This window comes from Micromonospora sp. NPDC005413 (assembly GCF_040606435.1).
Classification (GTDB): Bacteria; Actinomycetota; Actinomycetes; order Mycobacteriales; family Micromonosporaceae; genus Micromonospora.
The window spans coordinates 219,043-328,295 of record NZ_JBEXEV010000004.1 but is presented as its reverse complement, the minus strand read 5'-3'; the positions used below and the strand labels follow the sequence as shown (position 1 = coordinate 328,295).

Genomic DNA, 109,253 nt, shown 5'->3' with positions numbered 1-109,253 from the left:
CCGCCCAGTCCTCCACGTTCAGCACCTCCCGATGCTTCAGGAGGTGGTCCCGATTCAGCCGGAACCACGTGGTCAGTTTTCAGGCGGAGCCGACAGGGAGATCCGCTTCAGCGCTTGGCCTCGGTCTGTTACGCGTCAGCCCACCGTGCCTATGCGTGAGCACTTGCTCAGAGCATCGCGCTCCCAGTCGCTTCCTACGAGAGCGACGGGGTAGCTGACCCCTCTGCCTTGCTTGTCATCGGTCTCGACTGACAACCCTAGCGGGAGCGGCTCTCGCTGGAGGCGTGCGACCGAGCACTCGAACCACAGCTCGACCGCGAGCTGACCGGTGATGCCAGGGGGTAACAGCCGGGGCGATCCGATGCTGTGTATAACGACGCCCGGCCTCTCTGCATGAACCCCACGAACGGTGATCGGCCCGGGGCCGGCGTTGGCCAACGCCAAATACCCGGACAGTCGGACGGATCCCTCGGAGGCCGCGCTTCCAGAGTCGGCCGATGGAGGGAAGGCCACGAATGCGACCACGGCGTTCCGCTCCCGCTGATCACGCGAGTCTCGCAGTTGGCTGACACCGAAGCCGCCAAGCACAACGCCGACCACGAAGGCGGCGACGAGCCGCAGGGTCATCTTCCGTCTGACCACGAGGCGGTCATGGGCGGTGGTACCCGACTCCACCGACTGGTGATTGTGCTCATTCAGGTCGATCACTGCATGCTCCGCAACATGGACGTCAGCCTAGGGTCTCTTCACAGCAGGTCGCCCGGCCATCAACCTCGCCAGCAACGGGCCAAGCATGCTCGACCGGATGTGGCAGTTGCGGGGCAATGTCACGGCGTACGACGCGGCTTACGTCGCGGCGGCGGAGTTGATGGCCTGCCCACTCGTGACCGGTGATGGTCGGCTCGCCAAGGCCAGCGGCGTCCGCTGCGAAATCCGACTGCTCGCGCCGGCCTGACGGCGGCCGTCCATAGATCGTCGGCCTCGTGCGTTTGAGCCGGCCATGGTGAGTGGAGGCTCCCTACGTGGTTAGCCGGCGGATGGCCAACAAAGCGATGTCGTCGTCCGGATGCTCGGTGTCGAGGGTCGCCATGATGGTCTGACACACGGCATCGACGGGCGCCAGCGGAATGGACGCCATCAGACGGGCGATGCCGGCATCGAGCAGTTCGTTGCGGCGTTCGACGAGCCCGTCGGTGTAGGAGACGAGGATCGCGTCGGGCGGAAAGTCGACGGTGGTCGTGTGCCGCTGCCGGTGGCCGGTGCCGAGCGGGGGATCGATGTACGCCGGAACCATGGTGGTCGGGCCGCCGGGAACGGCCAGGACCGGCTGAGGGTGTCCGGCCAGGGAGATGTGCATGGTGGAGGCATCCGGAGAGATCATCATGTACAACGCGGTGGTCAGGCTGCCGGCCTCGAAGTGAACCACCTTCCGGTCGAGGAGGGTCAGTGTCTCCGCCGGGTCGTCGCAGACCAGGGCGTACGCGCGAAGCGCACTGCGGACCCGTCCCATCACCACCGCGGACTGCAGCCCATGACCCGACACATCACCCATGACCACGCCCAACCAACCGGAGGGAAGGGTGAACACGTCGTACCAGTCGCCGCCGACGCCGGAGGCATGACCCGGCACGTACCGGCCGGCCATCTCAAGGCCGGGCACCTCGGGCAGTTGGGTGGGGATCAGGCTACGTTGCAGAGCCAGTGCGGTGGCCTGGTCCAGTGTGTTCGCGCGGGCCCGGCTGGCCAGGCTGACCCGGTCAGCGGCCAGTTCCAGCAGGCGGACATCGTCGGGGGTGAACCGGCGCGGCGTGAGGGTGCCGACGTGCAGAACGCCGACAAGTTTCCCGTGCGCGATAACCGGCACGCCCAGCAGGGACTGGACACCGGTTTGCAGCAGGACCGGGTTGACCACCGTGTCCGAGGTGACCTGCTCGATGACCACCGGCTGCTGGGTCAGGGCGATTCGGCCGGCGAACCCCCGACCGATCGAGACGCGGAAGCCCTGGCGAACCTCCTCCTCCAGCCCCTTGGCCGCGGTAGCCACCAACTGCCGGGCGCTCACATCGAGCAGGAGGATGGCGACCGTGTCGACCTGCATCAGGTCACGGACCCGGTCGAGTAGTTCGTCGAAGAGGTCAGCGGCATCGAGTCGAGACAGGGCGGAATCGGTCAGCGCCTCAATGCGGCGTAACCGCTGCTCGTCTCCCAGGCTTTCCGCGCGGACCACCCCCGGATCTTAGTTGCCCCTCCGCCACTTCTGCCCTCGCGGCCTGTGAGATGAACCAGGCCACGAGGCCCGGGAAGACGTCAGCAAGACGCACCACCACAGCCGGCAACAGCAGGTGTCGGAAGCATCTACTCAAGGTCGCGAGCGAAAACCGGGCCGGGACCTTCCGGGCGCGATACGGAGTTGTCATGATCCATGGATGGATGAGCAGTCAGGGCCCGTCACCATGCACATCTACTGCAGGGTCGAGGTGATCGTCACGGATCCCGCAGCGGTCATCGATCACGCGGTGGCCGACCTTCGGGCGGCCGAGATCGACTGGTCCACGGAGGAGGACGATCTCGATGCAGCGGTCGAGGAGCTACGGTCGGACCTCGCCAACTCGTTGGCGGGTGTGGCGGCCATCGGCCTGCTCGGCAACGGCATCCCGGGGGTGGAGTTTCGCGGTGGCCTCTGTTGGGCCGAGCAGGGACCGGCCCGGGACCCTTTCCGTGGGGAAGGGCGGTGACGGCAAGGCAAGCGGCACGGCCACCGTTAGGCCCGGCGGTCAGGAGGGTGATGTGAGGGAGGCGGTCTCACCGCGGGCGATGGTGCGTACCTGCTTCACCCAGCCGCGGCGGCGGGCCTCCTCCACGAAGTGCGCCAGCGGGGAGCGGAACACCGGGTAGTCGTCGTAGTGGATCGGCACGGTCAGCTTCGGTCGGATCAGTTCCACCAGGTCGGCGCCCTGCCGGGCATCCATGGTGAGCAGGATCCCGGCGACCTTCGTGCCGCCGAGGTGGATCAGCATCGCGTCGATGTCCGGGTACCGCTCGGGGATGGCGGTGAGTAGCGGCCGATTGAGCGTGTCTCCGGTGACGTAGAGCCGGAACTCGCGCCTCCCGGCGCGCTCCACGTCGATCATCGTGCCCATCACGTCGGGCATCAGCAGGTCCAGGGCACCAGGGCCGTGCTTGCCGGGCATCGAGGTCAGGCGCAGCGTCGTACCGTCGCGGTGCAGCTCCCGGGACGACCAGGTCGGTAGGCCCTGGGCGGCCTGGAAGCCCCAGCGGTGCAGCTTTCGCTCCGCCGCCAGCGTGGTGACGATGGGCAGGCTGCGGTCCAGTTCCCGGCGGGCCACCCGGTCGAAGTGGTCGCCGTGCAGATGGGAGAGGACCACCGCGTCCAGCTCTGGAAGCTGGGCGATCCGCAGCGCGGGGTCCGTGCGTCGGCGCGACCACAAACCCTTGCCCAGGTACGCCCGCTGGCCCCGGTGCAAGAAGTTCGGGTCGGTCAGCAGCGTGAACCCGCCGATTCGCAGCACCGTCGTCGCGGTACCGACGAACGTCACCTGCGGTTGCTCCGCCATTTAGCCCACCTCCTACGGCTGCCGTACCCCAGCGAGCCGTCGGCATGCGCCGGGCGCGGTCCTCAGCCCTTGGAGTCGCTCGCGCCGTCGTCGTCCGCCGCCTTGGTGTCGGGTCGGGCTTGCGGCACGTGTTCCATCAGCTTGGTGAGTGCGCCGTTGGCGAAGGTGGCGCCGAGCGCTGACCCTGCCCCGATGGTCCAGCCGACGGGCCCGAGCGGTGTGCAGCCGAAGAACTGGCTCACTCCTGGCGTCTGCACCACCACCACGAGCACCCCCAGCGATGCTGCCGCGGACGCCAGCACCGCCGGGCTGGTGCCGCCGGCCAGGATGGTCTGCCCGAGTTGGGTGCCGACCAGGGCGACCAGGGCGACCGTTCCGGCCCGCTGACGACGTCCGGTGTATCGGGCCAACGTCCAGCCCGCGGTCGCGCCCAGCGTGGTGGCTGCCGCCCGCAGCCCGATCTCCCTGGTGAGGGATTCTCCGAGCGCCGCGTCCGGGCCCTCCCGGAGCAGCCCGTCGGTGCGGTCCGACGCGGGTGGCCGGACCGCGATGGCCAGTGCTGGCGCCAGGTCGGTGAGCAGATTGACGAGCAGCAGTTGTCGCCCGGTGAGGGCGGAACGGCCGGTCGCCGCGGCGGTGAGCACACTGAACGCGATCTCACCGAGGTTGCCGCCGACCAGGATGCTGAGAGCGTGTCGCACCGACGACCACATCGCCCGCCCCTCGACCAGGGTGGCGATGATGGTCTCCAACCGGTCGTCGGTGACCACCAGGTCAGCGGCTGCCCGCGCCGCCGGGGTGCCCCGTTGGCCGAGGGCGATGCCGACATCGGCCAGCCGGATCGCCGGAGCGTCGTTGGCGCCGTCACCGGTCATCGCCACGGTCCGGCCGCACTTCTGCAACGCCTGGATGATCCGTACCTTGTGCGTCGGGGTGCAGCGGGCCACCACGTCGGTGTTGGCCAACCGCTCGGCGAGCGCCTCGTCGTCCAGTTGGTCGAGCTCGCCTGCGGTGACCACCCGCTGTTCGTCGTGGTCGCTGATGGTGGCGGCGATCGCCTCGGCGGTGGCCGGATGATCACCGGTGATCATGATGGTGTGCACGCCGGCCTGCCGGATCCGGCGTACCGCCGGGGCGGCGCTCTCCCGGACTCCGTCCGCGAGGGCCAGGAAACCCACGAAGGTCAGCCCTCGGACGTCCCCGTCCGTCACCTTCGGGTCGTCCACCTGGCACTCGGCGACGGCCAGGATCCGGTTTCCCGCCCCGGCCCGGTCGGCGAGCATCCGCTCCAACTCCGCGCGTCCGGCGTCGTCCAGCGGCTGGTGACTGCCGTCGGTGCGCCGGGACGAACAGCGCGGCAGCACCGTCTCCGGGGCACCCTTGACGCTCAACAACAGGCGACCGTCGGTTTCCCCGATGCTCGCGTGGTAGCCGCGGGACGGCTCGAACGGCAGCCCGCCGGCAGCCCGCCAGCCGGCGGCGCCGGTCTGCTCCACCACCCCGGCTACTCCGGCACCCCGCCGGACCGCCCGGTCGGTCTGCAACGCCAACTCCTCCGGATCGGCAGCGGCGGGGGTGGCTCGCAGCGCAGCGGCCAGCGTCAACTGGAGTCGGTCGTCCAGCCGGTCCGTCGGGGCGTACCGGTCGCCGGCGCTGTCACCGACCCCGGCGAGCAGCAACTTGCCCTCGGTGAGAGTGCCGGTCTTGTCGAAGCAGAGCACGTCCACCCGGCCCAGCGCCTCGATGGTGCGCGGGTTGCGAACCAACGCGCCGTGCTCGGCCAGCCGCCGGGCGGCGGCCAACTGCGCCGCGCTGACCAGAAACGGCAGCCCCTCCGGCACCGACGCCACGGCGAGGTTCGCGGCGGTCGCCGCCGTCTCGGCCAGCGGTACGCCCCGAAGCAGGCCCGCGCCGGCCACCGCCACCGCTGAGCCGGCGGCCAGCGGGATGGCGGCACTGGTCAACGAGCCGAGCCGAGCTTCCACCCCGCTGGCCGGTGGCGCCTGCCGGACCAGCGCCAGGCTGCGCCCGGCCTCGGTGTCGTTGCCCGTCGCCACCACCACGGCAGTGCCGTACCCGGCGGCGACGGTGGTGCCCTCGTACAGCATGGAGTGTCGGTCGGCGATGGCGGCGGCCACCACCGGTCGGTTGGACTTGGCAACCGGCAGTGACTCGCCGGTCAGCGACGACTCGTCCGCCTCCAGGCTGACCGATTCGAGTACGCGACAGTCGGCGGGCACCGAGTCACCCGGTTCGAGGGCGATGAGGTCCCCGAGGACCAGGTCCTCGGCGGCGACCACCTGCTCGGTGCCGTCCCGACGGACCCGTGCGGTCACCGCCGATCGGGACAGCAGCTCCGCCAGGGACCGTTCCGTGTTGCGTTCGTGCACCGCTCCGATCAGGGCGGACCCACCGACCACGCTGCCCACCAGGGCGGCGTCGACCAGCGAGCCGAACGACGCGGAGAGCACCGCACCGGCGGCCAGCACCGGAGTGAGCGGGTTGGACAACTCGTCCACGAAGGCGCGCAGCAGACCACCACTACCGGGTGCGCCACCGCCGTTGGTTGGGTGGCCGTCGTGTCGGCGCTGCGCCTCCGCGGCGGTCAGACCGTCTGGCGTGGTGCCGAGGTGGTCGAGCACGGTGTTGACGGGCATCAGGTGCCAGGCGGTCGTCACGGGTGCCGGGGTGTCCGACTGGTCGCGCAGCCGGTGGGCCCGCCAGACCCCGTTCGCGAAGGCCAACCCGGCCGCGCCGTTGACCGCGACGAGCGCCCGGAAGGGTAGGTCGGTCGGTGGGGCGGTGAACGCGCCCAGCGCCCCGAGTCCCGTGCCAGCCATGCCCAGCCGGATGTTCTGCTGGGCCGTTCGCCGGGCCACCCCGGTCGCCTCGATCACCAGGGCCACCACCCGTAGGTCGGCACCGACCAGTAGGTGCGCACCCCACGGCGGCGGCTCCTCCGGCGCGGCGAACCCGAGACCACAGTCGGACCCACCGAGCGCCTTGCGGTCCGCGGAAACCAGCATCACCACCGCGCCGTCGCGCTGCAACGCGCGTACCGACTCGTTCAGCCGGTCCCCGCCGGGCAATATCGCGTCGGCGAAGTCGTACCGCTGCTCGTCGCCGCCGGCCACGACCAGCCGCAGCCCGGCCTGTCGGGCGGCGGCCGGCAGGCCGTCGACGCCGGGCGCGGGTTCCGGCTCGACCCGCAACAGTGCGGCGAGACGGTCGCCGTGGGCGAGGCCGAGCAGTTGGCCGCCGGCGGACCGCAGCCGGTCGCCGTCGGGAATGTTCCCCAGGTCGCTCGCGGGCATCTGGTCCAGTGGCCCGAGTCGCCAGCCGTCCGCCGTCCGGGAGGCGGCCGGAGAGTCCGGGTCGAACAGCGCGAAGGCCCGCTCCGCCACCTCGTCGACGTCCGCCCCGGGCACCGGTGCAAGATCGGCCAGTACGCCCCGGTCCGAGCCGAGTACGGCGGCGTCCAACACGAGCGTGTCGATCCGGTCCAGCTCCCGCAGCACGCTGCGATCCATCGCGATCACTCCGCGTCGGGCCAGCATCCGGCCGAGCTGGGCGGCGTACCCCTCGCGCCCGCTGCCGGGTGCCTTTGGCAGCGCGGACAGGCTCAGCGCCGCGGCTCGCTTGCGCCCGGCGAACGGTAACGCCGCCGCGCCGGCCGCTGCGCCGGCGGCCAGGCTCCGGTCGATGTACCGCTCGACCGGACCGTGTGGCTTCGGTCGAGGACGGTCGGCTACCGGCCACCGGGCGACGGCGCGCTCGGGGTCGCCGGTCAACCGCGGCTCGGCTTTCTCCCAGGCGGAGAGTTGGGCCCGGTCCTCGCCCCACTGCACGAGCCGTTGGGCACCGTCGAGGACGATGCCTGTCCAGCGGCCGGTCAGGCCCTGCACCACCGCCTCGGCCAGCGGAAAAAGGACATCCGCCCGCGGGTCGGAGCGCAACCGTTTGCCGAGGAACGCGTGCAGCTTCGGTTGCAGGTCCACCGCCGACAGCAGGCCGGCCACCTCACCGGGCAAAGGTGCGAACGGCAGGATCCGGGTGGCCCCCCAGAGGGTCAGGCCCAGCGCGTCCGAAGCGAGCGCGCCAAGGGTGCGCGGGGTGTGCGGCCCCTCCTCCGGCGGGTGCGGTGGCGGGATCTCCGGGTCAGGCTCGTGGTCGCAGGTTCGCTCGACGCGGTCGATCGTGGCGATGAGGTCACGCACACTCGGCTCGGGAGCCTGCACGGCCACCACCACCCGGCCGGATGGGGCGTTCACCCTGGCCCAGGCGACCCCGGGCATCCGCTCCAGCGCGCCCTCCACCTGCCGGGCGAGCTGATCGCCGCCCTCCTGGCACACGCCGTGCACCTCGATGTGGTGCCGACCGGGCCGGGACCAGACGCGACGCCGGCTGAGCCCGACTGAACGGGCCAGCCGGGTCGCGGCCGACCCGACGGTCCGGGACGCCTCGCCGACCAGCGGTGGCACGCCGAAGGACGGCAGGAGGCGGCCGACAGCGCGACCCGCCGCCGTCATCGAGGCGTACGGCTGGACGGACGTCGGCCCGGCTCCCTGTTGCCGCTGGTCCTGACCTCGCCCATGTCGTCCTCCCACCGCCTGACGTCCGGCGGCCTGGCTTCCCGACCTGCCGTCCGTTATGCCCTTCAAGTGGGGGAACTTTCCGCCGACGCCAGCGCATGGACGGGGTGGGCGGTGGAACCCGACGACCATCACCGGACATGGGGAGGCCGGAATGAGCACGCTGACTCGACATCTCAACGGTGCGCGCGAGAACGTCCAGATGTACAGCCGGAGGATGGAGCTACCGATGCTGGGCGAGGTGGCGGTGCCGCCACCGGACAAGGTCGCCTATTACGCCGGGCTCGGGGTGCTCGCCGCACTCCAGGTCATCGAGTGGCCGATCGCCCTGGTGATCACCGCCGGTCACCTGCTGGCAGACCAGCATTTTTCGGGACTGGCGAGCGGTGTCGGGAAGGCGCTGCAGGACACCTGACGAGAGCCGGGTCACCGGCGGTTGACATGCATCAGGGTTGAGGTCGCATGCTCGGTCCATGCCGAGCACAACCGTCACCGCCGTACCAGTCGTACCGGGGTTGTTCGCTCCCCGGTTGCGAGCGATGACCGTGGGCAGCGTTGCGTTGATCTCGTTGCTCGCGTTCGAGGCGTTGGCGGTCGGCACGGCCATGCCGACCGTCGCCCGCAGCCTGGACGGGCTGGCGCTGTACGGGATCGCGTTCGGTGGCCCGTTCGCCACGGGCGTGCTGGCCATGGTGGTCTCCGGGATCTGGTGCGACGCCCGAGGTCCCCGCGGGCCGATGTGGCACGGCGTCGCCTGGTTCGTGGTCGGGTTGATCATCGCCGGGACCGCCCCTGTGATGAGCGCGCTGGTTGTCGGGCGGGTGGTGCAGGGGTTCGGCTCGGGGCTGCTCTCGGTGGCGCTCTACGTGATCGTCGGGCACGCGTACCCGCAGGAGTTGCACCGGCGGATCTTCGCCGCGTTCGCGGCGGCGTGGGTCGTGCCGTCGCTGGTCGGGCCGGCGGTGGCCGGCCTGATCGTGGAGTACCTGGGCTGGCGGTGGGTCTTCCTGGCGGTGCCGGCGGTGGCCGTGCCGGCGGTGCTGCTGATCCATCCCGGCCTGCGGTCGCTGGGCCGGAGTGTGGCGACCAGTCCGCCGGCCGGCGCGGCGGCGCGGATCGGTTGGGCGTGCGGGGCCGCGGTGAGTGCCGCACTGTTGCACATCGGGGGGCAGCAGCGCGGTGCCATCGCCCTGGTGCTGATCGGGCTCGCCGTGGTCGGCCTACTGGTCTGCGCTCCACGCGTGCTACCGGCCGGGTTCCTCCGGGCGGCTCGGGGGTTGCCCACCGTCGTCGGGCTGCGCGGCCTGGCGTCGGCGGCGTTCGTCGGCGCCGAGGTGGTCATCCCGTTGATGCTCTCCCGGGAGCGGGGCCTCTCACCGACCGCAGCCGGGCTGGTCCTCACGGTTGGCGCGCTGGCCTGGTCGGTGGGCTCCTGGTTGCAGGGCCGGATTCCGCTGCCGGCCTCCCGGGCGAGCCTGCCCCGCGCCGGGCTGAGCTGCATCACGCTCGGCATCGCCACGGTGGCGTTGGCCGTCCGGCCCGAGCTGCCGGTGACCGTCGCCGTGGTCGGCTGGGCGATCGCGGGCCTCGGCATGGGGCTGCTCTATCCGTCGTTGTCGGTGCTCACCCTGGAGCTGTCCGCCCCCGGTGAGCAGGGTCGCAACAGCTCGTCGTTGCAACTGGGCGACTCGCTCTTCGCGGCGACCGTGCTCGCGCTGACCGGGGCGGTGCTGGCTGCGGGAAGCGCGCCTGGCCCGGGCAGTTACGCGGCGACTCTGGTGGTGGCCGCGGGCCTGGCGCTGCTCGGTGCGCTGCTCGCCGGCCGCGTGGTGGTGGGTGGGAGCACGCGCGCGGTCGGGTGATGCGGGGATTCGGCCGCGCCTACCGGGGTGGGCCGGGAGGATGGCGGCGATGGTCAACGAGGTGTTGATCGCGTTCTTCGCGCTGCTGACCGTACTGGACCTGATCCGATCGAGGTAAGCCGCCGCACATCCGGTCACGGGACAGCTCGTCGTGCCGTCAAGGCCCGGTGAGCCGACGACGCGACGTCGGACGGGTCGGTGCGCCGCGGCTCGCGGCGGGATGGGAGGACAGGATGAGGGTTCTGGTTACCGGGGCGGGCGGCCACCTGGGTAGCGCGATGCTGGCCCGGCTGCGTGACGACGGGGTCAGCGTCCGGGCCACCAGCCGCCGGCCGCGTAGCGGCTCGGACGCGGAGTGGGTGGTGACCGACCTGGCTACCGGGGAGGGGTTGGCCGAGGCGGTGACCGGTGTGGACGCCGTGCTGCACCTGGCGTCCTCGCCTCGGGGTCGGCAGACCCACCAGGTGGATGTGCTGGGCACGCGCCGATTGGTAGTGGCTGCCGGCAGGGCCGGTGTGCGGCACATCGTCTACATCTCGATCGTCGGGGTGGATCGGGTGCCGATTCCGTACTACCGGCACAAGCTCGCCGCCGAGCAGGTGATCGCGGCCGGCCCGGTGCCGTGGTCGGTGCTGCGAGCCACCCAGTTCCCACAGTTCCTGGACGACATGCTGACGGCGAGCGCGCGGTTGGGCCCGGTGATCGGGGACCGTTCGGTGCTCGCCCAACCGGTCGACCCGGGCGAGGTGGCAGCACGGCTGGCAGCGCGGGTGAGCGCCGGCCCGCTGGGCGGCATCGAGGAGTACGGCGGGCCGCAGGTGCTCCGCTTCGACGAGGCGGTCCGCGCCTGGCGGGAGGCTCGGGGTTCGCGCCGACCGTTGCTGCCGGTGCGAACCCCCGGCCGGCTCGGTCGCGAGTTGCGCGCCGGTGGCCTGGTCACCGAAGCGCTGCCCCGAGGCGTCCGCACCTGGGCCGACCATCTCGCGGACACGTACGGGGGAACCGAGCGGAAATGAGAGAGATCCTGGTTCACGTTCGCCTTACGGTGACGCCATGTTCGCTGTCGTCACCACCGTGATTCTCTACGTCTTCGGCTTCGTCTTCCTCTACGGCGTGATCCGGCTGGGTGTCCGGCACGCTATGGAGGACCTGGAGCTGCAACGGGCCAAGGCTCAGCGCGAAGAGGAGCTGGCGGCCTCCCGTGACCGCTCCTTCATGCGCGACAACGCTTTCCTCGCCGGCAGTTGAGCACCGATTCGGTTCGACCCGGACCGGTGACGTCGCGGGACGGCCCGGGAGCCGCCGGGCGGTTCAGCGTGGCGGATGCGAGGATCGCACCCGTGATGGGAACGCTGAAGACCGAACCGGCCCGCGCCCGCCTGGACCTGCTCGCCCCGCCGGTCGCGGAGGCTGTCGCCCAGTGGCCCGCCAATGCGCCGGTGGACGTCAACGACGTGCTGGTCGCACCGATCGACGCCGACCTCGCCGACACCGCGGCGTTCTGCGCGGCGTACGAGGTGGGGTTGGACGTGTCGGCCAACTGTGTCGTGGTGGCTGGCAAGCGTGAGGGTGTGGTCCGCTACGCGGCCTGCATCGTCCTGGCCACCACCAGGGTCGACGTGAACGGGGTGGCCCGGAGGGCGCTGGACGTCCGTAAGGCGAGCTTCGCCGCGATGACCGACGCGGTTGAGCTGACCGGCATGGAGTATGGCGGCATCACCCCGATCGGGCTGCCGGCGCAGTGGCCGATCCTGGTGGACGCCCGCGTGATCGCCACACCGCACGTGATCATCGGGTCCGGTGTGCGGCACAGCAAGATCGCGCTGCCGGGGCCGGCGTTGGGCGCGCTGCCCGGTGCGCAGGTGGTGGAAGGGCTGGCCAGGCCGGCATGACCGGGCATCACCATCGATACCGTTGCACGTGAAACATCACGATCATCGATGCCTGGCGTCGTTGGGTCGGTGACTCAGTGTGAGTGAGCTGCGGACTCGCGCTGCTCGACCTCGGTCAACGCGGCGACCAGCGTCTGCGCCTCCTGGGCGCCGGACACCGCGTACTTTCCGGCCAGCACGAAGGTCGGCACGCTGGTGATGCCCAGATCTCGGGCGGCGGCCAGGTCGGCGGTGATGTCGGCAACGCGCTCGTCGGAATCGAGGAACCGGCGTGCGTCGGCGGCGTCCAGGCCGATCCCGCCGGCCAGGGTGGCCAGCGCCTCCCGGGAGCCGATGTCGACGCCCTGGGTGAAGTGCGCCTGGTAGAGCGCCTCCACCATCTCGGCCGCCAGACCGTGGTCGGTCGCGTAGGAGACCAGTCGGTGCGCGTCGAAGGTGTTGGCGATCAGCGCGCGGTCGAAGTCCAGTCGCAGCCCGTCGCCCGCCGCGACCTGGGTCACGTGGGCGAACATCTGCCGCGCCCGCTCCGGACCGCCGAACTTGGCGGCCATCGCCTCCACCAACGGGCGAGCCTCGGGCACCGGCGACGGGTCCAGCTGGAACGGCCGGTAGCGGACCGTCACCTCGCCCTCGTAACTGGCGAGGGCCTCATCCAGGCGGCGCTTGCCGATGTAGCACCACGGGCACACGACGTCCGCGTAGATCTCGATCTCCATGATCGGTGGCAACCACTCGGTCAGGCGAGTTGTTCCCGGATCTGACGCTTGAGTCGGCCCAGGATCGCCGTGCCCCCGCGTACCCGCAGCGGGCTGATCGCCTGCGCCAACCCCATCCGCTGGTAGAGGTCGTCCGGAACGGCCAGCACCTGATCGGCGCTCGCGCCCGCCAGCCCCTCGGCGAGGATGCCCGCGAACGCCCGGGTGGTGGGCGCTTCCGGCGGGCAGTCGAAGAGCGTCTCCACGGTGCCCTCCGGGGTCACCCGAGCACGCAGGAAGAACGCCGTCTGACATTCCGGCACCTGCTCCATGCCCTCGCGCTCGGCGGCGTCCGGCAGTGCCGGGATGACGTCCGCGTACTCCAGGAGCAGCTCCAGCACCAGGTCGCGCGGCGCGGCGGCGAACTCGTCGACGATCTCGGCCAGTCGGGCCGGCATGTCAGCCATGTGTCGAGGCTACCGCCGTTGTAAGGGGCTCCTGCGAACAGGCCGCCGACGCATGCTGCGCCCGGGCGCCCCGGCCCATTCGTCCTCAGACGGTGGGCGACTGCTCGCTGATCTCGCTGAGGGCGCTGGTGGGGTCGAGCTGCATGGCCAGGTCGCCGAGCGAGACGATCCCCACCAACTTGCGGTCGCTGTCACAGACCAACACCCTCCGGATGCCCCGGTCCCGCATGAGCGTCGCCGCCTCCCCCGCCGTGCAGTGCTGCTCGATCATGACCACCTCACGGGTGACGATCGAGCCGATGGTGGTGGCCGCCGGTGAGCTGTTCTCCGCCACGGCCCGGACCACGATGTCCCGGTCGGTGAGCATGCCGGCGAGGCTGGCGCCGTCGGTGACCACCACGTCACCGATGTCCGCCTCCTTCATCACCCTGGCCGCTTCGTCCAGGGTGGTCTCCGTCGGCAGGTACACGACCTGCTTGGTCATCACGTCACTGACCCGGTAACCGGTCATGAGAGCCTCCGAAGACGTTTCCAGCCGATCAGACTGCACTACCCCGTGGTGGGGTGGCTACACCAGGTTTCCACGTTCCCGGCGTACCTCGTGGACAAGCCGGTCGACCAGACCGTCCAGGGGCAGCTCGGTCCGACCGTCGCCGGCCCGGTCGCGTAGCTCGACGTACCCGTCGGCGAGTCGGCGGCCGACCACGACGGCCCGGGGGATGCCGATCAGCTCGGCGTCGGTGAACTTGACCCCGGCCGAGACGTGCGTCCGGTCGTCGACCAGCACCCGCAGGCCGGCGGCGGCGAGGCGCCCGCCGAGCTCCAGCGCCGCGTCGAGCTGTGGCCCCTTGCCCGCAACCACCAGGTGTACGTCGCACGGCGCGATTGCCGCCGGCCAGACCAGCCCCCGGTCGTCGTGGTGCTGCTCGGCGATCGCCGCCACCGCCCGGGACACCCCGATGCCGTAGGAGCCCATGGTCGGCCGGACCGGCTTGCCGGCCGGGCCGAGCACGTCGACCGCGAACGCGTCGGTGAACCGGCGGCCGAGCTGGAAGATGTGCCCGATCTCGATACCCCGCCGGATGGTCAGCTCGCCGGCGTCGCAGTCGGGGCAGGGGTCGCCAGGGCGCACCTCGGCCGCCTCGATCGTGCCGTCGGGCGTGAAGTCCCGACCGCAGACCACGTCCGTCGCGTGCCGGCCCGGCTCGTTCGCCCCGGTCAACCAGGCCGAACCGGGCACCACTCGCGGATCGACCAGGTAACGGATGCCCAGCTTGTCGAGCAGTTGCGGCCCGAGGTAGCCGCGGACCAGCTCCGGATGCTCTGCCCACTCCTCGAAGACGGCCACCTGGGCCGGGTGCAGGGCGGCACCGACCCGCTTCAGGTCGACCTCCCGGTCACCCGGCAGCCCGATCACCAGAGGCTCGGCGCGCTCCAAGCCCGGCTGGCGGACGGACAGCACGACGTTCTTCAGGGTGTCGGCGGCGGTCCAGCCGTCCCGGCCGCCCAGCCGGCGTGCGTTGGCCAGCTCGACCAGGCTGGCGATCGTCGGAGTCTCCGGAGTGTCGTGCACCTCGACGGGCGGCTGCGCGGTCGGATCGCCACCGGCCGGCGCCCGGGTGATGACCGCCTCGGTGTTGGCCGCATAGTCGCAGGCGGTGCAGCCGACGAAGGTGTCCTCGCCGACCGGTGTCGCCGCCAGGAACTCCTCCGACGCGGAGCCACCCATCGCCCCGGACATCGCGTGCACCACGGTGTAGTCCAGACCCAGCCGGTCGAAGATCCGCTGGTACGCCGCTCGATGCCGTGCGTACGCGTCCCGCAGCCCCGCCTCGTCCAGGTCGAAGGAGTACGCGTCCTTCATCAGGAACTCCCGGCCGCGCAGCAACCCGGCCCGGGGCCGTGCCTCGTCGCGGAACTTCGTCTGCACCTGGAACAGCGTCACGGGGAAGTCCCGGTAGGAGGTGACCAGGTCCTTGACCAGCAGTGCCGCCAGCTCCTCGTGGGTGGGCCCCAACAGGTGCTCGGCACCGCGCCGGTCCGCGAGGGTGAAGATGTCGTCGCCGTACTCCGACCACCGGCCGCTCGTCCGGTACGGCTCAGCCGGCAGCAACGCGGGGAAGTGCACCTCCTGGTCGCCGATCGCGATCAGCTCGCTCCGCACCACCTCGGTGATCCGGTCCAGCACCAGCTTGCCCAGCGGCAGCCAGGTGTAGCCGCCCGGCGCGGCGCGACGGATGTAACCGGCGCGCAGCAGCAGCCGGTGGCTCGGCACCTCCGCGTCGGCCGGGTCCTCGCGCAGGGTCCGCAGCAACAGGGTCGACATCCGCAGCAGCATGGGCGCAGCCTAGGACCGTCGTGACGGTCGCGGCCAACCAATTCGTCCGGCGGGTCCCTTGAGGTCGGTCGTTGAAGCCTGCCGAGAATCGCCGGTCCGGGCGGCAACCATCGTTGCCCGAGGCGACGTCTGGGAAGGCAGCACGCCCTCACGCACCACTACCTGAAGGATCGGCTCGTGTGGACCCATCGCTGAGTGAGTTCGACTCGTTCGTCCGTACCCGCACCCCGGCGTTGCTGCGCTCGGCGTACCTGCTGACCGGGGATCAGCATCTGGCCGAGGACCTCGTCCAGTCGGCCCTTGCCCGTACCCATCGGTCCTGGAACAGGCTGCACCACAGCGGCAACGCCGAGGCGTACACCCGTAAGACGATGTACCACCTGCAGGTGTCCTGGTGGCGGCGGCGCCGGGTGCCCGAGTCGATGCCGGGCGACCTGCCCGAGCCACGCGGAGGCGACTCGGCCCCTGACCACGCGCACCAGACCAGCCTGCGGCTCACCCTCCGGGCGGCGCTGGCGAAGCTCTCCTCGAAGCAGAGGGCCGTGCTGGTGCTGCGGTTCTTCGAGGACCGCACCGAGGTCGAGACCGCCGATCTGCTCGGCGTCACCGTCGGCACCGTGAAGAGCCAGACGGCCAAGTCGCTGGCCAGGTTGCGCGCCGTCGCGCCCGAGCTCGCCGAGCTGTACGTCCTGGAAGGGATCACCCGATGAACGACCAGCGTCTCCGGCTCGATCTGACCGCGCTGGCCGAGGAGGTCGCCGTGGTCGACCTGCGGGACCGGACCCTGCGTACGTCCCGTCGGCTCGGCATCCAGCGGGCGGTGGCCACCTCGGCGGCCGCGTTGGTGCTGATCGCAGCGGCGACCGGCACCGCCTTCGCCATGCGTTCGAACCGGTCCCCGTCCCCACTGCCCGCCGACACCCCGTCGGTCACGGCGACGCCGACGCCGTCGGCCAGCCCGACGCCGTCCACCAGCACCAGCGACGCACCAGGCTCACCGCCCAGTAGCGGGTCCGGCACGAACACGCCGACGGTGAAGATCGGCAAGCTCTTCTACGGGCCTGCCAAGGTGACCGGCGCGGAGAACGCGAACCTGCGATCCTGGCGCCCCGGCGACAACCCGGTGCGCCTGCTGGCACTGCCGGAACTCGCGTTGAAGGGCAACGTGAGCGTCTCGCCGGACGGTCGCCGGGTGGCCTGGGTGGACAGCGACGACAGCAGCAGGCACACCCTCTTCGTCGCCAACGCCGACGGCTCCGACAAGCAGCAGATGCGTCCGTACGTGGATGATCAGTGCCTCACCCCGGTCTGGTCGCCGGACGGACGACACCTGCTGATCCGTGCGGTCGAGGCGATGGGTGGGGGCGGCCGGTCCGGCGTGCTGGACACCCGCAGCGACAAGAAGACGGTCACGTGGTGGACCGAGCAGCCGGGCGGCTGCCACGGCCTCTGGTCCGCGGACGGCCAGACCATCGCCATGACCAGCGACGGCGGGGTCACGCTCTATGGCACGGACGGCGCGAAGAAGCGAGCCGTTCCCGGCTTCTCCGTGGACGGCTGGCGCAGCAACGACGTCGCCAGTCTCTCCCCGGACGGCTCCCGGGTGGCGCTGGACCGGAGGAAGGCAGGTGAGGACGCTGGTGACGTCGCTCGCGACCTATGGGTCAACGTTGTGTTGGACACCCGCAGCGGCAAGCCTGTCGAACTGCCGTTGGGTGGGCGGACGCTGCGGCAGGTCTACTTCCAGGCCGACGGCTCGATGGTCGTGCGGGTCCAGGCCGGCAGCGGGTACGCCGTGCTGCTGGTGGACGAGAACGGACGGAAGATCTCCGAAACCGCCGAGCCGGCGGCCCTGAAGGACATGCAGATCCTGGCCGTCGTGGCCTGACGACCAGCAAGGCGAAGGGCGGGTCACCCTCGGGGTGCCCCGCCCTTCTGCGGTCTCGCGCACCGACCGTCGCGACGACGGTGATCACCGTCGGTGATCTGCGGAAATGGTTGCCGGTGCGGGCGGATCCGATTGTCGGATAGCGGCGCGTGGCGGCGGCAACTCACCACGACCAGGGGCTCGTCTTGGGTGGTGTCCCGCTCGGTCACGAACTCCACTCAGGAGCGCCACCATGAACCTCGGCCCGTTCACCCACCCCACCCGCATCGCCGCACCGGCCCGCCGCTCGCGCACGCTCGTCGGTACCGCCGCTCTGCTGTTCGTGGCCCTCGGCGCCGCGGCCTGCGGTGCCGACAGCCCGAAAGCGGCAACCACCCCCGCCGCCGACGCCGCGACCGCCCCCGGCACCGAGGCCGGCAACGGCGACACCTCGGCCTCCGGTACGGGCGGCTTCGTGCCGGAGGCGAGCCCCGCCGCACTGCCCGCCCGCCCGGCCGCCGCATCGACGCAGTGGCCGCAGCTGACCTGGTACACCCCCCAGGAGTACGGCAAGAAGCAGAACGACCCCGCGCGGGTCTGGCGGCGTACCCCGGCTGGGAGCTGGCAGGTGGTGCGAACGGGTCGTCCCGGTAACGGCACGGCCGCCGGCCAGATCGCCGTCTCGCCGGACGGCCGGCGGGCTGCCTGGATCGAGGTGTCCGCCCGCCGGTTGGTGATCAGCGACTTCGACGGCACCGGACAGCACGCCGTCCCGACAGAGGGCCAGCAGACCTGCGCGCCGAGCTGGCTCGACTCCGAGCGCGTGCTGTACGGCACGGGCCGGGAGAAGGACTGGACGCTGATCGCGATCGACGCCGACGGAACCGGCCGGAAGGTGCTCGCCACCCACCAGGCGAAGTGCCCGACGGTGTCCGGCGGATGGATCGCCCAGTTCGCCGACCGGACGGTGAACATCCGCACCGAGCGCGGTACCGGACGCGCGATCAAGCCGCGCATTCCCAGCGGTCTCGTCATCGACGGAGTGGCCGGGATCTCCGCCAACGGCGGGACGCTGGTGCTCAGCACCCACGTCCCCAACGCCGGCGGCTGCGGCTGTGGATGGCAGTTCCGCAGCTACCGCGTCGACACCGCCAGCGGGATGGCCACCGAGCTGGCGCCGCTTGAGAGCGCCTGGACCAAGCCGACCGGCCACGGCCAGGCCATCGAAGCGGTCATCCTCGCCGATGGCGGTCTGGTGGCGCAGGTCAACAGCGGGACTCCGGGCGACGACCCGGCGGAGTACCGGCTGGTTCGCTACGCCGTCGACGGCCGGGTGCTGGCCAGCGCGGCGGTGCCCGCCGGTCGGGGTTGGGGCGGCCTGCTGGGCTGAGCCAGCCGGTGGTCCGCCACCGGCTACGACGAGGGACCGGCCGCTCACGGGGGTGGCCGGTCCCTCCTGTCGACCCGGCCGCCACCCCGCTTCCGGTCCGGGTCACGCGCGCCACGCCGGGAAGTAGGCGACCCGAGCCGCTCGGGTCGCTGGCCAATGACCTCCACCACGTCGTCCGATCGGGGCACCGCCCGCCGTGCCTCCGGTGACAGACTGGTCGCCGCAGGCAACGAATGGCGTAAGGGGGGCGCGGGTGCGCTGGCGCAGTTATGTCGCGGTCGGGGACAGCTTCACCGAGGGTATGGACGACGCGTACCCGGACGGCACCTACCGGGGTTGGGCGGACCTGGTGGCGACCCGGCTCGCCGCCGACGCGGGCCCCGACTTCCGGTACGCGAACCTGGCCATCCGGGGCCGCCTCTTCCCTGGCGTCGTCGCCGAACAGGTGCCTGCCGCGGTGGCGATGAAACCGGACCTGATCAGCTTCGCGGCCGGCGGCAACGACGTGCTGCGCCGCACCTTCGACCCGGAGACGCTGGTCGCCCGCTTCGACGAGGTGGTCCGGCAACTGCGTTCGGGCGGCGCGGACGTGCTGCTCTTCCGGTTCGCCGACGTGATGGCCCGGCTGCCCGGCCAGCGCCTTGTCGCTCCCCGGGTGCAGTTGCTCAACCAGGCGGTCGGCGAGACCGCGGAGCGGCACGGCGCCATCATGGTCGACCTCTACGCCGACGACACCTTCCTCAACCCGATGCTCTGGAGCACCGACCGGCTGCACCTCTCCGCGGCCGGCCACCGACGGGTCGCCGGGCAGGTGTTGAACGCCCTCGGGGTTGGTTGCGACGAGGAGTGGCTGATGGTTCCGCCGCACCCGGCGCCATCGCCGTGGCTGGCCGCCCGTGCCGCGGACCTGCGCTGGGCCGGGCTGCACCTTGCCCCCTGGGTGAAGCGGCGGCTGACCGGCCGGTCGTCCGGTGACACGGTGACGGCGAAGCGCCCGCTGCTCGGGCCGATCGTCGACTGAACGTGCTCACCCTGCACACCGCGCCGCTGCTGCGGCGAACCCCCGACGGCGAGCTGACGCCGGATCACGCCGTCCTGGTCAGCGGCGACCGCATCGAGGCCGTCGGCCCGCTCTCCGAGTTGAGTGAGGCGTACGCGGGTGTGCGGGTCCGCCGCTGGCCCGGCACGCTGGGGCCGGGTCTGCTGCACGACGGCCCGCTGCCGGCGGCGCCCACCCCGCGTGAGCGGGTGCACGCGTTGCTGCGGATCGGAGTGACGGCGGTGCTGGCTCGGCACCTGACCGACCCGGCGCTGCGGGCCGCCGTCGACAGGAGTGACCTGCTGGTGCTGCCCGCCGCGGTGCCGCCGACGCTGTTTGCCGGTGCGCGGGCCGACCTTGCGGTCCACGGTGAAGACGATGCCTGCCTGGTGACGGTGGTCGCCGGTCGGATCGCCCACCGCCGCGCCTGATCAGGTGCCGGATGCGACGGCCGCCGGTCCTTCATGTCCACTGTGGAGTCAAGCGCCGGATAGGGATCGCCCGATGTCCGCCGCGCCAGTTAGCATTCGCTGCCCCGTCGATCGAAAGGCGGGGACATCGGGGAAAGGTGGATGAGGGATGGCCCTCATAGCTGGCACGACGACATCCGCAAGACCGGTCCGAGCCCTGCTGGCCACAGCGCTGTCCATGACGCTCGCCGCCGGGATGCTCACGCTTACGGCCACGCCAGCTGCGGCGAACGACGTGCGCTACGAGAAGAACAACTCGTGGGCCTACACGGACTCGCACCGACCCACGAAGATCGACATCGACCAGACCGGCGACGTGCCGGTCGGGTCCTGGAAGGACGACCGGGGACGTAAGCACACGGCCCGGGCCTACTTCACCTTCGACATCTCCCGCTATCGGGGCGCCGAGATCGAGTCGGCGGTCTTCTCCGCCAAGGAGACCTCCGTCGTCGACTGCACCAAGCGTCCCGGCGTGGAGCTGTGGCGCACAACGCCGTACACCGCCAAGTCGAGCTGGGCGAAGCCACCAGCCGAACGGGCGAAGCTGCACACGGCCACCCTGCCGGACATCGCCGGCTGCCCCGCCCCCTACGTGGAGTGGAACGCGGCCGAAGGGCTGCGGCAGGCGTTGGCCGAGGGCGCGTCGACGCTCACCCTCGCGCTCCGACTGCCGGCCGCGGTGGAGGCGGACCCCACGCTCGGCCGCCGCTACGCCAGCACGGTCGGCATCTCCATCGACTACAACTACCCGCCCGGCGTGTCGACCGAGCTGCAGACCTCCGGCAAGCCGTGCACGGCGGCCGAGCCGTACCAGTTCCAGCAGAGCGACGACCTGGCAGTTTCTGCCATCTTGCACGACCAGAACGGCAACGAGACCGGTGGCAGCGACATGCTGACCGCCACCTTTGCCCTCTGGCCGGTCGACGAGCCGACGGCCCGGATCGAGCGGCTCGGGAACGGTCGGGACGGCGAGCGGGCGAGTGGCCTCTTCTACCGCGACACCCTCACCCACGACCGGGTGTACGCCTGGCAGGTGCGGGCGGCGGACAGCCGGGCCACCGGCGAGTGGAGCAGCCTCTGCTACTTCCGGACCGACTTCCAGGGTCCGGCCGTCGCGCCGGCCGTCTCCTCCACCGACTTCCCCGTCGATGGGTGGCACCCGGCACTGCCCGGCCAGTTCACCCTCGACGCCGGGGCGACGCCGGATGCTGTCGGCTTCCGATACCAGCTCAACGGTGGCGTCACCCAGACGGTGTCGGCGGACCAGCCCGGCGGCAGGGCCACGGTCACCCTCACCCCGGGGACCGGGCCCAACAGCCTCACCGTGGTGAGCGTGGACGCGGCCGGGAACCGTTCGCCCGAGGTGAGGTACGAATTCCGGGCCAGCGACGTCGCGCCGGTCATCACCGGCAACCTGACCGACATCGGGGTGCTGGCCACGTTCTCCGTCGAGCCGCGGATGGCTGGGGTGGTCCGTTACCGATTCCACCTGGACGGCGACCAGGAGCAGACGGTGGAGGCCAGTGCCGATGGCACCGCCTCGCTGACCGTCACCGCGACCCGGGGCGGCAACCGGACACTCTCCGTCACCAGCGTGACCGCCGACGGCGTGACCGCCACGGCGGTGCGCACGTTCCGACTGACCACCGCGCCCAAGATCGCCGCGACGGTCTACGAGCAGGGCGGCACCAGCGGAGGCCAGGGTGTGCCCGGGGTCTTCACCTTCACCCCGCGCCAGCCCGACGTGGTCAGCTACCGCTACCGCTTCGGCACGGTGACCAGCACCGTGGCCGCGGCGGCCGACGGCACCGCGTCGGTGACCTGGGCGCCGACGAAGGCGGGCTTCACCCCGCTCACGGTCTGGAGCGTCAACCGGGACGGCGTCCAGTCGGACTCGGCGAGCTTCGTCTTCTCCGTACGTGACCTGTTGCCGGTGATCCAGGGGTTCCTCTACGACCCCAGCTACCCCGCCGGTGGCCCGGGCCAGCCCGGTGATTTCTGGATCAGCTCCGAGGTGCCCGACACGACGGAGTTCCGGTACCGCTTCGACGACGGCCCCGAGCAGGGGATCGCCGCCGACATCAACGGCAGTGCCATCGTCACCTGGACCCCGGAGCAGGCCGGTACGCACACCCTGACGGTCCGCAGCCTCTTCGCGGACGGGACGGCGTCTCCGGAGGGGACGTTCACGTTCCTGGTCGCCGAAGCCCCGGAGGCCGAGTCGGGGCGGTAACCGAAGCGCCGCACGAGACGTACGTCTCGTCAGCCCGGCCCACCATCCCGTGCGGGTGGTGGGCCGGGTCTCGTTACAGCAGTCGAGGGCGGCGATCCGGCGTACCTTGGGGATCATGTCTGTGCCGAGCGATCCTGATCCCCGCCTCCAGTCGTACGCGGACCCGCAGCGGCTGGTCACCACCGAGTGGCTGGCCGAGCACCTGGGCGACGAGGGCCTCGTGGTGGTCGAGTCCGACGAGGACGTCCTGCTCTACGAATCGGGCCACATTCCCGGTGCCGTCAAGGTCGACTGGCACCTGGACCTGAACGACCAGGTGACCCGGGACTACCTGGACGCGACGAGCTTCGCCGAGATGTGCGCCGCCAAGGGCATCGGCCGGGGCGACACGGTGGTCTTCTACGGCGACAACTTCAACTGGTGGGCCGCGTACGCCCTCTGGGTGTTCTCGCTCTTCGGCCACGCCGACGTGCGACTGCTCGACGGCGGCCGGCAGAAGTGGATCGCCGAGGGGCGCGAGGTGACCCGCGACAAGTCGGCTCGCCCCCGCGCCGACTACCCGGTGCCGAGACGTGACGACACGCCGCTCCGGGCGTTCCGCGAGCAGGTGATGGCGCACATCGCCGTGGGTCGGCCGCTGGTCGACGTCCGGTCGCCGGGTGAGTACACCGGCGAGATGCTGCACATGCCGGACTACCCGCAGGAGGGCGCGCTGCGGGGCGGGCACATCCCCGGTGCGGTCAGCAAGCCGTGGAAGTCCGCCGCCAACGAGGACGGCACGTTCAAGTCCGCAGACGAGCTGAGCGCGATCTACGCCGACCAGCTCGGGCTGAGCCCGGACGACGACGTGATCGCGTACTGCCGGATCGGTGAGCGGTCCAGCCACACCTGGTTCGTGCTGCGGCACCTGCTGGGCTACCCGCAGGTGCGCAACTACGACGGCTCGTGGACCGAGTGGGGCAACCTGGTCCGGGCACCCGTCGTCAAGGGCGACCAGCCCGGCGGCCTCGCCGCCTGAGCAGCGCAACCGTCCCCGCGCGACCTGCACTGCCGCGCGGGGACGGTGCTCAGCCAGCCAGTGCCAGCACGCCGCGCAGGTCGCGGACGATACCGGTGACCTCGCCGGTCTCCGGGTGCCAGCGCGCAAGGGCGGCCGGCTCCAGACGGAGTAGCACGGCACCCTTGTTGTCCCAGCCCAGCACCTCGCAGCAGCCCTTGGCGCGGTCGCGGCCCAGGTCGAGCAGGTGGGCCACGGCACCCGTCCGCGCGTCCAGCACGGCCACCCCCTCGGCGCCGTCGATCTCGCTGTTGGTGATCCACGCCGCGCGGGCGAGCCGTTCGCCGTGCAGCCAGCCCCGGCCATAGAACTCGTTGACCTGATACGGCGAGGGCAGCGCCGAGCCGGTGACCGGCTGTTCGGAGCGAACCGTGCCCTCGCGGGCGGTCCTGCTGCGCAGCTTCAGGCCGCCCCGCTCGCCGACGATCTCGATCAGCGCCGCTTCGCGACCGGCCGCCGGATCGGGTGCGACCAGGCCCCAGGCCGACACGTCGATCGTGCTCGCCGCCCCGGTCACCCGGTCCACCGCGTACGTCCGGTTGTCGCCGCCGACCAGCACCCGGTCGTTTCCCCAGACCACCAGCTCCAGGTAGCCGTCGAGGGGGATCCGGCGCACGGTCGCAGTGGTGAGGTCGACCATGATCAGCTCCCCGGTCTGGGCGAACGCGGCCGACCGGCCGTCCGGCGACAGCACGCCCGGCTTCACGGCGGACGCCTCATTGCCGCCCGCGTCCCGGGTGGGCGCCAGCGTCACCACGTCGAGGCTGCGCACCACGCCGTCATTGCCGAGCACGCGGACCGGGCCGTCCGCGTGGAACTCCTCGTCCATCGGCTGGAACAGCGCCAACGCCCGCTGGACCGGTCGCTCGGAGAGCGGCACGGTCGCCGGGTCGGCGAGCCGAGCCAGCGGATCCGGCGGGAAGGTCAGTTCGGCCGGGGGCCGCTGCACCGGACCGGCGTGGGTGGGCTCGACGGTCGGTTCCACTGAATGGACCGGCGGCGAATCGGCGGGCGGTCGCAGGGCGACCACCGTGCCGCCGCCGACCAGGGTCACGGCCAGGGCGACCGCGCCGACGGCCCGTCGGGTACGCCGGGTACGCCGGGCCCGCTCCCATCCGGCCGTGGCCGGCTGGCTGGGCAGAACGTCCTCGACGCTGACGGTCAGCAGTTGGCGCAGGTCCTGCTCGTTCACGGGTTCACCTCCAGGCCGGTGGCCAGGTCGGCTGAGCCCTGGCCAGGACGGGCGTCCCGGGCGAGGTCCGGTGCGACCTCACGGAGTCGACGCAGCGCCGCATGACACTGGCTCTTCACGGTGCCGACGGTCACCCCGAGCGCCTCGGCGGTGGCGACCTCGGTCAGGTCCTCGTAGTAGCGCAGCACCAGCACGGCCCGCTGCCGAGGCGGCAGCAGGCCCAGCGCGTCGTGCATCGTCAGCCGCAACGCACCGTCACGGTCATGGGCCACCTGCTCCGGCGGCGCGGCGCTGAGCCATTCCCGCCGCCGACGACGCCACCACGACACCGCGTCCCGGTAGAGGATGGCCCGCACGTACGCGGAGGGGTCACCGTCACGGACCGAGGCCCAGCGCAGCGCCAGCTTCAGCAGGGCGTCCTGGAGGAGGTCTTCGGCCTGGTGCCGGTTGCCACAGATCAGGTACGCCGCACGGAGCAGCCGGTGTTGGTGGCTCTCCACGAAGGCGAGGTAGCCGTCGCGTCCGTCGTTCGCCGTCGGTGCCATCCGCCCCCTCCCGGCCGTCGCGTTGCGCGTCACCTGGCAGACGCACGGGGAGGGGGAAAAGGTTGGGTCAGCTCTCCGGCATTCCGGTCAGATAGCGCTGGAGGTCGAACTCGGCCGCCGGGCTGCTGTCCCGCCGCTGGTGGGCGCGGCCGGCGGCACCGGCGCGGCCGGCCGCAGTGCCCACCACGCCGCCAGCGTGACCAGTGCGAACGTGCCAGCCGCAGCACCCGCCACCGGCACCGTTCCGTACGCGGCGGCGACCAGCCCGGCGAGCACGGCCCCGACCGGTGCGGTGAACAGACCGATCATCCGCTGGGCCGCACCCACCCGGCCGAGCAGCCGGGCCGGCACGTGCCGCTGCCCGTACGACGCGCACAGGCTGTTCCAGATTACGGTTCCGGCGGCGAAGACGGCCAGCGCCAGCCCGCCCGGCAGCGGATGCCGGGCCAGCGCGAACCCGGTCAGCGCCACGGTCTGCGCGGCGAGCACCGCGCGCAGCGCGGGCACCGTGCCGAGCCGGGCGGCGAGCCGACCCGCCCCGAGCGCCCCCGCCACACCGCCGACGATGGCAGCGGCGGCGAACAGCCCGTACCCGGTTGGCGGCACCCGCAGCACGTCCAGCGCGTAGAGCACCTGCACCGCCAGGATCCCACTGATCGCCAGGTTGCACGCGGCGGCGAGCAGCGTGACCCGCCACAGTGTCCGGTGCCCGCGCAGCCACCGCACCCCCTCGATGATCTCGCTCCACACCGACCCGCGGCGCGTCACGGTCCGCCCGCTGGGGGGCAGCCCCGCGCTCGGGCTGAGGGCCAGCACGAGCAGGGCCGCCGCGGCGAAGGTGACGGCGTCGAAAGCGAACGGGATGGCGGGGGCGATGGCGAAGAGGACACCGGCGGCGGGCGCGCCGAGGAAACCGCCGGCCACCGCAGACCCCGCCTGAAGTCGACCGTTCGCCCGAGACAGCGCGTCCGGCGGCACCAGCGCGGGAAGCAGCGCGAAGGAGGCGGAGTCGAAGAGGGTGCCCAGTGCGGCGAGCAGAAACGCCGCCACCAGCAGCACCGGGACGCTGACCTGGCCGAGAGCGACCGCCACGGCCAGGGCCGCCACCACGGCGGCGCGTACCCCGTCGACCAGGGCCATTGTCCGACGACGGTCCCAGCGGTCCGCGTACACGCCGCCGAGCAGGCCGAAGAGCAACGGCGGCAACTGACCGGCCACGGTGACCGCCGCGATGATCCGCGGGTCGCGGGTCACGGTCGCGGCCAGCAGGGCCAATGCCGGCGTACGCAGCGCGTCCCCGAACCGCGACGAGACGGCGGCGGACCAGAGCAGCCGGAAGTCCCGGCCGAGAGCGGAGGAGGTCATGCCGGTGACCGTGCGGGTTCAACCGGGTCGAGGGTCAAGCCGCAGGGTGAAAGGAGGACGCTCGCCACCGACCGCACCCGGTGCCACCACTGCGCGACTGGCTCTGACCGCCCGGTGTGCGCAACCGAGCGGTAACCACCGCAGGCAGCTCGCGGTCTACGCTTGCCCGGTGACGGTGGAGCAGCAGACACGGGGTGCGGCGGGTGCGGGCCGGCGCAGGTCCCGCAAGGACGAGATCCTGGAGATCGCGGTCGGCCTGTTCGCCGCCCGTGGCTACCACGGTGTGTCGATGGACGACATCGGGGCGGCGGCCGGGGTCACCGGTCCGGCGCTCTACCACCACTTCGCCGGCAAGGAGGCCATGCTGGCCGCCGCGCTGATCCCGGTCAGCGAGGGGTTGCTGGCCGGAGGGCGTGAGCGTGCCGTCGGGCACCCGGACGACCCACGCGGTGTACTGGAGTCGCTGATCGACTTCCATGTCGAGTTCGCCCTGGCCAACCCGGCGGTGATCGCGTTGCACCTGCACGAGTTGGACCGCCTGCCGGAGGAGCCGCGTCGGCGGATCCGCCGCCTGCAGAGGCTCTACGTCGAGGAGTGGGTGACCGTGCTCACCGCGCTGCACCCGGGCATGCCCGACGGCGAGGCTCGGGTGCTCGCGCACTCCGCGTTCGGCCTGATGAACTCGACCCCGTTCCTGGGCGGTGAGGTGGACCGGCGACGCCGCGCCGAGCTGCTGCGCGACGCCACCCTGGCCGCGCTGCTCGCCTGAACCCGACTCGTCAGAAGTGTGCCGGTCATGATTCCCTGACAACCGTCCCAACATCCGGACGCCGGGAGGAAACATGATCGAGTCACTGCTGGTCGCCAATCGGGGCGAGATCGCCCGCCGGATCATCCGGACCGCCAAGCGGCTCGGCATTCGCGCGATCGCGGTGTACTCCGAGGCCGACGCCGACCTGCCGTTCGTCGTTGAGGCGGACGAGGCGGTCCTCATCGGCCCGCCGAACCCGGCGCAGAGCTATCGCAACACCGAGGCGATCCTCGCCGCCGCGAAGGCAACCGGCGCCCAGGCCATCCACCCCGGGTACGGCTTCCTGTCGGAGAACGCCGAGTTCGCCCGTACCGTCGAGTCGAGCGGCCTGATCTGGGTCGGGCCCGGCGCGGACGCGATCACCGCGATGGGCGACAAGATCAATGCTCGGAACCTGATGGCGGCGGCCGGCGTTCCGGTCGCGCCCGGCACCACCGACCCGGCCGCCGACCTGGGCGCGGCGGTGACGGCCGCCGCCGAGATCGGCTATCCGGTGATGGTCAAGGCCGCCGCCGGTGGCGGCGGCATGGGCATGGGCGTGGCCGTCGACGAGGCCGCGCTGCGCACCGAGTACGACAAGGTGCGCGCGTTCGCCGAGCGGATGTTCGGCGACGGCTCGGTGTTGATTGAGCGGTATTTCCCCCGGGTGCGGCACGTCGAGGTGCAGATCCTCGGCCTGGCCGATGGCCGGGTGGTGGCGCTCGGCGAGCGGGAGTGCTCGGTGCAGCGCCGCAACCAGAAGTTGGTCGAGGAGTCTCCGTCGCCAGCGGTCTCGCCGGAGCTGCGGTCTCGCCTCCTGGCGGCGGCGGTGCGCGCCGGTGAGGCGGTCGGCTACCGCAACGCGGGCACGGTGGAGTGCCTGTTGGTCCCGCGTGAGCGGGACGCTGCTGGCGCTGTTCCCGGGTCCGACGAGTTCTTCTTCCTGGAGATGAACACGCGGCTGCAGGTGGAGCACCCGGTGACCGAGTACGTCTACGGTGTCGACCTGGTCGAGGAGCAGCTGCGGGTGGCGTCGGGGCTGGCGCCGACGTTCGACCCGGACGCGCTGACCCCGCGTGGCCACGCCATCGAGATGCGGATCAACGCTGAGGACCCGAAGCGCTTCCTGCCCGGCCCCGGCGTGGTCAGGACCTGGGTGGAGCCGACGGGTGAGGGTGTCCGGGTGGACTCCGGCTACACCGAGGGCAACACGGTCACCCCGTTCTACGACAGCCTGATGGCCAAGCTGATCATCAGCGGCGACACCCGCGACGAGGTGCTCGCCCGCGCAAAGGCCGCGGTCAGCGCCTTCCAGATCGAAGGCCCAAAGAACAACGTCCCCTTCTTCGCCGAGCTCCTGCAAAACGAGGAGTTCCTCTCCGGCGCCTACGACACCGGCATCGTGTCCCGCATGCGCTGACCGCACCCCCACCCTTGTTGATCAAGAGGTTTGCGTCAGGATTCCTGCCACGGATGACGCAAACCTCTTGATCGACGTCAGTCCTGGCCGGAGTGGCATGCTGGGGGAACTCCAGCACAGCTTGACGTCACAGTGAGGTGACCCCTTATGGCGGACCTGCCGGATTCCGTTCTGATTCGCGAGGTTGGGCCTCGGGACGGGTTGCAGAACGAGGACCCGATCCCGACCGAGGCCAAGGTGCGCCTGCTCGACGCGCTCTCCGGCACCGGCGTACGCCGGATCGAGGCGGTGTCGTTCGTGCACCCGAAGGCGATCCCGCAGATGGCCGACGCCGACGAGGTGTGGCAGCGGGCGGCGAAGGCCGACGGGGTGCGCTACTCGGCGCTGGTGCCGAACACCCGCGGTGCCCAGCGGGCCCTCGCCGCCGGGTTCACCGAGATCGAGGTGGTGGTCTCGGCCAGCGACACGCACAACCGGCGCAACGTCAACCGATCCACCGATGAGTCGCTGGACGACATCGCCGAGCTGATCGACCTGCTGCACGGCGCCTCCGCGCGGGTCGAGGTCATCGTGGCGACCAGCTTCGGCTGCCCGTACGAGGGGGACATCGACCCGGCGCGGGTGGCTGGCATCGTCGATCGGGTGGTTCGCGACGGCGCGGACCGGGTCGCGTTCGGCGACACCACCGGCATGGGCACTCCGCGTCGGGTCCGCGAGTTGCTGACCGCGGTACGCGACCGCAACGCGCACGTGCCGGTGCTGCTGCACTTCCACAACACCCGGGGTACGGCGCTGGCCAACCTGTTGACCGCGCTGGAGCTGGGGGTGACCGAGTTCGACGCCAGCGTCGGTGGTCTGGGCGGCTGCCCGTACGCGCCGGGGGCGAGCGGCAACCTGGCCACCGAGGAGGCGGTGCACATGCTGCACGACATGGGCATCGACACCGGCATCGACCTGGCGGCCCTCATCGAGGCGGCCGAGTTGGCCGAGCACCTGCTCGGCAAGAAGTTGCCGTCCGGCGTGCTGCGGGCCGGCCCCCGGACCCGACTGACGCCGATGCCGAGCTGATCGCTCGGGAACGCGGGGAGGGGCCGGCACGATGCCGGCCCCTCCCGTCGTACCGGTCGATCAGCTCACGGAGGTGAGCATGCTCGGCCAGCTGTCGCGGAAGATGTCCGCCCCGGCGCGGTCCGTGCTGCGCTCGGTGGCGGCGAAGGTGCCGGCGAAGAGGTTGCTCACCCGGTTCGCCTCGGCGGTGCTCGGGTACGGGTTGGTGCAGCTGGTGCCGGCGCTGCCGCCGGACATCAGCAGCGAGCAGTTCCCGTTGTAGTTGTCCGGCAGGCCGAGGATGTGCCCGATCTCGTGGGTCATGATCCGCAGCGGGCTGTACTGCGCGGCCTGCTGCGTGTCGATGTAGACCCGGCCGTTGCCGAGACTGGTCCGCACGGCGTACGAGCCACCGCCGGTGATCTGGTAGATCCGCAGGTTGGAGCCGCAGTTCGCCGTGAGCGTCAGGTTGACGGTGGCGTTGTTCCAGATCGAGGCGGCCTGGCTGGCGGTGCCGGCGTAGTTGCCTGCCTGGCTGGTGTTGTAGCAGATGGTCATGGCGGCGGACGCGGGCGAGGGGTTGGCGACCGTTACGCCGAGGGTGGCAAGGGCGGTCGCGAGCAACGCGACCGCGAGCCGATTGAGTCGTGAGGTCATCGCTGACTCCAATCCAGAGGAGGGGGTGTCAGGAGCCTAGCGACACAGATTCATGTTTTTCAATGTTTATCTCTGAGCTTCACCCTCCGGATTCGCCCATGGGTCGCCGCCGGCGGCACGAGTGCGCTAGCCTAACGATCGTTTAGGTCAGTATGGCGAGGGAGTCGGCGTGACGCTCGACGGTGAGGCACTGGAGCAGCTGCGCAAGCGGGCCCGGTCCGGCGGCGCGGACAAATACCACGCGGCCAACGCGGCCAAGGGCAAGCTCTTCGCTCGTGAGCGGGTCGCGCTCCTGGTCGACGAGGGCTCGTTCGTCGAGGACGGCCTCTACGCCAACACGCTGGCCGAGGGCCTGCCCGCCGACGGGGTGGTCACCGGCACCGCCACGATCGACGGCCGGCAGGTCTGCCTGATGGCCAACGACTCCACCGTCAAGGCCGGCAGTTGGGGCGCCCGCACCGTCGAGAAGATCATCCGGATCATCGAGCGGGCGTACGGCACCAGCGTGCCGATGGTCTACCTGGTCGACTCGGCCGGCGCCCGGATCACCGACCAGGTCGACCTCTTCCCCGGCCGGCGTGGCGCCGGCAAGATCTTCTGGAACCAGGTGCGCGCCTCGGGCGCGATCCCGCAGGTGTGCGCGTTGTTCGGCCCGAGCGCCGCCGGTGGGGCGTACATTCCGGCGTTCTGCGACGTGGTGGCCCTGGTCGACGGCAACGCCAGCATGTATCTCGGCTCCGACCGGATGGTCGAGATGGTCACCGGCGAGAAGACCACGCTGGAGGCGATGGGCGGGGCCAAGGTGCACACCGCCGAATCCGGCGTCGGGCACTTCCTCTGCCAGACCGAGGCCGACGCGCTCGACGTGGTGCGCCGTTACCTGTCGTACCTGCCGGCCAACTGGACCCAGGCGCCGCCAGCCGCCGAGGCGGTCGCCGCGCCCGCGAAGGCCGACCTGGCCGCGCTGGTGCCGGCCAGCGAGCGGCAGGCGTTCGACATGCGGCGGTACGTCAAGGGCCTGCTCGACGAGGGTTCCTTCTTCGAGATCCAGGCGCTCTGGGCCAAGGAGCTGACCATCGGCTTCGGCCGGCTGAACGGCGAGGTCGTCGGCGTCATCGGCAACAACTCGATGTTCAAGGGCGGCGTGCTCTTCGTCGACTCGGCCGACAAGGCGACCCGGTTCGTGCAGCTCTGCGACGCGTTCAACGTGCCGCTGCTCTTCCTCAGCGACGTGCCCGGCTTCATGGTCGGCAGCGTCGTGGAGAAGCAGGGCATCATCCGGCACGGCGCCAAGATGATCACCGCGATCTCCGAGGCGACCGTGCCGAAGATCTGTGTTGTCGTCCGTAAGGCGTACGGCGCCGGCCTCTACGCGATGGCCGGCCCCGGGTTCGAGCCGGACGCCACCATCGCGCTGCCCAGCGCGAAGATCGCGGTGATGGGGGCCGAGGCCGCCGTTAACGCGGTCTACGCCAACAAGATCGCCGCCATCCCGGACGCCGACGAGCGGGCCGCCTTCGTCGCCGCGAAGCGCGCCGAGTACGAGCAGGACATCGACGTCGTCCGGCTCGCCAGCGAACTGGTGGTGGACGCCATCGTCGAGCCGCACGACCTGCGCACCGAGCTGGTCCGTCGGTTCGCTGCCGCGCGTACGAAGGATCGGCACTTCTCCCGCCGTCGGCACGGCGTCACCCCGGTCTGATCTTCGACTGAGGCCCCACAGCGACCCGTCCGGCGTCACGAGCGCCTGGCGGACCGTCCCCACAGGAGGATGAGATGGACTTCCGGCTCACCGATGAACAAGCGGCGCTGCGGGAAAGCGTGCGGGAATTCGCGCGCGAGGTGGTCGCCCCGGTCATTGCCGAGCACTACGAGCAGCACACCTTTCCGTACGAGGTGATCCGGCAGATGGGCAAGATGGGCCTGTTCGGCCTGCCCTTCGGCGAGGAGCACGGCGGCATGGGCGGCGACTACTTCGCGCTCTGCCTGGCCCTGGAGGAGTTGGCCCGGGTCGACTCCAGCGTGGCTATCACGCTGGAGGCGGCGGTCTCACTGGGCGCGATGCCGATCTACCGCTTCGGCACCGAGGAGCAGAAGGCGACCTGGCTGCCCAAGCTGCTCAGCGGCGAGGCGCTGGCCGGTTTCGGTCTCACCGAGCCGGGCACCGGTTCGGACGCCGCCGGCACCCAGACGCGGGCGGTGCTGGACGGTGACGAGTGGGTGATCAACGGGTCGAAGGCGTTCATCACCAACTCGGGGACCGACATCACGGCCATGGTCACCGTCACCGCGGTGACCGGCACGAACCCGGACGGCTCGAAGGAGTTGTCGACCATCATCGTGCCGACCGGCACGCCCGGGTTCACCGTGGCGCCGGGCTACTCCAAGGTGGGGTGGAACGCCTCGGACACCCACGAGTTGACCTTCGACGACTGCCGGGTGCCGGCGGCCAACCTGCTCGGCGAGCGGGGCCGGGGCTTCGCCCAGTTCCTGCGGATCCTCGACGAGGGCCGGATCGCCATCGCCGCGCTGGCCGTCGGCCTCGCCCAGGGCTGCGTCGACGAGTCGATCAGGTACGCCAAGGAGCGGCACGCCTTCGGCCGGCCGATCGGCGCCAACCAGGCCATCCAGTTCAAGATCGCCGACATGGAGCTCAAGGCGCACACCGCCCGGCTGGCCTACTACGACGCCGCGGCTCGGATGCTGGCCGGTGAGCCGTTCAAGCGACAGGCCGCCATCGCCAAACTGCACGCCAGCACGATCGCGGTGGACAACGCCCGGGAGGCCACCCAGATCCACGGCGGGTACGGCTTCATGAACGAGTACCCGGTGGCGCGGTTCTGGCGGGACTCCAAGATCCTGGAGATCGGTGAGGGCACCAGCGAGGTGCAGCGCATGATCATCGCGCGCGATCTGGGGCTCTGAAAGGTCCGGCCGAGCTGGCCGACCATCCGTTCCGGGTGGGCTGTCGGATATCGGCGAGCGGGCGTCGGTAGCCCGACGTTCGACTGCCAACGGCCCGAGTGGATCCGTACTCTTCGTGCCCATGACTCCGGATCATGATCGGTCGCGGAGCTCGACTGGCCGTGCCGTCCTGTCGGAGCTGCTCTGCGGGCATCGACGCGCCGCCGGCCTGACCCAGGCCGAGCTGGCGTCCCGGGCCGGGGTGGGTGTGCGGACGGTACGTGACCTGGAGCGGGGCCGGTCGCTCCGGCCACAGCGCACCACAGTCGAGCTGCTCGCTGCGGCGATGGCGCTGACCGGCACCAGCCGGGCGGCGTTCCTGGCCGCGGCCCGCAGCACCGGTGGCGGTGAGCCACCCCAGCCGGATGGCACCCCGGCGGCGCTCGCGGTCACCGGCAGCACCGCCTCGACGGCCGAGCCAGCCGGACCCGACCCGCAGGTCGCTCTTCCACCGCCGGTCGCGCTGATCGGCCGCGACAGCGATGTCACGGAGCTGGCCGGGATGCTGACCGCGGAGCGTGGCCCCCGACTGGTGAGCCTGGTCGGGCTGGCCGGGGTTGGCAAGACCGCGCTCGCGCTCTCCGTCGCGCACGCGGCAGCCGGTGCCCACCCGGGCGGCGTGGCGGGGGTGCTGGTCGGCGAGGGTTCGGACGGACCGGACGTGCTCGCCGCCTCGCTGGCGGTGCTCGGTGCGGCCCGGCTGCCGGAACTCGTCGCCCGGCTCGCCGGCCGGCCCGCGCTGCTGGTCATGGACGCGATAGAGCACTCGCCCGGCCCGGTGGCCGCGACGCTGCACCGGTTGATCGGTGCCCTCCCCTCGTTGCGGGTGCTGGTGACCGGCCGGCATCCGGTCGGGCTGCCCGGGGAGCGGGTCTGGCCGGTCGCGCCACTCGACGTACCCCCGCCGGGTGCCGAGCGGCGCGGGCCGGCCACGCTCGGGTCCTGGCCGGCGGTCGCGCTGTTCACCACCCGTCTGGCCCAGGTCCGTCGGGAGCCTCCTGCCGCGGACGAGCTGCCTGCTCTGGCCGCGCTGGTCCGCCGGCTGGGCGGGCTGCCGCTGGCCATCGAGCTGATGGCCGCCCGCGGCCGGATCCTCGACCTCACCGAGCTGCTCGACAGGTACGGCGACCGCGTGCTCGACCTGGCCACCCCCGCCGATCCGGCGGTCCACCCCGGCTGGGACAGGCCGGATGGGCCCCGCCGCTCGGTCGGCGCGGACGACACCGGGGCGGTGGTGGTGGTGACCCTGCGGGACGCGGTGGAGACCAGCTACCGGCTGCTCGCGTCGAACGAGCGGGCGGCGCTGCGCAGGCTCGCCGTGTTCGGTAACCGGTGGTCGGTGGAACTGGCCGAGGAAATGCTCGTCGACAAGGTCGATCGGGACGACGCGGTGGCGATCGATCCCGTTCTCCTGCTGGACCGGCTCGTCGAACTCGGCCTGCTGAGCGTGCGCGGAACCGGGCCGTCCCGGTTCCGGCTACTCGACGCGGTACGCGACTTCGCCACCGAGCAGGCGGCCGGCGGTGGCGAGCTGACCTGTATCCGGCGTCGGCATGCGGTGGTGATCGCCCGACTGGTCGCGCGGATCGCCGCCGATCTGGTCGGTCCCCTGCTGCCCGAGGCGTTGCATCGGCTGGACGAGGTGAGCAGCGACATCAGTTCGGCGCTGGCCCACGCCGCGACCGACGATCCGGTGACCGCTCTCCGTCTGGCGGCGTCCCTGACCCGCTGGTGGCGGTTCCGTGGCCGCGACGTCGCCGGCCGGCAGTGGCTGCGCCGGTTGTTGGCCGATCCGCGGACCGTCGACGCCGACCCCGTGCTGCGGGGCTGGGGCGAACTCGGGGTGGCCCGGCTCGCCGCCGAGCACGGCGCGGGCGCCGACGAGTTGCCGACGGCACGGGCCGCGTTGGACGCGTTTCGGCAGGCCGGCGACATCAGCGGGGAGTTGGAGGCGCGGATCGTGCTGGGCGCCCTGCTGATCGGTGTCGGCCGGCGCGACGAGGCCCGCGAGCAGGCCGAGACGGTGCTTCAGCTGGCCTCCCGCAACAACCGGGTCCGGGACATGGCGGTGGCCCAGAACAGTCTCGCCTGGCACGAGATCCGGGTCGCCGATCTGGCCGCGGCGCACCGCCGGCTGGCTGCGGTGGACCGGCTCACCGCCGAGTGTGGTGAGCAGCGGCTGCGGGCGCTCTCCTGGGCCAACCGGGCCGAGGTCGTCCGCCTGGAGGGCCGGTACGCGGACGCGGTGGACCAGGGCCGACGGGCGGTGGCGGCGTTGTCCGAGCTGGGTGATCCGCGGCATCGCCGACGGGTGCTCGGCACGATCGGGTTGGCGCTCGCCCAGGACGGTCGCGGTGACGAGGCGTCCGAGGTGCTCACCGAGTTGCGCGCCGACACCGCCGAACTGGCGGTCGCCGCACGGTCGCGGCCGCCAGCGGAGCGAGCCGGGCCGCCGCAGCCGCGTCTGGACGGTGTGGTGCCGGCCGGGGGCGGCCCGAAGGCGGCGATCTGCGCGTTGATCGAGGGGAACGTGGCGCTGCACCGGGGTGACCGGGAGTTGGCGGCCGAGTGGTTCGCCGCCGCTGCCGAGGCCGGTCAGGACCGGCGGGACGCGGTGGAGGCGCTGGTCGGGCTGGCTGCGAGCACTGCTGACCCGGCGATCCTCGACCAGCTCGACCGGGTCTGCCAGGAGCGGGGCGTCCGCCTGCTGCCGCAGGAGTCGGAACTGCTCTACGCGCTGACCGCCGGCCGGGGCGGGCCGCCCGCGCGATAGTCGTGAGCGGGTTGCCGGGTGGGGAGTGGCGCGGGCGAAAAGCCCCCTTGGTGCTGCCCCTCGCTGTTCGCCCGCGCCGTCACCCCCCGGTGATCCCCGGTTGACGAAAGCCTGCCACCGCGATCGAGGTGGAAAGCCTGTTTCGGGCGGCATGTCCGGCTGGTTGGGTCAGTTCTGCCGGTCTTTCTGCCGGTGCTGCCACCGCGTCAGAGCACGGGTGCTCAGGGTCGGGTGGCGCCATCGCTGGCGATGATCTGCTGATCAGGGCTGACATCGTCGCTGCCGGCGGTGGCACAGGGATGCGCGGCGTCGCGGACCCGGCGTAGCCCGTCGAGCAGAGCCGCCAGGGCATCGGGGTCGAGTTGCCCGGTGAACCACTGCTCGATCATCTGCAGGTGCCCGGGTAGCGTCTCGTTCAGTCGCTGCATCCCGGCGGCAGTGACCACCGCGTACGAGCTGCGCCGGTCGCTCGGGCAGGCCTGCCGGACGAGCAGCCCGTCACGTTCCATCCGGTCCACCACGCGGGTCACCCCGCTGGTCGACAGGGAGGTCTGCGCGGCAAGGTCGGTCATGCGCAGCTGATTGCCCGGCGAGCGGGCCAGTCGGGTGATGACCTCGAACTCGACCGCGGAGAGGCCGTGCTCCTCGAGTTGGGCGGTGAACCGGGTTGACAGCCCGGCGTGTGCCTCGAAAAGCAGGCCGACGGCGGTGATCCGGGGATCGTCGAAGACGTTGGTCACTCGTTCACTCTACCAGTACTTGACACGGGGAATGTTGTTGCGGTTATAGTTGCTGAAGCAGTCGTTGGGCTACTAAACAATTCTCCTGGAGGACAGCAGCATGACCAGCAGCACCGATGCGGTTACCCGCGACTGGGACGGCCTCACCATCCCGGCGGCCGGCACCTACGCGCTCGACGTGGCGCACAAGCGGGTGGGCTTCGTTGCCCGGCACATGATGGTGAGCAAGGTCCGCGGTGAGTTCAACGAGGCGACCGCCACCATCACCGTCGCCGAGGACCCGCTGCAGTCGTCGGTCGTCGCGACCATCCAGGCCGCCAGCATCGACACCACCCAGGCCGACCGGGACGCGCACCTGCGCAGCCCCGAGTTCCTGGACTCGGACAAGTTCCCGACGCTCGAGTTCCGCAGCACCGGGGTCAAGTCCCGTCGTGGCAACGAGTTCGTGCTCACCGGTGAGCTGAGCATCAAGGACGTCACCCGGCCGGTCGAGCTGGAGGTGGAGTTCGAGGGTGTCGGTCGTAGCCCGTTCGGCCAGGACATCTTCGGCTTCTCCGCGAGCACCGAGATCGACCGCGAGGAGTTCGGCCTGACCTGGAACGTCGCCCTGGAGACCGGGGGCGTGCTGGTCAGCCGCAAGATCAAGATCGAGATCGAGGGCGAGGCCGTCCGCCAGGCCTGATCCCCCGGATCATCGGTACGCAGGGCCCGCGCCGCACGTCGGCGCGGGCCCTGCGTCGTCTCCCCGCCGGACGTCGGCGTCGTGGTAATTGTCACGAGATGTTCGCACCGACATGTGATCCGGTCGAACACCGGCGGGGTACAGATGCCGCCACGAGCGTGCCCGCTCGGGTCGACGTCGGATCACTGCCTCTGACCTCTGGCCCCGGTCAGGTGGGCGCTCCTAACGTGGATGGTTCACAATGCGCTTCCGGGACGGCAGGATCCCGATCGCGTCGGCGTCGGGAGGACACATGGGCAGGGACGTCTCGCAGGGCGCCTTCACCCGGGAGGATCGCGTCCGCTATCGGCAGAAGGTGCGACGGTGCCTCGACGTCTTCGCCCTGATGCTGGACGACTTCGGGTTCGACGCCGACCGGCCGATGACCGGCCTGGAGATCGAGCTCAACCTGGTCGACTCGGCGGCCGAGCCGGCGATGCGCAACGAGGAGATCCTCGCCGACATCGCCGACCCGCTCTTCCAGACCGAGCTGGGGCAGTTCAACCTGGAACTCAACGCCGAGCCCCGACTGATCGAGGGCACCGGCTTCGCCGACTACGAACACGACCTGCGCGGCAGCCTCTCCCGGGCCGACGAGCGCGCGGCCAAGTCCGACGCGAAGATCGTCCTGGTCGGCATCCTGCCCACCCTCACCGAGGGCCACCTGGTCGAGGACAATCTCTCCACCAACGAGCGCTACCGGGTGCTCAACGACCAGATCGTCGGCGCCCGGGGCGAGGACATCGAGCTCGACATCCGTGGTGTCGAGCAGTTGCGGACGCACACCGACTCGATCGCCCCCGAGGCCGCCTGCACCAGCCTCCAGTTCCACCTCCAGGTGGCACCGGACAGCTTCGCCGACTACTGGAACGCGTCTCAGGCCATCGCCGGTGTGCAGGTCGCGATCGGGGCGAACAGCCCCTTCCTGTACGGCCGCCAACTGTGGGCCGAGACGCGGATCGCCCTGTTCCAGCAGGCCACCGACACTCGTCCGGACGAGCTCAAGGCCCAGGGCGTACGGCCCCGGGTGTGGTTCGGCGAGCGGTGGATCACCTCGATCTTCGACCTGTTCGAGGAGAACGTCCGGTACTTCCCGCCACTGCTGCCGATCTGCGAGGACGAGGACCCGGTGGAGGTGCTGCACGCCGGCGGTGTGCCGCAGCTCGGGGAGTTGAGGCTGCACAACGGCACGGTCTACCGGTGGAACCGTCCGGTCTACGACATCATGAACGGCCGTCCACACCTGCGGGTGGAGAACCGGGTACTGCCGGCTGGTCCGACGGTGGTGGACATGCTCGCCAACGCGGCCTTCTACTTCGGGCTGGCACGCGGTCTGGCCGAGGCGGAGCGTCCGATCTGGAGCCAACTCACCTTCAGTTCCGCCGAGGAGAACTTCCACGCCGCCGCCCGACGTGGCCTCGACGCCGTGCTGCACTGGCCCGGGCTCGGCGACGTGCCGGTCACCAAGCTGGTGCTGGAGCAGTTGCTGCCCACCGCCGCCGCCGGCCTGGACGGGTTCGGTGTCGCCCCGGAGCAGAGGGACCGGCTGCTCGGCATCATCGAGCAGCGCTGCCGAACCGGCCGCAACGGTGCCGTCTGGCAGACCGAGGCGGTCTGGGCGGCGGAGCGGCGCCGGGGCCTGGACCGGGCCGGGGCGCTGCACCACATGGTCCAGCGGTACGCGGAACTTCAGCGCGCCAACGAACCCGTTCACACCTGGCCGGTCGACTGACCCGCGCAGCCGGGGTCAGTCGGTGGTGGGGCGGGCTGGCCGCCGGGTTGACCGGCCACGCCGGCTGCTCGCTGTCGGGTCCTCCGCCGCTCCGCCGCCCGCGGGGTCGGCAGGGCCGGATTCGGCAGGGCCGGAGAGGCTCGGCTTCGTACGCGGCGCCGGCACCCGGGGGACGGCGGCAGTCTCGCCCGGCTGGGAGCCCGTCCTGGCTGTCTGCGGTGCGGCGTCGGCCCTGCCGCGCCGAGCTGCGGTGCCGATCGACGAGCCGAAAGCCGACGGCTCGGAGTCGGTGACCGCAGTCGGGTTGGCCCGAGCGGTCGAGGTCCGCCCGCTCGCGGTGGCAGAGGTCGAGTCGGTCTGAGCCGGCTCGGTCTTCGTGCCCGGACCAGCCGCACTCCGGGTGGCCGCGCGGTTCCGGTCGGCACGCTCGCCGAGGACGGCGGCCAGCACCGAGCCGCCGAGGCCGACGATCACCGCGTACGGGGCGATCAGTTGGGTGGACAGCTGCGCGGGGCCCAGCGTCGACCACTGCGGCAGGGTGGTCAGGTAGGCGAGCGCGACGAGCACCGGGCCGGCCGCGCCGGAAGCCGCCGCGCCGACACGGTGCGCGGCCGACCGGGCGACCCGCCGGGCGGCCAGCACGCCGATCAGCAGCGCGGGCACGAGTGCCAGCAGCGCACCGGGCCAGTAGAGCTGGTCGGAGATCCAGTACCGCGGGTGGTCCGGGTCGAGCTGCCAGGTGCCGAGTTGAGCGCCGGTCAGCCCTCGTCCGACGCGTACCCCGTCGATCACCGAGACCACCGCGAGCAGCCAGAGCCAGGCGGCCGTCACGGTCACGTTGATCGCGGCGGCCCGGGAGCGAAGCGCCCAGATCGCGACGAACACGCCGATCAGGATGCCCAGCACCGCCTGTACGGCGGCCGTCCGTTGCGGCGCGCCGGTGTCGGCGCCGATCGCGACCCGCGCGGGTACGGCGATCAGCAGCACGGTGACCAGCCCGCCGATCCCGGCGCCGAGCGCCAGGGCCACCCGCCGCAGCAGGCCACCACGGTCGTTGGGCGGGGCCTCGGCCACCTGCGCCGACTGCGTGTCCGTCGCCTCCGGGCCGGTGGCGTCGCCGGCCGATGGGCGCCCGCCACCGTGGGTCGCCTGCTCCGGCGCGATCGCGGGGTCAGAGCCGTCCGTCGTCTCCGGGTCGGTCACCTGAGGCCTGGCCGCCGCCGGTGCGTTCCGTTGGTGGAGCCGCTGCGCGCAGACCGCGCCCAGCACCGTCGAGCTGGCGGCAAGCCAGGTGGCCCAGGCGAGGCCGTCCGCCCAGGCTGTTTCGGTGGCCCCGGCATCGGTGGGCGTCCAGGTGATGACGCCGAGCCCGTAGCCGAAGCCCAGTTGCGCGGCGCCTGCGCCGGCAGCGACCCCGATCGCCGTAGCGATCGACACTCCCCAGCCCTGTCTGGCCATGCCGGGCAGCGTAACGTCCCGTCGTCGGCGCGGCGAGTCGCAACGACCCGCCGCTAGGGACCGCAGGCGGAGCGTGTTGGGCGGCAACCGGTACGGTCGCCGGTGATGAGGCGGTGGGCGGTATGACGGACGCGAACACGGGTCAGCGGGATTCCACCGGTGGCCGGGACGGCGGCGGTGCGGGCCGGGCCAGCGTACTGCTGGGTGGTGGGTTGGTCGCCGTGCTGCTCGCCGCGGTCGGCGCGACCGGTGGCTGGCTGCTGGCCGGCGAGGACGACACACCCTCGGCGGATCCGCTGGCCGTCGCGACCGCGACCGGTACTCCGACCGGTCGGGCCACCGCGCCCCGGCCGAGCACCGGCCGGACCACACCGTCGGCCGTCCGGACCTCCGCCACCGCAACCAAGGGGGCCGGCCTGACCGTGCCACCGGTGGTCGGCACCGACTTCGTGGAGGCCCGGGACATGTTGCGCAAGCAGCGACTGGGCTGGCGGCTGGTCTTTGGCGGTGGCGCCGGGCGTTCGGTCGAGAGCGCCTCACCGGCCGTGGGCACCGAGGTTGCCCGGGGTACGACAGTGCAACTGCAGGTGGCCGGGCCAGCGCCCGCCGCCGAGGTGCCGGACGTGGTCGGCGAGGACTGCGCCAGGGCGGTCGACGAGCTGATCGACGAAGGCCTCTACCCGCGCTACGTCAGTGGACGCAGCGGAAAGGTCAGCCGGCAGAATCCAGCCGAGGACGGTTCTGCCCGGTGGAACGACGAGGTCAGCATCTGGTGTGGGACGGGCGGCCTCCAGCCGCCAACGACGAAACCCACTTCCTGATCTGAGGCCCCCGGCGTCGAGCGGTCCAAGGTCGTGCGCCACGCCCGTGCCGGTGGCCGGCGCGACTCGGCACGCTGATCCCCACCGATGACGGCGTGGGCGACTAGGTTGGCGGTCGAGGGCCATAACGCCCGTCCGGTTCGGGAAAGGACGTGCGATGAGCGACGACCGCCAGGAGCCTCCCGCCAGCGAGCACGACGACGACCGGACCCGCCCTCTGCCACCCGCCGCCGACCGGCCGGAGCCACCGAAACCGGCCCGACCTGCCACCGATCCGGATGAGACGGCGCCGTTCGACCGTGCCGCATCGCCGGATGAGACGGCGCCGTTCGACCGGCCTGTCCCGGCTGGTCCCGCCGTGTCTCCCGACCAGACCGTGCCGATTGATCGTTCTACCGGCACGCAGCCGGGCACGCCGGTCGACCGGACGGAGCGGATGCCCGCCGAGCGGCCGACCCCGCCGTCGTGGTCCGGGCGGGCGGAGGTTCGGCCGCCCCGGCCGGCCGAACCCTCCGGGGAGTGGTACGTCGAGGAGCAGGGTGGCCGACGCTGGTGGCTGCCGATCCTCTGGGGTGTGCTCGCGTTGCTGCTCGCCGGCCTGCTCGGCGGAGCGATCTGGTGGGGGCTCGCCAACCAGGATGACGACCGGGACGAACCGGGTTCCACCCCGTCCCTCCCGCCGGCCAGCGCCACCAGCGCCGCGCCGACCAGCGCATCCCCCACCTCGGCGGCGCCGACCAGCGAGACGCCGAGCAGCCCGGCCGCCACCACCGCGCCGGCCGAGGTGCCGGTGCCACCGCTCGCCGGCCTACCGCAGGCCACCGCGGAGGGGTTGCTGAACCGGCTGGGCCTGGCCTACCGGGTGGTGTACCGCCCGTCCGAGCTGCCGCCCGGAACTGTGGTGGGCACCGAGCCGGGGGCAGGCACGCCAGTGTCGACCGACGACGAGGTGTTGTTGGTGATCTCCCAGGAGCGGTCCTCGACCGCGTCGACCCCGACCACGCCGAGCCCGACGGTGACGAGCACGCCGTGACCGGTGGTCACCACATCCGACGACGGGTGCCGACCAGGCCGAGGCCAGCCAGCGAGATGGCGAGGCCGAAGATCCCCGACCAGAACAGGGAGCGGCGGATGTCCGTCGCGGTGTGCCCGGTCGGAGCTGCTTCGGTGAGTTCCTGACGGCCGTTGGACTGGCCGCCGCCGAGGCCGGCCACCGGCCCGGTCGGGTCGGCAACTCCGGCGTGGCTGCCCGGGGCGTCGGCGCCGATCCAGCCGGTTTCCCCGTGCGTTGATGGACCGTCGTCCATCGGCGGGTCGGCGTCGACCACGGTGATCTCCGGTGCGGGCACCGGCGCGGTCAGCCGGGTGGACGACATCGCCGGGTCGTGGACGAGGACCACGAGTGTGGCCATCGCCCCGAACAGGGCGAGCAGTCCAAATGCATAGGCGATACGGGAGCGGTGATGCCGCCGCAGGGCGGGCTGATTGACCATGACCATCCCAGGGTCAGGGTCCTGGACGCGCGGGTGGAACGGTGCCGGGGTGGGCGTACCGATTCTATGGCGGCGGCACGCCCACTGGCGGCGGATCTGGTCGGTCAGCTCACCCGGACCGGGGTACGGGCGATCGGCCGCCGGGCCCGTACGGTGTGCGGGCGGGGCTCGGGCGCGGCCTGCAGTTGCTGCAGCCCTTCCCGCTGGACGAAGATCGACCGTCGGTTGACAGCGTCGCCCGCGACGTTCAACTCGTAGCCGTCGAGCCAGAGCCAACCGTCGTAGGTGGGCCAGTCGAGGACCCGGATCACCCGGAACTTGATGGGCCTGAGGAACTGGACACTCGCCGCGCGAGTCACGTGCAGAACGTCACCGGTGCGGGGAAGCACATGGGCTCCTGGGAAGGATCGGCCGGCGATTGTGCCGGCGGTGCCTGAACGGGGGACGTCTCGGCCGGCGACGGGGTCGTGCCTCGTGAACCGGTGGTGCGGATGGTGGTGGTCGGGCCGTACTCCGCTGGTGGCGTGCCGCCACCCGACCATCACCCGGCTGCTTCCGGGAACCGCGCCCGCCGCCGCAGCTTGCCGGCTTGCAGCGGCGGGGTCTTTACCCCGGAGCAGGTCTCGGTGTCGCCGGCCGGGCCCGCGTCGTGCCCGGCTTCCCCGGATTGGTGGGGTCACCACTCCGGGGGAGCGGACGGAGACGCTGAGTGATCCGTGCCATACGGACAGAGTGCATCAGGGACGTGCTTCATGCAAGTTGCACGTCGACTTTTGCCGATACGTGAGCGTGTCCCGCGAAAGGGCTATTGAAGCCATCCGCGTCCGGACGGCACACTGAGAGCGGTTTCGCCCGTCGCGGCCGGCCGAGGACCGGCACCATCCCCTCGTCGCGAACGCCCGCCGGTCGACGGTCGCGCCCCCGGCGGGTGTCACCCAGTGGCGCGTCAACCGGAGGTAGCCCGAGTGGGGTCGAGCAGCCAGCGGCGGGGACCAGTGGCTCACGGGTTGCGCGATGAGTGAGCGGCGCAGTCCCACCATCAGACGGCGGCGGCTCGGTGCCGAGCTGCGCCGCCAGAGGGAGTCCGCCGGAATAACCATCGAGGTGGTCGCCGAGCAGTTGGAGTGCTCGGCGTCGAAGGTCTCCCGGATCGAGACCGGGCACACCACCGCCACCCCTCGCGACGTGCGGGACATGCTGCGGATCTACGGCGTGGTCGGTGCCGAGAGCGACGAGCTCGTGCAGATCGCACGGGAGGCCCGACAGAAGGGCTGGTGGCACCCGTACAGCACGGTGCTCGTCGGCGCGTACGTCGGGTTGGAGGCGGCGGCGAGCTCGATCCGGGCATATGAACAACAGGTCGTGCCGGGCCTTCTGGAGACCGAGGAGTACGCCGGCGCGATGATCCGCGCGGCTCGGCCGGATTTCACCGCCGACCAGGTGCACCAGAGGGTGCGTGTCCGTCTGGGCCGTCAGTCGTTATTGACCCAGGACGATCCGGTCGATCTGTGGGTGGTGCTCGATGAGGCGGTGGTGAGTCGGCCGGTGGGCGGGGACGAGGTGATGCGCGGCCAACTCAAGCGGTTGGTCGAGGTGGCCGAGTTGCCGAACGTGACGCTGCAGATCCTGCCCTTCGAGGTGGGTGCGCACGCCGGCATGGACGGCACTTTCACGATCCTCAGCTTCCCTGAGCCCGGTGATCCGGATGTTGTGTACGCGGAGAACGCCACGGGTGGGCTTTTTCTTGAAAAGAGCGACGAACTACAGAAGTACAGCTTCATCTTCGATCACATCCGCGCTGCGGCCATACGCCCAGAGGAGTCCGTCGCACACATCGCAAAACTGGCAGAGGAGCCGTTGTGGAAATGGCGACCAAGGGGTTCCCCGTGGACCTGACGCAGGCAGCATGGTTCAAGAGCTCGAAGAGCGGGCCGAACTGTGACAATTGCGTGGAGGTGGCATACGTGACGGGGGCGGTCGGAGTGCGGGACTCGAAGGACAAGGCGGGCCCAGCCCTGGTCTTCGCACCGGGTGACTGGCACGCCTTCGTCGCCGGCACCCGAGGCGGTGCGTTCGGCGAGTTCTGACCGAGTGGTCAGCTGAGGTCCCCGTCCGGGTTCGCCCGGACGGGGACCTTGCCGTGTCCGGGGAGGGCCCGGCGGCTGGTCGTGTCACGACGGCGGTCGGCGAGGTTCCGCCGGGATTCCCGTCGCCACAGCGGGCCCGTCTCGTTGAACCGGTCGGTACGACGCAGGTCGACGACCTGCCGCACCGATCCGCAACCGAGCGAGGTAGGCGAGACGGATGACGACGATCGGCTCAGACAATCTCACCAACGGTCCGGGCAAACCGGAGCGGTTCGGTGGCAAGTACCGCGGAGCGCGTCGAGACACCGTACTGACCGAGGTGGTGTCGACCGACCAGGAGCTGGGCGGACGGGAGGCGTCTGCCTCCGAGTCGGCCGACCCTCCGCTCTCGCTGCCCTCGCTGGACCCGAACCCGCTGGTCGAGCCGTCGTTCCCGCCGACCGGCTGGCCGATGGAGCCCGCCGGGTCGCTGGCCGACCACCCGCTGCTGCGTGGCCTGCTGATGGAGTTGCCGCCGAAGGGCAGTGTGCCACCGCCGGGCTGGCTGGACCGCTGGTTCGAGGCGACTCGGGCGATCCTGGAGTTGCTATACGTGCAGGGCTCCGGCCGTCCCCGCTGACTGTGGTGCCTCCGGCTGGGCCCGCTCGGCGAACCGACTGTGCCGTAGTGCGTGCCGGACACCGATGGCGGCCACCGCGAGCACGCCCACGGTGATCGCCGGGCCGGTGACACCGGGGTCAGCTCCGAGGTCGGTACCGGCCGCCGCGATCACCGCTGGCAGTGTGGCCAGGGCGGTCGCCTGCAGTGGCAGCCCGACGAGCGGATGGGCCGCGGAGGCACGCAGCCCGTGCGGCGCGGGTGTGGCGGGGGCACTGACGAAGGCGCCCGCCCCGGCCCGCAGCCGGCGGATCCGCCGTAGGGAGCAGACCGCCGCCACCAGCGCCGGGCCGGCGGCCAGGGTGAGCCCGGCGGCGGCCCGGTCGACCGGCGTGGCACCGGCACTGAGCAGTCCGCCGCCGAGCACGGCCGCGGTGAGCGCCATACCGGTGAGGGCCAGCACCAGCAACCATCCGGTACGTCGGCGCAGCACGCGGGTGTTGCGCAGCCGGGGCAGCCCGTCGGCGACGACGCCGGCGGTCAGCCAGACGGCGGCGACCGGAAGCAGGATGGTGAGCTGACTCTCCATGTTCGAGAGTCTTTCCCGAATCGCGGCGGGGCGAATCCGGGCCGGTCCCCCGTTCGCCCCGGACGCCGGGCCCGTAGGGGGCCATCCTCTGAAGGTTATGGGTATTTCGACATGTTCAACTGCCTGACGGCTGACCTACCCTCAGCTAGATCGGCACGTGTCGATTGATGTTGCGGCCGGTGGTCGCCTTCCGCCGCCGGTCAGAGGGAGGTAGGAAATGGGTCTTCCACGCAGGTCCGTACTGGTCGGGGTGGCCACGGCGACCGTGCTGGCCGTCGGCACCCCGGCCCTGGCCGCCGCCGAACCCGTCGGCGTGGTTCGGGCCGCCGGCGGAGCCACCGCCGTGCCGGACAGCTACATCGTCGTTCTCAAGGACAGCGCGGTGGCCCGGGACCGGGTCGGCGACACCGCGAAGCGGCTCTCCGGCCGTCACGGCGGCACGGTGGCCCGCACCTACGGCGCGGCGCTGCGCGGCTTCGAGGTCACGGTGAGCGCGAGCGCGGCGGCGCGAATCGCGGCCGACCCCGCAGTGGCGTACGTCGAGCAGAACCACACCGTCTCGATCTCCGGAACACAGGCCAACCCGCCCTCCTGGGGCCTGGACCGGATCGATCAGCGCAACCTGCCGCTGGACAGCTCCTACACCTACCCGAACACGGCGAGCAACGTGCACGCCTACATCATCGACACCGGTATCCGCTTCACCCACAACGACTTCGGTGGTCGGGCCACCTCCGGTTACGACGCCGTGGACGGCGGTTCGGCCGACGACTGCAACGGGCACGGCACGCACGTGGCCGGCACGGTCGGCGGATCCGCGTACGGGGTGGCCAAGGCCGTCCAGCTGGTCGGCGTACGGGTGCTGAACTGCTCCGGCAGTGGCACCAACGCAGGCGTGATCGCCGGCGTCGACTGGGTCACCCAGAACGCGATCAAGCCGGCGGTGGCGAACATGAGCCTCGGCGGCGGCGCGAACAGCTCCCTGGACACCGCCGTCCGTAACTCGATCGCGTCCGGTGTGACGTATGGCCTGGCGGCCGGCAACGACAGTGGCGCGAACGCCTGCAACACCTCGCCGGCGCGCACCGCGGAGGCCATCACGGTGGGCTCGACGACCAACACGGACGCCCGCTCGTCGTTCTCCAACATCGGCACCTGCCTGGACATCTTCGCCCCCGGCTCGTCGATCACCTCGGCCTGGTACAGCAGCAACACGGCGACCAACACGATCAGCGGCACCTCGATGGCCACGCCGCACGTGGTCGGCGCGGCAGCCCTGGTGGCGAGCGCCAACCCGGGCTGGACGCCGCAGCAGGTCCGCGACCAACTGGTCGCCAACGCCACCCCCAACGTGGTGACCAGCCCTGGCACGGGCTCGCCGAACCGGCTGCTCTACGTGGGCACCGGCACCACCCCGCCGCCGCCCACCGGCTGCACCGGCACCAACGGCACCGACGTGGCGATCCCGGACGCTGGCGCGGCGGTGACCAGCTCGATCACCATCGCCGGCTGCGGTCGCAACGCCTCGTCTGCCTCCACGGTCGCGGTGAACATCGTGCACACCTACCGCGGTGACCTGGTCATCGACCTGCTCGCTCCGGACGGCAGCGCGTACCGGTTGAAGAACAGCGGTTCGGACAGCGCCGACAACGTGATCGCCACGTACACGGCCAACGTGTCCGGTGAGGCCGCCGATGGCACCTGGCGCCTCCAGGTGCGCGACGTCTACTCGGCCGACACCGGTTACATCAACACCTGGACCCTGACGGTCTGACCGGTCTCCCACGACCGAGGCCCCACCCCGGGCACGCGGGTGGGGCCTCGGTCGTGCGGATCGGGCTCAGACCGAGAAGGTGGCCGGCCGCTCGGTGGCCGGTGCTGGCGGGCGGGCCTTCCACAGGCCGACCTTCTGCGCGGCGAGCCGGGTCAGGTAGGCCGGGTTGAGGATGACGTAGCGGCGCCAGAGCCTCTTCGGCTCCAGACCGAGACGCCAGAACCACTCCAGGCCGGCGCGCTGCATCCACGGCGGGGGTTGGCGCAGCAGCCCGGCGTGGTAGTCGAAGGCCGCGCCGACCGCCATCAGCGGCATGTCGAGCAGCGGTCGCATCGCGTACGTGAAGACCTCCTGGCGCGGGCAGCCGAGCCCGACCAGGACCAGCCGGGCACCGCTGGACCGGATCCGGTCGGCGATCTCGGCGTCCTCACCGGGCTGGACGGCACGGAACTTGGACGGCTCCACCCCGGCGATCTTCAGCGCGGGGAACATCCGCTCCAGGGCCGGGATCAACCTCGCGAGGGTCTCCTCGGTCGAGCCGTACAGGTAGACCGGCAGCCCTTCGTCGGCGAAGCGCGACAGCACGTGCAGCGTCAGCGTCGGCCCGTAGACCCGGTCGGTGAGCCCGGCGTGGTGCAACAGGTTGAGAGCCCAGCGCACCGGCTGCCCGTCCGGGGTGACCACATCGAAGGAGTTGAGTCGCGCGTTGTGCGCCGGGTCCAGCACTCCGGTCATCACGCCGTGCACGGCCAACGCGGTCAGCGCGAGGGAGCGCCGCTCGTGCGCCGCGGTCACCACCGCGTCGGTCGCCGTGGCGTAGTCGGTGGCGTCGACCAGAACCCCGAGCACGTTGCGCTTGGTCCACGTGGTCATGGGTGAGCCACCCACTTGTCCACGTTGGCCTCGTAAATTTCCCGCAGGATCATCGGCACGTCGTAAGTGATCTTCCAGTCCGGGTACTGCTCCTCGAACCGGGCCATGCTGCTGACGTACCACTGGTGGTCGCCTGTGCGGTTCTGCTCGACGTAGTTGATCTGCGCCTCGCGGCCGGTGATCTCCTCCGCAATGCGGAACGCCTCGATGTGGGAGGTGTTGGAGTGCCGGCCGCCGCCGAGGTTGTAGACCTCCGCGGATCGCGGGGCCCGGAAGAACGCCTCGAACGCGGTCAGCACGTCGCGCGAGTGGATCGCGTCCCGGACCATCTTGCCCTTGTAGCCGAACAGGTTGTATGTCCGGCCCTCCATCACACAGCGCATCAGGTAGGCCAGGAACCCGTGCAGCTCGGCCGCGGAGTGCGCCGGGCCGGTCAGCGTGCCACCTCGGAAGCAGGCGGTCTTCATGTCGAAGTAGCGCCCGTACTCCTGCACCATCACGTCCGCCGCGACCTTCGAGGCGCCGAAGACCGAGTGCAGGGAGTGGTCGATCGACATCTCTTCGGTGATGCCCTGGTGCCAGCGGTGGTCCTCGGGCAGCTCGTACCGTGTCTCCAGCTCGATCAGCGGCAGGCCGTTGGGCCGGTCGCCATAGACCTTGTTGGTCGAGCAGTGGATGAACGGTGCGTCGATCGCATGCCTGCGGGTGTTCTCCAGGATGTTGAGCGTGCCGCCGGCGTTCACGTCGAAGTCCGTGTACGGCTCCTTGGCCGCCCAGTCGTGGCTCGGCTGCGCGGCGCTGTGGATCACCACGGCGATGTCCGAGCCGTACTTCTTGAACACCTGCTCCAGGCCGTCCCGGTCCCGGATGTCCACTGCGAAGTGGGTGTACGCGTTACCCAGGTCACGGCCGAGCCGCTCAAGGCTCCAGGATGTGGAGCCGTCCTCGCCGAAGAAGTACCGGCGCATGTCGTTGTCGATGCCGACGACATCTAGACCGAGGCCGGCGAAGTGCCGGACCGCCTCGGAGCCGATCAAGCCACCCGAGCCTGTCACCAACGCGACACTCACACGCCACTCCTGGTCCATCGAGGGCAGAATCCTTCGGAGCATAGCGCGACGTCCGGCGCGCCCCGATATGACGGAAGGGCCCCGCGTTATGCGGAGCCCTCGTCGGTGGTGGGGATGGGGGGAGTTGAACCCCCACGCCCTTTCGGGCACACGGACCTGAACCGTGCGCGTCTGCCATTCCGCCACATCCCCGTGGCACAACCCGGAACACAGTAGCCGTCCCGGTCCCGCTGTCTCCAACGGGCCTCGGGAATACTACGCTGTCCCAGGCGCTCGCCACGAGCGGTTACCGTTCGTGGCGGACGAAAGATTAGCACGGCAGTCCCGACCCTTTCGAACGGGTCAGGAGCAGGCGGCCGAGCGGCGTGTGAGCTGCGCGCGCGCCGGCCGGATACCATCATGTCCTCGGGACCCGAGGAGGAGCCGGTGAGCGTGCTGCAACGCTTCGAGAAGCGTCTGGAAGGCCTGGTCGAAGGGGCTTTCGCCAAGGTCTTCAAAGGGGTGGTCCACCCCGTGGAGATCCTCAACGCCATGCAGCGGGAGGCCGAGGCGCACAAGGCGATCCTGGCCGGTGGGCGCACGTTGGTGCCCAACCGCTACGTGATCGATCTCTCGCCGTTCGACCATAGTCGGCTGGCGCCGTACGCCGCCGCGCTGGCCCAGGAGTTGGCCCAGTCGCAGGCGGAGTTCATCGGCGAGCAGGCCTGGACGGTCTACGGCGACGTGATCGTGGAGATCGAGCGAGGCGAGGGCCTGGACACGGGCATGTTCCGCGTCACGGCCGAGGTCTACACCGGCGGCGAGGTCGCCCCGGTGTCGGCACCCGGCTACGACGCCGGTCCGCCCGCCTACCCCGCGTACGACCAGGGCGGTGGCTACGGCCCGCCGCCCGGGCACGGCGGGGGTCGCAACGTGCGGCTGGTCTCCGGTGACGGTCGCACCTACCCCCTCCAGATGGGGTCGACGGTGATCGGTCGCGGTGACCAGGCCAATCTGCGCCTGCCCGACGTCGGCATCTCCCGGCGACACGCCCGGCTGGATTTCGATGGCGGTCAGGTCGTGCTGACCGATCTGGGGTCGACCAACGGCACCATGGTCAACGGGCAGCGGGTCTCCGCCGTCGCACTCAACCCCGGTGACATGGTTCAGCTCGGCACCACGACGCTGACCTTCCGCGTGGACGGCTGACCCGCCTTGCCGGAACTGGTCATCACTGTTGCCCGGTTCGGGTTCCTGATCCTGCTGTGGATCTTCGTGTTCACGGTGGTCGGCGTGATTCGCCGGGACCTCTTCGCGGGTGCTCGGTCCGGTCGCCTGGTGGCGGCGCCACGCGCGGTGGGCGCCTCGACGGGGCAGGCGGCGAAGCCGGCGAAGGTGAAGCGGGGCAGGGCGGCACACCAGATGGTGGTGACAGCCGGTCAGCTGGCCGGCACCAGGATCACTCTCGGTGAAGCGCAGATCACCATTGGTAGGGCTGAGGACTCCACCCTGGTCATCACCGACGACTACGCCTCCGCGCGGCACGCCCGGCTCGTGCCGCGCGACGGGCAGTGGTACGTCGAGGACCTCGGCTCGACTAACGGCACGTACCTCGATCGCGCTAAGGTCACCGGACCAACCCCCGTCCCCCTCGGCGTGCCGATCCGGATCGGCCGCACTTCCCTCGAATTACGGCCATGACTCTGACCCTGCGCTATGCGGCCCACAGCGACCGCGGTCTGATCCGAGACGGCAATCAAGACTCCGTCTACGCCGGCCCGCGGCTACTCGCCGTTGCCGACGGCATGGGCGGTATGGCCGCCGGTGACGTCGCCAGCAACATCGTCATCGGTGCCATGGCGCCGCTCGACGAGGACGTCCCAGGGGACGCCCTCGTCGATGCGTTGCGTTCGGCCGTGGGCACCGCCAACCAACATCTCCGCGACACGGTGGACGCCAACCCACAGCTGGAGGGGATGGGCACCACGCTGACAGCGACCCTCTTCACCGGCAGCAAGCTGGGGATGGTCCACATCGGCGACTCGCGGGCCTATCTGCTGCGCAACGGTGAGTTCGCGCAGATCACCAAGGACGACACGTACGTTCAGATGCTCGTCGACGAGGGCCGGATCAGCGCCGAGGAGGCGAGCAGCCACCCGCAGCGGTCGCTGCTCACCCGGGCCCTCGACGGCCGGGACATCGACCCGGAGTACTCGGTGCGCCAGGTTCTGCCCGGCGACCGGTACCTGATCTGCAGCGACGGCCTCTCGGGTGTGGTCAGCGCCGAGACCATCGGTGAGTCCATGCGGGAGTACGCCGACCCGCAGCAGTGCGTCGAGCGGCTGGTGCAGCTCGCGCTGCGCGGCGGTGGACCGGACAACATCACGGTGATCATCGCCGATGCCACGGATCAGGACATCGTCGAGGCGACCCCGATCGTCGGCGGCGCAGCCGCGCGGGACCGGGGAATGGCGACCTCCGCCGACAACTCGACCCCGGCCGCCCGAGCCTCGGCGCTCTCCGCGCCGCGCCCGGCCGTGCCCGAGGAGCCGGCGGCCTCCGACGACGAACCGGACCGGCCGAAGCGTCGCCCGGTACGGGCCGCCGCCATGGCGCTGGCCCTGCTGGTGATCATCGGCGGGGGAGGCTTCGCCGGCTGGACGTACACCCAGCGGCAGTACTACGTGGGAGCCACCGAGGAGGGGCAGGTCGCCGTCTTCCGTGGCGTCCAGGGTCAGATCGCCGGGATGGACCTCTCCACTGTGCACCGTCGCAGTGGCACCCGGCTGGACGACCTCACTGTCGCTGCGCAGGACACCGTCAAGGTGGGCATCCGGGCCAAGAGCGAGCCGGACGCCGAGCGCCAGCTCACCGAGCTGACCAGCGACACCCCGAGCAACCCCAACCTGAAGCCGCTCTGCCCGTCCGACCCGACCGGCGCGGTGGGCGGCACGCCCACGCCCACGCCGATCGGTACGACGCCGCCACCCAACGGCAGCCCGAGCGCCAACGCCCTGGCGACCCCCAACGGGGTTGTCAGCGCAAGCCCGACCGTCCGTGCCACCGCCGCTGTCGGTGTGACCGGCCCGACCACCACCCCCGACGTCACGCCCTCCGACTCGGCCACGCCGGCGCTCGACCCGGCCGGTTGCCGGTCTCCTGAGTGAGCGTCGGCTGAGATCCCGAGGACTCCACCCGTGACCGTAGCGGCCACACCGGCACCCTCGCCCGCGACCGCGGGCGAGCAGTCCGGCGTACGCCTGGCGCGGTCGCGCCGTAACGCCGAGCTGTCCCTACTGCTGCTCGCGATGGTGTTGGTGGCCGCGTACGGGGCGACCGTCGAGGCGAACCTGCTGGACACGGTCACCCCGGACTTCTGGATGCCCGCCGCCGCGCTCGGCGCGGTCTTCCTCGGCCTGCACCTGGTCATCCGGTTCCTCGCCCCGTTCGCCGACCCGGCGCTGCTGCCGGCGGTGGCCCTGCTCAACGGCCTCGGCGTGGGCTTCCTGCGCCGGATCGACCTGGGCGAGGCCGCCCCGGTCGACCGGGAGACTCTGGCGATCTTCGCCGGCATCGGCGGGCGGCAGCTGGCCTGGACGCTCGCCTCGGTGATCCTCGCCGCCGGCCTGCTCGCCATCATGCGCGACCACCGTTCGGTCTCCCGGTACGCGTACACCCTGGGGTTGGCCGGCATCGTGCTGGTGATGCTCCCGGCGGTACTGCCGTCGAGCATCTCCGAGATCAACGGTGCGAAGCTGTGGATCCGGGTGGGTGGTTTCTCCATCCAGCCGGGTGAGTTCGCCAAGCTGGCGCTGCTGGTCTTCTTCGCCTACTACCTGGTGCGCAAGCGCGAGGTGCTGTCGCTGGCCAGCCGGCGTTTCCTCGGGATCGACTTCCCGCGCGGGCGCGACCTCGGCCCGGTGGTCGTGGTCTGGCTGATCAGTCTCCTGGTGCTCATCTTCGAAAAGGACCTTGGCACCTCGCTGCTCTACTTCGGCATGTTCGTGGTGACGCTCTACATCGCCACGGAACGGGTCAGCTGGCTGCTGATCGGCCTGGTCCTCTTCTTCGGCGGCGCGTACCTCGCCTACGTCCTCGGCGAGATGGTCGGCGGGCCCTTCGCCAACTTCTACGTACGTGCCGAGATCTGGCTGGATCCGTTCGCCGACCCGACCGACAAGGGCTACCAGCTCGTCCAGGGCCTGCTCGCCCTGGGCACGGGTGGGCTCTTCGGCGCCGGGCCGGGCGGCGGTCAACCGGACATCCTGCCCGAGGTGCAGAACGACTTCATCTTCGCCGGCATCGGTGAGGAGATCGGCCTCTTCGGCCTCTCCGCGCTGCTGGTGGTCTACCTGCTGATCGTCGAGCGGGGCCTGCGTGCCGCGCTCGCGGTGCGCGACTCGTTCGGCAAGCTCCTCGCCGGTGGTCTCGCCTTCACCCTGGGCCTGCAGGTCTTCGTGATCGTCGGCGGCATCAGCAAGCTCATCCCGCTCACCGGTCAGACCACCCCGTTCCTGTCCGCCGGTGGTTCGTCGCTGATGGCCAACTGGCTGCTCATCGCGGTGCTGCTGCGGGTCTCCGACGGAGCCCGTCGGCCGGTCCCCGGGAGCGGTGGCAAGGCTGCCCGGCCCACCGGCGGCCCGCCCGAGCAGTTGCACGGTGCCCCCACGGAGGTGATCAAGCCGTGAACGCACCCCTGCGCCGTGTCGGCGTCGTCGTCATTGTCCTGTTCGGTCTGCTCTTCGCGAACCTCAACTGGATCCAGGCGTACAAGGCCGACGAGTACCGCACCAGCGACTACAACGGTCGGGTCCAGGTTGCCGACTACAAGCGCAAGCGCGGCAACATCGAGGCCGGTGGCACCGCGCTGGCCACCAGCAAGGAAACCACCGGCAAGCTGAAGTTCCAGCGCAGCTATCCGGGCGGCGCCAAGTACGCCCACGTGCTCGGCTACAAGCCGGTCAACCTGGCCGACAAGGGCATCGAGCAGGTCGAGAACGACTTCCTGGCCGGCACGAGCGACCAGTTGATCGGTGACCGGTTCAAGGACATGTTCACCGGCGACGAGACCGGTGGCGGCAACGTGCTGCTCACGCTCTCCAAGCGGGCCCAGGACGTCGCGTACGACCAACTGCGCAACAACCAGGTGGGTGCGAAGAGGGGCGCGGCGATCGCCATCGACCCGCGCACCGGTGCGGTGCAGGCCCTGGTCTCCATGCCCAGCTTCGACCCGAACCCGCTGGTGAGCCACAACGGCAACGAAGCGGCGGCGGCGTTCAACAAGCTGGAACAGGACCCGGAACGCCCCCTGAACAACCGCGCGCTCGCCGAGACGCTGCCGCCGGGCTCCACCTTCAAGGTCGTGGTGGCTGCGGCGGCGCTGGAGAACGGCATCACCAAGTCGACCGAGATCCCGGCCGGGTCGAGCTACACGCCGCCCACCTCGGGCACCCCGATCCGCAACGCCGCTCCGTCGATCTGCCCCGAGCCGCAGGTCACCCTGTTGGAGGCGGTCACCGAATCCTGCAACACCGGCTTCGCCCAGCTCGGGGTGCGGCTCGGCGCCGACACCATCAAGGAAAAGGCGCGGCAGTTCGGCTTCGAGCAGGACGACCTCACCGTCGGCCAGCTCGGTGAGGGCGGCCTGCGCACGGAGGCCAGCCGGACCGGGGACATGCAGAACCCGGATGGCAGCACCGACCCGGCCGCGTTGGCCCAGTCCTCGATCGGCCAGAACAACGTCCGGATGACCCCCCTCGAAGGGGCCATGATCGCCGGTTCCGTCGCGAACAATGGCAGCCAGATGCGGCCGTACCTGGTCCGGCAGTTGCTCGCCCCGGACCGGACCACCAGCTACTACACCGCCAAGCCCCGGGAGCTGCGCCAGCCGGTCAGCCCGCAGGTCGCCACCGACCTGCGCGAGATGATGGTCAGCGTGGTCCAGAACGGCACCGGGCGGAAGGCCGCGATCAGCGGCTCCACGGTCGGCGGCAAGACCGGCACCGCCCAGTCCGCCCCGGACCGACCCGACCACGGCTGGTTCATCGGTTTCGCGCTGGACAAGAACGGCACGCCGGTCTCCGCGGTCTGCGTGGTGCTGGAGCAGGCGGGCAGCGGTGGCAGCGCCGAGGCCGCCCGGATCGGCGGCCAGATCATGCGGGCCGCCATCGCCGACCCCGGGGGTCGCTGACATGCTCAGCCCCGGCGTCCAGCTCGGCAACCGCTACCGTCTCGACGAGCGGATCGCCAGCGGCGGCATGGGCGACGTCTGGCGCGGCACCGACCAGGTGCTCGGCCGAACGGTCGCGGTGAAGAGCCTGCTCCCCGCGCTGCTCGACGACCCGGACTTCGGCGAGCGGTTCCGCGGCGAGGCCCGGACCATGGCCACCATCAACCACCCCGGCGTGGTCGACGTCTACGACTTCGGCAACGACCAGCAGATCGCGTTCCTGGTCATGGAGTACGTCGAGGGTGACGCCCTGTCGTCCACGCTGAGCCGGGTCGGCCGGCTCACCCCGGCCCGAACGATGGCACTCGTCGCGCAGGCCGCGGACGCGTTGCACGCCGCCCACGAAAAGGGCATCGTGCACCGCGACGTGAAGCCGGGCAACCTGCTGGTCCGGCCGAACGGCACGCTGGTGCTGACCGACTTCGGCATCGCCCGCTCCGACATGGTCGGCCAGCTCACCGCCGCCGGTTCGGTGCTCGGCACCGCCTCGTACATCTCGCCGGAGCAGGCCACCGGCGGCGTCGCCACCCCGGCATCCGACGTCTACGCGCTCGGCGTGGTCGCCTACCAGTGCCTGGCCGGGCGGCGGCCGTTCGAGGGCGACAACCCCCTCGACATCGCGATGCGACACGTCCGGGAGACGCCCCGGCCACTGCCCGCCGACATCCCCCCGCAGGTGCGCGCGCTGGTGGAACGGGCATTGGCCAAGGACCCGGCCGCCCGCTGGCCGAGCGCCGCCGCCCTCGCCGGGGTCGCCCGTCAACTCAAGGCCGCGCTCTCCCAGCAGGCCAGGGCCGGTGGCAACTCCGGGCCGGTCTCCGCGGCGCCGGCCTCGCCCGCCGCGCCCGGCCGGGCCCAGGTCCCGCAGGCGCACCAGATGCGCCCGCCGGCTGCCCGCCCGCAGGCCGTCGGGCCGAGGCCGACCGCGATGGTGCCGGCCCAGCAGCCGCGCCCCACCGCGATCGCGCCGGCCGTCCCGCCCGGTCGTCCGCCGGTCGCACCGACCGGGTACCCGCGAGGTGCCGCCGCGGTGCCGTCGGCGCCGCCCCGGCAGGACCACCCGCCGGCGTACGCCCGGCAGGCCGGCCCGGCGGTGCCGTCACCCGAGCCCCACCGGTCCCGGCCCGGAATGGTGCTTCTCGCCATCCTGCTGGCCGTGCTGGTCCTGCTCTGCTCCGGCGTGATTTCCTACAACCTGCGGAAGCAGTCGCAGGCCGGTGAACCCGGCGGGCTGGCTCCGCGCACCGTGACGTCCGGCGCGCTGCGACTCGACGGGCGCGACGATCCGACCCGGACGTCGTACCGTCGGGAGATACGACTCCAGCCGGGCGACGGCGGGACGACGACGAGCGAAGGACGACAGACGCGATGACAGCGCAGGCCCGCCTGCTCGGTGGCAGGTACCAGGTCGGCGAGCTGCTCGGCTACGGCGGCATGGCCGAGGTGCACCGCGGTCGCGATCTCCGGCTCGGTCGGGACGTCGCGATCAAGATGCTCCGTACCGACCTGGCCCGCGACGCGACGTTCCAGATGCGATTCCGTCGGGAGGCGCAGAACGCCGCCTCGCTCAACCACCCGGCGATCGTGGCGGTCTACGACACCGGCGAGGAAACCGCGCCGACCGGCGAGACACTGCCGTTCATCGTGATGGAGTTCGTCAACGGCCGGACCTTGAAGGAGGTTCTCGGCGCGGAGGGTCGGCTGCAGCCGCGCCGGGCGCTGGAGATCTGCGCCGACATGGCTGCGGCACTGGAGTTCAGTCACCGGCACGGCATCATCCACCGGGACATCAAGCCCGGCAACGTGATGCTCACCCAGACCGGCCAGGTCAAGGTGATGGACTTCGGCATCGCCCGCGCGCTGGCCAGCGGCGCGACCACCATGACGCAGACCAGCGCGGTGATCGGCACGGCCCAGTACCTCTCCCCGGAGCAGGCGCGCGGTGAGGCCGTCGACGCTCGCTCCGACGTGTACGCGGCCGGTTGCGTGCTCTTCGAGTTGGTCTGTGGGCACCCGCCGTTCGTCGGGGACAGCCCGGTCAGCGTCGCGTATCAGCACGTACGGGAGACACCGCCGACTCCGAGCGACATCAACCCGGATGTCACCCCGGCCGTCGACGCGATCGTGTTGAAGGCGCTGTCGAAGAACCCGCTCAACCGCTACCAGAGCGCCGGCGAGATGCGGGCCGACCTGCTCCGCGCCGCCGCCGGTCGACCCGTGCTGGCCACCCCGGTGCTGCGCGAGTCGGAGACAGTGGCGATGGCCCCGGCCGGCGGGGGCGGCTATCCGGCTTCCGCCGGTGGGTCGCAGACCCGGCAGATCCCGGCCCGGGTGGGTGACCCGCGTCAGCGCAAGGCGTCCTCCTGGCTGATCGCGATGTTCAGCGCGGTCGGCGTGCTGGCGGTGATCGCCCTGGTCGCCGCGCTGCTCTGGAGTCAGCAGCAGGACAAGGCCCTGAAGTCGGTGCCCACCCTCACCGGCAAGAGCCAGGCCGCCGCGGTCACCGAGATCACCAACGCTGGTTTCCGAGCGCAGGTGGGGGACCCGGTGCTGGACAACGATTGCACGAAGGGCGCCGTCGCGAAGCAGGATCCACTGCCGGGCACACGGTTGGAGCAGGCCAGCACGGTGACCGTCCAGATCTGCGACGGCAAGCCCGACGTGAAGATCCCCCCTGGCCTGGTCAACTCCCAGGTCGACAACGTCAAGCCCCAACTTGAGGCTCAGGGGTTGGTGGTCGATGAGAAGCTTGTGGACAACCCGGCCCAGAAGGGCATCGTGGTCAAGGTCAACCCTCCGTCGGGGACCACCGTTGCACAGGGCAGCAAGGTGACCCTTGAGGTCTCTCGGGGCAACGTCAACAAGGTGCCCAACGTGCTCAACTCCACTCGGGACGAGGCCGCCCAGGAACTTCGCGAGGCGGGTTACAACGTCTCTTTCCGCAACGGTGATGAGGTGCCGGCCGACCGAGCCGGGCGGGTCGAGAAGCAGAGCCCGGACCCGGGCACCGAACTCGCCAGGGGCAGAACGGTGACCATCGAGATCAGCATCCCGGAGAAGGTCGTCGAACCGACGGGCACACCGACGACCACACCGACGGGCACACCGACGACCACCCCGACCACTCCCGGCGGCGGGGGCGGCATCGGTCTACCGTTCCCGCCCTCGCCGACCCGGCTTCCCCAGGACTAGGCCACACCCGGGCATCGGTGTGACCGACGCGGAAGCGTCCCGTGTCGGGCCGTTGAGGCGATGGCCTCGACGGCTCCGACGCGTGGCCGTTCTGGGCAGTGTCGTGCTGCTGCTCGCCAGTCTTCCGTGGCTGTGGACGACGTTCGCCGCACGCGGCCACGTGTACGCCGAGGCCGATGCGCCGGCCGCCGACGTGGTGATCGTCCTCGGCACCGCAGTGGCCGCTGATCGGCAGCGGCCGGGGGAGAGGCTCACCGGGCGCCTGCAGACCGCCGCCGAGCTGGTGACCAGCGGGCGGGCCAAGGTCGTCCTGGTGTCGGGCGACGGCGGTGGCACGTCGGGTGACGAGCCGGCGGTGATGACGTCGTACCTCAGCGAGCTCGGTGTCGACCCGCGTCGCGTGGTGGCTGACCCGTTCGGCCTGGACACCTACGACAGCTGCGCACGGGCGCGCGAGGTGTACGGCGTCGAGCGGGCTCTGATCGTCACCCAGTCCTACCACCTGTCCCGTGCGGTGACGTTGTGCCGCCATCTCGGCCTCGACGTCGACGGAGTGACCGCCCGCTGCGACGGTTGTGGACCCGTCCTGCTCGCCGAGAAGTCGGTGAGGGACTACTTCGCCAGTGGCAAGGCGGCGTGGGACGCGGTTCGGGGCCGTGCGCCGGCGGTCCGCTCGCCCGCGGATCCGGCGATCCAGAACGCGCTGCGGGGCTGACCCGGACAGCCGGTGTTCCGGGTCCGGTGACCGGCTGCCAGGCCCCGACGGGTCGGCCTCAGGTGGTGGCGAAGGCAGCCCGGCGACGGGTGTCGACCTCGGCGGCCAGCTCCGGGGCGCGCTCCAGCGCCTCCCGATGGCCGCAGTCGGCCAGCCAGTTGGCCAACATCAGGTGACCGCCCTCGGTGAGCACCGACTCCGGGTGGAACTGCACGCCCTCGATGGGCAGCGTCCGGTGCCGCATCGCCATCACCACGCCGGAGCCGGTCCAGCCGGTGACCTCCAGTTCCTCGGGGAGGGTCTCGGGCAGCACGGCCAGCGAGTGGTACCGGGTGGCGGTGAACGGGTCGGGCAGGCCGGCGAGTACGCCGACCGAGTTGTGCCGTACCTCGGAGGTCTTGCCGTGCAGCAGCTCGGGGGCACGGGTGACGGTCGCCCCGAACGCCTCGCCGATCGCCTGGTGGCCCAGGCAGACACCGAAGATAGGCAGCTCGCCCGCGTACTCCCGGATGACGTCCAGGCAGATGCCGGCGCGGTCGGGGCTGCCCGGCCCGGGTGAGAGCAGGATGCCGGCCGCGCCGACCTTGCCCACCTCGGCGACGTCGATCTCGTCGTTGCGCCGGACCTCGCACTCCACGCCGAGCTGGCCCAGATACTGCACCAGGTTGAAGACGAACGAGTCGTAGTTGTCGATTACCAGGACGCGCATGGTCACCTGCTCGTGGAGGACGGCGCGGGGTTGTTCTGGTCGGTGTCGTACGGCAGCTCGTGCTCGTCGCCGGCCGGGGTGTCCCCGGTCACCGGGCTACCGTCGCCCGATTCTGCGGGGACGCCGGATTCGACCTGCACGTCGTCGAAGGGCAGCAGGGGCTCGGCCCACGGGAAGGCGACATACCAGAGCAGGGCCACCGTGGCGGCCACGAGCAGCACCGAGCCGGTCAGCTTTCCGATCAGGCCGAACGGCAGCTTGCGCCAGATGAACGCGTACATCGGGTCAGCCTCCCAGCTCCGCCGGGCGGCCCGCCGACTTGGCTTGGGTGCGGTCCAGCTCGGCGTGGATGATCAGGCGCTGGTAGTTGTCGAACTTCGGGTTGCAGGTGGTCAGGGTGAGCATCCGCTTGGTCGGCTTCTTGTCCGGCTCGCCGGGCACCGGCGCCACCACTTCGACCTGGGTCGGCCTGACGATTCGCGACTGCGACACCCGGTAGACGTACCAGTCGGTCTTGCTCTCGACCACGATCGCGTCGCCGTCGCTGAGCTCGTCCAGCCGCCAGAAGGTGGCCCGATTGCGGTGGCCGGCGACGGAGAAGTTGCCCACCTGGCCGGGCAGGGCGCTGGCCGGGTAGTGGCCCGGGGCGTAGCGGATGTCTTGCTGGGTGACGCCCTCGACCACGACCCAGTTCTTGTCGAGCTTGGGGATGTAGAGGCCCGCGAGCGGCTTGCCACGTACCGGTGGTGAGGGCTTGGCGCTCGGCCCGGCCGCCGACGGGGCGACCGTCGGGTCGTCGGTCGGGCCCCATTCCTGAGCCAACTCGTTGTTGAGGTCGTTCTGATGGGCGTCGACGATGGCCGACTTGCCCCAGACCTCGTAGCCGGCGAAGAGCAGCACCACCAGGCCGAAGGTGATCAGGACTTCGCCGGTGACGCGGACGCCGGTGCGCAGCCGGGAGCCGAACGACGGGCGGGTGAGCTCGGAGTAGACGCTCTTGTAGCCTTCGCCGGTCTGGTGGGGCCGGAGTTGAACCACCCGCTCGCCGCGTCGGGGCTGGGGAGGCTCGGCGGGGTTGTCGCCGCCACCGGTCGGCTCGTCGGGAACCGACGTGCGGGGGACGGCACCCATCAGTGCCGTGGAGTCCATGGTCGGCGGCCGGGTGGTGGGTGCGGACACTGCCGGAATCAACGCGGTGGCGGCCGGGTCGGCGACGCGATCCGGCCCAGCGGGAGGAACACGGCCAGGGCCGGCGGGCGGGACACGGCCCGGCCCGGCCGGGGAGACCGGGGCGGCCGGTGAGCCGGTCGGGTGCGCGGGCCTGGCGGCGACCTGCGGAATGAACGCGGTCGGCGAGTCGGCAACCGACGGGGTCGAGGGGCCGGACTGGGCAGGCCGGCTCGGCGTGCCGGAGGTCGTCGGTCGGGTCGGCATCCCGCCGGGCGTACCCGGGCGGGTCGGGGTGGCACCCGGCGTGCCCCCGGGTGCCGGCGGTCGGCCGGGCGAGGCACCGGGCGCAGCCGGTCCGGTGGACGCGGCGCCGGGCGCAGCCGGTCCGGTGGAAGCGGCGCCGGGCGCGGGGGGTCGGGTCGGGGCGTTGCCGGGGGCAGGGGGCCGAACCGGGCCCTGGCTGGGTGCGGCCGGCCGGCCGGGGGTGGCTGCGGGTGGAAGGCCGGACCCTCCGTGCGGGCCCAGCCCAGGCGCTGCGCTGCCCGGCCAGGGCGGCGGGGCTTCGACACCCGGGCGGGCCGGGGTGCCGGTCGGGTCGGGTCGGCCGGAGCTCGGCCGCGCCGGGTGCTCGGCTCGTGGTGGGTGCTGGGCTCGTGGTGGGTGCTCGGGCCGGGCGGGGTGCTCGGGCCGGGCGGGTAGCACCGGCTCGGGCCAGTTGCCGGCCGGGGTCGTCCGGCCAGGCGCCGGCTCGGGCCGGTCGACCTTGGGCAGGAAGGCGGTGGGCTCGTTGGCCTGGTCCCGGTGTCGTCCGTCGCGACGCTCGTCGGGCCCGCTCACCTGGGCACCGTCGCTGAGCGCAGGGCGGTGGAATCCTCGAATGCCGGAACTCGCACCGTGGAGGCCGTTTCCTTGTAGCCGAGCTGATAGTCGTCGACCGCGTCCTTGAACAACCGGACTCCCTCAGAGCTGGCGAGGGCCTGCTGGAGGGCAGCGGGATCGCCGATTGCTACGATCTTGAACGGTGGGGAGTACACCCGACCATGGAGCAGCAGGGTGTTACCGACGCAGCGTACCGCGCTGGTTGCGAGCACGCGGACGTTCATGATTGACATGGCCTCGGCTCCGCCGGCCCACAGCGCGTTGACCACCGCCTGTACGTCCCCCTGATGCACCACGAGGTCGTCGTTGCTGGCGTCCGACTGGGTCTGGTCGAGTTGTGGCGCGTCGTTCAGCTCGACCGTGACCCCCGACCCGCTGAGGGCGGTGAACCCGGCGGCCTGGAGGCTGCCCTGGGCGCGATCCTGCTGCGCCTTGATCGGGGCGTCCGAGCCGGCGAGCGTGTTGGTCCGTTGCTCGACCTCGCCGCGCAGCGTGGCGGCACGGCGTTCGCTCGCCGCGACCTGTTCACGCCGGTCCTCGATGAACTGGTTGAGCTGGGGCCGCCGGTCCTCGCGCAGAGCGGTGCCGTCGGCGGTGGTCGCGCTGGTGGTGAAGAGCAGCCCCGCTGCGGCGGCGATCAGGGGCACCCCGATCGACCAGCCTGGTCGGCGTTGACGCGGTCGCCGGGGCAGCAGCCCGGCGGCGGCCCGTCGGAGGACCTTCTGCCAGGAGGTTGCGCCGGATGTGTACTCCACCGAGCGTTCCTTCCGCGTGTCGAGGATCGGTCCGCCCCGGCTGGGCCGGCGATGCGAACAGTCCCGCCTTTTTCGGTCACTCCGTGCACCGGCCTGACCCCATTCGTGGTCCGGGCGGGCAATCGGGACTACGCTAGCTGTCGAACATTATTGGCCATGGACCGTCGCCTCCGCGCCCGGTTGTCAGGCCGGACGAGGTCGTCACCCCTCTGGAGAGCGTCGTGCCCAAGTCTCAGGTCCGTAAGAAGAAGGTGTACACCCCGCCGACGGACGTTCGTCCGACGACGGCGGCGTCGACGCGCAAGCCTAGCCCGGTGTGGTTGCCGATCACCGCGGTCGCCTTGATCGTCGCCGGCATCGGCTGGCTGGTGCTCTACTACCTGTCCGAGCAGCAGTATCCGGTCATGGCGTGGGGTTACTGGAACCTCGCGGTCGGCTTCGGCGCGATGGTCGCCTCGCTGGCGCTGCTCTCCCGCTGGCGCTGAGCTGGCTCGGCGCCAGCGCGTCGGCGGTTTCGCGTCACCCCACCGAGCCCCTGACCGGCACGATCGGGTGGGGCCCCCTATGGTGTCCGCAGGCGGCGTGGCCTACTGCGAGATGACTCACGTTACTGCTGGGTAACCTTCGCGTAGGCTGCAACGCATGACCGAGCGGAGCGAGGTCATCAGGCAGCAGACCGGGGAGGCCAACTCGATGGGCAGCGTCCAGATCGTCACCACGATCCTCGCGGCCGCCATCACCGCCGTGGCGGTGTGGCTTGCGGTGCGTGCGGTCCTGAAGATGGTGGCAGTCATCCGGCTCGGGCAGCCCGCGCCGGAGCGGTTCACCGACAAGGTCACCCGCGCCAAGACCATGCTGGTGGAGACCGCCGGCCACACCCGGATGCTCAAGTGGGGCGTGGTGGGTGCCGCGCACTGGTTCGTGATGGTCGGCTTCGTCGTGCTGTCGCTGCTGGTGCTCGAGGCGTACTTCGAGGTGGTGACCCCGACCGGCGGGCTGCCGATCATCGGGCACTGGACGATCTTCGGGTTGGCCACCGAGATCATCACCGTGCTGGGCCTGGTCGGCATCCTGGTGCTGATGGCGATCCGGTTGCGCAACCGGCCGACCCGGCTGGGTGGGCGGTCCCGGTTCACCGGCTCGACCATGTGGCAGGGCTACTTCGTCGAGTGGATCGTGCTGCTGGTCCTGATCTTCGGGTTGGTGATCCGCGGCTTCAAGGTCGCCACCGACCACTTCGAGTACCCGCTCTGGGCCACGCCGCTCAGCCACGCGGTCGGCGCGGTGCTGCCCGACTGGTCGGACGGGGCGAGCGTCGCCGCACTCATCAAGATCGTCATCTCGATGACCTGGCTCATCGTGATCTCGCTGAACGTCACCATGGGTGTCGCCTGGCACCGCTTCCTGGCGTTCCCCAACATCTTCTTCAAGCGTGAACCGGCCCGACCGGCCGGCTCCGGCCTCGGCGCGCTGCGTCCGATGACGAGTCAGGGCAAGCCGCTCGACTTCGAGGAGGCCGACCCGGAGAAGGACCAGTTCGGCGTCGCCCACGTCGAGCAGTTCAGCTGGAAGGGTCTACTGGACTTCAGCACCTGCACCGAGTGCGGTCGCTGCCAGTCGCAGTGCCCGGCCTGGAACACCGGTAAGCCGCTGTCGCCGAAGCTGCTCGTGCTGAGCCTGCGCGACCACGCGTACGCCAAGGCGCCCTACCTGCTGGCCGGTGGCGGCAAGGACCTGACCGGTGAGGAGAAGGCCACCCAGGCGCAGCTCGCACACCTGGACGTCCTGGCCCTCGCCGAGGCGGACAAGCCGTTGATCGGCACCGCCGAGGAGGGCGGTGTCATCGATCCGGACGTGCTCTGGTCCTGCACCACCTGCGGCGCCTGTGTCGAGCAGTGCCCGGTGGACATCGAGCACGTGGACCACATCGTCGACATGCGCCGCTACCAGGTGCTGATCGAGTCGAGCTTCCCCTCCGAGGCCGGCGTGATGCTGCGCAACCTGGAGAACAAGGGCAACCCGTGGGGCGCCCCGCAGAACACCCGGGAGGACTGGACCAAGGGTCTGGACTTCGAGGTGCCCCGGGTCGGCGAGGTGGACGACTTCGAGTATCTGTTCTGGGTCGGCTGTGCCGGTGCGTTCGAGGACCGGGCCAAGAAGACCACCCGCGCGGTGGCCACCCTGCTCAACGAGGCGGGCGTGAAGTTCGCGATCCTGGGTGAGGGCGAGACCTGCTCCGGTGACCCGGCGCGGCGGATCGGCAACGAGTTCGTCTTCCAGATGCTCGCCCAGCAGAACGTGGAGACCCTGAACGAGGCGTTCGAGGGCCGGGAAAAGGCCAAGCGCAAGATCGTCGCGACCTGCCCGCACTGCTTCAACACCCTGGGCAACGAGTACGGCCAGCTCGGCGGCGAGTTCGAGGTGGTCCACCACACCCAGCTGCTGGCCCACCTGGTCGCCACCGGCAAGCTCACCCCGGTCCAGCCGGTCGACGGTGGGGTCACCTACCACGACCCGTGCTACCTGGGCCGGCACAACCGGATCTTCGCGGCCCCCCGTGAGGTGCTGGGGGACGCCATCGAGGGCGAGCTCACCGAGATGCCGCGCAACAGCGAGCGCTCCTTCTGCTGCGGCGCCGGCGGTGCCCGGATGTGGATGGAAGAGAAGATCGGCAAGCGGATCAACGTGGACCGGGTCGAGGAGGCCATGGCCACCGGGGCGAAGACGGTCGCCGTCGGCTGCCCGTTCTGCTCGACGATGCTCAACGACGGGGTCAACGGCAAGGGTGCCGGCGAGCAGGTCGAGGTGATCGACGTGGCGAGCGTGCTGCTCCGTTCGGTCAAGCCGGAGCAGCCGCAGGGCGGCAAGGAGACCGCGCCGATCCCCGGCTGAGGCGCGTACACCTGGGATCTGAACATCGACGACGGCGGCCCCTGCGGGCCGCCGTCGTCGTGTAAGAATCTCGCCGAGGTGAGGCGACATCGACGGCTTACTCTTGACGACGCTGCTGCCCCTGGTCGGCTTCGTCGCGCTGACCGCGGGCAACGCGTTCTTCGTCGCGGCCGAGTTCGCCCTGGTCACGGTCGATCGCGCGGAGATCGACCGGCGGGCCGCCGCGGGCGACCAGGCAGCCCTGACGGTACGCACGGCGCTGCGCGAACTGTCCTTCCAACTCTCCGGGGCGCAGCTCGGCATCACCATCACGGCGCTGCTCACCGGCTACCTGGCAGAGCCGGCCCTGGCCCGGCTCTTCGGCCCGCTGTTGCGTCCGTTGGTCGGGGACAGCACCGAGCGGTTCACGCCGTTCCTCGCCCTGGCCCTGGCAACGTTGATCTCCATGCTCTTCGGTGAGCTGGTGCCGAAGAACGCGGCGCTGGCCCGGCCCATGCCGGCGGCGTTGGCCACGGCCGGCCCGATGCACACCTTCTCGCGGACGTTCGGCTGGGTGATCCGGGGATTGAACGGCTCGGCGAACCGGCTGGTCCGTGCGCTCGGTGTGGAGCCGCAGGAGGAGCTGGCCAGTGCCCGCTCGCCCGAGGAGTTGGGCCTGCTGGCGGCCATCTCGGCCCGGGCCGGCGCGTTGCCGACGGACACCGCGATGCTGCTGCGGCGCACCATCCGGTTCGGCGACAAGCGGGCCGCCGAGGCGATGACCCCCCGGGTGGACGTGGTCGCGTTGCGCGTCACGGCCACCGTGGCCGAGCTACTCGAGGAGTCCCGGCGGACCGGGCGGACCCGCTTCCCGGTGTACGAGGAGACCCTGGACCTGGTCACCGGAGTGGCCGGTGTGCCCGACGCGCTGGGCGTGCCGCTGGCCGACCGGGCGTCGACCATGGTCGGCGCGGTGGCCCGCGAGCCGGTGTACGTACCGGAGAGCCTGAACCTGGACGGTGTGCTGGCCGCGTTGAAGGCGGCCGGGGCCGACCTGGCCATCGTGGTCGACGAGTACGGCGGCACGGACGGTGTGGTGACCGTGGAGGACCTCGTCGAGGAGTTGGTCGGGGAGATCGCCGACGAGTTCGACCCGGCCAGCGTCGACGACACCGGTCCGGCCGAGCTGACCGTGCCCGGCGGTGAGCGCACCGTCCTGGTCGACGGGGTGCTGCGCTCCGACGAGTTGGCCGAGCAGACCGGCTTCCGGCTGCCCGAGGGCCCGTACGAGACGTTGGCCGGGTTCCTGATGGCCCGGCTCGGGCACATTCCGTTGGCCGGCGAGACGGTCGAGGCGGGCGGTTGGGAATTCACCGTGGTGGAGGTGGAGCGGCACCGGATCGAGCAGGTCCGGGTGTTGCGCCCGGCGGAGCCGGACGACGATGACTGAGCTGCTGGTGACCGTGCTGCTGCTGCTCGGCAACGGGTTCTTCGTGGGCAGCGAGTTCGCGCTCATCGCGTCCCGCCGGACGGTGATCGAGCCGCTGGCCGCCGGATCGAAGCGTGCCCGGTGGGCGCTGTCGGCGATGAACCAGATTCCGTTGATGATCGCTGGCGCGCAGCTCGGCATCACGGTCTGCTCGTTGGGCCTGGGCGCGATTGCCGAGCCGGCGCTTGCCCACCTGCTGGAGCCACCGTTCCACGCGGCCGGCCTGCCCGAGCGGGCGGTGCACCCGGTGGCGTTCGTGCTGGCGTTGGGCGTGGTCGTCTTTCTGCACACGGTCGTCGGTGAGATGGTGCCGAAGAACATCACGCTGGCCGGTCCGGAGGTCTCCGCACTCTGGCTCGGCCCGGCGATGCTGGCGTTCTGTGTGGCCACCAAGCCGCTGCTGCTGGCGATGAAGTGGGCGGCCCGCCGGGTGCTCGCGTTCTGGCGGATCGAGGCGTCCGAGGCGGTGAAGACGGTGTTCACCGCCGAGGAGTTGGCCGGGCTCGTCTCCCAGGCGCGTACCGAGGGTCTGCTCGACGAGGAGCAGCACGTGCGGATCACCGGTGCCCTGGCCCTGCACACCCGCACGGCGGCGGACGCCCTGCAGCCGTGGTCGACGGTGGTGACGGTGGCCGAGGACGTCTCGCCGGCGTCGCTGGAGGTGTTGGCGACCCGGACCGGTCGGTCCCGGTTCCCGGTGGTGCAGAGGTCCACCCGTCGGGTGCTCGGCTTCGTGCACGTCAAGGACGTGCTCGGGTACGCCGGGCAGGGGCGCCGGTCGCCGGTGCCGGCCCAGGTCTACCGGCCGCTGGCGGTGGTGCCGCCGGAGCGTACGTTGGCCGACCTGCTGCTGGCCATGCGCCGCGAGCGGCGGCACATGGTGCTGGTCAGCGACGGTCGGCGCCCTCTCGGTGTGGTCACACTCGATGACGTATTGACTGCAATCGTTGGGTGAGGTGCCAATACCCTTGGTGTGCAAGCGGTTGCACGACAGTGATGGTGTCGCCGCTCGCCTTGATTACCGCCCCGACCTTCCCTAATGTGAGGCACCGACCGCTGTGGGTCGTCTGCCTCGGCCTTCCCTCACGCGAGGCGCCCGGCGGTCGGTTGCAAAGGAGTCGATGCCGGTGGCAACCATGCCCCCTCATCGTCACGACCTGAAAGCGTCTGCTCGGTCGGGTGGCCTGCGTCGCACCGCCCACCGTCTGCTCGTTCTGGTCGCCGCCGCGGCGGTCGGGGCCGGTCTGCTGGCCGCGCCGGCACACGCCGAGCCCACGGTCGACGAGATCGAAGCGCAGATCGACAAGAAGTGGGAGCAGTTGGAGCCCACCATCGAGCAGTACAACAAGGTTCGGGCGCAGCTGAAGGTCAACCGGAAGAAGTCGACGGACCTGCAGAAGAAGATCGAGCCGCTTGCGCTGCAGAGCGAGTTGGCGCTCAACCGGGTCGGCGACCTCGCCTCCCGCTACTACATCTCGGGCCCGTCGCACGACATCGGCGCACTGCTGGTCAGCGCCAAGCCAGACACGCTGACCGAGCAGCTCACCGTCCTCGACCGGCTGGCCTCGCAGGAGCGCAAAGAGGTCGAGAGCGTGCTGGCCGTGCGGGCCAAGTACGACGGCGAGAAGCAGAAGCTGGACGCGCTGATCGTCACCCAGACCAAGCAGCAGAACGACCTGGCGGCCAAGAAGAAGCAGATCGACGCCGAGATCAAGCAGCTCGAGGCGTCGATGCCCAAGACCACGGTCGTGACCGCGGCCTGCCCGACCATCAACGGAGTGGTCAGTGCGGCCGCCCGTACCGCGATCAGGACCGCCTGCGGGAAGGTCGGCAAGCCGTACGTCTGGGGCGCCACCGGCCCGAACTCGTTCGACTGCTCGGGGCTGACCCAGTACGCCTACAAGGCCGCCGGGATCAGCCTCACCCACCACACCGGTGACCAGTGGAACGAGGGCAAGGCCATCTCGCGAGCCGACGCCCGCCCCGGTGACCTGGTCTTCTTCTTCGCCGGCCTGAGTCATGTCGGGCTGTATCTGGGCAACAACCAGATGGTGCACGCCCCCCGGGCCGGCAAACCGGTGCAGGTGTCCAGCATCAACACGATGCCGGTCGCCGGGTTCCGCAGACCCGGCTGATCCCCACAGGCACGACGACGGCCCCCGGTCACCGACCGGGGGCCGTCGTGGTTATCGGTGGAGCGCGTGGCGTCTCAGCGGGGCGCGCCCACCGGTGACGGCAGCAGCTGCACGTCGGCTAGATCGACGTACATGATGCGGTGGCCGAACTGGATCTGCGCGTAACGGTTCTGGCCGCGGATCACCGTCCAGTCACCCGGCGAGGAGCCGTCGAACGTGCTGGCCCGGTAGTACTCGCCGGCCAGAACCGCGCCGACGGCGTACCGCTGCCCGGCGGACAGCGTGTACTGGAGTGGTGAGATCGCCTGGTAGGGCACCCCGGCCGGGTAGGCGGCCTGCTCCGGGTACGCCCGCCCGTACACCGGGATGGTGGCCCGTCCGGGCTTCGGGGTGGCCACCACGCCGACGGTCCAGCTGGCGGTCGGCGCGGACGCCGGGTTGTGGAACCAGGCCCGCTGACCGAGATACCAGATCGCCGTCCAGTCGCCCTGCCGGCCGGCGAGCGCGTACGTCTGACCGGCGGAGGCCCGGGCGCCGTGATCGGACACCTCCATCGTGTTCGGGGTGCCGTTTGGGCGGAGCGCGATGTCGTTGACCAGTGGGGCGTCCGCGGACGGCGCGCTGCGCAGCACCACGGCCGAGGAGCCGCGTGGCGCGCACGGCACGCCGACGGTGACGCAGCCGATGAACGCCGGCTGGTTGGTGGCGTAGTCCGGGTCGATCCGGACCAGCCCGGTGGCCGGGGTGCCGGTGTCCAGCCGAGGGGCGTGCAGCAGGTCGAAGTAGTGCGTCCAGTCCCAGTACGGGCCCGGGTCCCAGTGCATCCCGCGCACGGTCGAGGCGACGGTGCCGGGCACGTTGTCGTGGCCGATGATGTGCTGGCGGTCCAGGGGGATGCCCAGCCGCAGCGCCAGGTGCCGGACCAGCTTCGCCGAGGTCCGGTACATCGCCTCGGTGTACCAGGTGCCCTGCGCCGCGAAGCCCTCGTGTTCCAGGCCGATCGACTTGGCGTTCACGTACCAGTTGCCGGCGTGCCAGCCGACGTCCTTGGTCTTCACGTGCTGGGCGACGTGCCCGTCGACCGATCGCAGTGAGTAGTGCCAGCTCACGTACGTCGGGTCCTGGACGAGTTGCAGGGTGGTCGCCCAGCTCGCCTCGGTGTCGTGGATGACGATGTACTCGATCTTCTGCCGCGCGGGCCGGTCGGAGAGGTCGTGGTTGCCGTAGTCGCCGTCGCCGAACGCCTCGTAGGGCGCCGGGATCCACTCGCAGGAGATGGTGCGAGGGCATTCCAGCCCGTCCGGGCGAGCCAGGCGGCGCAAGCCCAGCCGGTCCAACCAGGAACGCTGCGGCTGCACCGCGCGGGCCGGCAGCGTGATGCGCTGGCCATCGTCGGTCACCCGGGACTCGCCAGCGCCGATGGTGGTGAAGACCTCGTCGGCGAAGGCCGCCGCGGCGTCAGCGCTGTCCGCGCCGGCGTAGCGGGCCACCGCGCCGTACCAGGCCGCCGGGTCGGTGTCGGCACCGACCGGCGCGCCCAACTCCCTCTGGTACGCCCCGAGCAGCGCGGCCCCGCCCCGGATGTTGACGCCCGCATCGGTGCGCAGTGCCTCGGGGGCGGCGCCGGTCAGCGCGGCGGCGGCGTCCACGGTCTGCAACGCGGCGGCGGGCGGCGCGGGATCCTCGGCCGGCCGGGGGGCGGGCAGCCTCGCGGAGCGGGAGTCGTCGCCGCGTGGGTCCTCGGTGCCGGCGTCGTGGTGGCCGCGCCCGGGCAGGGCCGCCACGTGCCGGGCGTCGGTGAGGTGCATCGGGCCGTAGCCGCCGCTGGTGCTCGGTGTGCCGGCGTTGCTGTCCCAGCGGGACTCCAGATAGGAGACGCCGAGCAGCACGACGGTCGGCACACCGTACTCGGTCGCCGCGGCGGCGTACTGCTGCTGGCGGTCGACGGTGGGCGCGGCGGCGGCCGGGCCGGAGGGTAGCGGCACCGCGGTCGCGGCGGCGACCACGGCGGCGGCGAGCAGTGCGCGCCGGCCGGTCGACAGGGTTGAGTGGCGCATCGAACCCCCTAGATGTTGCGAGTGAAGGTGAGGTCACCTTCGCGCCGCCCGGGAGTCTGCGTCAATACCTTTCCATGTATCGAGGTATTTGGAAAAAAATCTTCACACACGGTCGGTGACCCTTTCGGATCGGTACGGAGTGTCACGGCCGCACGGGTTGCGGATCGGTAACAGCCGTCTCTACTCTGGTCATTTGTCGGCCCGATAGCAGGTCCGCCCAGCCCGGGCGGTAACGGACCGACACCGCCGAGTCGCTTCCGAGCGAACCGGGGACCCAGGTTCTCCCGGGGTGAATCCGCAGCCATTGCGGTAGGGCGCCAACTTCCCGCCCGAACCCGTCAGCTAACCCGGTAGGCGGTCAGGAAGAAGGAGTACGGAACCCGGTGGCACTCCATGCCCCGCGGCCGTCGTCCGAGCGGTCGGCGTCAGCCGGCCCGACGTCGATCGTGCCGCGCCCACGCTGGTCCCGCTTCACCACGGCCCTCGCCGCACTGGCCGGCGTCGCCGTCGTCCTGACCGGCAGCGCCACGGCGGCCCACGCGGACCCGTCCGTCGCCGAGATCGAGCGCCAGATCGACGCCGACTGGAACAAGCTCGAACCGATCATCGAACGGCACAACGCCACCCGAACCGACCTGGCTGCCAAGCGCAAGCAGGCCGACGCGCTGGCCGCCCGGATCGCCCCGCTGGAGCGCGAGGTCGACGCGGCGATGGACAAGGTCAGCGCCATCGCCGTCCGTGCGTACAAGGGCGAGAACGTCTCCACCGTCAACGCGATGTTGGGCAGCCGGTCACCCAGCGAGGTGGTCGGCCAGCTGGAGATGCTCGACCGGTTCGCGCACAACCAGCAGCAGGACGTGCGGCAGGTCGCGGACCTGCGCGACGAGCTGGCCCAGCAGAAGGCGCCGCTGGACGAGATGGTGGCCCAGCTGACCCGCACCGAAGCTCAGTTGGCGGCGAAGAAGAAGCAGATCAACGAGGAGATCGACCGGCTGCAGAAGCTGCGCCTCAAGGTGTATGGCAACGGTGGCGGCGGTTCGCTGCGCCCGGCGCCCTGCCCTGGCAGCTACCCCGGCGGCGCCGCGGGCACGGCCGTCAAGTTCGCCTGCGCCCAGATCGGCAAGCCCTACGTGTGGGGCGCCGAGGGCCCGAACTCGTACGACTGCTCCGGGCTGATGCTGGCCGCCTGGGCCAAGGCTGGCGTGTCGCTGCCGCACAACGCCGCCGCGCAGAGCCGCGTCACCAAGGACGTCAGCAAGGCCAACCTGCGCCCCGGCGACCTGGTCTTCTACTACAGCGACATCCACCACGTCGGCATGTACGTCGGCGGTGGCTGGGTGGTGCACGCCTCGCAGGCTGGTCAACCGGTCAAGATGAAGAAGGTCGACGACGGCCCGATCCACAGCTACGGCCGCCCAGGCTGACCCATTCCCGACGCATGAGGGCCCGTCGCGATCCGTTCGCGGCGGGCCCTCGTCGTGCGTTCAGGGATCAGCGGGTGGGCCAGGCGCGCCAGTTCTGCCAGGCGCGGCTCGGCGTCGGCCCACGTTGGCCCTGGTAGCGCGAACCGTAGACCGCCGAGCCGTACGGGTGCTCGGCCGGCGAGGAGAGCCGGAAGATGCAGAGCTGCCCGATCTTCATGCCCGGCCAGAGGGTGATCGGCAGGTTCGCCACATTGGAGAGCTCCAGCGTCACGTGACCGGAGAAACCCGGGTCGATGAAGCCGGCGGTGGAGTGCGTGAGCAGCCCGAGCCGGCCCAGTGAGCTCTTTCCTTCCAGCCGGCCGGCGAGCTGGTCGCCCAGCGAGATGACCTCCAGCGTCGAGGCGAGCACGAACTCCCCCGGGTGCAGCACGAACGGCTCGCCGTTGGGCACCTCGACCGCTGAGGTCAGGTCGTCCTGCTGCATCGCCGGATCGATGTGGGTGTAAAGGTGGTTGTTGAAGACCCGGAACAGTCGGTCGAGTCTCACGTCGATGCTGGACGGTTGGACCAGGGTGGGCTCGAACGGCTCCAGGCCCAGCGTGCCGGCCTTGATCTCGGAGACCAGGTCGCGGTCGGAGAGCAGCATCGGACCACCATAGCGAGGTAGGCGGTGACCAGCGTGTCGAGGTCGCTCTTCGTACATTTGTTCGATAGAATGCCCACATGGCTTCCTGGTCCGACTTCGCCGCCGACGAGCCCCGACTCGCCGACGGGATCCGCGTTCTCCTTCAGCAGTACGGGCCGGGCTTCGGCTATCTGGCCACGGTCCGCGCCGACGGTGGGCCCCGGGTCCATCCGGTCTCCCCGGTCATCACCGACGAGGGCCTCTTCTGCTTCGTCATCGACTCTCCGAAGCGCCGTGACCTCGAACGGGACGGCCGTTACGCGCTGCACTCGTTCCCTCCGGAGGAGAGCGACGACGAGGCGTACGTGGCGGGGCGCGCCCATCCGGTGACCGACCCGACGCGGGTGGCACGGTTGGCGCAGGGCGCCCGTGCGGAGCCGCAGGTCGACTGGCGGCTGTTCGAGTTCACCGTCGACGTGGCGATGCTGACCCGCCGCGAGCAGCACACCGCGGGCATTCCGGGTCTCGCGCCGGGTCGGCCGGCCGTTCGGGTCTGGCTCGACCCGCACGCCCCGTCGGCGGCGGCCGCGCCGCTCGTCGTACCGCAGACGCGCCCGACCCGTCTCAACCGCGACGTCCAGTACACGGCCGCCTGACCACGGCCGGACCCTGAGGCGGAGACGCCGGTGCCGACTCCGTCACGACGGAGCCGGCACCGGGTGTACGCGGAAGAGTTACGCCGCGCGGTACGCGTTCCACGCGGTCAGCATGCGGGTCGCCTGCCCCGGGGTGAACTGGTACATGCACGAGTCGTAGGTGTAGTCCATGAAGTTGGTGATCGGGTCCAGCCCGGTCGCCGAGCAGGTGTTCCGCCCGGTCGGGCACTGGTACGCGGGCGACGCCTCGGCCGGGGTGTCACTGACGCTGTCACCCGAGCCACCGCAACCACCCTGGAAGGTGTGGTACAGGTTCAGCCAGTGCCCCACCTCGTGAGTGCCGGTGTCGCCCTGGTTGTAGTTGGTCGCGGTGCCGCCCGGCAGGGACTCGTTCAGCGCGACCACGCCGTCCATGGTGTTCAGGTTCCGCTGCGGGAAGGTTGCCCAGCCCAGCAGGTCGTTGCTCAGCTCGCCGAGGTAGATGTTGAGCGTGTTCTTGCCGCCCACCCGCAGCGAGGACTTCATCGACCGCTCCGCCGACGAGCCCTGCACGATCGGGTACCACGACGGGTTCGTCACCCGGTTGATCTTGTCGAGCCGGAAGGCGAACGCGGTGACCGCGCCGCCGGTGCCCCCGGCGTACGCCTGGTTGAGCACACTGATCTGCGAGGTGATCAGCGAGTCCGGGATGTTGCCGCCGGCCCGGGTGCTGTTCTCCTGGATCACGTGCACCACCACCGGGATGGTGACGGTGGCCAGCGCCATCGCGCCGGCACCCGTGCGGAAGCTGGCGCGCTCGCGCAGCGCCGCCGCCAGGTCGGCTTCCCGCTGGCGGACCTGCGTGGCGGTCAGCTCGTTCGGGTCGTGCTTGGCTGCGGCACCGGGCTTCGCCCGGGCGTTGGCGTGGCTGTCGGCGGGCTCCACGCAGGCGCCGCCGGGCGCCGCCGAGAAGGCCGAAGCGGCCGGAACGACGCCCACCGCAGCGGTGCTGAGCAGCAGCGCGAGGGTCGTCGACGCGACACCGGCGGCACGCCGGGTCAGCAGGTTGGGACGGAGTCCCATGGGCCCACCTCTTTCTGGCGGCGTGGCAGGGGGTGTGTCACGCCGTGGCTGGAAACGTGAGGCAGACGTTACAACTCATCGATCAATTTGAGAACGGCTATATGTTGCCGCCGGGAAACTTCTTTCCTCGGGGGAGGCCGGGCCGGCAGGGCGGCCGTCGCGCGGGGGTACCTGGGTGCACGGGCTCGGTGACTCGGGTACAGTGGTGCCGCTTGCGGGTGTAGTTCAATGGCAGAACATCAGCTTCCCAAGCTGACAGTGCGGGTTCGATTCCCGTCACCCGCTCCACACACGGAAGCCCTGGTCAGGACCAATGGTCCCGCCAGGGCTTCCGTAGTTCTAGGTCGTGCTGAAACAGGGATGGGCCATTAGCGGGCCATTAGGCACCCGCGTGGGGCGGAGTTGAGGGTGGAACGTGACGAAGTGATCGTCGTTGTGCAGCGGCTCATGGAGGGCGACTACACCGACGACGAGGCAAACGGCTGGCTGGACCGTCTCGAACGTGAGTTGGTCTGCCCGCACATCAGTGACCTCATATTTTGGCCCGATGAGCCGCTCTCGGCGGTCGACGTAGTAGACCGCGCCCTTGCCTATCGGCCATTCGAGATGGGCTCTGGCTAACGCTTGCTGGGCTTGCGCCGGGCAGCCTTGACCGCCTTGTCGATCGCGTCGGCGATGCCCTGGTCGGCCTCCCGGTTGGCGTGCTGGTAGATCAGCGCGGCACGCGGGCTGTCGTGCCCCATCCGAGCCATGATGTCGCGCAGGCTCGCGCCCGGTGCCCGCGACGCGAGCGTGTTGCCGGTGTGTCGCAGCTCGTGGAAGTGCAGGCCGGGCACACCAACGGCGGCGACTGCCTCGGGCCACTTGACCAGCTTGTTGAAGTTGCCGCGCCAGAGGTTTTGGCCGCTCTCGCCGGTGAACACGAACGCCTCGGGTGCCTCGCCGACGTGGCCGCTCATGTGCTGTTTCAGCACAGGCAGGGCCGCTTTGGGCAGGGCAACGGTTCGCACGCCCGCCCGCGACTTCGGCGGGCCGAGGATCAGGCCGGTACCCCGGTGCTCGACGAACGCCTGTCGCACCCGCACCGTGCCGGCCGCTAAGTCGATGTCGCAGTGTCGCAGGGCGACCGCCTCGCCCCACCGCAGGCACCCGAACGTGGTGACCAGGATCAGCGCTCGGAAGCGCTCCGGCATCCGCTCGGCCAGCGCGAAGATCTGCGGAACGGTGAGAACCGGCCGCTCTGCGGACTTCTCCTGGTCGGCACCGACGACGCGGCACGGGTTGATCCTGATCAGTTCGTCCTCCTTGACGGCGGTCATCAGGACCGCGCGTAGCAGCCGGTACGCCTTGGCGGTCATGGTCACCGACACGCCCTCGGCCAGCAGTCGCGCCCGCCACTCGCGGACCATAGGCGTGTCGATCCGGTTGAGCGGCATGTCGCCGAGGTGCGGCGTGATGTGTCTGCCGAGGGTCCAGCGGTACAGGTGCACGGTCCGGGGCCGCAGGTTCGGCCGCTCGGTGATCCACCGCTCGGCGTAGTCGCGTAGCCGGATCTTGCCGCGTTCAGGGTCGATCCACTCGCCCCGCATCATCTGGGCCTCGATCAGCGACAGGTACTTTTCGGCCTCGGGCTTGCGGGCGAACGTCTGCGGGGCGGAGCGCATCCGTCCGTCCGGGCCGGGGTAGCGAGCCTGGTAGCGGCCGGACTCGCGCTTACGGATGTTGCCGAATCGGCGGTGTCCCTTTTGGTTGGCCATGATCAGGCGACACTCCTCAATCCGCGCCAGACGGTCTCTGCGGTCATGGGCTCGACTCGTCCGGCGTGGACGAATGCGGCCAGGTCGGCGGGGTCGATTCGGATCGACCGGCCGAGGCGATGGAACGCGATCTGTCGCTCGGCAACGGGCTGAGCACGCGGCGGCAACGGCGGTAATTGCTCTACGTCGGCACCTAAGCGGAACTACCGCACATCCGGAGGCGTTGTCCGTTCTGGGCTCGCTACACCTAGCGTTGGCACTGGTTCACGCACGGGCAGGAAATCGGGCAGACGCCCGGCGGGAGATAGAGCATGCCCGGCAGGTAGCCGCACAGCTTGGTGTCGACCGGAATGACTTGAATCTCGAATTCGGGCGAACCAACGTCGACATTCAGGCAGTGTCAATCGCGGTTGAACTTGGCGATGCAGGAGAGGCCATCGACATCGGAGAACGGATCAACGCCGAACGGTTGTCGACGGAACGCCGTGCGCGACTAGCGATGGATCTCGGCCGTGCCTATGCGCAGCGGAGGCAGGGCGGCGAGGCGTTGGCGCACTTGCTCGAAGCCGAGAAGTTGGCACCGGAACTCATCCACACTCATGTTGCCGCCCGGAAGGCGATCCGCGAACTGATCCTGGTCGCCGGACGTGCGGCATCACCAGAGCTGAAGTCGCTCGCGGAAAGGGCGGATGCGCAGCCGTAACCTCCTGGTGTCCCCGCTGTCCCCCGTGTCCCCGCTGTCCCCCGAGAGGTGCTGAACTGCGGAAACAACGGGAGACAGCTAGTGGGTAGCTGTCCCCTGGCAGGTCGGTCGCGGGCGGAAGCACCGTCACTCGTTGCTTGGATTCGGAAAACTCCGGAAAAGGGCGCGGAGGGCATCCGCCGCCTCGGCGTTAAGTTTCTCAAATTCCGTCAACGCGTCATCGATTCGGCAATTAGTAGATTCGTACGACTCGGAGAGTAAGTCCTGCAAATGCCTTTCGGCCGCCTCCCGCAAACCGTCCGACGGTTCCGGCTCCAAAATCCGCTCAGGGGGCGTCCAACTGAGAGGCGCTTCGCGCTCCTCTTTCCATGAGCGCAACAAATCTGCGGTGTAGCGGTCACTGGCAAGGCGATCGACGACTGCATGGTGAGCAAGGCATAGCAAAATTAGGTTTGAGAATGAATTGGCCTCCTTGGTTGACATGGAGGCGGAGAAGCGCGGAGACTCGGGAGTAACTCCTGATATGTGGGCAATGTTTGCGTTAAGCGCAGGCGTGCCATCGATAAGTCGAACGATGGGCTCTTCGCACCCAGGGTAATAGCATTTCCCGTTCGAGAAGGCAATAAGTCCGAGTTGATCCGATCTGCTGATTACCACATCTCACCGTCCAATCGCGAGCCGTTTCCATCGTTAGCTTCGTCTTTCCCGGCCGAGCCAGAGGGGTTGCGCTGCTCCGGCATGTGAACTTCGATCATATGGAACCTCATTGCTGACAGGAGGCGAGCCTTTGACCTCTCCGATTCTTCTCGCCGATTCTGCCCGTCAAGCGCAGCTTTTGAAGAGGAAATCAAGCACACGTTAAGCTCGCGGGTTAGCTTGACTACGGTCTCGTGACCAAACAGCTCTAGATCACGCAGAGCTGTTCTGAACTTTCGACTCGCAGTCATGTACGCGGCAACATGCGGAGAAGCGGCGGACGCTTCGCTAGCGCTTCCGACTTGCACCTTCGGCAGTCTCGTGCCGGCGAGATCCCGATTCGCGTCCATCCACTCGTCGGCGGCCTCGATCAGCCGCGTATATGCGCCCCTACGTTCGGACCACAGCACTTTGTTCCTGTCCTCAAGGGCGACATGAGCCCACTTCTCCAGCTCCGTTAAGCGTTTCAACTCGGCTTCTCTCGCCTGCCAGCGCAGTTGTCTCTTGCTCGTGAGGTACTGAAATCCTCCAGCGACCAGCGCGCCAAATAACGTACCACCAACAGCTATTATGCTAATCAAGTACGGATTTACACCTTGAGCGGCCATACCGGGCGGGCTCCCTTGTTGGACTCGGCAGGGTTGCCTGGATGCCCCAGTATGAGCCGTCGTGTCACGCAACGAGCACGCAAGCTGCACTGACCTTCGTAGGGACCGATGGTCCCGCTAAGGCTTCGGCGTATTTGGGGGAGTGTCGAACGGCCGGCGGGCCGTTAGCTCGCCTCAGGCGGTCGACTCGTCGACGTCAGCAGGTCAACTTCACCTTGCGTCCGACCGCCAATACCGTAACTGCGCCGGACTGGTCTACGCGGAGCGCGGGTGATCCTTCACCAGTCGTACCCCGCCGACTCCTAGCTTAGATTTTACGGCATCTGTAAACGCCTGTACCTTTACCGAATCTCTTGTCAAAGGGCCCTCAATCACCGCGTCCACAATCTCGATAGACTGCCTGAATGACTTAAGTGCCGCCGAGTCGGACCACAACGTTTCACAGATCTTGTTGCAATAGCCTTCTACTTTATTGGCAGTAAGAGCCGGCACCTCTTTTCCGGCAACAATGTACTTGAATGCCATCAAAAGCTGATAGCGGGCAGGCTTGTAGTAAACGGGTAGCGAGCCATTCCGAAAGAAGAACTCCAGCTTGTAGTACGCGAAGGCAGACGTATAGTACGGATCTAGCTTGTGTTGCTCATTGAAGATGCTTCGGCCGACGGCGCTGCGCAGATCTGAATAGTAGCGGCTTGCTCGATGTGGCTCATCATTGAACATGGCAGCGAAGGCACGAATCTGTTGCGGCTTGGTGATGATCCGCACCTTCTCAATTCCGCTTACCGCATTGTATTGCTTCGAGCGTCGCTCGTAGTGCAGCTTCTTTTTGTCGGGATAGGACTCGAATAGCGCCTCTAGCCTCTTTTGGAAACTGCTCAAGGCGTAGAGATCTTCCGTTGTTACTTGAGTCTGGCGGTTAGTGGCGGTAATAACCGAGTTAATAATGTCGTCATCGGTCGTGGCAATCAGGCGCAAGGGCACATGCAGGTCGGACTTCAGGTTTCCGGACTCATCAAACAGCACATGACTGGTCTGACAACCGTTTACAATCTGATAGTCCGATACAACAAACTTGTTTCCGGTTGCACGCAGGCCCCTCGCTACAACAGTGACGCCGTTATTGAGAATTGGGAATCGTTGTTGTGCCCCGCCGTCTTGAAGAGTGGTACGAATCTCGTCGTTGACGGCACCGTAACCTTGGAAGTCGCGAATGTTGTCATAGAAAAGGGACTTTCTGATACCCCCGGCGTGGTCGGTGATCAACGGGAGAAATTCGCTCACCGGGAGGATGCCGAGGTATGCCTCGTCTACACCTTGAATATCAGGAAGGGTCACCTTGTTCGAGAAAGTAAACTCCGCCGTGACGCTGTTCTTACTACGCTGGTAGCTCTCGTGCAATTCGTTTGCGCCCATCGGGACGAACTCCACCTCACTGAAGAGCCCGGAATCGCGTAGTCTTTGCAGGCGTTTGCTTACCTTCCCAAGGATGTGCGCATCGTTGGCCCACGTTCCAGTGGTTACGTAGAACATGCGACATGTCGGCTTCTGCCGGCGGAACTTTATGCTGTAGCTATAAATGGCCGTCATAATCTCGTGAGCGGCGACTAATTCCGGCGACATAGCAAGCGAGGGAACTTCTTCGAAGAACTCCTCGACACCGTCAAGGAAGGTCATGATTTGCTCAGCGCTGAAGCCGCTGGTCGTCTTTGCTTGGGTGAAGATGAAGCCGACATCCAAGATGGGTGAGGCGCCAATCAAGTCGTTAGCTTCGTCGACGGATGTGGCAATAATTCCATTGACGATAATTGCGATACCGTCAATACCGAGATCGTCTTCTTCACCAATGACTACGTCCGCGATGTCAAACTCTTCGTCGTAGCAGTCTGATACGGCACAGAAGGATGCAAAGTGTTCGAACAGGTCGGACTCCGACATGTCGGGCAAAGACTGTTCCGCCTGGAACACATTGAGGTATGACTTAGTGATCCGGTCCATACCTGCCCCCTCTCACGTGGAATGTCAGCCTAACGGTCCAGCTACCCGATAGCCGGCACCCCGTGGCTCATGCATGTTCTCGCCGGTCGCGACGCTCCCGCATCTAGTCTTGAACGTCGGGCCCTAGCCCGGGAGGTCGAGCAAGGCCCCTACCCAAGGGTTTGTGTGGGCCATTCACGGGCCATCAGGGCAGGACATGGGAGGTCCCTCCAGGCCACTTGGTACCGCTCCGACCTGCGGCCGGAGGGAACGAACCGGGGATCTTGTACGGTTCCCAAGCTGACAGTGCGGGTTCGATTCCCGTCACCCGCTCCACCACGAAGGCCCTGGTCAGGATGCGAATCCGAGCCGGGGCCTTTGACGTTGTCGCGCTGCACACGTGGGGCGGGAGCGCGCTGTCACGTCATGGCCGACGGCGGAGGCGACTCCAGCCGACGGCACCAACGACCATGGCCAGACCGATGGCGCCCACTGCGTACATGGGCGGGCGCCAGCCATCGGACCGGAAGGCCTGAATCACGAGGTAGCCGATGAACAGAGCCTCAATTGTGATCATGACCAGGACCGCTGCTCGACTGTTGAAGATGGCACTCGAACGACGCGGTCCTGCTCGTTCCTGAGGCATGGCCGCGACGCTAACAGCGAAACGTCAGGCGTCTCTACCGGGCATTCGCCGGGATCCGTTACCAACCTGTTGGTGGCGTCGGAGGAGTTCCCGCAGTGCGCTGATCTCGGCGGCCAGTGCCGCCTGCCCTTGCTCGGTGATCCTGATCCAGGTCTTGGGTCTGCGGCCGTGGTAGCCCCTCTCGATCTGGATCAGGTCCGCCTCCTCCAGCACGGCGAGGTGTCGGGAGAGATTGCCGGCGGTGAGTTCGAGTGCGTCGCGGAGGTAGGCGACCTCTACCCGTTCGGCCTCCGCGGCGATGGTGAGGATGCCGAGCCGGTTGCGCTGGTGGACGGTGTCGCTGAGGCCGTTCGTCGGGTGTCCGCCGTTGCCAGGGCCGGCGGCCGAGGGGTTGGTGTCATTCTCACCGCTCACGCCGACCTCTTGCCCGTGGTGAGGAGGGCGACGGTGCCACCGACGAGCAGGATCGGTGCTGGCAGCAGGGCCGCCAGCAGGAAGCTGAAGCGGTTCAAGTCGCCCGGTTCAAAGTCCGTGGTGTGGAAGTAGACGTTTACGAGGACGACCGCGACGACGTAGCAGACGACCACGGCCGTCAGGCCGCGACTGCGTTCCAGTCGGGCCAGGACCACCAGACCTACCGCGATGACCAGATGCGGAAGCATGCCGCGATTGGAGATGCCCAACAGCGGTGTGGTCGCCCAACTGGTTCCGGTCGAAATCGCCGTCGCCGTGTTGAGCAGCAGGAATCGCAGCACGATCGGCAGCACGAGCCCGACCAGGGTGCCCACGATGCCCGCAATGACGTACGCCCGGGTCGCTGTCTGCACACCCATCCGCACACCATGCCACCGATACCACCAGAGGCTGAGCAGGTAGCCGCCGATGAGCGCCACCAGCCAGTACCAGCCAAGGGCTGCCGAGCGTTCAAGGAAATCCCCGCCGAGGCCGGTCAGAGCGGGATTTTCCTGCGTGGCACGCAAGGTTGGCGATTCGATCGACTCGACGTACAGGGGTGCGGCCATCGCCATGAGGAGACCGAACACCAGGAGCGGCAACCAGTAGGCGTGGCGGACGGCCCGGGTGCGCCGTCGGAGGGCGGCCACCGACGCAAGGAGTTCGCCCGGGGTGTCCTTGCGGTACGGCGCGGTGTTCGGTTGCTCCGACACGGTGACCTCCAGGCTGCGTCGAATGTTGCTGCACTACCAATAGGTTTGCATCGCAAATCATTCTGCGCAAGAGTTTCAGCGAGACGATGACAGCCGCCTGGATCGACCGCGGTTGTTCCTGCTGAGTCTCGGCACCGGCTAATGTCCGGCTCGGAGGTGGTCCGTGTTCACCGAAGCGTTTCCGATCGTGACGACACCCGACCTGCCACGACTGATCACGTTCTATCGAGATGTGGTCGGCTTCGAACTGACCTACCGGTTCCCCGACGACGGCGACCCGGAGTTCGTCGCACTGCGACTGGGCAACAGCGAACTCGGCCTGGCCGCCGACCCGGATGCCGGCGACCCTGCCCTCTCACGCCGTTGGGAGTTGTGTGTCTACGCCGACGACTGCGACGCGGCCGTGGACGCACTACGCGTGGGCGGCGCGATGGTCACCGAGGAGCCGGTCGACCAGCCGTGGGGTGAGCGGTCCGCCCGGGTCACGGACCCCGATGGCAATCGGGTGCTGGTGCTGTCACGGCTGTAGACGCGGCCGCCTCCGACGTTCACTTGGTCACCGTCGGGCCGCCACCGCTGCCACGATCGTCGAGCACGAGCGGAGCGCGACCGCGCACCTCGTACCGGATGTGGGTGACCTGCGGTGTGTGGAGGACGCGGGTCGGCGTCAGCTCGATTGCCTCCTTCTCGCCGAGGTCGAGGTCCGCGTCGAACAGCCGGAGACCGGTGCCGAGCACGACCGGTACGACGTGCAGCTCCAACTCGTCGAGCAGGCCGGCCTTGAGCACCTGCCGTACCAGGCTGCCGCCCCCGGCCACGGCGACGTTCTTGCCGCCGGCCACGGCGCGCGCCTGCTCGACGGCGCTGGCCACGCCATCGGTGACGTAGGTGAAGCTGGTGCCACCTCCGCGCAGCAGGGGCTGGCGCGGGCGGTTCGTGACGACGAAGACCGGCGCGCGGAACGGCGGCACCTCGCCCCAGGGGATTTCACCGCCGTCGGCCATCCGCCGGCCCATCACGTACGCGCCGGCCGCGCCGAAGGACTCGGCGACCACCTCGGAGTTGGTGTCCTGCTCCCCACCGGAGAAGCCCAGCCGTTCGCGCCATGCCATTGCTTCGGTCGCCCAGCGGGTGACCCGGAAGAATCCGGCGCTCTCGGCCGAGTCCCTCCAGTTGCCGTCGCCGCTGAACCGGGGGCCGGCGTAGAACCCGTCCATCGACACCGACAGTTGTGCAGTCACCTTCGTCATCTCGCCCTGGTCCTCTCATCGGGCGACACCCCGCCTGGGTGCCGCTCACCGATGGGTCGGAGCCGAACGGGAACCCCCTACCGGGAGAGGGTGTGACGCATGTCACCTTCTGGCTCGGCCAGGTACCACGTCCCGGTGCGCTCGGGATCGCGTAGCCAGCGCATGCGGGGCACCTCCTCCGGGCGGGGCCTCCAGTCCCGGTAGGGCGCGATGGTCAGCCGCCAGGCAATCACCGCGAAGACGTAGATGCCCGGGCCGACCAGCCAGAGCAGGGCATCGCGTCGTCGATAGGAGGCGTACGGCGCGAGCCACACGGTCGCCGCCACCGGCAGGGCGATCGCGCTGAAGTCGGCCATCGGCCCGCGGCCGAACCGGGTCTCGATCAGCTCACGGAGGATGAAGGAGGGAACGACCACCGCGAGCACCATCGCCGCCGCGAGGACCGTGCGCATCCGACGATCCAGGGGTACGCGGGGAGCGGTTGGATCGGTCGACATTCCCGCAGCGTACGGGCCGGCAGGCGCGGTGGATCTACGACTTACGGTCGACGATCGCCGCCTCGATCCGCAGACCGAGGCCGGTCAGGATGAGGAAGGCGGCAAGGATGTGCGGCTTGAGCCCGGCGTAGCCGGACGACAGGGTGAGCAGCGAGGTCATGAAGCCGGCCACCAGCGACACGGTGCCGAACGCTCGTACCGTGTCGACCCGCTGCGACCGTAGGTCCATGGCGGAACGGTAGCGAAAACTCGGCACCGGTGGTGCGCCCGGCTAGGCTGGCGATCATGCGAATTGGCATCGTGATCCTGCCGGACCAGCGTTGGGCGGAGTCGCAGCGCCGCTGGCGGCAGGTCGACGAGTGGGGCTTCGACCACGCCTGGACGTACGACCACCTGGGCTGGCGGGACCTGGTCGACGGCCCGTGGTTCGACTCGATGACCACGCTGACCGCCGCCGCCACGGTGACCTCCAGGATCAGGCTGGGCACGCTGGTGGCGTCGCCGAACTTCCGGCACCCGGCCGCGTTCGCCCGGCAGATCACCACGGTGGACGACGTCTCGGACGGCCGACTGCTACTCGGCCTGGGTGCGGGCGGCATCGGCTTCGACTCGGCGGTGCTGGGCGGCGACACGCTGCCGCCGCGCCAGCGTGTCGACCGGTTCGCCGAGTTCATCGAGTTGCTCGATCTGATCCTGCGGGAGGACGGCACCACCTGGCGCGGCGACTGGTTCGCCGCGGTGGACGCCCGCAACAACCCCGGCTGCGTGCAGCAGCCCCGGGTTCCGTTCGTGGTGGCCGCCAACGGGCCACGATCGATGCGACTGGTGGCCCGCTTCGGTCAGGGCTGGGTGACCACCGGCACCGGCGACGACAACGACCTGGAGGCCTGGTGGGACAGCGTGTCGGCGCTGTCCGCGCGGATGGACCGGACCCTGGACGAGGCGGGCCGTGATCCGTCCACCCTGGACCGCTACCTCTCGTTGGACGCGGCCCCGGTGTTCTCGCTCAGCAGCGCGCAGTTCTTCGCCGATCAGGTCGGCCGGGCCGCCGAGCTGGGCTTCACCGACGTGGTGACGCACTGGCCGCGCGCCAGCAGCTGGTATGCCGGCGACGAGGCCGTCCTGACGGACGTGGCAACCCGGCTGCTGCCGGGCCTGCGCGGCTGAGGCGGCGGCGCCAACGGCAGGCGGCCACCGTCGGAAAGCCCAGCCAACCGGATCAGGTGCCCAGGTCGCCGCTGGCCACGCCGCCCTCGCCGCCGGAGACCAGTCGCAGTCGGAGGCACACGATCGGGGTGTCGTCGTCGACGGGGGTGCCGAGCCGCGCCCAGTAGGCGGAGTGCCCGGCCCGCCACTCCTCGATCGAGCGGTCACCCTCACCTTCGGTGCGGGCGAAGTCCCACGACACGTCGGCGAAGCGGACCACCTCGACGCCGGTGATCTCCACGACGCCGGCCAGTGCATCGTCGTCGTCGACCAGGGCGAGCCGTTCGCCGACGTGTTCCAACTCCTCGCCCTCTTCCTCGTACTCGCCGAGCCGGCCGGCCGTCGCGGTCTTCACGCCGGCCAGCACCAGGGTGTTCAGGGTCGCCCGTAGCTCGCCGGGGGTGCCGAGGGCGAGGGCGCGCAGTTCGCCGATCCGAGGCCACATCCTGCCGAGGCTAGGCCAGCGCGGCCCGTACCGCCGCCGCAATTCGCCGGGCTCCGCTCAGATCAACTGGCCGGCATAGCCGGCGGCGGCGAGCAGCCGTTCGTCACCGGTGGCGGCGTGCGCGTCGAGCACCGCGTCGGCGAGCTTGACCACGTGCTCGTCGCCGTGCCGGGCCGCGCGGGCGAAGACCTCCGCCGGGGTCGCGGCGGCCACGGTCGGTGGCGCGATGCCGTTGGCTGGGGCGTACACCGAGGTCATGGCCGCCGTCGCGGACCAGGCGGCGGCGAGGCTCGGCGCCCAGAGCGCCCGATCAAGTGCCGGCAGGGTACGCAGCACCGCGGTCGGTGCGGTCACCGCGTGCACCAACATGACCGGCGCCGCGTGCCCGAAGCGCAGGTAGTCCAGCCCGGCCCGGTGCACCAACGTGGTGAGCCCGCGCCTCGCCTCGGCCGGGCTGCGCGCGGGGCGCAGCGCCGCGAGCGCCGGCTCCCATCGGGGTACGCCCGGTAGTTGGCCCAGCCGATCCCGAACGCCCCCGGTCTGGTCGTCGATCCGGGGCAGCCCGGCCAGCGCGACATCAACCTCGGTCCCGTCCGTGTTCGGCCCGTCCCACTCGTCGACGGTGCTGCCGTCGAGCAGCCGGGCGGCGCCGGGGACCGGCTGCCAGCGGGCCGCCCAGTAGCCGAGGGCCTGGCCCAACTCGGTGAGCCGCTGCGGGTTCACCTCGTCCGAGCCGAGCGCGCGTACGGCGTGCCCGACCCGGATCACACCGTGGGTGGCCCCGGCGGCGATGCCGGGCAGTAGCCGTGGCCACCAGGTGCCGAGCACGTCGCGCCACGGGCGTTCGCGCAGTTGTCGGTCGAAGTAGGCCAGCCAGTCACCGGCCCGCTTCGGATCGCCGAGCGCTCCCCGCCAGTCGTCGATCGGGTGTAACCCTCGGGGCAGCTCGTCGAGCCGGCCGAGGTAGTCGTCGAGCCAGCGGTGCACCCGCTGCTGGTGCCCGTGTCGGGCCAGCGCCTCGACGGCCATCGGCCCGTGGTTCGAGAGCCAGCCCTCGAATTCGGGGCCGGTGCGGTGCAGTCGCTCGTACGCCTCGTCGAGAATTTCGTCACTCATGCATCGATCGTCGGAGGTGAACCTCGGTTCAGGTCAAGTCGGCAGGTCTCTGGCGTTGATCAGGCCGGTGATCCGTAGGTCGGCCGCGACCTCGGGTGGGCAGTCGACGGCTACCACGGCGGTGCCCAGCACCTCGGCATCGCGTGCGGCGCAGATGTCGTAGAGGGCGTGCAGTTGCGCGCCGGTGCGCACCCAGTCGTCCACCACCAGCACCCGGTCGCCGGGGCCGAGGTGTCGGTCCCGTACGGCCAGGTCGACCTGCCGGCCCCGGTAGTCCGGCGGGCTCTGTGCCCAGGTGAGCGGCCCGGCCGGCAGCCTTCCGTCGCCCGGTTTGTGGGCGGCCACGAAGCCGACCCCGAGGGCGGTGGCGGCCAGCGGCCCGAGCAGCAGCCCGGTGACCGCTGGGGCGAGCACCACCGTCGGCCGGGCGGCCCGGTACGGCGCCACCAGGGCCGGTCCCAGCTCGGCCAGCACGGTCGGGTCCCGCCACCAACCGGAGATGTCGCTGACCAGGTGACTGGTGCCCGGGCCGGGGTCGATCCACTGGAACAGGGCGGCCAGACGGTCGGTCAGCTCAGCGGGCATCCGCCCATCCTGCGGCACGCGCGGTCGACGTGTCGGCAGCTGGGCCGGCCGGCCCACCCGGGATCGGATGATCGGCTACACGTACCAGTGCAAATACGGGCATAACACAATGATCACGTTGACTTCGGAAGTGCTTCTCTCGTTACGGTCCGACCCGGTTTGTTCAGTCGACGATAGGACCGAGCTGGTGGTTGGTAAGCACTCCCGTACCCGCATCTTCTCCTCTCCGGCGGGCATCGTGGCCACCGCGGCCGTCGGCGTCGCCCTCGTCGTCGGTGGCACGTTCGGTGCCGTGCAGCTGACCTCCGGCTCCGCCGAGTCGGGGCAGGCGACTCTCGAACTCACCCCGACCACCGCCGCCAGCAGCCTCGCCCCCAGCTCCCCGGTCGCCTCCCCGAGCGCCTCCGCGAGTGCCAGCGCCTCGCCGACCGTGACGGCCAGCCCGTCGGCCAGCCGGTCGCAGCAGGCCGCCTCCCGGGCCAAGGCCCGCACCGCGTCGCCGAAGCCGAGCCCGACCGCGAAGAAGACCACAGCGGCACCGAAGGTGCTGGACAGCGGCTCGTGCGGCGCCTCGTTCTACTCCGAGGGGCAGCTCACCGCCAACGGCGAGTCGTTCAACCCGAGCGCGCTGACCGCCGCGCACAAGACGCTTCCGTTCAACACGAAGGTCCGGGTGACCAACCCGGCCAACGGCAAGTCGGTCGTGGTGCGGATCAACGACCGCGGCCCGTTCATCGACGGGCGCTGCCTGGACCTGTCCCGGGCCGCGTTCGCCACCATCGCCTCGGTCGACGTGGGCGCGCTCAACGTCCGGTACGAGGTCCTCGGCTGACCGGGGCGGGTGACGCCGATTCGGCCGGTCAACCGGGCCGGCCGGACAGAACCTCCTCGGACGACGGGTCAGGTTCATTCACCGGTTCACGCGGATCAGGCAAACTGTCCCTCGTATCCACGCGACTCCTCCAGCCGGGCCATCGCCCGCTGAGCCCCGGATCCCGCGCCGGCCTCGGCGCGGCCATCGTTCTGCTCGCGATCGTGTCGGCGGTCGAGGCTGCGGACGGCCGCCCGGCGCACTACCTCGCGCTCCTGGCGGCCGTACCATTCCTGGCCGCCGCTCTGGCGTCCTGGCTGGTGGTGCTCGGGGTGGGCGTCGCGGCGACCCTGATCGGGGTCGGCTTCGCCCTGGTCGAGCCGAAGATGTCGCTGGTCACCTCGGTCAACGTGGTCGCGGTCGCGCTCGCCACCGGGTTGGCGGTCGCGGTGGCGTGGGTCCGGCAGCGGCAGGCGGAGCGGATCGTCGAGCTGACCAAGCTCGCCTCGGTGGCCCAGCAGGCGGTGCTGCGTCCGCTCGGGCCGCAGGTCGGGACGCTCGCGGTCGCGGGTCGCTACATCTCCTCCACGGCGACGGCTGAGATCGGCGGTGACCTGTACGAGGCGATCGACACGCCCTACGGCGTACGCATGATCATCGGTGATGTGCGTGGCAAGGGTCTGGACGCGGTCCGGCTGGCCAGCATCGTCCTCGGCTCCTACCGGCATGTGGCGTACGAGCGGGCCGACCTGCGCGCCGTCGTCGCCGACCTGGACCGTGCGGTGGCCCGCAATGTCGGCGACGAGGACTTCGTGACCGCGGCTCTGGTGGAGGAGCGCGGCGGGACGCTCACCATCGTCAACTGCGGGCATCCGCCGCCGCTGCTGCTGCGCCGAGGTGCGGTGATCCCGTTGGAGCCGCCGGCACCGGCGCCCCCGCTCGGGTTCATGCCGGTGGTTCGCCCCCGCGTCGAACGCCTGGAGCCCGGCGACCGGCTGCTGCTGTTCACCGACGGCCTCGGCGAGGCCCGGCGGGACGGCGAGTTCTTCCCCACCGCCGATCGGGCCTGGCGGCTGCTCGGCCACGGTACGGTCGCCGACGGGTTGGCCTCGCTGGAGACGGCCCTGGTCGAGTGGGTGCACGGCCGGCTCGACGACGACATCGCGCTGGTCCTGATGGAGTACGTCGGCGCCCGTACCGGCGCGGCGGCGGCCGTCCCGAGCTGGGAGGTCGGCGCGGCCGAGAGCTGATCCCGGCCCCGCAGCACGCCAGGTGTGTAATCGCTGTCACTTGGGCGATCCGCTTGTCGGTGGCTACCGGCGAGTAATAGGGTGGGGGTTACTGATCGGTAACACCTGTCCGGAAGCGGGGCCAGTGAGCATGACCCACTACAAGAGCAACCTGCGGGACCTTGAGTTCAACCTGTTCGAGGTCTTCGGGGCGGACCAGGCGTTCGGCCAGGAACCGTACTCGGAACTAGACGTCGACACCGCCCGCAGCTTCCTCGTCGAGCTCGACCGCCTCGCTCGCGAGGACCTGGCCTCCAGCTACACGGACGGTGACCGCAACCCGCCGGTGTTCGACCCGGTCACGCACACCGCGCCGCTGCCGGCGTCGTTCAAGAAGTCCTACCAGGCATTCATGGACTCTGAGTTCTGGCGCCTGGACCTGCCGCCGCACCTGGGCGGCACCACCGCGCCGCGTGCCCTCTGGTGGGCCCTCGCCGAGCTGGTGCTCGGCTCGAACGCCCCCATCTGGATGTACGCCTCCGGCCCGTCCTTCGCGCACGTGCTGGAGGTCGAGGGCACCGAGCGGCAGAAGCGGTGGGCCAAGCTCTTCATCGACAAGCAGTGGGGCTCCACCATGGTGCTCACCGAGCCGGACGCCGGCTCGGACGTCGGCGCCGGCCGCGCCCGCGCCATCCAGCAACCGGACGGCTCGTGGCACATCGAGGGCGTGAAGCGCTTCATCACCTCCGGTGAGCACGACCTCAGCGACAACATCGTGCACTACGTGCTGGCGCGCCCGGTGGGCGTGGAGGGCGTCGGTGGCCCCGGCACCAAGGGCCTGTCGCTCTTCGTGGTGCCGAAGTTCCACTTCGACGAGACCACCGGCGAGCTGGGCGAGCGCAACGGCGTCTACACCACCAACGTCGAGCACAAGATGGGCCTGAAGGTCTCCAACACCTGTGAGCTGACCTTCGGCGAGCACGGCGTACCGGCCACGGGCTGGCTGCTGGGCGAGAAGCACGACGGCATCCGGCAGATGTTCATGATCATCGAGTACGCCCGGATGCTGGTCGGCACCAAGGCGATCGCGACTCTGTCCACCGGCTACCTCAACGCCCTGGAGTACGCGAAGAACCGGGTGCAGGGCGCCGACCTGGTCCAGCAGACGGACAAGACCGCGCCGCGGGTCACCATCACCCACCACCCGGACGTGCGCCGCTCGCTGCTGCTGCAGAAGTCGTACGCCGAGGGTCTTCGTGCCCTGGTTCTCTACACCGCCACCTGGCAGGACAAGGTCGCCATCGCCGAGGCCGCCGGTGACGAGAAGGCCACCAAGCTGGCCAAGCGGGTCAACGACCTGCTGCTGCCGCTGGTCAAGGGCGTCGGCTCGGAGCGAGCGTACGAGATGCTCGGGCACGAGGCCCTGCAGACCTTCGGCGGCTCCGGGTTCCTCCAGGACTACCCGCTGGAGCAGTACGTCCGCGACGCCAAGATCGACACCCTGTACGAGGGCACCACCGCCATCCAGAGCCTGGACCTGATCTTCCGCAAGATCGTCCGGGACAACGGCAAGGCCCTGATGGCGGTCGCCGGCGAGATTCAGGAGTTCATCTCCTCCGAGGCGGGCAACGGCCAGCTCAAGGAGGAGCGGCAGGCGCTCGGCAAGGCACTCGCCGAGGTCCAGAACATCCTCGGTGTCATGACCGGCTGGCTGGGCGAGGCGCAGGGTGGCGAGACCCGCGCGCTCTACAAGGTCGGGCTGAGCAGCCGGCGCTTCCTGCTGGCGATCGGCGACCTGGTGGTCGGTTGGCTGCTCCAGAAGCAGGCCGACGTCGCGCTCAAGGCACTGACCGGCGAGGTCTCCGCCGCCGACAAGGCGTTCTACACCGGCAAGGTGGCCGCCGCCCGGTTCTTCGCCCGCGAGGTCCTGCCCCGCATCGGCGCCGACCGGCGGATCATCGAGGGCACCGACCTCGACATCATGGACCTCCCGGAGGAGGCCTTCTGACCGTGCCACGGCACGACTGACGGTTCCGGGTCGCACCGCCCGGCACCGACACCGACGGCCGGTGGGGCTACGAGCCCCGCCGGCCGTCGCCGTCTCCGGGTGGACGCCCATCCCCGAAACGGGTCGGCCGACCCCGGCGGCCTCGTTCTTCCCCTTTGCTCTGCTTCAACCGAGGCAACAGTCAGGGCGCAGAACCGTTGCGTGGGTTGAAGCAGAGCAAAGGGGGCGGAGGGGTGGTCAGCCTCCTGGCACCGGAGGCGTCGGGCTGCGCGGGCTGGCACGTATTGGGCGAGCCCGGTCGGGTATGCCGGAGGCGTGGCGGGTAACCGTCGCGTGACCTCGAAAGGGAACGCCCAGAGCCACCGCACGGGGGAGTGCAGCGCACATGGGTGTAGGAAGCGGCATTTTTCTCATCGCGATCGGCGCGATCCTGACCTTCGCGCTGAGAGCCAACGTCTGGTGGATCGACGTGCGAGCGGTCGGCTGGGTGTTCATCCTGGCCGGGCTGGCCGTACTGCTGACCACGCTCTGGTTCTGGCAGGACCGGCGCAAGCGGGCCCGGACCCTCATCGTGGAGGAGAACCGGCTGTCTCACCCGACGGCGATGATGCCGCCGCCGCCAGACCCGCCGCCACCAACCGCGCCGCCGTCCTGAGCCGCGCACGACGTGAGCGCGTACCCCTGAGCCACCCGTCGTTGGATCGGCGGGTGGCTCAGTCGCGTGCGGTGTGCCGTGCCGTGATCGGCGCTCCCGCGCGACCCAGCTCTGCCCAGCCGAGCGGGCCACGGTGCACCACCAGTTCGGCGGTGCGCAACCCCTCCTCGTCTGCCCCCTCCGGATCGAGGAGCGCGGAGAGCAGGGATATGCCCGGATTGTGCGCAATCAGTAGCGCCGTGCGGGCCGCCGGGTCGACCGTGCGGACCAGCGCCAACAACTCCTCGGGGTGGGCGTCGTACGCGCCGGGCTCGTAGCGGACGGTCGGGCGGGGACCGCTCGGACCACCCTCCGGCGGCGAACCGGTCATCCCCATCGCGACCCCGTGCCAGGTCTGCCGGGCACGTCTGGCCGTTGAGCAGATCACCACGTCGGGCAGTAACCCCTGGTGCGCCAGCCAGGCCCCGGCCGCTGCGGCGTCAGCATCCCCGCGCCCACTGAGCGGCCGGTCGGCATCGTCCGCCGCGTCGCTGCCCTGCTCGGCCTTCGCGTGCCGTAGCAACACCAGTGTCCGTGTCTCAGGGGCGGCGTCCGTCATGCCCTCAGCTTGCCCGATTGGCGATCTCCGTGCCGGGGTAAGTCGATGGGTGCCGCACCCCTACCGACGGCCGCGGCGCGCCGTACGCCAGGTTAGAGCCGAGGAGCGAGACATGGGCATTGGTGGCAGCATTTTCTTGATCGCGCTGGGCGCGATCCTCGCATTCGCCGTGGAGGCCGACCTGGGCTGGTTGAACCTGGCCGTCGTCGGCTGGGTGCTGATGCTGGCCGGCGTCGCCGGCCTGATCGCCACTCTCTACTTCTGGAACAGCCGCCGCCGCACGGTGGTCGCCGCTCCGGTACGCGAGGAGCGCGTGGTGGCGGACCGGGTGGTGCCGGTCCAGGACGACCGGGTCGTCCAGGAGTACCGCGAGGTGCGTCGGCCGGGCCGGCAGGTCTGATCCTCGCTCGCATACTCCGGGGTCCCGCAGCGTCGCGGGGCCCCGGCTCGCATGTGCCCCTCGCGCTCGTGCCCCGCCCGCTGGCTCAGGCGAACAGCGCGAGGTAGATCGCGATGTGGTGGCAGAGCGCGGCCAGCAGCGTGCAGGCGTGGAAGAACTCGTGATGACCGAAGACGGTCGGCCACGGGTTGGGCCGACGCAGCGCGTAGAAGATCGCGCCGACGCTGTAGATCGCGCCGCCAACGATCAGCAGCACCAGCGCCGTGACGCCGCCGCCGTGCAGGATGTCCGGCAGCATGGCCACCGCCACCCAGCCGAGCGCAAGGTAGAGCGGCGCGGAAACCCAGCGTGGCGCGTGCGGCCAGACCAACTTGAGCGCCACGCCGGCCAGCGCTCCACCCCAGACCAGAGCCAGCATCACGGTGGCCGGTCGAGGTTCGAGCAGCATGACGCACAACGGCGTGTACGTGCCGGCGATGAACACGAAGATCATCGAGTGATCCATCCGGCGCATGATCTGGTAGCCGCGCTCGGACCACACGCGACGGTGGTACAGCGCGCTGGTGCCGAAGAGTCCGCAGACGGTCAGGCTGTAGATGACGCAGCTCACCAGCGGCGCCCACCCCGGTCGGGTGGCGGCGATCGAGCAGAGCACGATGCCGCTGACCAAGGCGACGAAGAAGGCGTACGTGTGCAGCCAGCCGCGCATCCGGGGCTTACCGATGTCGACCGGCTTCAGTCGAAGCGGGGCGGAGGTGGTCACGTCATTAGGTTACGGCACCGTAGGTTACTTGCAAGTAGTCGTACTGGTGACGCCAGGCACCGTCGCCGTGAACACCGCATCGACACGACATCGGCGAGGATGAGCGGATGCGGATCCGACCCGTCGGGGCGCACGCCCTGCTGCTCGACTGTGCCGTCCCCGACGCCGCCCTGGTCGAGGCGTGGCGGGCCGAGCTGTGGCGGCGCCGCGAGCAGGGCGAGCTGATCGCCGTCGAGATCGTGCCGGCGGCCAGCACCGTCCTGCTCGACGGCCTGCCCGACCCGACCGCCACGGCCACCCTTCTCCGACGCTGGGCACCAACGGTCTCGACGGCCGCCAGCGCCAGCGACCGTCCCTGTGACGGCAGTGACGAATGCGGTGGCGACGGTCACGGTGGCATGGGCCGGGCGGTCGGTACGGAGGTGGTCGTCCCGGTCGACTTCGACGGACCGGACCTGCCGGCGGTCGCCGAGCACTGGGGCGTGGATGTACCAGCCGTGCTGCGGCGGCTGACCGACACCCCGTTCCGGGTCGCGTTCTGCGGCTTCGCCCCCGGGTTCCCCTACCTGACCGGGCTGCCCGCCGAGCTGGCGCTGCCCCGGCTGGCCACACCCCGCCCCCGGGTGCCGGCCGGCTCGGTCGCCCTGGCCGGCCCGTACGCCGGCATCTACCCGAGCGCGTCCCCCGGCGGCTGGCTGCTGGTCGGCCGGACCGATCTGGTCCTCTTCGACGTGCACGCCGACCCGCCGGCCCGCCTCGGTCCGGGCACCTCGGTGCGGATGGCGGCAGCGTGATCCACCCGGCCATGATCGAGGTGCTCCGCGCCGGCGCGCTCACCACCGTGCAGGATCTGGGTCGCCCCGGCTGGGCGCACCTGGGCGTACCCCGGTCCGGCGCCCTCGACCCGGCGGCTCTGCGGCTGGCCAACCGGCTGGTCGGCAACCCGGAGCACGCCGCCGCCCTGGAGATCACCCTGACCGGCTGCACCCTGCGGCTGACCCGGGCCACCACGGTGGCGGTCACCGGCGCCGAGGTGACCGTCCACGCCGGCGATCGGCCCGGCGACACCGGGCGCCCGCTCACCGTGCCGGCCGGGACGGTGCTGCGGATCGGCCCCGCCCGACAGGGCGTACGGAGCTGGGTGGCCGTGGCGGGCGGCATCCACGTGTCACCGGTGCTCGGCAGTCGCGCCACCGACACCCTCTCCGGGCTCGGCCCGCCTCCGCTGCGCGACGGCGACCGGCTGCCGCTCGGTGAGCCGCTCGGCGCACCCGCACCGGTGGACCTGACCGTCTGCTCCGCGCCCCCGCCGGAGGTGCACCTGATGCTGCGCCCGGGCCCTCGCGACGACTGGTTCACCCCGGCCGCACTCGACCGGCTGTTCGGGACCGCGTACACCGTCAGCCCGGTGAGCAACCGGGTCGGCGCGCGCCTTGCCGGTGCGGCGCTGCCCCGCGCGGTCGCCGGCGAGCTTCCCAGCGAGGGCATCGTGCTCGGCGCGGTGCAGGTGCCGGCGGACGGACAACCCCTGATCTTCCTCGCGGACCATCCGACCACCGGCGGATACCCCGTCATCGGGGTGGTCACCGACGTGACCCCGCTCGCGCAGGCCCGGCCAGGGACTACCGTCAGATTCCATGGACCTCAACGCTGACCTGGGCGAGGGATTCGGCATCTGGCGACTCGGCGACGACGAGGCGCTGCTGAGCCTCGTCACCTCCGCCAACGTCGCCTGTGGCTTCCACGGCGGCGACCCGTCCACCATGCGGCGGGTCTGTGAGGGCGCGGCGCAGCGCGGGGTCGCGGTGGGCGCGCAGGTCGGCTACCGGGATCTCGCCGGCTTCGGTCGGCGGCGCATCGCGTACGACTTCGCCGAGCTACGCGACGAGGTGACCTACCAGTTGGGGGCGCTGAACGCGTTCTGCCGGCTGTTCGGCACCCGGGTCCGCTACCTCAAGCCGCACGGCGCGCTCTACCACGCGGCCAGCACCGACGAATCCCAAGCGGCGGCGGTGGTCGCCGCGGTCACCGGCTACGACCCCGAGCTGCCGATACTCTGTCTGCCCGGCTCGACGCTCGCTCAACTGGCCGTCGGCGCGGGCCTGCCGGTCGTCGCCGAGGCCTTCGCCGACCGCGCGTACCTGCCCAACGGGGCGCTGGTGCCACGCGGCACTCCCGGCGCGGTGATCACCGATCCGGAAGAGGTGGCCGAACGGGCGGTGCGGATGGCCACCGAACGCAGCGTGGTGGCGGTGGACGGCACCGTCATCCCCTGTTCGGTCGACTCGATCTGCCTGCACGGCGACACCCCCGGCGCGGTGTCCGCCGCCGAACTCGTCCGCGCCACCCTGATCGACGCCGACATCCCCCTGGCCCCGTTCGCCTGACCGGTGGGGTCCCCTGTCGCGCAGGGGCCCCCACCGGACGGTCAGGCGTCCAGGCCGCGCAGCACGAGCGGCAGCCGGGTCACGGCACCGTCGACCACCCGGACCGGTACGCCCCAGTCCTGCCGGGTCAGGTGGCACGCCGCGTGCTCGACGTCCGCGTCGCAGGTCGCCGCCTGGGCGGTCACCTGGAGCACCCCAGCGGTGATCTCGCTGTTGAGCACCAGCCGGCGGGACAGCTCGGTGCCCGTGCCGGCACCATCCACCAGCAGCTCCGGCGGGGACGCCGAGACCACCAACCGGGTCGATGGCCCGTACGTCTCGTCCAGCTTCTGCCCCGGCGCGGGAGTGAAGACGATGTCCAGGGTGACCTCACCGGCCGCGACGTCGGTCGGCTTGCGCTCGGTGCGGTGCCGCGGCCCGTCCACCGTGCTGGCACCTGCCGCCGACAGGGCGCCCGGGGCGAGCCGGGTCAACCGGTGCGCGGCGGACTCCACCACCAGCACCTCACCGGCCGGGGTGAGCACCAGATCGCTGGGCTCCGCCAACCCGTCGGCGACGGTGGAGACCTGGTTGCTGACCGGGTCGAACCGGCGCACGGCGCCGTTGTACGTGTCCGCGATCAGCACCGAGCCGTCCGGCAGCGCGCACACGCCCAGCGGGTGCTGCAGCAGCGCCGACTCCGCCGGACCGTCCACGTGCCCGAAGTCGAACAGGCCCTGCCCGACGGCGGTGCCCAGCACACCGTTCTCGACGTACCGGACGGAGCTGGTCTCGCTGTCGGCGACCCAGAGCCGGGTGCCGTCGGCGGAGACGGAAAGCCCTGACGGCTGCGCCATCCACGCCTCGGTCAGCGGACCGTCGCGCAGCGCCTCGACCGTGGTGCCGGCGTACATGCCGGCGGTCCGCTTGATCGGGTCGAACCACCAGAGCTGGTGGATGCCGGCCATCGCGATGATCAGCTTGTCGTCGTACCAGGCCAGGTCCCACGGGGAGGAGAGGTCCACGGCGAGCGCGTCATGGGCGTGGTCGTCAACCGTGGCTCGCCACTGCCGCCCACTGCCGGCCACGGTGACCACCTCGCCGGACTCCAGCCGTACGCCGCGCAGCAGGTGGTTGACCGTGTCGGCCACCACCAGGTCGTAGCCGGCGACCTCGGCGACGTGCGTGGGCAGCAGGCACACCCCCTGCGGCTCGGAGAACGTCGCCGCGGCGCCCGGCCCGTCGGCCCGACCCCGCTCGCCCGAGCCGATCCGGCGCACCGGCGTCTCACCGTCCGGAGCGACCTCGACCAGGGAGTGCCGGGCCGAGTCCGAGACCAGGAGATTGCCGTTCGGCAGCAGCACCGCCTTACCCGGGAAGCGCAGGGCGGTCTCCGGTGCCGGCGGCGGGACGTACGGGCCGTCACCCCGGTGCAGGGTGCCCTTGGCCTCGTGGGTGGTGATCAGCTCGTCGATCAGCCGGGCCAGCCCTTCGGCGTGCCCCTCGCCGGCCATGGTGGCCACCACGTAACCCTCGGGGTCGATCACCGACAGGGTCGGCCAGGCCCGGGCCGCGTACTGCTGCCACATGTCCATCTCGGGATCGTCGAGTACGGGGTGGTGCACCCCGTACCGCTCGACGGCGGCGGCGAGCGCGTCGGCGTCCTTCTCGTGCTCGAACTTCGGCGAGTGCACACCGATCACGACGAGCACGTCGCCGTACTTCTCCTCCAGCGGACGCAGCTCATCGAGCACGTGCAGGCAGTTGATGCAGCAGAACGTCCAGAAATCCGCCAAGACGATCTTGCCGCGAAGGTCCTGCAAGCTCAGGTTCCGGCCGCCGGTATTGAGCCACTGCCGGCCCCGAAGCTCTGGTGCACGCACACGTGCTGTCGTTCCCATGCCTGTCAGCCTGCCACGCCCCGTAGGCCCGATCGCCGCGACCTGGACCACAGACGATCGAAGGGCTCTGGCCTGTGCGGTGCGTCGCGGCGATCGGTGGCAGCTCAGCGGTGCGGTGCTCGGCGTGTCGGGTTGCTCAGCTGCCAACGATCAAAGGGCTAGCGCACCTATCTCGCTGATCTCGGTTTCAAGGGTGGGACAGGCCCAAACCGCTCTGCCGGAGCGCACCACCGCTGCCAGGGGGTGACTTGATGGATGGTGGGGGCAGGGCGGCCAGTTGGTGGGGCGGCCCAGTGACCACAGCGCCTCCACCGCCCAGTCCTGGACCTGGTCGGCGAGCGCGACGACCTGGGTGACGGCTGGTTGGCCAAGGTCGATCGAGATGCCCTGGCCGGAACCGTCGGAAGCGTAGAGAAAGGCGCTGGCGGTCTGTGGGTCGTCCCGCCATGGTTCATCCCGAAGGTCGGGCTGCACCCCGCCAGGCTTTCCGAGATCGGACAAGAGCGGCTCCAGCGCCGCCGCCAGCTCGCGTTCCACAACCGGATTGTGCCCGAGATCCTGAGACTCGTAAGGACCCCGGCACGACGACGGCGGGGTCACGGTTGCCCGTGACCCCGCCGTCGGTGGAGCTACTTCGTGGCCGGCTTGAGGCAGAGCACCCGGTTGGTGCCGTCACCCGGCAGCACCACGTGGGGCTGCGTCGTGTCGGTGCACTTCTCCTTGGCGTTCACCTTCGAGACGATCGTGAAAGCGTCCGCCTCGCCGCAGTTCGCCGCCGAGGCGCCACCCTGGCCGGACTGCTTCACGCAGGTGCCGACCGCCGGGTCGAAGGTCGGCGCGTCGTTTCCGCCGACCTTGCCGAGCAGCAACAGCAGGCCGAGCGGCACCGCCAGGATGAGCACCGCGGCGATCAGCACCGCGGCCAGCACCCGGCCGTTGCGTACCTTCGGCGTCGGTGGCTCGGCCTTCGGCTCCTCGGCGTCCGGCTTGAACGCGTCGAACCGGCCATGGTCCGACTGGCTGGGCTCCTGGCCCCAGGCCGGTGCGGGCTGCTGCGCTGGCGGGAAGGAGGGCGGGAAGCCACCGCCCGGCGCCGACTCGGTTGCCGGTCCGGCACCGAAACCCGGCCCGCCGAAACTCGGGCTGCCCCCGAAGGCTGACGTCCCGTTCACCGCGGCGGTGCCGGAAGCCGGCGACCCGGGGCCGCCGAACTGGTCGGCCGGCCGCTCGGCACCGGCGTGCGGTCGAACGCCGTTCACGGGCCGGTTGTTGCCCGGGGTGTCGACGAAGGACGGCACACCGGGCGGGAACGCCGGCGGTGCCGACGGGGCCTCGTTGAACACGTTCGGTGCGGGCTGCCGGTCGTCGAAGCGCGGCTCGGCAGCGGACTCGCCGCCCCAGCCGGGGCCAACCTGCCGCTGCGAGTCGTTCTGCCAGTCGGGTGCGACCTGGCGCTGCGAGTCGTTCTGCCACTCCGGTGCGCCCTGACGCTCGGCAACCGGGTCGACCTGGAACGCCTCCGGTTCGGGCTCGTTCTCCGGCTCGGGTCGAGCCGGACGGCCGTACACCCGGGGTTGTGGCGTGGGCGTGCCAGCCGGCCGGATGGCCTGGTCGGTCGGGGGCATTACCCGGCTGGCCAACGGCACGGAAGCGCTCGCCGTGGCCCGGGCAGCCGACTCGGCCTCCGACAGCGGCACGACCGCGCGGCCCGCCCCGGACTCCGGAGAGGTACGCGGGGTAGGTACCACCGCGCCACTCGCGGGAGCGTCCTCGGCGTGGCCCCAACCGGCCGGCTCCGCCTCGTACTGCGCGGCGGCGTCCGGGGTCTCCCGCTCGGCGTACGCGGGCTGCTCGGGGATCGGGGCGAACTGGGCATGGGGCGTGTAGTCGGCCGGCGGGGCGGCGGCCAGGCTGGCGCCCGGCACACGCTGCTCCTGCGGAGGCAGCGGCACCGCGTTTGCCGGCGAGATGCCTGGCGCGGGTGCGGGCTGGTAGGCCGGGACGTCGTCGCTCCGGTCCGCCTCCCAGCCACCGCGGGACTGGGCGGAAGCTTCCGCTTCGGCGCGACCCCACACCTCGCCGGGTGCCCACGGCTGGACCTCCGGGACGCTGGAGTTGCCCTGCGCCGCGTTGTCCGGGTTGGCAGCCCAGCCGGGCGCACCGTCGTTGCCGGGCACGCTGGCGCTGGCGCGGGCGGGAAGGCCGCTCTGTTCCGCCGGGGTCCACCCCGCCGGCTCCGGCTGCTCGGTCGGCTGGTCCTGCGGCGAGAGCACCCAGTCCGGTTGCTGCGGACGGGCCTCGGCACCGCCCCAGGCGGCCGGCTGGGCGGCCTGGTCCTGCCGCACGTCGCCGCCGTCGTTCCATCCTGCGGGCTGCGCCTGCTGCTGTGCGGCCCACCCGCCGGAGCGGGACGAGTCGTCCTGCGCGGGCCAGTTCGTCGTCGGTGCCGGCACCTGGGCCGCGCCACGGGCAGCGGCCGGCTGGGCGGCCTGCCCCCACCCGGGGGCGGGCTGCTCGGTCGGTTCGGCGGGCTGGCCCCAGGTCGGCGGCGACTGCTCTGCCGGTGTCCACACCGGCTGGTCGTCGCGTGCGGGGGTAGCGGCGGGCCAGCCGCCGTTGCCGGACGCGGCGTCCTGCTGAGCGCCGCCGGACCAGCCGGCGGCCTGCGGCGGCTCGGGCTGCTGCGACTCGGCCCCGCGCCAGTCACCGGCGGGCGGGTTGGCCTGTGCCGTGCCGGCCCAGCCTCCTGCGCGGGCCGGGTCTTCCTGAGCGGGCCAGGCGGCGGTGGCCGGAGGCACCTGCGCGGCGCCCCGGACGGCCGGCTGGGCCTGCACCCAGTCGGGCTGCTCAGCGGCGTTCGGGGTCCAGGTGGGTGCGGGTGCATTCTGCTCGCCCGGCGTCCAGCTCTGCTGCTGTGCGGCCCAGGGGTCAGGCTGCGCCTGGGCCGGCGCGCCATCGTTGCCGGGCCATGTGCCGGGCTGCTGCTGTTGCGGCGGCTCGCTCGCGCCACCGCCGGCGGCCCAGGCGGGCTGCGCCGGGTCGCTGGACTGCGGGGCAGCGGCACCCCAGGCGGGCTGCGCTGGGTTGCCGGGCTGCGGGGCGGCGGCGGCGCCCCAGGCGGGGGCGGGTGGCTGCTCGGACTGGCTCGCCCATGCCGGCGTCGACGGGTTCGACCGCGTCGGCGGCGGGGGCGCCCAGCCCAGGTCGGGGCCGGCGGGGTTGTTGCCGTTGTCCGGCTGCGCCGGGCGGTCGCCGTACGGCGCCGGTCCGCCAGCGCCCGGTGACACCTCGTCCGGCTCCTGGCCGGTGCGGTGCGGGCCCTCGGACGTCATGGGTGCGCCTCCTCCATCACATGTCGGCTCGCCGGTGCCGATCGGTCTCCTCGGCATGGCTGCCGGCGTCACCGGCGTACCGCTGTGCCGGCTCCCCGCACGGTATCGGGTGGTGGCACAGCGCGTCCAAGGAGCACCGGTCGTCACTCCCCGTGGCTGGCCGGTGTCGAGCAGCTTCTATTGGCTCGGCCTCTGCCGGGTCGGCGGGCGGCGACCGAAGCCCACCGTACCGGGCGCTGCGGCAGGGCGGAATCCCGGTGGCGGGTGCGCGGAAACGCCAACGGCCCACCCGGTGGGCCGGGCGGGCCATCGATCTGGAGGAGGTGAGGAATGTCGTGGAGCGTCAGCTCATGTGACGCTGGGCGATGACGAGGAGTTCCTCGCGAACTGCCGGCGAGTTCGCCGAGCGCAGCGCGTGCTCGATGGCACGGGCGCGGCGGTTGGCGTCGCGGTGGTTGCGGATTCGCTCGATCATGCTCATTGGTGGGTCCCCCTAGCTATTCGGTTGTCATCCCCTGATGCGTCTATTCAACCGCAGAACCCGGGTAACTTCCATCGATTATTAGGTGAGCTGAGACACCTGCCTAACAATCAAAGGTCAACACGCCCTCTGACCCATGGTTCCGTCGCCCAAAGGACACGGCCGGTGTGCCGGGCGTTAACCCGTGGCACACCGGCCGTGGCTGGCGTTTCGAACGATCAGGTCCAGGCGAGCAGCGCCGCCTCCGGATCCGCGAGGAAGTCGCCGATGTCGCGCAGGAACTTCGAGCCCAGCTCACCGTCGATGATCCGGTGGTCGAAGCTCAGCCCCAGCGTGGTGACCTGACGCACCTTGACCTTGCCCTTGTGCACCCAGGGCATCTCCCGCACCGCGCCGAAGGCCAGGATCGCCGACTCACCCGGTGGCAGGATCGGCGTGCCAGTGTCCACCCCGAACACGCCGACGTTGGTGATGGTCAGGGTGCCGCCGGACATGTCCGTCGGTGAGGTACGCCCGGACTTCGCCGTCTGCACCAGCGCGGTCAGCGCGTCCGCCAACTCCCGCAGCGAGAGCCGACCGGCGTCCTTGACGTTCGGCACGATCAGGCCGCGCTCAGTGGCCGCCGCGATGCCGAGGTTGACGTACTCCTTGACCACGATCTCGTCGCCGGCCCAGGTCGAGTTGACCATCGGGTGACGCTGCACCGCCAGCAGCACCGCCTTCGCCACCAGCAGCAGCGGCGAGACCCGTACGTCGCGCCACTCCCGCCGGCCGCGCAGTCGGTCCAGTGCCTTCATCGCCCGGGTCACGTCGACGGTCAGGAACTCCGTCACGTGCGGGGCGGTGAACGCCGAGCGGGACATGTTCTCGGCGGTGAGCTTGCGGACCCCCTTGACCGGGATGCGCTGCTCCCGGTCCGCACCGAAGCTGGGGGCGGTCGTCGTCGCCACCGACGTCGCCGCGATCGGCTCCGCCGCCACGACGGCACCGCTCGCCGCCTGCTGCACGTCCTCCCGGGTGATCGAGCCCAGCGGCCCGGACCCGGTCACCGTGCCGAGGTCGACCCCGAGGTCCTTGGCGAGCTTGCGAACCGGTGGCTTGGCCAGCACCAACCCGCCGGTCGTCGCCGCGGCCTGCCCGTTCTGAGCCGGAGCCGCGACCGGCGTGATCACCGGCTGCGGAGCCGGCGCGGCCGGTGCTGGAGCTGGTGCCGCCGCGGCCTGTGCGGGGACGCCACCCTTGCGCGGGCGGCGCTTCGCGGCGGTCGTACGCGGGCCGTAGCCGACCAGCACCGCGGTCCGCCCACCCGGTGCCGGACCGCCGATCAGACCCGGTTCCACCATGCCCTCCGACGGCGCGACCTCCACCGCCGCCAGCGAAGCCGCCGACGGGGTCGGCAGGTCGTCACTGGCCATGGCCGTGGTCGACGGCGTCTCCAGTGGACCGGCGCCCGGGTCGGTGTCGATCGCGATGATCGGCGTACCGACCTCGACCGTGGTGCCGTCCGGGTGGAAGATCGCCTGCACCTGCCCGGCCCACTTCGCCGGGATCTCCACCGCCGCCTTGGCCGTCTCCACCTCGACGATCGGCTGGTTCAGCTCGATGGTGTCGCCGACCTTGACCAGCCAGGCCAGGATCTCGCCCTCGGTCAGCCCCTCGCCCAGGTCGGGCAGGTTGAACGTCTTGATCCGAGACATGGCGCTCACCAGCCGAAGGTGCGGTCGACGGCGTCGAGTACCCGGTCCAGGTCGGGCAGGAACTCCTCCTCCACCCGGGCGGCCGGGTAGGGGATGTCGAAGCCGGTCACCCGCAGCACGGGCGACTCCAGGGAGTAGAAGCACTCCTCGGTGATCCGGGCGGCCAGCTCGGCGCCGAGGCCAATGTTGGACGGCGCCTCGTGCACCACGATCGCGCGGCCGGTGCGCTTCACCGACTCGTACGCCGCGGTCAGGTCCAGTGGGGAGAGCGAGCGCAGGTCGATGACCTCCAGCTCCCGGCCGTCCTCGGCGGCGGCGGTCGCCGCCTCCAGGCAGGTCCGCACCATCGGCCCGTAGGCCAGCACCGTGACGTCGGTGCCGGGCCGCACCACCCGGGCCGAGTGCAGCGGGTACGCCTCGGACAGCGGCGCGTCCAGGTCGACCTGACCCTTCTCCCAGTAGCGCCGCTTGGGCTCCAGGAAGACGATCGGGTCGTCCGAGGTGATGGCCTGCTGGATCATCACGTACGCGTCCTGCGGATTGGAGCAGGACACCACCTTGAGGCCGGCGGTGTGCGCGAAGTACGCCTCCGGCGACTCGGAGTGGTGCTCGACGGCGCCGATGCCGCCGCCGAACGGAATCCGGATCACCATGGGGATGCTGAGCTTGCCGCGCGAGCGGTAGTGCATCTTCGCCACCTGCGACACGATCTGGTCGTACGCGGGGTAGACGAAGCCGTCGAACTGGATCTCACAGACCGGCCGGTAGCCACGGATGGCCAGGCCGACCGCGGTGCCGATGATGCCGGACTCGGCCAACGGGGTGTCGATGACCCGATCGTCGCCGAAGTCCTTCTGGAGCCCGTCGGTGATCCGGAAGACGCCGCCGAGCTTGCCGACGTCCTCGCCCATGATGATGACCTTGGGGTCGTTCTCCAGGGCGCGGCGTAGGCCGGTGTTGAGGGCCTTTCCAAGGGTGAGCGTCTCCGTGGCCATCAGTGCGCGCTCCCCTCGAACGACTCCATGTAGCGGCTGAACTGCGCGCGCTGCTCGTCGAGCAGCGGCGACCCGTTGGGGTAGACGTGGTCGAACATCGTCACCGGCTCCGGGTCGGGCATGGCGAGCACACGCTCGCGCAGGTGCACCGACTCGCGGCGGGCCTGCTCGTCGACGTCGGCGAAGAAGTCCGCGTCGGCGATCTGCTGCTTCTCCAGGAAGGCCTTGACCCGGGCGATCGGGTCCTTGGCCTGCCACGCCTCGACCTCACTGGCGATCCGGTAGCGGGTCGGGTCGTCGGAGGTGGTGTGCGCGCCCATCCGGTAGGTGTACGCCTCGATCAGGCTCGGGCCCTGCCCGTGGCGGGCGTTGTCCAGCGCGGTGCGGGTGACCGCGTACGTGGCGAGCACGTCGTTGCCGTCCACCCGTACGCCGGGGAAGCCGAAGCCGGCGGCCCGCTGGTAGAGCGGGATCCGGGTCTGCCGCTCCAGCGGCTCGGAGATCGCGTACTGGTTGTTCTGGCAGAAGAAGACCATCGGGCTGTTGAACACGCCGGCCCAGACGAACGCCTCGTTGACGTCACCCTGGCTGGTGGCCCCGTCGCCGAAGTACGCGATCACCGCTTCGCCGTCGTCGGTGCCGGTCTTGCCGTCCATGGTGATGCCCATGGCGTAACCGGTGGCGTGCAGGGTCTGCGCCCCGATCACGATCGTGTACATGTTGAACTTGAACTCGTTCGGGTCCCAGCCGCCCTGGTCGACGCCGCGGAACAGGCCGAGCGGCATGATCGGGTCGATGCCCCGGCAGTAGAGGACGCCGTGCTCCCGGTAGGTCGGGAAGGCCATGTCCTGGGTACGCAGCGCCCGACCGGAGCCGACCTGGGCGGCCTCCTGGCCGAGCAGGCTGGCCCAGATGCCCAGCTCGCCCTGGCGCTGGAGAGCGGTCGCCTCAGCGTCCAGCTTTCGGACCAGCACCAGGTCTCGGTAGAGCCCGCGGTATTCCTCGTCGGTGAAGTCGACGCGGTACTCGGTGCCGTCCGGCCCGGTGACGCTGTCGATCCGTTCGCCTTCGGGGGTGAGTAGCTGCACCAGCTCGGGGTTGCCGGCCGCGCCTTTCCTGGAGCGTGGTGCCGCCCGCCTGCTGCGGCTGGTGCCCCCGGGGTCGCCCTTTGCCATCGGTCTCTCCCTGTCGTGTCTGCGTCGGCACCGGGGGGTCACCCGGCCGCGCAACTCGTGCGCCTGTCCGGCTGCTGCCGGACCGGTTCCTGGCAGCCGCGCCTAGCCCCGGTGGGGGTTGCCGCACGGCGTGAGCCGGGTTCTGGCCGAACCCGGATCGGGAGCGCCGGCGTTCAACCGCGCCTGCCGCGAGGGTGCACGGAGGTCACGGCTGCGTTGCCGTCGTGCTCCATATTCGCAGAGCAGGTGAGCGCGCCCACAGTACGCCTGCCCCGCATTCCGACCGCCCACGCTTTGACGTCGTTTGTCGTCATCATGCCGGCCTGCGTCAGCAGGGCGTTCAGGCGATGATTCGTCACCGTTCGGCTAGCACCGCGTGTCGACACGCGGTGGAGGTTGGCTGACGCAGGGTGACTGCGTAAGGGTGATTACCGCAGGATCGCGCCTATCGGGCCATTTGCCGGCTTTCTGGCTGGCGGCGTCCTTCCCTGTCCTCCGACGGCCGACGTACAAGGGGTGTGCGGTGCACGAGCCAGGTGACGGTCCAGGCACACCGGGGCTCGGCCGGCACCGGTCGGCCGGCGGCTACGGCCGGGTGGTCGGCGTCCACCGTGCCCCCGGCGCCGGCGGCCCCTCCCGGGGTTACCTGCTCACCGTCGCACTGCTGGCCGGCACCGCGTCGATGCCCATCCTCGCCGCGATCAGCGCGGGCTCGGCCACCCCGGGCAGCACCGCGCTGCCGGACAGCAGCACCCCGTTCATCCCGACCCCGTCGGTCGGGCCGGTGGTGATCCCACTGCCGGTGACCAGCCAGCCGGCACCCTCGCCACCCGGCACACCCAGCGTCGGCCCGACCAGCGGCTGGCTGCCCGCCGCTCCCCGGCGTACCCCCGAAGGGCCGCCCGCCGCCGACGCGGGGCCCGCCCGGCGGGCGACCTACCCGCCGCTGGCGCCGAAGCCCACCCGGGGCACCGCGCCGCCCGTCCCCCCGCACGTGCCGTCGCCGACGGGTTCGCCGACCAACCCGCCGGACCCCGACCCGACCAACCCGCCGGACCCCGACCCGACCAACCCGCCGGACCCCGACCCGACCGACCCCGACCCGACCGATCCGCCAGACCCCGATCCGACGGACCCCGACCCGACCCCGACCTTGACGTTGGACCCGACGCCCACGTTGGACCCGACGCCCACGTTGGACCCGACGCCCACGCTGGATCCGACGCCCACGCTGGATCCCACGCCCACGCCGACGGACGCCTCTACCGCGACCGCCGTGCCGACCAGCACGATCTCCCTGCCAGCCACCACACCCGCGCCGCCCGTCACCCCGGCTCCACCGACCAGCCGGCCCAGCCCGGCAGTTCCCTCGCCACCGCCCGTTCCGTCGACGCCCACAGTCAGCCTGTCGCCGCTGGCCGGACCGACGCACGTCACGGTGTCCCCGGCGGTACGGTGACGATCAGGAGCGGCCCATCCGGTGCCGGCGGTGTTCGGCGGTAGACGCGTACCGGAGGGGGTGGCGTGGGCGGCGGTGGGGAACTCCGCCCGGTCACCACACGGTCCGGCCCAGGGCTGCGGATAGCCCGGCTGGTCACCGAGGTGACCGCACCGGCCGTGCTCGTGTCGCTGCTGATCCTCACCGTGAGCTGGCACAGCGCACATCGCCCAGGTCTGGGCCTCATCTGGGGTCTGCTCGCCACACTCTTCGTCACCGGCATCCCGCTCGCCTACATCGTCGGCGGGGTACGCCGTGGCCGGCTCACCGACCACCACGTCGGCCTGCGGGAGCAGCGCAGGGCACCGCTGTTGGTCGGCCTCGGCTCGGTCGCGGGAGGGCTGGCCCTGCTCGCCGTGCTCGGCGCGCCCCGCCCGGTGCTGGCGCTGGCGGTGGCCGGGCTCGTCGGCCTCGTGGTCGCCGTGTCGGTGAGCCACTGGTGGAAGATCTCGATCCACTCGGCGGTGGCCGCTGGCACGCTGGTGATCCTGATGCTGACCTTCGGGGCCCGGCTGGTCGTCGCCGCGCCGCTGCTGGCGTTGGTCGGCTGGTCCAGGGTGCGG

102 protein-coding genes, 2 tRNA genes, 2 pseudogenes and 1 riboswitch (1 of these 107 running past the window's edge) are annotated in these 109,253 nt (G+C 70.6%); of the genes and pseudogenes, 58 read left to right on the top strand and 48 right to left on the bottom strand.

Annotation, left to right across the window (positions count from 1 at the left end):
* Positions 1-135 precede the first annotated feature (135 nt).
* On the bottom strand, positions 136-708 hold the full coding sequence (locus ABZS37_RS09040) for a hypothetical protein (RefSeq protein ID WP_355167060.1): 573 nt from the start codon (positions 706-708) through the stop codon (positions 136-138).
* Positions 709-790: 82 nt separating this feature from the next.
* On the opposite strand from ABZS37_RS09040, the pseudogene ABZS37_RS09035 reads away from it, so the two are divergent.
* Positions 791-955 (top strand): annotated as a pseudogene (locus tag ABZS37_RS09035) (VapC toxin family PIN domain ribonuclease); the annotation flags it as partial.
* 63 nt (positions 956-1,018) lie between these two features.
* On the opposite strand, the gene ABZS37_RS09030 reads toward ABZS37_RS09035, so the two are convergent.
* On the bottom strand, positions 1,019-2,227 hold the full coding sequence (locus ABZS37_RS09030; RefSeq protein WP_355167058.1) for a GAF domain-containing SpoIIE family protein phosphatase: 1,209 nt from the start codon (positions 2,225-2,227) through the stop codon (positions 1,019-1,021).
* Positions 2,228-2,426: 199 nt separating this feature from the next.
* Here ABZS37_RS09030 and ABZS37_RS09025 point away from each other — a divergent pair, with 199 nt between their 5' ends.
* Complete coding sequence (locus ABZS37_RS09025) at positions 2,427-2,735, top strand: hypothetical protein (protein ID WP_355167056.1); 309 nt, start codon at positions 2,427-2,429, stop codon at positions 2,733-2,735.
* Between the two features lie 39 nt (positions 2,736-2,774).
* Here the strand turns inward: ABZS37_RS09025 and ABZS37_RS09020 are convergent, their stop codons facing one another.
* Positions 2,775-3,575 carry an MBL fold metallo-hydrolase gene (locus ABZS37_RS09020; protein WP_355167054.1) on the bottom strand — a complete coding sequence of 267 codons (801 nt, stop codon included), beginning with the start codon at positions 3,573-3,575 and terminating at the stop codon, positions 2,775-2,777.
* 62 nt (positions 3,576-3,637) lie between these two features.
* Positions 3,638-8,104, bottom strand: coding sequence for an HAD-IC family P-type ATPase (locus ABZS37_RS09015; RefSeq protein WP_355167052.1), 4,467 nt, complete (start codon positions 8,102-8,104; stop codon positions 3,638-3,640).
* A 161-nt stretch (positions 8,105-8,265) separates the two neighbouring features.
* On the opposite strand from ABZS37_RS09015, the pseudogene ABZS37_RS09010 reads away from it, so the two are divergent.
* The 5 genes and pseudogenes from ABZS37_RS09010 to ABZS37_RS08990 all read left to right on the top strand — a co-directional run bounded on the left by ABZS37_RS09010 (position 8,266) and on the right by ABZS37_RS08990 (position 11,921).
* Positions 8,266-8,582 (top strand): annotated as a pseudogene (locus tag ABZS37_RS09010) (hypothetical protein).
* A 58-nt stretch (positions 8,583-8,640) separates the two neighbouring features.
* Positions 8,641-10,029, top strand: a complete 1,389-nt coding sequence (locus tag ABZS37_RS09005; RefSeq protein ID WP_355167050.1) for an MFS transporter — start codon at positions 8,641-8,643, stop codon at positions 10,027-10,029.
* Positions 10,030-10,262: 233 nt separating this feature from the next.
* Positions 10,263-11,045 carry an NAD(P)H-binding protein gene (locus ABZS37_RS09000; RefSeq protein ID WP_355167048.1) on the top strand — a complete coding sequence of 261 codons (783 nt, stop codon included), beginning with the start codon at positions 10,263-10,265 and terminating at the stop codon, positions 11,043-11,045.
* A 37-nt stretch (positions 11,046-11,082) separates the two neighbouring features.
* A complete protein-coding gene (locus ABZS37_RS08995) occupies positions 11,083-11,277 on the top strand; it encodes a hypothetical protein (protein ID WP_184180081.1) in 195 nt (64 codons plus the stop codon).
* Positions 11,278-11,372: 95 nt separating this feature from the next.
* A complete protein-coding gene (locus ABZS37_RS08990; RefSeq protein WP_355167096.1) occupies positions 11,373-11,921 on the top strand; it encodes a YbaK/EbsC family protein in 549 nt (182 codons plus the stop codon).
* Between the two features lie 74 nt (positions 11,922-11,995).
* On the opposite strand, the gene ABZS37_RS08985 is transcribed toward ABZS37_RS08990, so the two are convergent.
* The 4 genes from ABZS37_RS08985 to ABZS37_RS08970 form a co-directional block, all read right to left on the bottom strand.
* Positions 11,996-12,637 (bottom strand): DsbA family oxidoreductase, encoded by a 642-nt coding sequence (locus ABZS37_RS08985; RefSeq protein ID WP_355167046.1) that lies wholly within the window; start codon positions 12,635-12,637, stop codon positions 11,996-11,998.
* A 20-nt stretch (positions 12,638-12,657) separates the two neighbouring features.
* Entirely contained in the window at positions 12,658-13,083 is a 426-nt protein-coding gene (locus ABZS37_RS08980; RefSeq protein WP_355167044.1) for a SufE family protein, read from the bottom strand.
* Positions 13,084-13,168: 85 nt separating this feature from the next.
* The gene (locus ABZS37_RS08975; RefSeq protein WP_355167042.1) at positions 13,169-13,594 is read right to left on the bottom strand and encodes a CBS domain-containing protein; all 426 of its coding nucleotides are present in this window, start codon (positions 13,592-13,594) and stop codon (positions 13,169-13,171) included.
* Positions 13,595-13,651: 57 nt separating this feature from the next.
* Positions 13,652-15,421, bottom strand: coding sequence for a proline--tRNA ligase (locus tag ABZS37_RS08970; RefSeq protein ID WP_355167040.1), 1,770 nt, complete (start codon positions 15,419-15,421; stop codon positions 13,652-13,654).
* Positions 15,422-15,600: 179 nt separating this feature from the next.
* Here ABZS37_RS08970 and ABZS37_RS08965 point away from each other — a divergent pair, with 179 nt between their 5' ends.
* From ABZS37_RS08965 to ABZS37_RS08935, 7 genes are all read left to right on the top strand, one after another.
* Positions 15,601-16,131 (top strand): SigE family RNA polymerase sigma factor, encoded by a 531-nt coding sequence (locus tag ABZS37_RS08965; protein WP_355167038.1) that lies wholly within the window; start codon positions 15,601-15,603, stop codon positions 16,129-16,131.
* The gene (locus tag ABZS37_RS08960; RefSeq protein ID WP_355167036.1) at positions 16,128-17,309 is read left to right on the top strand and encodes a hypothetical protein; all 1,182 of its coding nucleotides are present in this window, start codon (positions 16,128-16,130) and stop codon (positions 17,307-17,309) included. Before ABZS37_RS08965 ends, ABZS37_RS08960 begins: the two co-directional genes overlap by 4 nt.
* 232 nt (positions 17,310-17,541) lie before the next feature.
* Positions 17,542-18,678 carry a hypothetical protein gene (locus tag ABZS37_RS08955; protein WP_355167034.1) on the top strand — a complete coding sequence of 379 codons (1,137 nt, stop codon included), beginning with the start codon at positions 17,542-17,544 and terminating at the stop codon, positions 18,676-18,678.
* Between the two features lie 253 nt (positions 18,679-18,931).
* Entirely contained in the window at positions 18,932-19,699 is a 768-nt protein-coding gene (locus ABZS37_RS08950; RefSeq protein WP_355167032.1) for an SGNH/GDSL hydrolase family protein, read from the top strand.
* 2 nt (positions 19,700-19,701) lie between these two features.
* Positions 19,702-20,148: a hypothetical protein gene (locus ABZS37_RS08945; protein ID WP_355167030.1), complete on the top strand. Its 447-nt coding sequence runs from the start codon at positions 19,702-19,704 to the stop codon at positions 20,146-20,148.
* Between the two features lie 148 nt (positions 20,149-20,296).
* Positions 20,297-22,420: a hypothetical protein gene (locus tag ABZS37_RS08940; RefSeq protein WP_355167028.1), complete on the top strand. Its 2,124-nt coding sequence runs from the start codon at positions 20,297-20,299 to the stop codon at positions 22,418-22,420.
* 115 nt (positions 22,421-22,535) lie between these two features.
* Complete coding sequence (locus tag ABZS37_RS08935; RefSeq protein ID WP_355167026.1) at positions 22,536-23,438, top strand: sulfurtransferase; 903 nt, start codon at positions 22,536-22,538, stop codon at positions 23,436-23,438.
* Positions 23,439-23,487: 49 nt separating this feature from the next.
* On the opposite strand, the gene ABZS37_RS08930 is transcribed toward ABZS37_RS08935, so the two are convergent.
* The 3 genes from ABZS37_RS08930 to ABZS37_RS08920 form a co-directional block, all read right to left on the bottom strand.
* Positions 23,488-24,669 (bottom strand): hypothetical protein, encoded by a 1,182-nt coding sequence (locus ABZS37_RS08930; RefSeq protein ID WP_355167024.1) that lies wholly within the window; start codon positions 24,667-24,669, stop codon positions 23,488-23,490.
* The gene (locus tag ABZS37_RS08925; protein ID WP_355167022.1) at positions 24,666-25,214 is read right to left on the bottom strand and encodes a SigE family RNA polymerase sigma factor; all 549 of its coding nucleotides are present in this window, start codon (positions 25,212-25,214) and stop codon (positions 24,666-24,668) included. Before ABZS37_RS08925 ends, ABZS37_RS08930 begins: the two co-directional genes overlap by 4 nt.
* 87 nt (positions 25,215-25,301) lie before the next feature.
* Positions 25,302-26,579, bottom strand: coding sequence for an MFS transporter (locus ABZS37_RS08920; RefSeq protein ID WP_355167020.1), 1,278 nt, complete (start codon positions 26,577-26,579; stop codon positions 25,302-25,304).
* Positions 26,580-26,748: 169 nt separating this feature from the next.
* Here ABZS37_RS08920 and ABZS37_RS08915 point away from each other — a divergent pair, with 169 nt between their 5' ends.
* The 3 genes from ABZS37_RS08915 to ABZS37_RS08905 all read left to right on the top strand — a co-directional run bounded on the left by ABZS37_RS08915 (position 26,749) and on the right by ABZS37_RS08905 (position 29,857).
* Positions 26,749-27,348, top strand: a complete 600-nt coding sequence (locus tag ABZS37_RS08915) for a TetR/AcrR family transcriptional regulator (protein WP_355167018.1) — start codon at positions 26,749-26,751, stop codon at positions 27,346-27,348.
* Between the two features lie 73 nt (positions 27,349-27,421).
* Entirely contained in the window at positions 27,422-28,789 is a 1,368-nt protein-coding gene (locus tag ABZS37_RS08910) for a biotin carboxylase N-terminal domain-containing protein (RefSeq protein WP_355167016.1), read from the top strand.
* A 147-nt stretch (positions 28,790-28,936) separates the two neighbouring features.
* Positions 28,937-29,857, top strand: coding sequence for a hydroxymethylglutaryl-CoA lyase (locus ABZS37_RS08905; RefSeq protein ID WP_355167014.1), 921 nt, complete (start codon positions 28,937-28,939; stop codon positions 29,855-29,857).
* A 60-nt stretch (positions 29,858-29,917) separates the two neighbouring features.
* Here ABZS37_RS08905 and ABZS37_RS08900 read toward each other — a convergent pair whose 3' ends face one another.
* Entirely contained in the window at positions 29,918-30,493 is a 576-nt protein-coding gene (locus ABZS37_RS08900; protein ID WP_355167012.1) for a snapalysin family zinc-dependent metalloprotease, read from the bottom strand.
* Positions 30,494-30,662: 169 nt separating this feature from the next.
* Between ABZS37_RS08900 and ABZS37_RS08895 the strand changes: the two genes are divergently transcribed.
* The 3 genes from ABZS37_RS08895 to ABZS37_RS08885 all read left to right on the top strand — a co-directional run bounded on the left by ABZS37_RS08895 (position 30,663) and on the right by ABZS37_RS08885 (position 36,230).
* A complete protein-coding gene (locus ABZS37_RS08895) occupies positions 30,663-32,195 on the top strand; it encodes an acyl-CoA carboxylase subunit beta (RefSeq protein ID WP_355167010.1) in 1,533 nt (510 codons plus the stop codon).
* A 74-nt stretch (positions 32,196-32,269) separates the two neighbouring features.
* Positions 32,270-33,418 (top strand): acyl-CoA dehydrogenase family protein, encoded by a 1,149-nt coding sequence (locus ABZS37_RS08890; protein WP_355167008.1) that lies wholly within the window; start codon positions 32,270-32,272, stop codon positions 33,416-33,418.
* A gap of 121 nt (positions 33,419-33,539) precedes the next feature.
* Entirely contained in the window at positions 33,540-36,230 is a 2,691-nt protein-coding gene (locus ABZS37_RS08885; RefSeq protein ID WP_355167006.1) for a helix-turn-helix domain-containing protein, read from the top strand.
* A gap of 221 nt (positions 36,231-36,451) precedes the next feature.
* Here the strand turns inward: ABZS37_RS08885 and ABZS37_RS08880 are convergent, their stop codons facing one another.
* The gene (locus ABZS37_RS08880) at positions 36,452-36,970 is read right to left on the bottom strand and encodes a MarR family transcriptional regulator (protein WP_355167004.1); all 519 of its coding nucleotides are present in this window, start codon (positions 36,968-36,970) and stop codon (positions 36,452-36,454) included.
* A 100-nt stretch (positions 36,971-37,070) separates the two neighbouring features.
* Between ABZS37_RS08880 and ABZS37_RS08875 the strand changes: the two genes are divergently transcribed.
* Together ABZS37_RS08875 and ABZS37_RS08870 are read left to right on the top strand one after the other, a co-directional pair.
* Positions 37,071-37,652 (top strand): YceI family protein, encoded by a 582-nt coding sequence (locus ABZS37_RS08875; RefSeq protein WP_355167002.1) that lies wholly within the window; start codon positions 37,071-37,073, stop codon positions 37,650-37,652.
* A gap of 292 nt (positions 37,653-37,944) precedes the next feature.
* Positions 37,945-39,423 carry a glutamate--cysteine ligase gene (locus ABZS37_RS08870; RefSeq protein ID WP_355167000.1) on the top strand — a complete coding sequence of 493 codons (1,479 nt, stop codon included), beginning with the start codon at positions 37,945-37,947 and terminating at the stop codon, positions 39,421-39,423.
* 15 nt (positions 39,424-39,438) lie between these two features.
* On the opposite strand, the gene ABZS37_RS08865 is transcribed toward ABZS37_RS08870, so the two are convergent.
* On the bottom strand, positions 39,439-40,881 hold the full coding sequence (locus ABZS37_RS08865) for a hypothetical protein (RefSeq protein ID WP_355166998.1): 1,443 nt from the start codon (positions 40,879-40,881) through the stop codon (positions 39,439-39,441).
* Between the two features lie 122 nt (positions 40,882-41,003).
* Here ABZS37_RS08865 and ABZS37_RS08860 point away from each other — a divergent pair, with 122 nt between their 5' ends.
* Together ABZS37_RS08860 and ABZS37_RS08855 are read left to right on the top strand one after the other, a co-directional pair.
* On the top strand, positions 41,004-41,702 hold the full coding sequence (locus ABZS37_RS08860; RefSeq protein ID WP_355166996.1) for a PASTA domain-containing protein: 699 nt from the start codon (positions 41,004-41,006) through the stop codon (positions 41,700-41,702).
* 157 nt (positions 41,703-41,859) lie between these two features.
* Entirely contained in the window at positions 41,860-42,735 is an 876-nt protein-coding gene (locus ABZS37_RS08855) for a PASTA domain-containing protein (protein WP_355166994.1), read from the top strand.
* A gap of 7 nt (positions 42,736-42,742) precedes the next feature.
* On the opposite strand, the gene ABZS37_RS08850 is transcribed toward ABZS37_RS08855, so the two are convergent.
* Positions 42,743-43,201, bottom strand: coding sequence for a hypothetical protein (locus tag ABZS37_RS08850; protein WP_355166990.1), 459 nt, complete (start codon positions 43,199-43,201; stop codon positions 42,743-42,745).
* A 98-nt stretch (positions 43,202-43,299) separates the two neighbouring features.
* Positions 43,300-43,584, bottom strand: a complete 285-nt coding sequence (locus ABZS37_RS08845) for a hypothetical protein (RefSeq protein WP_355166988.1) — start codon at positions 43,582-43,584, stop codon at positions 43,300-43,302.
* A 625-nt stretch (positions 43,585-44,209) separates the two neighbouring features.
* Here ABZS37_RS08845 and ABZS37_RS08840 point away from each other — a divergent pair.
* The 3 genes from ABZS37_RS08840 to ABZS37_RS08830 all read left to right on the top strand — a co-directional run bounded on the left by ABZS37_RS08840 (position 44,210) and on the right by ABZS37_RS08830 (position 45,901).
* Positions 44,210-45,091, top strand: coding sequence for a helix-turn-helix transcriptional regulator (locus ABZS37_RS08840; protein ID WP_030487606.1), 882 nt, complete (start codon positions 44,210-44,212; stop codon positions 45,089-45,091).
* Positions 45,061-45,282 (top strand): DUF397 domain-containing protein, encoded by a 222-nt coding sequence (locus tag ABZS37_RS08835; RefSeq protein ID WP_355166986.1) that lies wholly within the window; start codon positions 45,061-45,063, stop codon positions 45,280-45,282. The genes ABZS37_RS08840 and ABZS37_RS08835 overlap by 31 nt, the downstream gene beginning before the upstream one ends.
* Positions 45,283-45,499: 217 nt before the next feature.
* Positions 45,500-45,901, top strand: a complete 402-nt coding sequence (locus tag ABZS37_RS08830) for a hypothetical protein (protein WP_355166984.1) — start codon at positions 45,500-45,502, stop codon at positions 45,899-45,901.
* Here the strand turns inward: ABZS37_RS08830 and ABZS37_RS08825 are convergent.
* Positions 45,869-46,468 (bottom strand): hypothetical protein, encoded by a 600-nt coding sequence (locus tag ABZS37_RS08825; protein WP_355166982.1) that lies wholly within the window; start codon positions 46,466-46,468, stop codon positions 45,869-45,871. The two genes, ABZS37_RS08830 and ABZS37_RS08825, sit on opposite strands and share 33 nt — an antisense overlap.
* A 217-nt stretch (positions 46,469-46,685) precedes the next feature.
* Between ABZS37_RS08825 and ABZS37_RS08820 the strand changes: the two genes are divergently transcribed.
* The gene (locus ABZS37_RS08820) at positions 46,686-48,242 is read left to right on the top strand and encodes a S8 family serine peptidase (RefSeq protein ID WP_355166980.1); all 1,557 of its coding nucleotides are present in this window, start codon (positions 46,686-46,688) and stop codon (positions 48,240-48,242) included.
* Positions 48,243-48,308: 66 nt separating this feature from the next.
* Here the strand turns inward: ABZS37_RS08820 and ABZS37_RS08815 are convergent, their stop codons facing one another.
* The 3 genes from ABZS37_RS08815 to ABZS37_RS08805 all read right to left on the bottom strand — a co-directional run bounded on the left by ABZS37_RS08815 (position 48,309) and on the right by ABZS37_RS08805 (position 50,377).
* Positions 48,309-49,115: a WecB/TagA/CpsF family glycosyltransferase gene (locus ABZS37_RS08815; protein WP_355166978.1), complete on the bottom strand. Its 807-nt coding sequence runs from the start codon at positions 49,113-49,115 to the stop codon at positions 48,309-48,311.
* Positions 49,112-50,227 (bottom strand): NAD-dependent epimerase/dehydratase family protein, encoded by a 1,116-nt coding sequence (locus tag ABZS37_RS08810; protein ID WP_355166976.1) that lies wholly within the window; start codon positions 50,225-50,227, stop codon positions 49,112-49,114. Before ABZS37_RS08810 ends, ABZS37_RS08815 begins: the two co-directional genes overlap by 4 nt.
* Before the next feature lie 64 nt (positions 50,228-50,291).
* Positions 50,292-50,377: transfer RNA gene (locus ABZS37_RS08805), tRNA-Leu, on the bottom strand.
* 207 nt (positions 50,378-50,584) lie between these two features.
* On the opposite strand from ABZS37_RS08805, the gene ABZS37_RS08800 reads away from it, so the two are divergent.
* From ABZS37_RS08800 to ABZS37_RS08765, 8 genes are all read left to right on the top strand, one after another.
* Positions 50,585-51,373, top strand: coding sequence for a DUF3662 and FHA domain-containing protein (locus tag ABZS37_RS08800; protein ID WP_007454122.1), 789 nt, complete (start codon positions 50,585-50,587; stop codon positions 51,371-51,373).
* A 6-nt stretch (positions 51,374-51,379) separates the two neighbouring features.
* Complete coding sequence (locus tag ABZS37_RS08795; protein ID WP_110562905.1) at positions 51,380-51,865, top strand: FHA domain-containing protein; 486 nt, start codon at positions 51,380-51,382, stop codon at positions 51,863-51,865.
* Positions 51,862-53,331 (top strand): PP2C family serine/threonine-protein phosphatase, encoded by a 1,470-nt coding sequence (locus tag ABZS37_RS08790; RefSeq protein WP_355166974.1) that lies wholly within the window; start codon positions 51,862-51,864, stop codon positions 53,329-53,331. Before ABZS37_RS08795 ends, ABZS37_RS08790 begins: the two co-directional genes overlap by 4 nt.
* Before the next feature lie 30 nt (positions 53,332-53,361).
* Positions 53,362-54,852 carry an FtsW/RodA/SpoVE family cell cycle protein gene (locus ABZS37_RS08785; RefSeq protein ID WP_355166972.1) on the top strand — a complete coding sequence of 497 codons (1,491 nt, stop codon included), beginning with the start codon at positions 53,362-53,364 and terminating at the stop codon, positions 54,850-54,852.
* The gene (locus ABZS37_RS08780) at positions 54,849-56,354 is read left to right on the top strand and encodes a penicillin-binding protein 2 (RefSeq protein WP_355166970.1); all 1,506 of its coding nucleotides are present in this window, start codon (positions 54,849-54,851) and stop codon (positions 56,352-56,354) included. Before ABZS37_RS08785 ends, ABZS37_RS08780 begins: the two co-directional genes overlap by 4 nt.
* 1 nt (position 56,355) lies before the next feature.
* A complete protein-coding gene (locus tag ABZS37_RS08775) occupies positions 56,356-57,765 on the top strand; it encodes a protein kinase (protein WP_355166968.1) in 1,410 nt (469 codons plus the stop codon).
* Entirely contained in the window at positions 57,762-59,585 is a 1,824-nt protein-coding gene (gene pknB, locus ABZS37_RS08770) for a Stk1 family PASTA domain-containing Ser/Thr kinase (RefSeq protein ID WP_355166966.1), read from the top strand. Before ABZS37_RS08775 ends, pknB begins: the two co-directional genes overlap by 4 nt.
* 82 nt (positions 59,586-59,667) lie before the next feature.
* Positions 59,668-60,300, top strand: a complete 633-nt coding sequence (locus tag ABZS37_RS08765; RefSeq protein ID WP_355166964.1) for an ElyC/SanA/YdcF family protein — start codon at positions 59,668-59,670, stop codon at positions 60,298-60,300.
* Positions 60,301-60,358: 58 nt separating this feature from the next.
* Here ABZS37_RS08765 and ABZS37_RS08760 read toward each other — a convergent pair whose 3' ends face one another.
* Genes ABZS37_RS08760 through ABZS37_RS08745 form a run of 4 tightly spaced genes read right to left on the bottom strand, consistent with a single transcriptional unit; the run spans position 60,359 to position 63,813 of the window.
* Positions 60,359-61,009 (bottom strand): aminodeoxychorismate/anthranilate synthase component II, encoded by a 651-nt coding sequence (locus ABZS37_RS08760; RefSeq protein WP_355166962.1) that lies wholly within the window; start codon positions 61,007-61,009, stop codon positions 60,359-60,361.
* A gap of 2 nt (positions 61,010-61,011) precedes the next feature.
* Entirely contained in the window at positions 61,012-61,290 is a 279-nt protein-coding gene (locus tag ABZS37_RS08755; protein ID WP_355166960.1) for a hypothetical protein, read from the bottom strand.
* 4 nt (positions 61,291-61,294) lie between these two features.
* Positions 61,295-63,016 carry a class E sortase gene (locus tag ABZS37_RS08750; protein ID WP_355166958.1) on the bottom strand — a complete coding sequence of 574 codons (1,722 nt, stop codon included), beginning with the start codon at positions 63,014-63,016 and terminating at the stop codon, positions 61,295-61,297.
* Complete coding sequence (locus ABZS37_RS08745) at positions 63,013-63,813, bottom strand: DUF881 domain-containing protein (protein ID WP_355166956.1); 801 nt, start codon at positions 63,811-63,813, stop codon at positions 63,013-63,015. Before ABZS37_RS08745 ends, ABZS37_RS08750 begins: the two co-directional genes overlap by 4 nt.
* 221 nt (positions 63,814-64,034) lie before the next feature.
* Between ABZS37_RS08745 and ABZS37_RS08740 the strand changes: the two genes are divergently transcribed.
* The 5 genes from ABZS37_RS08740 (at position 64,035) to ABZS37_RS08720 (ending at position 70,308) form a co-directional block, all read left to right on the top strand.
* On the top strand, positions 64,035-64,298 hold the full coding sequence (locus ABZS37_RS08740; protein ID WP_354992918.1) for a cell division protein CrgA: 264 nt from the start codon (positions 64,035-64,037) through the stop codon (positions 64,296-64,298).
* Positions 64,299-64,506: 208 nt separating this feature from the next.
* Positions 64,507-66,705 (top strand): (Fe-S)-binding protein, encoded by a 2,199-nt coding sequence (locus ABZS37_RS08735; protein WP_355167094.1) that lies wholly within the window; start codon positions 64,507-64,509, stop codon positions 66,703-66,705.
* A gap of 103 nt (positions 66,706-66,808) precedes the next feature.
* Entirely contained in the window at positions 66,809-68,134 is a 1,326-nt protein-coding gene (locus tag ABZS37_RS08730; RefSeq protein ID WP_355166954.1) for a hemolysin family protein, read from the top strand.
* Positions 68,127-69,128, top strand: a complete 1,002-nt coding sequence (locus ABZS37_RS08725; protein WP_355166952.1) for a hemolysin family protein — start codon at positions 68,127-68,129, stop codon at positions 69,126-69,128. The genes ABZS37_RS08730 and ABZS37_RS08725 overlap by 8 nt, the downstream gene beginning before the upstream one ends.
* A gap of 166 nt (positions 69,129-69,294) precedes the next feature.
* Positions 69,295-70,308, top strand: coding sequence for an NlpC/P60 family protein (locus tag ABZS37_RS08720; RefSeq protein WP_355166950.1), 1,014 nt, complete (start codon positions 69,295-69,297; stop codon positions 70,306-70,308).
* Positions 70,309-70,382: 74 nt separating this feature from the next.
* On the opposite strand, the gene ABZS37_RS08715 is transcribed toward ABZS37_RS08720, so the two are convergent.
* Positions 70,383-72,365: a peptidoglycan recognition family protein gene (locus tag ABZS37_RS08715; RefSeq protein ID WP_355166948.1), complete on the bottom strand. Its 1,983-nt coding sequence runs from the start codon at positions 72,363-72,365 to the stop codon at positions 70,383-70,385.
* 234 nt (positions 72,366-72,599) lie between these two features.
* Positions 72,600-72,736, top strand: a riboswitch (cyclic di-AMP (ydaO/yuaA leader).
* 12 nt (positions 72,737-72,748) lie between these two features.
* Here ABZS37_RS08715 and ABZS37_RS08710 point away from each other — a divergent pair.
* Positions 72,749-73,789, top strand: coding sequence for an NlpC/P60 family protein (locus tag ABZS37_RS08710; protein ID WP_355166946.1), 1,041 nt, complete (start codon positions 72,749-72,751; stop codon positions 73,787-73,789).
* 67 nt (positions 73,790-73,856) lie between these two features.
* Here ABZS37_RS08710 and dcd read toward each other — a convergent pair whose 3' ends face one another.
* On the bottom strand, positions 73,857-74,435 hold the full coding sequence (gene dcd, locus ABZS37_RS08705) for a dCTP deaminase (protein ID WP_355166944.1): 579 nt from the start codon (positions 74,433-74,435) through the stop codon (positions 73,857-73,859).
* Between the two features lie 77 nt (positions 74,436-74,512).
* Between dcd and ABZS37_RS08700 the strand changes: the two genes are divergently transcribed.
* Positions 74,513-75,070: a pyridoxamine 5'-phosphate oxidase family protein gene (locus ABZS37_RS08700; RefSeq protein ID WP_355166942.1), complete on the top strand. Its 558-nt coding sequence runs from the start codon at positions 74,513-74,515 to the stop codon at positions 75,068-75,070.
* A gap of 78 nt (positions 75,071-75,148) precedes the next feature.
* Here the strand turns inward: ABZS37_RS08700 and ABZS37_RS08695 are convergent, their stop codons facing one another.
* Entirely contained in the window at positions 75,149-76,132 is a 984-nt protein-coding gene (locus tag ABZS37_RS08695; protein ID WP_355166940.1) for a zinc metalloprotease, read from the bottom strand.
* A gap of 214 nt (positions 76,133-76,346) precedes the next feature.
* On the opposite strand from ABZS37_RS08695, the gene ABZS37_RS08690 reads away from it, so the two are divergent.
* Both ABZS37_RS08690 and ABZS37_RS08685 read left to right on the top strand, forming a co-directional pair.
* A tRNA-Gly gene (locus tag ABZS37_RS08690) sits at positions 76,347-76,420 on the top strand.
* A 120-nt stretch (positions 76,421-76,540) separates the two neighbouring features.
* Positions 76,541-76,753, top strand: a complete 213-nt coding sequence (locus tag ABZS37_RS08685) for an e9imm peptide (protein WP_355166938.1) — start codon at positions 76,541-76,543, stop codon at positions 76,751-76,753.
* Here the strand turns inward: ABZS37_RS08685 and ABZS37_RS08680 are convergent.
* On the bottom strand, positions 76,750-77,889 hold the full coding sequence (locus tag ABZS37_RS08680) for a tyrosine-type recombinase/integrase (protein WP_355166936.1): 1,140 nt from the start codon (positions 77,887-77,889) through the stop codon (positions 76,750-76,752). The two genes, ABZS37_RS08685 and ABZS37_RS08680, sit on opposite strands and share 4 nt — an antisense overlap.
* 355 nt (positions 77,890-78,244) lie before the next feature.
* Here ABZS37_RS08680 and ABZS37_RS08675 point away from each other — a divergent pair, with 355 nt between their 5' ends.
* A complete protein-coding gene (locus ABZS37_RS08675) occupies positions 78,245-78,592 on the top strand; it encodes a hypothetical protein (protein WP_355166934.1) in 348 nt (115 codons plus the stop codon).
* A gap of 126 nt (positions 78,593-78,718) precedes the next feature.
* Here ABZS37_RS08675 and ABZS37_RS08670 read toward each other — a convergent pair whose 3' ends face one another.
* From ABZS37_RS08670 to ABZS37_RS08650, 5 genes are all read right to left on the bottom strand, one after another.
* A complete protein-coding gene (locus tag ABZS37_RS08670) occupies positions 78,719-79,075 on the bottom strand; it encodes a hypothetical protein (RefSeq protein ID WP_355166932.1) in 357 nt (118 codons plus the stop codon).
* 167 nt (positions 79,076-79,242) lie between these two features.
* Complete coding sequence (locus tag ABZS37_RS08665) at positions 79,243-79,896, bottom strand: hypothetical protein (RefSeq protein ID WP_355166930.1); 654 nt, start codon at positions 79,894-79,896, stop codon at positions 79,243-79,245.
* Positions 79,897-80,151: 255 nt separating this feature from the next.
* A complete protein-coding gene (locus ABZS37_RS08660) occupies positions 80,152-81,891 on the bottom strand; it encodes an AIPR family protein (RefSeq protein ID WP_355166928.1) in 1,740 nt (579 codons plus the stop codon).
* 649 nt (positions 81,892-82,540) lie between these two features.
* A complete protein-coding gene (locus tag ABZS37_RS08655) occupies positions 82,541-82,930 on the bottom strand; it encodes a transcriptional regulator (protein WP_355166926.1) in 390 nt (129 codons plus the stop codon).
* Positions 82,927-83,682 (bottom strand): hypothetical protein, encoded by a 756-nt coding sequence (locus ABZS37_RS08650; RefSeq protein WP_355166924.1) that lies wholly within the window; start codon positions 83,680-83,682, stop codon positions 82,927-82,929. Before ABZS37_RS08650 ends, ABZS37_RS08655 begins: the two co-directional genes overlap by 4 nt.
* 187 nt (positions 83,683-83,869) lie before the next feature.
* On the opposite strand from ABZS37_RS08650, the gene ABZS37_RS08645 reads away from it, so the two are divergent.
* Positions 83,870-84,211 carry a VOC family protein gene (locus ABZS37_RS08645; RefSeq protein ID WP_355166922.1) on the top strand — a complete coding sequence of 114 codons (342 nt, stop codon included), beginning with the start codon at positions 83,870-83,872 and terminating at the stop codon, positions 84,209-84,211.
* Positions 84,212-84,230: 19 nt separating this feature from the next.
* Here ABZS37_RS08645 and ABZS37_RS08640 read toward each other — a convergent pair whose 3' ends face one another.
* The 3 genes from ABZS37_RS08640 to ABZS37_RS08630 form a co-directional block, all read right to left on the bottom strand.
* The gene (locus ABZS37_RS08640) at positions 84,231-84,932 is read right to left on the bottom strand and encodes a dihydrofolate reductase family protein (protein ID WP_355166920.1); all 702 of its coding nucleotides are present in this window, start codon (positions 84,930-84,932) and stop codon (positions 84,231-84,233) included.
* A gap of 77 nt (positions 84,933-85,009) precedes the next feature.
* Positions 85,010-85,429, bottom strand: coding sequence for a hypothetical protein (locus tag ABZS37_RS08635; RefSeq protein ID WP_355166918.1), 420 nt, complete (start codon positions 85,427-85,429; stop codon positions 85,010-85,012).
* 34 nt (positions 85,430-85,463) lie between these two features.
* On the bottom strand, positions 85,464-85,658 hold the full coding sequence (locus tag ABZS37_RS08630) for a hypothetical protein (RefSeq protein WP_355166916.1): 195 nt from the start codon (positions 85,656-85,658) through the stop codon (positions 85,464-85,466).
* A gap of 56 nt (positions 85,659-85,714) precedes the next feature.
* On the opposite strand from ABZS37_RS08630, the gene ABZS37_RS08625 reads away from it, so the two are divergent.
* Complete coding sequence (locus ABZS37_RS08625; protein WP_355166914.1) at positions 85,715-86,596, top strand: LLM class flavin-dependent oxidoreductase; 882 nt, start codon at positions 85,715-85,717, stop codon at positions 86,594-86,596.
* Between the two features lie 52 nt (positions 86,597-86,648).
* On the opposite strand, the gene ABZS37_RS08620 is transcribed toward ABZS37_RS08625, so the two are convergent.
* From ABZS37_RS08620 to ABZS37_RS08610, 3 genes are read right to left on the bottom strand one after another with little or no spacing between them, the layout of a single operon-like run.
* Positions 86,649-87,080 (bottom strand): ASCH domain-containing protein, encoded by a 432-nt coding sequence (locus tag ABZS37_RS08620; RefSeq protein WP_355166912.1) that lies wholly within the window; start codon positions 87,078-87,080, stop codon positions 86,649-86,651.
* A 57-nt stretch (positions 87,081-87,137) separates the two neighbouring features.
* On the bottom strand, positions 87,138-88,196 hold the full coding sequence (locus ABZS37_RS08615) for a hypothetical protein (RefSeq protein ID WP_355166910.1): 1,059 nt from the start codon (positions 88,194-88,196) through the stop codon (positions 87,138-87,140).
* A 33-nt stretch (positions 88,197-88,229) separates the two neighbouring features.
* A complete protein-coding gene (locus ABZS37_RS08610) occupies positions 88,230-88,781 on the bottom strand; it encodes a phosphoribosyltransferase family protein (protein ID WP_355166908.1) in 552 nt (183 codons plus the stop codon).
* Positions 88,782-88,968: 187 nt separating this feature from the next.
* Between ABZS37_RS08610 and ABZS37_RS08605 the strand changes: the two genes are divergently transcribed.
* The 4 genes from ABZS37_RS08605 (at position 88,969) to ABZS37_RS08590 (ending at position 93,484) form a co-directional block, all read left to right on the top strand.
* Positions 88,969-89,613, top strand: coding sequence for a septal ring lytic transglycosylase RlpA family protein (locus ABZS37_RS08605; protein WP_355166906.1), 645 nt, complete (start codon positions 88,969-88,971; stop codon positions 89,611-89,613).
* Between the two features lie 104 nt (positions 89,614-89,717).
* Entirely contained in the window at positions 89,718-90,842 is a 1,125-nt protein-coding gene (locus ABZS37_RS08600; protein WP_355167092.1) for a PP2C family protein-serine/threonine phosphatase, read from the top strand.
* 130 nt (positions 90,843-90,972) lie between these two features.
* Entirely contained in the window at positions 90,973-92,829 is a 1,857-nt protein-coding gene (locus ABZS37_RS08595) for an acyl-CoA dehydrogenase (RefSeq protein ID WP_355167090.1), read from the top strand.
* Positions 92,830-93,214: 385 nt separating this feature from the next.
* Positions 93,215-93,484 (top strand): DUF6458 family protein, encoded by a 270-nt coding sequence (locus ABZS37_RS08590; protein ID WP_030332052.1) that lies wholly within the window; start codon positions 93,215-93,217, stop codon positions 93,482-93,484.
* A gap of 58 nt (positions 93,485-93,542) precedes the next feature.
* Here the strand turns inward: ABZS37_RS08590 and ABZS37_RS08585 are convergent, their stop codons facing one another.
* Positions 93,543-94,082 carry a histidine phosphatase family protein gene (locus ABZS37_RS08585; RefSeq protein ID WP_355166904.1) on the bottom strand — a complete coding sequence of 180 codons (540 nt, stop codon included), beginning with the start codon at positions 94,080-94,082 and terminating at the stop codon, positions 93,543-93,545.
* A gap of 112 nt (positions 94,083-94,194) precedes the next feature.
* On the opposite strand from ABZS37_RS08585, the gene ABZS37_RS08580 reads away from it, so the two are divergent.
* Positions 94,195-94,482: a DUF6458 family protein gene (locus tag ABZS37_RS08580; protein ID WP_355166902.1), complete on the top strand. Its 288-nt coding sequence runs from the start codon at positions 94,195-94,197 to the stop codon at positions 94,480-94,482.
* Positions 94,483-94,567: 85 nt separating this feature from the next.
* Here ABZS37_RS08580 and ABZS37_RS08575 read toward each other — a convergent pair whose 3' ends face one another.
* The gene (locus ABZS37_RS08575; protein ID WP_354992895.1) at positions 94,568-95,245 is read right to left on the bottom strand and encodes a hemolysin III family protein; all 678 of its coding nucleotides are present in this window, start codon (positions 95,243-95,245) and stop codon (positions 94,568-94,570) included.
* Positions 95,246-95,352: 107 nt separating this feature from the next.
* Here ABZS37_RS08575 and ABZS37_RS08570 point away from each other — a divergent pair, with 107 nt between their 5' ends.
* Genes ABZS37_RS08570 through ABZS37_RS08560 form a run of 3 tightly spaced genes read left to right on the top strand, consistent with a single transcriptional unit; the run spans position 95,353 to position 97,632 of the window.
* The gene (locus tag ABZS37_RS08570) at positions 95,353-96,039 is read left to right on the top strand and encodes an allophanate hydrolase subunit 1 (RefSeq protein WP_355166900.1); all 687 of its coding nucleotides are present in this window, start codon (positions 95,353-95,355) and stop codon (positions 96,037-96,039) included.
* A gap of 11 nt (positions 96,040-96,050) precedes the next feature.
* Complete coding sequence (locus tag ABZS37_RS08565) at positions 96,051-96,899, top strand: biotin-dependent carboxyltransferase family protein (protein WP_355167088.1); 849 nt, start codon at positions 96,051-96,053, stop codon at positions 96,897-96,899.
* Positions 96,883-97,632 (top strand): 5-oxoprolinase subunit PxpA, encoded by a 750-nt coding sequence (locus tag ABZS37_RS08560; protein WP_355166898.1) that lies wholly within the window; start codon positions 96,883-96,885, stop codon positions 97,630-97,632. The genes ABZS37_RS08565 and ABZS37_RS08560 overlap by 17 nt, the downstream gene beginning before the upstream one ends.
* Before the next feature lie 41 nt (positions 97,633-97,673).
* Here ABZS37_RS08560 and ABZS37_RS08555 read toward each other — a convergent pair whose 3' ends face one another.
* The 7 genes from ABZS37_RS08555 to pdhA all read right to left on the bottom strand — a co-directional run bounded on the left by ABZS37_RS08555 (position 97,674) and on the right by pdhA (position 107,192).
* The gene (locus ABZS37_RS08555) at positions 97,674-99,512 is read right to left on the bottom strand and encodes an NHL domain-containing thioredoxin family protein (protein WP_355166896.1); all 1,839 of its coding nucleotides are present in this window, start codon (positions 99,510-99,512) and stop codon (positions 97,674-97,676) included.
* A 150-nt stretch (positions 99,513-99,662) separates the two neighbouring features.
* A complete protein-coding gene (locus tag ABZS37_RS08550) occupies positions 99,663-100,049 on the bottom strand; it encodes a hypothetical protein (RefSeq protein WP_355166894.1) in 387 nt (128 codons plus the stop codon).
* Positions 100,050-100,141: 92 nt separating this feature from the next.
* Positions 100,142-102,844, bottom strand: a complete 2,703-nt coding sequence (locus tag ABZS37_RS08545) for a hypothetical protein (RefSeq protein ID WP_355166892.1) — start codon at positions 102,842-102,844, stop codon at positions 100,142-100,144.
* 343 nt (positions 102,845-103,187) lie between these two features.
* Complete coding sequence (locus ABZS37_RS08540; protein ID WP_007454215.1) at positions 103,188-103,325, bottom strand: hypothetical protein; 138 nt, start codon at positions 103,323-103,325, stop codon at positions 103,188-103,190.
* 218 nt (positions 103,326-103,543) lie between these two features.
* Positions 103,544-105,031: a dihydrolipoamide acetyltransferase family protein gene (locus ABZS37_RS08535; protein WP_355166890.1), complete on the bottom strand. Its 1,488-nt coding sequence runs from the start codon at positions 105,029-105,031 to the stop codon at positions 103,544-103,546.
* A complete protein-coding gene (locus tag ABZS37_RS08530) occupies positions 105,028-106,017 on the bottom strand; it encodes an alpha-ketoacid dehydrogenase subunit beta (RefSeq protein ID WP_355166888.1) in 990 nt (329 codons plus the stop codon). The genes ABZS37_RS08535 and ABZS37_RS08530 overlap by 4 nt, the downstream gene beginning before the upstream one ends.
* The gene (pdhA, locus tag ABZS37_RS08525) at positions 106,017-107,192 is read right to left on the bottom strand and encodes a pyruvate dehydrogenase (acetyl-transferring) E1 component subunit alpha (protein ID WP_355166886.1); all 1,176 of its coding nucleotides are present in this window, start codon (positions 107,190-107,192) and stop codon (positions 106,017-106,019) included. The genes ABZS37_RS08530 and pdhA overlap by 1 nt, the downstream gene beginning before the upstream one ends.
* Before the next feature lie 523 nt (positions 107,193-107,715).
* Between pdhA and ABZS37_RS08520 the strand changes: the two genes are divergently transcribed.
* Both ABZS37_RS08520 and ABZS37_RS08515 read left to right on the top strand, forming a co-directional pair.
* On the top strand, positions 107,716-108,651 hold the full coding sequence (locus tag ABZS37_RS08520; protein WP_355166884.1) for a hypothetical protein: 936 nt from the start codon (positions 107,716-107,718) through the stop codon (positions 108,649-108,651).
* Between the two features lie 65 nt (positions 108,652-108,716).
* Positions 108,717-109,253, top strand: the 5' portion of a protein-coding gene (locus tag ABZS37_RS08515; RefSeq protein ID WP_355166882.1) for a phosphatase PAP2 family protein. Its footprint extends 87 nt past the window's final position; 537 of the gene's 624 nt are visible here — the first part of the coding sequence; its start codon is at positions 108,717-108,719; its stop codon lies off the right edge, out of view.

What these genes read in the sequence shown, in the direction of transcription:
- ABZS37_RS08625 (WP_355166914.1), top strand. Translation starts at nt 85,715, where the DNA reads ATGCGAATTGGCATCGTGATCCTGCCGGACCAGCGTTGGGCGGAGTCG.
- ABZS37_RS08875 (WP_355167002.1), top strand. Translation starts at nt 37,071, where the DNA reads ATGACCAGCAGCACCGATGCGGTTACCCGCGACTGGGACGGCCTCACC.
- ABZS37_RS08725 (WP_355166952.1), top strand. Translation starts at nt 68,127, where the DNA reads ATGACTGAGCTGCTGGTGACCGTGCTGCTGCTGCTCGGCAACGGGTTC.
- ABZS37_RS08940 (WP_355167028.1), top strand. Translation starts at nt 20,297, where the DNA reads ATGGCCCTCATAGCTGGCACGACGACATCCGCAAGACCGGTCCGAGCC.
- ABZS37_RS08890 (WP_355167008.1), top strand. Translation starts at nt 32,270, where the DNA reads ATGGACTTCCGGCTCACCGATGAACAAGCGGCGCTGCGGGAAAGCGTG.
- ABZS37_RS08865 (WP_355166998.1), bottom strand. Translation starts at nt 40,881, where the DNA reads ATGGCCAGACAGGGCTGGGGAGTGTCGATCGCTACGGCGATCGGGGTC.
- ABZS37_RS08635 (WP_355166918.1), bottom strand. Translation starts at nt 85,429, where the DNA reads ATGTCGACCGATCCAACCGCTCCCCGCGTACCCCTGGATCGTCGGATG.
- ABZS37_RS08695 (WP_355166940.1), bottom strand. Translation starts at nt 76,132, where the DNA reads ATGGGACTCCGTCCCAACCTGCTGACCCGGCGTGCCGCCGGTGTCGCG.
- ABZS37_RS08665 (WP_355166930.1), bottom strand. Translation starts at nt 79,896, where the DNA reads ATGGCCGCTCAAGGTGTAAATCCGTACTTGATTAGCATAATAGCTGTT.
- ABZS37_RS08885 (WP_355167006.1), top strand. Translation starts at nt 33,540, where the DNA reads ATGACTCCGGATCATGATCGGTCGCGGAGCTCGACTGGCCGTGCCGTC.
- ABZS37_RS08825 (WP_355166982.1), bottom strand. Translation starts at nt 46,468, where the DNA reads ATGGAGAGTCAGCTCACCATCCTGCTTCCGGTCGCCGCCGTCTGGCTG.
- ABZS37_RS08820 (WP_355166980.1), top strand. Translation starts at nt 46,686, where the DNA reads ATGGGTCTTCCACGCAGGTCCGTACTGGTCGGGGTGGCCACGGCGACC.
- ABZS37_RS08680 (WP_355166936.1), bottom strand. Translation starts at nt 77,889, where the DNA reads ATGGCCAACCAAAAGGGACACCGCCGATTCGGCAACATCCGTAAGCGC.
- ABZS37_RS08995 (WP_184180081.1), top strand. Translation starts at nt 11,083, where the DNA reads ATGTTCGCTGTCGTCACCACCGTGATTCTCTACGTCTTCGGCTTCGTC.
- ABZS37_RS08735 (WP_355167094.1), top strand. Translation starts at nt 64,507, where the DNA reads ATGGGCAGCGTCCAGATCGTCACCACGATCCTCGCGGCCGCCATCACC.
- ABZS37_RS08760 (WP_355166962.1), bottom strand. Translation starts at nt 61,009, where the DNA reads ATGCGCGTCCTGGTAATCGACAACTACGACTCGTTCGTCTTCAACCTG.
- ABZS37_RS08595 (WP_355167090.1), top strand. Translation starts at nt 90,973, where the DNA reads ATGACCCACTACAAGAGCAACCTGCGGGACCTTGAGTTCAACCTGTTC.
- ABZS37_RS08870 (WP_355167000.1), top strand. Translation starts at nt 37,945, where the DNA reads ATGGGCAGGGACGTCTCGCAGGGCGCCTTCACCCGGGAGGATCGCGTC.
- ABZS37_RS08800 (WP_007454122.1), top strand. Translation starts at nt 50,585, where the DNA reads ATGTCCTCGGGACCCGAGGAGGAGCCGGTGAGCGTGCTGCAACGCTTC.
- ABZS37_RS08840 (WP_030487606.1), top strand. Translation starts at nt 44,210, where the DNA reads ATGAGTGAGCGGCGCAGTCCCACCATCAGACGGCGGCGGCTCGGTGCC.
- ABZS37_RS08925 (WP_355167022.1), bottom strand. Translation starts at nt 25,214, where the DNA reads ATGGCACCGACGGCGAACGACGGACGCGACGGCTACCTCGCCTTCGTG.
- ABZS37_RS08830 (WP_355166984.1), top strand. Translation starts at nt 45,500, where the DNA reads ATGACGACGATCGGCTCAGACAATCTCACCAACGGTCCGGGCAAACCG.
- ABZS37_RS08810 (WP_355166976.1), bottom strand. Translation starts at nt 50,227, where the DNA reads ATGCTCCGAAGGATTCTGCCCTCGATGGACCAGGAGTGGCGTGTGAGT.
- ABZS37_RS09005 (WP_355167050.1), top strand. Translation starts at nt 8,641, where the DNA reads ATGCCGAGCACAACCGTCACCGCCGTACCAGTCGTACCGGGGTTGTTC.
- ABZS37_RS08620 (WP_355166912.1), bottom strand. Translation starts at nt 87,080, where the DNA reads ATGTGGCCTCGGATCGGCGAACTGCGCGCCCTCGCCCTCGGCACCCCC.
- ABZS37_RS08970 (WP_355167040.1), bottom strand. Translation starts at nt 15,421, where the DNA reads ATGCTGCTGCGGATGTCGACCCTGTTGCTGCGGACCCTGCGCGAGGAC.
- ABZS37_RS08555 (WP_355166896.1), bottom strand. Translation starts at nt 99,512, where the DNA reads ATGGGAACGACAGCACGTGTGCGTGCACCAGAGCTTCGGGGCCGGCAG.
- ABZS37_RS08715 (WP_355166948.1), bottom strand. Translation starts at nt 72,365, where the DNA reads ATGCGCCACTCAACCCTGTCGACCGGCCGGCGCGCACTGCTCGCCGCC.
- ABZS37_RS08990 (WP_355167096.1), top strand. Translation starts at nt 11,373, where the DNA reads ATGGGAACGCTGAAGACCGAACCGGCCCGCGCCCGCCTGGACCTGCTC.
- ABZS37_RS08815 (WP_355166978.1), bottom strand. Translation starts at nt 49,115, where the DNA reads ATGACCACGTGGACCAAGCGCAACGTGCTCGGGGTTCTGGTCGACGCC.
- ABZS37_RS08920 (WP_355167020.1), bottom strand. Translation starts at nt 26,579, where the DNA reads ATGACCTCCTCCGCTCTCGGCCGGGACTTCCGGCTGCTCTGGTCCGCC.
- pknB (WP_355166966.1), top strand. Translation starts at nt 57,762, where the DNA reads ATGACAGCGCAGGCCCGCCTGCTCGGTGGCAGGTACCAGGTCGGCGAG.
- ABZS37_RS08910 (WP_355167016.1), top strand. Translation starts at nt 27,422, where the DNA reads ATGATCGAGTCACTGCTGGTCGCCAATCGGGGCGAGATCGCCCGCCGG.
- ABZS37_RS08570 (WP_355166900.1), top strand. Translation starts at nt 95,353, where the DNA reads ATGCGGATCCGACCCGTCGGGGCGCACGCCCTGCTGCTCGACTGTGCC.
- ABZS37_RS08720 (WP_355166950.1), top strand. Translation starts at nt 69,295, where the DNA reads ATGCCGGTGGCAACCATGCCCCCTCATCGTCACGACCTGAAAGCGTCT.
- dcd (WP_355166944.1), bottom strand. Translation starts at nt 74,435, where the DNA reads ATGCTGCTCTCCGACCGCGACCTGGTCTCCGAGATCAAGGCCGGCACG.
- ABZS37_RS08955 (WP_355167034.1), top strand. Translation starts at nt 17,542, where the DNA reads ATGAACCTCGGCCCGTTCACCCACCCCACCCGCATCGCCGCACCGGCC.
- ABZS37_RS08540 (WP_007454215.1), bottom strand. Translation starts at nt 103,325, where the DNA reads ATGAGCATGATCGAGCGAATCCGCAACCACCGCGACGCCAACCGCCGC.
- ABZS37_RS09000 (WP_355167048.1), top strand. Translation starts at nt 10,263, where the DNA reads ATGAGGGTTCTGGTTACCGGGGCGGGCGGCCACCTGGGTAGCGCGATG.
- ABZS37_RS08615 (WP_355166910.1), bottom strand. Translation starts at nt 88,196, where the DNA reads ATGAGTGACGAAATTCTCGACGAGGCGTACGAGCGACTGCACCGCACC.
- ABZS37_RS08855 (WP_355166994.1), top strand. Translation starts at nt 41,860, where the DNA reads ATGAGCGACGACCGCCAGGAGCCTCCCGCCAGCGAGCACGACGACGAC.
- ABZS37_RS08580 (WP_355166902.1), top strand. Translation starts at nt 94,195, where the DNA reads ATGGGCATTGGTGGCAGCATTTTCTTGATCGCGCTGGGCGCGATCCTC.
- ABZS37_RS08835 (WP_355166986.1), top strand. Translation starts at nt 45,061, where the DNA reads ATGGCGACCAAGGGGTTCCCCGTGGACCTGACGCAGGCAGCATGGTTC.
- ABZS37_RS08670 (WP_355166932.1), bottom strand. Translation starts at nt 79,075, where the DNA reads ATGTCAACCAAGGAGGCCAATTCATTCTCAAACCTAATTTTGCTATGC.
- ABZS37_RS08860 (WP_355166996.1), top strand. Translation starts at nt 41,004, where the DNA reads ATGACGGACGCGAACACGGGTCAGCGGGATTCCACCGGTGGCCGGGAC.
- ABZS37_RS08530 (WP_355166888.1), bottom strand. Translation starts at nt 106,017, where the DNA reads ATGGCCACGGAGACGCTCACCCTTGGAAAGGCCCTCAACACCGGCCTA.
- ABZS37_RS08565 (WP_355167088.1), top strand. Translation starts at nt 96,051, where the DNA reads ATGATCGAGGTGCTCCGCGCCGGCGCGCTCACCACCGTGCAGGATCTG.
- ABZS37_RS09020 (WP_355167054.1), bottom strand. Translation starts at nt 3,575, where the DNA reads ATGGCGGAGCAACCGCAGGTGACGTTCGTCGGTACCGCGACGACGGTG.
- ABZS37_RS08755 (WP_355166960.1), bottom strand. Translation starts at nt 61,290, where the DNA reads ATGTACGCGTTCATCTGGCGCAAGCTGCCGTTCGGCCTGATCGGAAAG.
- ABZS37_RS08630 (WP_355166916.1), bottom strand. Translation starts at nt 85,658, where the DNA reads ATGGACCTACGGTCGCAGCGGGTCGACACGGTACGAGCGTTCGGCACC.
- ABZS37_RS09015 (WP_355167052.1), bottom strand. Translation starts at nt 8,104, where the DNA reads ATGACGGCGGCGGGTCGCGCTGTCGGCCGCCTCCTGCCGTCCTTCGGC.
- ABZS37_RS08610 (WP_355166908.1), bottom strand. Translation starts at nt 88,781, where the DNA reads ATGCCCGCTGAGCTGACCGACCGTCTGGCCGCCCTGTTCCAGTGGATC.
- ABZS37_RS08545 (WP_355166892.1), bottom strand. Translation starts at nt 102,844, where the DNA reads ATGACGTCCGAGGGCCCGCACCGCACCGGCCAGGAGCCGGACGAGGTG.
- ABZS37_RS08980 (WP_355167044.1), bottom strand. Translation starts at nt 13,083, where the DNA reads ATGGCTGACATGCCGGCCCGACTGGCCGAGATCGTCGACGAGTTCGCC.
- pdhA (WP_355166886.1), bottom strand. Translation starts at nt 107,192, where the DNA reads ATGGCAAAGGGCGACCCCGGGGGCACCAGCCGCAGCAGGCGGGCGGCA.
- ABZS37_RS08905 (WP_355167014.1), top strand. Translation starts at nt 28,937, where the DNA reads ATGGCGGACCTGCCGGATTCCGTTCTGATTCGCGAGGTTGGGCCTCGG.
- ABZS37_RS08850 (WP_355166990.1), bottom strand. Translation starts at nt 43,201, where the DNA reads ATGGTCATGGTCAATCAGCCCGCCCTGCGGCGGCATCACCGCTCCCGT.
- ABZS37_RS09025 (WP_355167056.1), top strand. Translation starts at nt 2,427, where the DNA reads ATGGATGAGCAGTCAGGGCCCGTCACCATGCACATCTACTGCAGGGTC.
- ABZS37_RS08775 (WP_355166968.1), top strand. Translation starts at nt 56,356, where the DNA reads ATGCTCAGCCCCGGCGTCCAGCTCGGCAACCGCTACCGTCTCGACGAG.
- ABZS37_RS08700 (WP_355166942.1), top strand. Translation starts at nt 74,513, where the DNA reads ATGGCTTCCTGGTCCGACTTCGCCGCCGACGAGCCCCGACTCGCCGAC.
- ABZS37_RS08935 (WP_355167026.1), top strand. Translation starts at nt 22,536, where the DNA reads ATGTCTGTGCCGAGCGATCCTGATCCCCGCCTCCAGTCGTACGCGGAC.
- ABZS37_RS08975 (WP_355167042.1), bottom strand. Translation starts at nt 13,594, where the DNA reads ATGACCGGTTACCGGGTCAGTGACGTGATGACCAAGCAGGTCGTGTAC.
- ABZS37_RS08640 (WP_355166920.1), bottom strand. Translation starts at nt 84,932, where the DNA reads ATGACGAAGGTGACTGCACAACTGTCGGTGTCGATGGACGGGTTCTAC.
- ABZS37_RS08985 (WP_355167046.1), bottom strand. Translation starts at nt 12,637, where the DNA reads ATGGAGATCGAGATCTACGCGGACGTCGTGTGCCCGTGGTGCTACATC.
- ABZS37_RS08790 (WP_355166974.1), top strand. Translation starts at nt 51,862, where the DNA reads ATGACTCTGACCCTGCGCTATGCGGCCCACAGCGACCGCGGTCTGATC.
- ABZS37_RS08900 (WP_355167012.1), bottom strand. Translation starts at nt 30,493, where the DNA reads ATGACCTCACGACTCAATCGGCTCGCGGTCGCGTTGCTCGCGACCGCC.
- ABZS37_RS08585 (WP_355166904.1), bottom strand. Translation starts at nt 94,082, where the DNA reads ATGACGGACGCCGCCCCTGAGACACGGACACTGGTGTTGCTACGGCAC.
- ABZS37_RS08560 (WP_355166898.1), top strand. Translation starts at nt 96,883, where the DNA reads ATGGACCTCAACGCTGACCTGGGCGAGGGATTCGGCATCTGGCGACTC.
- ABZS37_RS08590 (WP_030332052.1), top strand. Translation starts at nt 93,215, where the DNA reads ATGGGTGTAGGAAGCGGCATTTTTCTCATCGCGATCGGCGCGATCCTG.
- ABZS37_RS08660 (WP_355166928.1), bottom strand. Translation starts at nt 81,891, where the DNA reads ATGGACCGGATCACTAAGTCATACCTCAATGTGTTCCAGGCGGAACAG.
- ABZS37_RS08960 (WP_355167036.1), top strand. Translation starts at nt 16,128, where the DNA reads ATGAACGACCAGCGTCTCCGGCTCGATCTGACCGCGCTGGCCGAGGAG.